This is a genomic window from Serratia sp. T13T92 (assembly GCF_047530105.1).
In the GTDB taxonomy this organism is placed as follows: domain Bacteria; phylum Pseudomonadota; class Gammaproteobacteria; order Enterobacterales; family Enterobacteriaceae; genus Chania; species Chania fonticola.
The window spans coordinates 113,250-227,053 of the sequence record NZ_JBLJAK010000003.1 but is presented as its reverse complement, the minus strand read 5'-3'; the positions used below and the strand labels follow the sequence as shown (position 1 = coordinate 227,053).

The 113,804-nt window shown below is 55.3% G+C and carries 109 protein-coding genes, 1 tRNA gene, 2 pseudogenes and 1 riboswitch (2 of these 113 cut by a window edge); of the genes and pseudogenes, 36 read left to right on the top strand and 76 right to left on the bottom strand.

Going from position 1 to position 113,804, the window contains the following annotated elements:
* The 3 genes from ACMV5I_RS06055 to ACMV5I_RS06045 all read right to left on the bottom strand — a co-directional run.
* Window positions 1–533 carry the 5' portion of an outer membrane usher protein gene (locus tag ACMV5I_RS06055; RefSeq protein ID WP_414823878.1) on the bottom strand. It extends 2,044 nt beyond the left edge of the window, so the window shows 533 of its 2,577 coding nt (coding positions 1–533); the start codon lies at window positions 531–533; its stop codon lies off the left edge, out of view.
* A gap of 122 nt (window positions 534–655) precedes the next feature.
* Window positions 656–1,189, bottom strand: a complete 534-nt coding sequence (locus ACMV5I_RS06050; protein ID WP_071682069.1) for a fimbrial protein — start codon at window positions 1,187–1,189, stop codon at window positions 656–658.
* A 69-nt stretch (window positions 1,190–1,258) separates the two neighbouring features.
* Window positions 1,259–1,795 carry a fimbrial protein gene (locus ACMV5I_RS06045; RefSeq protein WP_024482986.1) on the bottom strand — a complete coding sequence of 179 codons (537 nt, stop codon included), beginning with the start codon at window positions 1,793–1,795 and terminating at the stop codon, window positions 1,259–1,261.
* Window positions 1,796–2,556: 761 nt separating this feature from the next.
* Between ACMV5I_RS06045 and ACMV5I_RS06040 the strand changes: the two genes are divergently transcribed.
* Entirely contained in the window at window positions 2,557–2,877 is a 321-nt protein-coding gene (locus ACMV5I_RS06040; RefSeq protein WP_202672111.1) for a FaeA/PapI family transcriptional regulator, read from the top strand.
* Window positions 2,878–2,992: 115 nt separating this feature from the next.
* Window positions 2,993–3,772 carry a helix-turn-helix domain-containing protein gene (locus tag ACMV5I_RS06035; protein ID WP_414823877.1) on the top strand — a complete coding sequence of 260 codons (780 nt, stop codon included), beginning with the start codon at window positions 2,993–2,995 and terminating at the stop codon, window positions 3,770–3,772.
* Window positions 3,773–3,804: 32 nt separating this feature from the next.
* Here ACMV5I_RS06035 and ACMV5I_RS06030 read toward each other — a convergent pair whose 3' ends face one another.
* The 10 genes from ACMV5I_RS06030 to ACMV5I_RS05985 form a co-directional block, all read right to left on the bottom strand.
* Window positions 3,805–4,377 carry a DJ-1/PfpI family protein gene (locus ACMV5I_RS06030; protein ID WP_414823876.1) on the bottom strand — a complete coding sequence of 191 codons (573 nt, stop codon included), beginning with the start codon at window positions 4,375–4,377 and terminating at the stop codon, window positions 3,805–3,807.
* 131 nt (window positions 4,378–4,508) lie between these two features.
* On the bottom strand, window positions 4,509–4,934 hold the full coding sequence (locus tag ACMV5I_RS06025) for an RbsD/FucU domain-containing protein (RefSeq protein WP_141132986.1): 426 nt from the start codon (window positions 4,932–4,934) through the stop codon (window positions 4,509–4,511).
* Window positions 4,935–5,154: 220 nt separating this feature from the next.
* Window positions 5,155–5,919, bottom strand: coding sequence for an SDR family NAD(P)-dependent oxidoreductase (locus tag ACMV5I_RS06020; protein WP_174333639.1), 765 nt, complete (start codon window positions 5,917–5,919; stop codon window positions 5,155–5,157).
* A 35-nt stretch (window positions 5,920–5,954) separates the two neighbouring features.
* The gene (locus ACMV5I_RS06015) at window positions 5,955–7,262 is read right to left on the bottom strand and encodes an MFS transporter (RefSeq protein ID WP_414823875.1); all 1,308 of its coding nucleotides are present in this window, start codon (window positions 7,260–7,262) and stop codon (window positions 5,955–5,957) included.
* A gap of 123 nt (window positions 7,263–7,385) precedes the next feature.
* Entirely contained in the window at window positions 7,386–8,432 is a 1,047-nt protein-coding gene (locus ACMV5I_RS06010; protein WP_414823874.1) for a LacI family DNA-binding transcriptional regulator, read from the bottom strand.
* A 397-nt stretch (window positions 8,433–8,829) separates the two neighbouring features.
* Window positions 8,830–9,135, bottom strand: coding sequence for a type II toxin-antitoxin system RelE/ParE family toxin (locus ACMV5I_RS06005; protein ID WP_202673098.1), 306 nt, complete (start codon window positions 9,133–9,135; stop codon window positions 8,830–8,832).
* Window positions 9,135–9,389, bottom strand: a complete 255-nt coding sequence (locus ACMV5I_RS06000) for a type II toxin-antitoxin system Phd/YefM family antitoxin (RefSeq protein ID WP_021179555.1) — start codon at window positions 9,387–9,389, stop codon at window positions 9,135–9,137. The genes ACMV5I_RS06005 and ACMV5I_RS06000 overlap by 1 nt, the downstream gene beginning before the upstream one ends.
* A gap of 132 nt (window positions 9,390–9,521) precedes the next feature.
* Window positions 9,522–10,271, bottom strand: a complete 750-nt coding sequence (locus ACMV5I_RS05995) for a DUF3142 domain-containing protein (protein WP_414823873.1) — start codon at window positions 10,269–10,271, stop codon at window positions 9,522–9,524.
* Entirely contained in the window at window positions 10,241–12,418 is a 2,178-nt protein-coding gene (locus tag ACMV5I_RS05990) for a hypothetical protein (RefSeq protein WP_414823872.1), read from the bottom strand. The genes ACMV5I_RS05995 and ACMV5I_RS05990 overlap by 31 nt, the downstream gene beginning before the upstream one ends.
* A 208-nt stretch (window positions 12,419–12,626) precedes the next feature.
* Window positions 12,627–13,226, bottom strand: coding sequence for a helix-turn-helix transcriptional regulator (locus ACMV5I_RS05985; protein ID WP_121607856.1), 600 nt, complete (start codon window positions 13,224–13,226; stop codon window positions 12,627–12,629).
* A 778-nt stretch (window positions 13,227–14,004) separates the two neighbouring features.
* Between ACMV5I_RS05985 and ACMV5I_RS05980 the strand changes: the two genes are divergently transcribed.
* Window positions 14,005–14,820 carry a winged helix-turn-helix domain-containing protein gene (locus ACMV5I_RS05980; protein ID WP_121607857.1) on the top strand — a complete coding sequence of 272 codons (816 nt, stop codon included), beginning with the start codon at window positions 14,005–14,007 and terminating at the stop codon, window positions 14,818–14,820.
* Window positions 14,821–14,824: 4 nt separating this feature from the next.
* Complete coding sequence (locus tag ACMV5I_RS05975; protein ID WP_121607858.1) at window positions 14,825–15,301, top strand: hypothetical protein; 477 nt, start codon at window positions 14,825–14,827, stop codon at window positions 15,299–15,301.
* Between the two features lie 19 nt (window positions 15,302–15,320).
* Here the strand turns inward: ACMV5I_RS05975 and ACMV5I_RS05970 are convergent, their stop codons facing one another.
* On the bottom strand, window positions 15,321–16,217 hold the full coding sequence (locus ACMV5I_RS05970; protein ID WP_414823896.1) for a LysR family transcriptional regulator: 897 nt from the start codon (window positions 16,215–16,217) through the stop codon (window positions 15,321–15,323).
* A gap of 260 nt (window positions 16,218–16,477) precedes the next feature.
* Between ACMV5I_RS05970 and ACMV5I_RS05965 the strand changes: the two genes are divergently transcribed.
* From ACMV5I_RS05965 to ACMV5I_RS05950, 4 genes are all read left to right on the top strand, one after another.
* Window positions 16,478–17,794 (top strand): M20 family metallo-hydrolase, encoded by a 1,317-nt coding sequence (locus tag ACMV5I_RS05965; RefSeq protein WP_414823871.1) that lies wholly within the window; start codon window positions 16,478–16,480, stop codon window positions 17,792–17,794.
* Window positions 17,791–19,242 (top strand): M20 family metallopeptidase, encoded by a 1,452-nt coding sequence (locus ACMV5I_RS05960; protein ID WP_414823870.1) that lies wholly within the window; start codon window positions 17,791–17,793, stop codon window positions 19,240–19,242. The genes ACMV5I_RS05965 and ACMV5I_RS05960 overlap by 4 nt, the downstream gene beginning before the upstream one ends.
* Window positions 19,243–19,333: 91 nt before the next feature.
* Window positions 19,334–20,860: a p-aminobenzoyl-glutamate transporter gene (abgT, locus tag ACMV5I_RS05955; RefSeq protein ID WP_414823869.1), complete on the top strand. Its 1,527-nt coding sequence runs from the start codon at window positions 19,334–19,336 to the stop codon at window positions 20,858–20,860.
* Window positions 20,861–20,977: 117 nt separating this feature from the next.
* On the top strand, window positions 20,978–21,796 hold the full coding sequence (locus ACMV5I_RS05950; RefSeq protein WP_059201810.1) for a shikimate 5-dehydrogenase: 819 nt from the start codon (window positions 20,978–20,980) through the stop codon (window positions 21,794–21,796).
* A gap of 199 nt (window positions 21,797–21,995) precedes the next feature.
* Here the strand turns inward: ACMV5I_RS05950 and exbD are convergent, their stop codons facing one another.
* Both exbD and exbB read right to left on the bottom strand, forming a co-directional pair.
* Complete coding sequence (gene exbD / locus ACMV5I_RS05945) at window positions 21,996–22,418, bottom strand: TonB system transport protein ExbD (protein ID WP_024483005.1); 423 nt, start codon at window positions 22,416–22,418, stop codon at window positions 21,996–21,998.
* Window positions 22,419–22,421: 3 nt separating this feature from the next.
* Window positions 22,422–23,414 (bottom strand): tol-pal system-associated acyl-CoA thioesterase, encoded by a 993-nt coding sequence (gene exbB / locus ACMV5I_RS05940; protein WP_121607867.1) that lies wholly within the window; start codon window positions 23,412–23,414, stop codon window positions 22,422–22,424.
* 592 nt (window positions 23,415–24,006) lie between these two features.
* Here exbB and ACMV5I_RS05935 point away from each other — a divergent pair.
* Window positions 24,007–24,663, top strand: a complete 657-nt coding sequence (locus ACMV5I_RS05935) for a DedA family protein (protein ID WP_021806837.1) — start codon at window positions 24,007–24,009, stop codon at window positions 24,661–24,663.
* Between the two features lie 51 nt (window positions 24,664–24,714).
* Here the strand turns inward: ACMV5I_RS05935 and ACMV5I_RS05930 are convergent, their stop codons facing one another.
* On the bottom strand, window positions 24,715–25,608 hold the full coding sequence (locus ACMV5I_RS05930) for a LysR family transcriptional regulator (RefSeq protein WP_202810105.1): 894 nt from the start codon (window positions 25,606–25,608) through the stop codon (window positions 24,715–24,717).
* A 111-nt stretch (window positions 25,609–25,719) separates the two neighbouring features.
* Here ACMV5I_RS05930 and ACMV5I_RS05925 point away from each other — a divergent pair, with 111 nt between their 5' ends.
* Window positions 25,720–27,204 (top strand): MFS transporter, encoded by a 1,485-nt coding sequence (locus ACMV5I_RS05925; RefSeq protein WP_414823868.1) that lies wholly within the window; start codon window positions 25,720–25,722, stop codon window positions 27,202–27,204.
* Here ACMV5I_RS05925 and ACMV5I_RS05920 read toward each other — a convergent pair.
* Entirely contained in the window at window positions 27,199–28,104 is a 906-nt protein-coding gene (locus ACMV5I_RS05920; RefSeq protein WP_414823867.1) for a LysR substrate-binding domain-containing protein, read from the bottom strand. The genes ACMV5I_RS05925 and ACMV5I_RS05920 overlap by 6 nt on opposite strands.
* A gap of 105 nt (window positions 28,105–28,209) precedes the next feature.
* On the opposite strand from ACMV5I_RS05920, the gene ACMV5I_RS05915 reads away from it, so the two are divergent.
* Entirely contained in the window at window positions 28,210–29,232 is a 1,023-nt protein-coding gene (locus ACMV5I_RS05915) for a zinc-dependent alcohol dehydrogenase family protein (RefSeq protein ID WP_414823866.1), read from the top strand.
* On the opposite strand, the gene ACMV5I_RS05910 is transcribed toward ACMV5I_RS05915, so the two are convergent.
* Window positions 29,229–30,113: an AraC family transcriptional regulator gene (locus ACMV5I_RS05910; RefSeq protein WP_235166928.1), complete on the bottom strand. Its 885-nt coding sequence runs from the start codon at window positions 30,111–30,113 to the stop codon at window positions 29,229–29,231. The two genes, ACMV5I_RS05915 and ACMV5I_RS05910, sit on opposite strands and share 4 nt — an antisense overlap.
* 350 nt (window positions 30,114–30,463) lie before the next feature.
* Between ACMV5I_RS05910 and yqhD the strand changes: the two genes are divergently transcribed.
* The 4 genes from yqhD to ACMV5I_RS05890 all read left to right on the top strand — a co-directional run bounded on the left by yqhD (window position 30,464) and on the right by ACMV5I_RS05890 (window position 34,478).
* Window positions 30,464–31,627, top strand: coding sequence for an alcohol dehydrogenase (gene yqhD, locus ACMV5I_RS05905; protein ID WP_414823865.1), 1,164 nt, complete (start codon window positions 30,464–30,466; stop codon window positions 31,625–31,627).
* 156 nt (window positions 31,628–31,783) lie between these two features.
* A complete protein-coding gene (ahr, locus tag ACMV5I_RS05900; RefSeq protein WP_261446131.1) occupies window positions 31,784–32,830 on the top strand; it encodes an NADPH-dependent aldehyde reductase Ahr in 1,047 nt (348 codons plus the stop codon).
* 87 nt (window positions 32,831–32,917) lie between these two features.
* A complete protein-coding gene (gene dkgA, locus ACMV5I_RS05895; RefSeq protein ID WP_202673084.1) occupies window positions 32,918–33,733 on the top strand; it encodes a 2,5-didehydrogluconate reductase DkgA in 816 nt (271 codons plus the stop codon).
* A gap of 139 nt (window positions 33,734–33,872) precedes the next feature.
* Window positions 33,873–34,478 (top strand): transglycosylase SLT domain-containing protein, encoded by a 606-nt coding sequence (locus ACMV5I_RS05890; RefSeq protein WP_141133004.1) that lies wholly within the window; start codon window positions 33,873–33,875, stop codon window positions 34,476–34,478.
* Window positions 34,479–34,487: 9 nt separating this feature from the next.
* On the opposite strand, the gene ACMV5I_RS05885 is transcribed toward ACMV5I_RS05890, so the two are convergent.
* From ACMV5I_RS05885 to ACMV5I_RS05870, 4 genes are all read right to left on the bottom strand, one after another.
* Entirely contained in the window at window positions 34,488–35,801 is a 1,314-nt protein-coding gene (locus ACMV5I_RS05885) for a type II toxin-antitoxin system HipA family toxin (protein ID WP_121607873.1), read from the bottom strand.
* On the bottom strand, window positions 35,801–36,073 hold the full coding sequence (gene hipB, locus ACMV5I_RS05880) for a type II toxin-antitoxin system antitoxin HipB (RefSeq protein ID WP_024529137.1): 273 nt from the start codon (window positions 36,071–36,073) through the stop codon (window positions 35,801–35,803). Before hipB ends, ACMV5I_RS05885 begins: the two co-directional genes overlap by 1 nt.
* A 225-nt stretch (window positions 36,074–36,298) precedes the next feature.
* Window positions 36,299–38,464, bottom strand: coding sequence for a YgiQ family radical SAM protein (locus tag ACMV5I_RS05875; RefSeq protein ID WP_046808019.1), 2,166 nt, complete (start codon window positions 38,462–38,464; stop codon window positions 36,299–36,301).
* A gap of 87 nt (window positions 38,465–38,551) precedes the next feature.
* Window positions 38,552–39,286, bottom strand: a complete 735-nt coding sequence (locus ACMV5I_RS05870; RefSeq protein ID WP_202673083.1) for a GntR family transcriptional regulator — start codon at window positions 39,284–39,286, stop codon at window positions 38,552–38,554.
* Between the two features lie 215 nt (window positions 39,287–39,501).
* Between ACMV5I_RS05870 and ACMV5I_RS05865 the strand changes: the two genes are divergently transcribed.
* The 3 genes from ACMV5I_RS05865 to ACMV5I_RS05855 are packed head-to-tail and all read left to right on the top strand — an operon-like array spanning window position 39,502 to window position 42,850.
* Window positions 39,502–40,518, top strand: coding sequence for an ADP-ribosylglycohydrolase family protein (locus ACMV5I_RS05865; protein ID WP_414823864.1), 1,017 nt, complete (start codon window positions 39,502–39,504; stop codon window positions 40,516–40,518).
* Between the two features lie 8 nt (window positions 40,519–40,526).
* Window positions 40,527–41,924, top strand: coding sequence for a purine-cytosine permease family protein (locus tag ACMV5I_RS05860; protein WP_024483017.1), 1,398 nt, complete (start codon window positions 40,527–40,529; stop codon window positions 41,922–41,924).
* Window positions 41,921–42,850, top strand: coding sequence for a PfkB family carbohydrate kinase (locus tag ACMV5I_RS05855; protein WP_202673081.1), 930 nt, complete (start codon window positions 41,921–41,923; stop codon window positions 42,848–42,850). The genes ACMV5I_RS05860 and ACMV5I_RS05855 overlap by 4 nt, the downstream gene beginning before the upstream one ends.
* 36 nt (window positions 42,851–42,886) lie before the next feature.
* On the opposite strand, the gene ACMV5I_RS05850 is transcribed toward ACMV5I_RS05855, so the two are convergent.
* Both ACMV5I_RS05850 and xapA read right to left on the bottom strand, forming a co-directional pair.
* Window positions 42,887–44,146 (bottom strand): nucleoside permease, encoded by a 1,260-nt coding sequence (locus ACMV5I_RS05850; RefSeq protein ID WP_071682095.1) that lies wholly within the window; start codon window positions 44,144–44,146, stop codon window positions 42,887–42,889.
* A gap of 72 nt (window positions 44,147–44,218) precedes the next feature.
* Window positions 44,219–45,040: a xanthosine phosphorylase gene (gene xapA, locus ACMV5I_RS05845; RefSeq protein ID WP_414823863.1), complete on the bottom strand. Its 822-nt coding sequence runs from the start codon at window positions 45,038–45,040 to the stop codon at window positions 44,219–44,221.
* 130 nt (window positions 45,041–45,170) lie between these two features.
* On the opposite strand from xapA, the gene ACMV5I_RS05840 reads away from it, so the two are divergent.
* Window positions 45,171–46,085 (top strand): LysR family transcriptional regulator, encoded by a 915-nt coding sequence (locus ACMV5I_RS05840; protein WP_414823862.1) that lies wholly within the window; start codon window positions 45,171–45,173, stop codon window positions 46,083–46,085.
* On the opposite strand, the gene ftsP is transcribed toward ACMV5I_RS05840, so the two are convergent.
* From ftsP to parC, 3 genes are all read right to left on the bottom strand, one after another.
* Window positions 46,082–47,497, bottom strand: a complete 1,416-nt coding sequence (ftsP, locus tag ACMV5I_RS05835; protein WP_414823861.1) for a cell division protein FtsP — start codon at window positions 47,495–47,497, stop codon at window positions 46,082–46,084. The genes ACMV5I_RS05840 and ftsP overlap by 4 nt on opposite strands.
* Before the next feature lie 98 nt (window positions 47,498–47,595).
* On the bottom strand, window positions 47,596–48,327 hold the full coding sequence (locus ACMV5I_RS05830) for a 1-acylglycerol-3-phosphate O-acyltransferase (RefSeq protein WP_121607879.1): 732 nt from the start codon (window positions 48,325–48,327) through the stop codon (window positions 47,596–47,598).
* Between the two features lie 302 nt (window positions 48,328–48,629).
* Entirely contained in the window at window positions 48,630–50,903 is a 2,274-nt protein-coding gene (parC, locus tag ACMV5I_RS05825; RefSeq protein ID WP_024483024.1) for a DNA topoisomerase IV subunit A, read from the bottom strand.
* A gap of 278 nt (window positions 50,904–51,181) precedes the next feature.
* On the opposite strand from parC, the gene ACMV5I_RS05820 reads away from it, so the two are divergent.
* Both ACMV5I_RS05820 and ACMV5I_RS05815 read left to right on the top strand, forming a co-directional pair.
* Window positions 51,182–51,763, top strand: coding sequence for an NAD(P)H-dependent oxidoreductase (locus ACMV5I_RS05820; protein ID WP_024483025.1), 582 nt, complete (start codon window positions 51,182–51,184; stop codon window positions 51,761–51,763).
* A 45-nt stretch (window positions 51,764–51,808) separates the two neighbouring features.
* Window positions 51,809–52,120: a putative quinol monooxygenase gene (locus ACMV5I_RS05815; protein ID WP_024483026.1), complete on the top strand. Its 312-nt coding sequence runs from the start codon at window positions 51,809–51,811 to the stop codon at window positions 52,118–52,120.
* A 242-nt stretch (window positions 52,121–52,362) separates the two neighbouring features.
* On the opposite strand, the gene ACMV5I_RS05810 is transcribed toward ACMV5I_RS05815, so the two are convergent.
* The 6 genes from ACMV5I_RS05810 to nudF all read right to left on the bottom strand — a co-directional run bounded on the left by ACMV5I_RS05810 (window position 52,363) and on the right by nudF (window position 57,828).
* Window positions 52,363–53,262, bottom strand: coding sequence for a LysR substrate-binding domain-containing protein (locus ACMV5I_RS05810; RefSeq protein ID WP_414823860.1), 900 nt, complete (start codon window positions 53,260–53,262; stop codon window positions 52,363–52,365).
* A gap of 92 nt (window positions 53,263–53,354) precedes the next feature.
* A complete protein-coding gene (parE, locus tag ACMV5I_RS05805) occupies window positions 53,355–55,250 on the bottom strand; it encodes a DNA topoisomerase IV subunit B (protein ID WP_021179517.1) in 1,896 nt (631 codons plus the stop codon).
* An 89-nt stretch (window positions 55,251–55,339) separates the two neighbouring features.
* Entirely contained in the window at window positions 55,340–55,915 is a 576-nt protein-coding gene (gene yqiA / locus ACMV5I_RS05800; RefSeq protein WP_024483029.1) for an esterase YqiA, read from the bottom strand.
* Complete coding sequence (gene cpdA / locus ACMV5I_RS05795; RefSeq protein WP_414823859.1) at window positions 55,915–56,742, bottom strand: 3',5'-cyclic-AMP phosphodiesterase; 828 nt, start codon at window positions 56,740–56,742, stop codon at window positions 55,915–55,917. Before cpdA ends, yqiA begins: the two co-directional genes overlap by 1 nt.
* A 27-nt stretch (window positions 56,743–56,769) precedes the next feature.
* Entirely contained in the window at window positions 56,770–57,195 is a 426-nt protein-coding gene (locus ACMV5I_RS05790) for a DUF1249 family protein (protein ID WP_414823858.1), read from the bottom strand.
* Window positions 57,196–57,828: an ADP-ribose diphosphatase gene (gene nudF / locus ACMV5I_RS05785; RefSeq protein ID WP_021806860.1), complete on the bottom strand. Its 633-nt coding sequence runs from the start codon at window positions 57,826–57,828 to the stop codon at window positions 57,196–57,198.
* Between the two features lie 283 nt (window positions 57,829–58,111).
* Between nudF and tolC the strand changes: the two genes are divergently transcribed.
* Window positions 58,112–59,521, top strand: a complete 1,410-nt coding sequence (gene tolC, locus ACMV5I_RS05780) for an outer membrane channel protein TolC (protein ID WP_046808021.1) — start codon at window positions 58,112–58,114, stop codon at window positions 59,519–59,521.
* 158 nt (window positions 59,522–59,679) lie between these two features.
* Window positions 59,680–61,629 (top strand): dihydroxyacetone kinase operon transcriptional regulator DhaR, encoded by a 1,950-nt coding sequence (dhaR, locus tag ACMV5I_RS05775; protein ID WP_174333616.1) that lies wholly within the window; start codon window positions 59,680–59,682, stop codon window positions 61,627–61,629.
* Here dhaR and dhaM read toward each other — a convergent pair.
* Genes dhaM through ACMV5I_RS05755 form a run of 4 tightly spaced genes read right to left on the bottom strand, consistent with a single transcriptional unit; the run spans window position 61,626 to window position 65,919 of the window.
* The gene (gene dhaM, locus ACMV5I_RS05770) at window positions 61,626–63,056 is read right to left on the bottom strand and encodes a dihydroxyacetone kinase phosphoryl donor subunit DhaM (RefSeq protein ID WP_121607883.1); all 1,431 of its coding nucleotides are present in this window, start codon (window positions 63,054–63,056) and stop codon (window positions 61,626–61,628) included. The genes dhaR and dhaM overlap by 4 nt on opposite strands.
* Window positions 63,053–63,691, bottom strand: a complete 639-nt coding sequence (dhaL, locus tag ACMV5I_RS05765) for a dihydroxyacetone kinase subunit DhaL (RefSeq protein WP_098929767.1) — start codon at window positions 63,689–63,691, stop codon at window positions 63,053–63,055. The genes dhaM and dhaL overlap by 4 nt, the downstream gene beginning before the upstream one ends.
* Before the next feature lie 9 nt (window positions 63,692–63,700).
* Window positions 63,701–64,768, bottom strand: a complete 1,068-nt coding sequence (dhaK, locus tag ACMV5I_RS05760; protein ID WP_098929766.1) for a dihydroxyacetone kinase subunit DhaK — start codon at window positions 64,766–64,768, stop codon at window positions 63,701–63,703.
* Window positions 64,769–64,818: 50 nt separating this feature from the next.
* Window positions 64,819–65,919: a glycerol dehydrogenase gene (locus tag ACMV5I_RS05755; RefSeq protein ID WP_414823857.1), complete on the bottom strand. Its 1,101-nt coding sequence runs from the start codon at window positions 65,917–65,919 to the stop codon at window positions 64,819–64,821.
* 339 nt (window positions 65,920–66,258) lie between these two features.
* Between ACMV5I_RS05755 and ACMV5I_RS05750 the strand changes: the two genes are divergently transcribed.
* Complete coding sequence (locus ACMV5I_RS05750) at window positions 66,259–66,918, top strand: DUF1190 family protein (RefSeq protein ID WP_024483036.1); 660 nt, start codon at window positions 66,259–66,261, stop codon at window positions 66,916–66,918.
* Window positions 66,919–66,921: 3 nt separating this feature from the next.
* Window positions 66,922–68,082, top strand: a complete 1,161-nt coding sequence (locus ACMV5I_RS05745) for a glutathionylspermidine synthase family protein (RefSeq protein ID WP_024483037.1) — start codon at window positions 66,922–66,924, stop codon at window positions 68,080–68,082.
* A gap of 57 nt (window positions 68,083–68,139) precedes the next feature.
* Here the strand turns inward: ACMV5I_RS05745 and ygiD are convergent, their stop codons facing one another.
* Window positions 68,140–68,922, bottom strand: coding sequence for a 4,5-DOPA dioxygenase extradiol (ygiD, locus tag ACMV5I_RS05740; protein ID WP_414823856.1), 783 nt, complete (start codon window positions 68,920–68,922; stop codon window positions 68,140–68,142).
* 207 nt (window positions 68,923–69,129) lie between these two features.
* On the opposite strand from ygiD, the gene zupT reads away from it, so the two are divergent.
* Window positions 69,130–69,897 (top strand): zinc transporter ZupT, encoded by a 768-nt coding sequence (gene zupT, locus ACMV5I_RS05735; protein ID WP_414823855.1) that lies wholly within the window; start codon window positions 69,130–69,132, stop codon window positions 69,895–69,897.
* 112 nt (window positions 69,898–70,009) lie between these two features.
* On the opposite strand, the gene ribB is transcribed toward zupT, so the two are convergent.
* Window positions 70,010–70,663, bottom strand: coding sequence for a 3,4-dihydroxy-2-butanone-4-phosphate synthase (ribB, locus tag ACMV5I_RS05730; RefSeq protein WP_202810114.1), 654 nt, complete (start codon window positions 70,661–70,663; stop codon window positions 70,010–70,012).
* A gap of 111 nt (window positions 70,664–70,774) precedes the next feature.
* A riboswitch (FMN riboswitch) is annotated at window positions 70,775–70,936 on the bottom strand.
* 147 nt (window positions 70,937–71,083) lie between these two features.
* Between ribB and ubiK the strand changes: the two genes are divergently transcribed.
* Complete coding sequence (gene ubiK, locus ACMV5I_RS05725; protein WP_024528278.1) at window positions 71,084–71,359, top strand: ubiquinone biosynthesis accessory factor UbiK; 276 nt, start codon at window positions 71,084–71,086, stop codon at window positions 71,357–71,359.
* A 29-nt stretch (window positions 71,360–71,388) separates the two neighbouring features.
* On the opposite strand, the gene yjeH is transcribed toward ubiK, so the two are convergent.
* From yjeH to ACMV5I_RS05705, 4 genes are all read right to left on the bottom strand, one after another.
* Complete coding sequence (gene yjeH, locus ACMV5I_RS05720; RefSeq protein WP_414823854.1) at window positions 71,389–72,642, bottom strand: L-methionine/branched-chain amino acid transporter; 1,254 nt, start codon at window positions 72,640–72,642, stop codon at window positions 71,389–71,391.
* A 207-nt stretch (window positions 72,643–72,849) separates the two neighbouring features.
* Window positions 72,850–74,280 carry a bifunctional D-glycero-beta-D-manno-heptose-7-phosphate kinase/D-glycero-beta-D-manno-heptose 1-phosphate adenylyltransferase HldE gene (gene hldE, locus ACMV5I_RS05715; RefSeq protein ID WP_024483053.1) on the bottom strand — a complete coding sequence of 477 codons (1,431 nt, stop codon included), beginning with the start codon at window positions 74,278–74,280 and terminating at the stop codon, window positions 72,850–72,852.
* A 356-nt stretch (window positions 74,281–74,636) separates the two neighbouring features.
* The gene (glnE, locus tag ACMV5I_RS05710; protein WP_414823853.1) at window positions 74,637–77,474 is read right to left on the bottom strand and encodes a bifunctional [glutamate--ammonia ligase]-adenylyl-L-tyrosine phosphorylase/[glutamate--ammonia-ligase] adenylyltransferase; all 2,838 of its coding nucleotides are present in this window, start codon (window positions 77,472–77,474) and stop codon (window positions 74,637–74,639) included.
* Window positions 77,475–77,521: 47 nt separating this feature from the next.
* Window positions 77,522–78,829 (bottom strand): inorganic triphosphatase, encoded by a 1,308-nt coding sequence (locus tag ACMV5I_RS05705; RefSeq protein ID WP_414823852.1) that lies wholly within the window; start codon window positions 78,827–78,829, stop codon window positions 77,522–77,524.
* 278 nt (window positions 78,830–79,107) lie between these two features.
* Between ACMV5I_RS05705 and ACMV5I_RS05700 the strand changes: the two genes are divergently transcribed.
* Entirely contained in the window at window positions 79,108–79,725 is a 618-nt protein-coding gene (locus ACMV5I_RS05700; protein ID WP_202728805.1) for a TIGR04211 family SH3 domain-containing protein, read from the top strand.
* Between the two features lie 244 nt (window positions 79,726–79,969).
* Complete coding sequence (locus ACMV5I_RS05695) at window positions 79,970–81,205, top strand: multifunctional CCA addition/repair protein (protein ID WP_414823851.1); 1,236 nt, start codon at window positions 79,970–79,972, stop codon at window positions 81,203–81,205.
* Window positions 81,206–81,234: 29 nt separating this feature from the next.
* On the opposite strand, the gene lldD is transcribed toward ACMV5I_RS05695, so the two are convergent.
* The 5 genes and pseudogenes from lldD to folB all read right to left on the bottom strand — a co-directional run bounded on the left by lldD (window position 81,235) and on the right by folB (window position 86,400).
* Window positions 81,235–82,374 carry an FMN-dependent L-lactate dehydrogenase LldD gene (gene lldD / locus ACMV5I_RS05690; RefSeq protein WP_261144502.1) on the bottom strand — a complete coding sequence of 380 codons (1,140 nt, stop codon included), beginning with the start codon at window positions 82,372–82,374 and terminating at the stop codon, window positions 81,235–81,237.
* Window positions 82,375–82,391: 17 nt separating this feature from the next.
* Window positions 82,392–83,174 carry a transcriptional regulator LldR gene (gene lldR / locus ACMV5I_RS05685; RefSeq protein ID WP_414823850.1) on the bottom strand — a complete coding sequence of 261 codons (783 nt, stop codon included), beginning with the start codon at window positions 83,172–83,174 and terminating at the stop codon, window positions 82,392–82,394.
* Window positions 83,171–84,804, bottom strand: a pseudogene (gene lldP / locus ACMV5I_RS05680) (L-lactate permease). The gene lldR and the pseudogene lldP overlap by 4 nt, the downstream one beginning before the upstream one ends.
* 268 nt (window positions 84,805–85,072) lie before the next feature.
* A complete protein-coding gene (gene bacA / locus ACMV5I_RS05675; protein ID WP_414823849.1) occupies window positions 85,073–85,900 on the bottom strand; it encodes an undecaprenyl-diphosphate phosphatase in 828 nt (275 codons plus the stop codon).
* A gap of 140 nt (window positions 85,901–86,040) precedes the next feature.
* Entirely contained in the window at window positions 86,041–86,400 is a 360-nt protein-coding gene (folB, locus tag ACMV5I_RS05670; RefSeq protein WP_024483059.1) for a bifunctional dihydroneopterin aldolase/7,8-dihydroneopterin epimerase, read from the bottom strand.
* A gap of 107 nt (window positions 86,401–86,507) precedes the next feature.
* Here folB and plsY point away from each other — a divergent pair, with 107 nt between their 5' ends.
* Window positions 86,508–87,146: a glycerol-3-phosphate 1-O-acyltransferase PlsY gene (plsY, locus tag ACMV5I_RS05665; RefSeq protein WP_021179487.1), complete on the top strand. Its 639-nt coding sequence runs from the start codon at window positions 86,508–86,510 to the stop codon at window positions 87,144–87,146.
* A 31-nt stretch (window positions 87,147–87,177) separates the two neighbouring features.
* Here the strand turns inward: plsY and tsaD are convergent, their stop codons facing one another.
* Complete coding sequence (gene tsaD / locus ACMV5I_RS05660) at window positions 87,178–88,191, bottom strand: tRNA (adenosine(37)-N6)-threonylcarbamoyltransferase complex transferase subunit TsaD (RefSeq protein WP_024483061.1); 1,014 nt, start codon at window positions 88,189–88,191, stop codon at window positions 87,178–87,180.
* A gap of 324 nt (window positions 88,192–88,515) precedes the next feature.
* Between tsaD and rpsU the strand changes: the two genes are divergently transcribed.
* From rpsU to rpoD, 3 genes are all read left to right on the top strand, one after another.
* Entirely contained in the window at window positions 88,516–88,731 is a 216-nt protein-coding gene (gene rpsU / locus ACMV5I_RS05655) for a 30S ribosomal protein S21 (protein WP_001144069.1), read from the top strand.
* A 137-nt stretch (window positions 88,732–88,868) separates the two neighbouring features.
* Window positions 88,869–90,617 carry a DNA primase gene (gene dnaG / locus ACMV5I_RS05650; RefSeq protein ID WP_021179484.1) on the top strand — a complete coding sequence of 583 codons (1,749 nt, stop codon included), beginning with the start codon at window positions 88,869–88,871 and terminating at the stop codon, window positions 90,615–90,617.
* Window positions 90,618–90,774: 157 nt separating this feature from the next.
* A complete protein-coding gene (gene rpoD, locus ACMV5I_RS05645; protein ID WP_024528266.1) occupies window positions 90,775–92,613 on the top strand; it encodes an RNA polymerase sigma factor RpoD in 1,839 nt (612 codons plus the stop codon).
* 49 nt (window positions 92,614–92,662) lie between these two features.
* Here rpoD and mug read toward each other — a convergent pair whose 3' ends face one another.
* The gene (gene mug / locus ACMV5I_RS05640) at window positions 92,663–93,151 is read right to left on the bottom strand and encodes a G/U mismatch-specific DNA glycosylase (protein ID WP_074031204.1); all 489 of its coding nucleotides are present in this window, start codon (window positions 93,149–93,151) and stop codon (window positions 92,663–92,665) included.
* Window positions 93,152–93,299: 148 nt separating this feature from the next.
* On the opposite strand from mug, the gene ACMV5I_RS05635 reads away from it, so the two are divergent.
* Window positions 93,300–93,376: transfer RNA gene (locus tag ACMV5I_RS05635), tRNA-Ile, on the top strand.
* Window positions 93,377–93,548: 172 nt separating this feature from the next.
* Here the strand turns inward: ACMV5I_RS05635 and ACMV5I_RS05630 are convergent.
* The 25 genes and pseudogenes from ACMV5I_RS05630 to ACMV5I_RS05510 all read right to left on the bottom strand — a co-directional run bounded on the left by ACMV5I_RS05630 (window position 93,549) and on the right by ACMV5I_RS05510 (window position 110,897).
* Complete coding sequence (locus ACMV5I_RS05630; RefSeq protein WP_414823848.1) at window positions 93,549–93,767, bottom strand: DNA-binding transcriptional regulator; 219 nt, start codon at window positions 93,765–93,767, stop codon at window positions 93,549–93,551.
* A gap of 71 nt (window positions 93,768–93,838) precedes the next feature.
* On the bottom strand, window positions 93,839–95,014 hold the full coding sequence (locus tag ACMV5I_RS05625) for a phage late control D family protein (protein ID WP_414823847.1): 1,176 nt from the start codon (window positions 95,012–95,014) through the stop codon (window positions 93,839–93,841).
* The gene (locus ACMV5I_RS05620; protein ID WP_414823846.1) at window positions 95,011–95,496 is read right to left on the bottom strand and encodes a phage tail protein; all 486 of its coding nucleotides are present in this window, start codon (window positions 95,494–95,496) and stop codon (window positions 95,011–95,013) included. The genes ACMV5I_RS05625 and ACMV5I_RS05620 overlap by 4 nt, the downstream gene beginning before the upstream one ends.
* A gap of 14 nt (window positions 95,497–95,510) precedes the next feature.
* The gene (locus ACMV5I_RS05615; protein WP_414823845.1) at window positions 95,511–97,955 is read right to left on the bottom strand and encodes a phage tail tape measure protein; all 2,445 of its coding nucleotides are present in this window, start codon (window positions 97,953–97,955) and stop codon (window positions 95,511–95,513) included.
* Complete coding sequence (locus ACMV5I_RS05610; RefSeq protein ID WP_071680395.1) at window positions 97,948–98,085, bottom strand: GpE family phage tail protein; 138 nt, start codon at window positions 98,083–98,085, stop codon at window positions 97,948–97,950. The genes ACMV5I_RS05615 and ACMV5I_RS05610 overlap by 8 nt, the downstream gene beginning before the upstream one ends.
* A 14-nt stretch (window positions 98,086–98,099) precedes the next feature.
* Complete coding sequence (locus ACMV5I_RS05605) at window positions 98,100–98,396, bottom strand: phage tail assembly protein (RefSeq protein WP_414823844.1); 297 nt, start codon at window positions 98,394–98,396, stop codon at window positions 98,100–98,102.
* Window positions 98,397–98,458: 62 nt separating this feature from the next.
* A complete protein-coding gene (locus tag ACMV5I_RS05600; protein ID WP_065686068.1) occupies window positions 98,459–98,980 on the bottom strand; it encodes a phage major tail tube protein in 522 nt (173 codons plus the stop codon).
* 15 nt (window positions 98,981–98,995) lie between these two features.
* Window positions 98,996–100,165 (bottom strand): phage tail sheath protein, encoded by a 1,170-nt coding sequence (locus tag ACMV5I_RS05595; protein ID WP_414823843.1) that lies wholly within the window; start codon window positions 100,163–100,165, stop codon window positions 98,996–98,998.
* A gap of 153 nt (window positions 100,166–100,318) precedes the next feature.
* Window positions 100,319–100,831: a tail fiber assembly protein gene (locus ACMV5I_RS05590; RefSeq protein WP_414823842.1), complete on the bottom strand. Its 513-nt coding sequence runs from the start codon at window positions 100,829–100,831 to the stop codon at window positions 100,319–100,321.
* Window positions 100,832–100,833: 2 nt separating this feature from the next.
* Window positions 100,834–102,612, bottom strand: a complete 1,779-nt coding sequence (locus tag ACMV5I_RS05585; RefSeq protein ID WP_414823841.1) for a phage tail protein — start codon at window positions 102,610–102,612, stop codon at window positions 100,834–100,836.
* A gap of 13 nt (window positions 102,613–102,625) precedes the next feature.
* A complete protein-coding gene (locus tag ACMV5I_RS05580) occupies window positions 102,626–103,153 on the bottom strand; it encodes a phage tail protein I (RefSeq protein ID WP_414823840.1) in 528 nt (175 codons plus the stop codon).
* Window positions 103,146–104,054 carry a baseplate assembly protein gene (locus tag ACMV5I_RS05575; RefSeq protein WP_414823839.1) on the bottom strand — a complete coding sequence of 303 codons (909 nt, stop codon included), beginning with the start codon at window positions 104,052–104,054 and terminating at the stop codon, window positions 103,146–103,148. Before ACMV5I_RS05575 ends, ACMV5I_RS05580 begins: the two co-directional genes overlap by 8 nt.
* Window positions 104,055–104,059: 5 nt before the next feature.
* The gene (locus tag ACMV5I_RS05570; RefSeq protein ID WP_414823838.1) at window positions 104,060–104,407 is read right to left on the bottom strand and encodes a GPW/gp25 family protein; all 348 of its coding nucleotides are present in this window, start codon (window positions 104,405–104,407) and stop codon (window positions 104,060–104,062) included.
* Window positions 104,404–105,045: a phage baseplate assembly protein V gene (locus tag ACMV5I_RS05565; RefSeq protein ID WP_414823837.1), complete on the bottom strand. Its 642-nt coding sequence runs from the start codon at window positions 105,043–105,045 to the stop codon at window positions 104,404–104,406. Before ACMV5I_RS05565 ends, ACMV5I_RS05570 begins: the two co-directional genes overlap by 4 nt.
* Window positions 105,046–105,123: 78 nt before the next feature.
* Window positions 105,124–105,573, bottom strand: coding sequence for a phage virion morphogenesis protein (locus ACMV5I_RS05560; protein WP_414823836.1), 450 nt, complete (start codon window positions 105,571–105,573; stop codon window positions 105,124–105,126).
* On the bottom strand, window positions 105,566–106,033 hold the full coding sequence (locus ACMV5I_RS05555) for a phage tail protein (protein ID WP_414823835.1): 468 nt from the start codon (window positions 106,031–106,033) through the stop codon (window positions 105,566–105,568). The genes ACMV5I_RS05560 and ACMV5I_RS05555 overlap by 8 nt, the downstream gene beginning before the upstream one ends.
* The gene (lysC, locus tag ACMV5I_RS05550) at window positions 105,996–106,286 is read right to left on the bottom strand and encodes an Rz1-like lysis system protein LysC (protein WP_414823834.1); all 291 of its coding nucleotides are present in this window, start codon (window positions 106,284–106,286) and stop codon (window positions 105,996–105,998) included. Before lysC ends, ACMV5I_RS05555 begins: the two co-directional genes overlap by 38 nt.
* Window positions 106,207–106,554, bottom strand: a pseudogene (lysB, locus tag ACMV5I_RS05545) (Rz-like lysis system protein LysB); the annotation flags it as partial. The pseudogene lysB and the gene lysC, both read right to left, overlap by 80 nt.
* On the bottom strand, window positions 106,551–107,060 hold the full coding sequence (locus ACMV5I_RS05540) for a lysozyme (RefSeq protein ID WP_414823833.1): 510 nt from the start codon (window positions 107,058–107,060) through the stop codon (window positions 106,551–106,553). The pseudogene lysB and the gene ACMV5I_RS05540, both read right to left, overlap by 4 nt.
* On the bottom strand, window positions 107,044–107,253 hold the full coding sequence (locus ACMV5I_RS05535) for an HP1 family phage holin (RefSeq protein ID WP_074030984.1): 210 nt from the start codon (window positions 107,251–107,253) through the stop codon (window positions 107,044–107,046). The genes ACMV5I_RS05540 and ACMV5I_RS05535 overlap by 17 nt, the downstream gene beginning before the upstream one ends.
* A gap of 2 nt (window positions 107,254–107,255) precedes the next feature.
* Entirely contained in the window at window positions 107,256–107,459 is a 204-nt protein-coding gene (locus tag ACMV5I_RS05530) for a tail protein X (RefSeq protein ID WP_071682572.1), read from the bottom strand.
* Window positions 107,459–107,965, bottom strand: coding sequence for a head completion/stabilization protein (locus tag ACMV5I_RS05525; protein ID WP_414823832.1), 507 nt, complete (start codon window positions 107,963–107,965; stop codon window positions 107,459–107,461). The genes ACMV5I_RS05530 and ACMV5I_RS05525 overlap by 1 nt, the downstream gene beginning before the upstream one ends.
* Window positions 107,966–108,057: 92 nt before the next feature.
* Window positions 108,058–108,804 carry a phage terminase small subunit gene (gene gpM / locus ACMV5I_RS05520; RefSeq protein ID WP_414823831.1) on the bottom strand — a complete coding sequence of 249 codons (747 nt, stop codon included), beginning with the start codon at window positions 108,802–108,804 and terminating at the stop codon, window positions 108,058–108,060.
* A 3-nt stretch (window positions 108,805–108,807) separates the two neighbouring features.
* The gene (locus ACMV5I_RS05515; RefSeq protein ID WP_414823830.1) at window positions 108,808–109,989 is read right to left on the bottom strand and encodes a phage major capsid protein, P2 family; all 1,182 of its coding nucleotides are present in this window, start codon (window positions 109,987–109,989) and stop codon (window positions 108,808–108,810) included.
* 62 nt (window positions 109,990–110,051) lie between these two features.
* Entirely contained in the window at window positions 110,052–110,897 is an 846-nt protein-coding gene (locus ACMV5I_RS05510) for a GPO family capsid scaffolding protein (protein WP_414823829.1), read from the bottom strand.
* Window positions 110,898–111,061: 164 nt separating this feature from the next.
* On the opposite strand from ACMV5I_RS05510, the gene ACMV5I_RS05505 reads away from it, so the two are divergent.
* Together ACMV5I_RS05505 and ACMV5I_RS05500 are read left to right on the top strand one after the other, a co-directional pair.
* Complete coding sequence (locus ACMV5I_RS05505) at window positions 111,062–112,834, top strand: terminase ATPase subunit family protein (RefSeq protein WP_414823828.1); 1,773 nt, start codon at window positions 111,062–111,064, stop codon at window positions 112,832–112,834.
* Window positions 112,831–113,804, top strand: the 5' portion of a protein-coding gene (locus ACMV5I_RS05500; protein ID WP_414823827.1) for a phage portal protein. The gene runs 55 nt beyond the window's last position; only the first 974 of its 1,029 coding nucleotides appear in the window; the start codon lies at window positions 112,831–112,833; its stop codon lies off the right edge, out of view. The genes ACMV5I_RS05505 and ACMV5I_RS05500 overlap by 4 nt, the downstream gene beginning before the upstream one ends.

Sequence of the window (113,804 nt, the reverse complement as noted above, 5' to 3'; positions counted from 1 at the left end):
TAATCCAGCAGCAGCCCGGGAATACCGTTATCCCAGCGTGCAGGTGGATCCCAATCGGGAGAGCTGTATTCCAGGTAAGCCTGCGGAACGCTGAGATAGAGTGTGTTGCTGCCCAGCTCGGGGCGCGCCGTCATCCCCTCGAGGCTACCGATCACCAGACATTGCCCGTTGTGCCACCAGGCCAGATCGCGGGTAAATTCCTCTTTCAGCCCCATTTGTTCCACCAGAGCGGCAGACAAACAGGCTTCGGTCACGTTTGGATCGTTGTCCGTGGGATAAAATGGGATCGTCTGTTCAGGCAGTTCTTGCTGGTTGACGTTAATCAGCAGGCTGTATTCACCCGGCATCACGTAACCACTGCGGGAAAAACGTCCCAAATCGATATTGCCGCGCTCCTGTACATCGAGCACGTCGGTATTGAATTCGATGGGTTTTGCGGCAGAAACCTGGCCATTCACCAGTGCCAGCGCAATCAACAGCGGCAACAAGCGGGTGCGCGGAACCTGTACTCCTACAAGTGGGGTGCTCATCATCCATTGACCTTTATGCGTTAAAACTTTCCCGGGCGTTATGGTTGTTATTAAAGGGAATACCCTGCCGGGGAAGTCAATCTGTCTAGGCGTGCTGACTATCCGTTATCATGTCAGCCTGCAGCTCAGTGATATTCCAGTTGGTAGCGCACCTGTGCGCTATAGGTGCCCGTCTGCAACGGCTGGTTGTTGGCGACCATGCGTGCGCTGTAATTCAGCAGCATTTCTTTGCCCTGCAACACCGGCGTCTGCGGCGGCAACTCCTTACCTGGAACGGCCTCATTCCCCAACGCATCGTTCAGCACCAGCGCTACGCCACGTGCCTCCCCCTCAACACCGAAGTGCCCATCCTCATTGCGGCCGTCAAACGTGACGCGAAAGTGCTGCTTGCCCAGAATGTTATTGTTGCTGTGCTTAAGCGTGCAGTTCACCAGCCGGATACTGAATGGCCGCGACAATGCCTGACTGTCATTAACAATCCGATCAAAGGGCAGCGTGCCCATATCAACGGTCTGGTCTCGGCTGGTGGTGTCAATATCACAGGCGGTGGCGACTATCGCCCCGTTCATGCTGAGCTGGCTGCCCCCCCAAACCGGCAGTGCAGTCATCGCACCCACCAGTAAAAACAACGAGGTAGCCGTAAAACTATTCACCGACATCCCTGGCTCCCGTAATCCACAAGAACAGCAAAAACTGCATGCGGAAACCGCATGCAGTCACACCGACTATTAGTTGTAAGCCAGGGTAAAGTTAGTGGTCGAGGTGAAGTCACCTTCCTCGATATCCGCCAACGTGGTACCGGCATGCCCTTGCAGATAGGCAGAGAAGCTCAGAGTGTTGTTACCAGCGATCAGGTTCTGGACGGTAGTCGCAGTACCCAGGGTGATCGGTTGGTTAGAACCATCAAACATCGCGATGCTTGCACCTTTTGCCACGCCAGTGATGGCCAGCAAGGTGTTGGTGGTGCCAGTTGCGCCGCCATTTGGACCAGCGAAGGTGACCTGTACCTTGTTCTTGCTAGAGATATCGCAACCTTGCAGTTTGATATCAAAGTTCAGAACGCTGGATTTACCGCCGTTCACCAGAGCCACATTCGCCACCTGGCCAAAGCTCTTGGTCTGATCAAGGCTTTCTGGAGCGATAGAGCAAGGTGCATCAATGATTTTACCTTCGAAATTTACCTTGCCCGAACCCGCATCAGCATTTGCCAGAGAGACCATACCCAGAGACAGAACCGTAGCCAGCGCAATGTTAGTCAGTTTCATGTTTTCTTTATCCTTAAAACGTTAATTTAACGAGAAATCCAGACATACCTAGCCCGACACAATTAAAACGGTGCCTATCAGAACAACGCTGTTTTATTTGACGGTCATTGATATACCCGGCAGCATCCTTTCATTTGGTATAAAAGAAGGCATCCCTTTCCTTCCCCTTTATTTGCGAAGGGGCAGCTCACCAGAAAAGACGAGGCTCTCCCGGCGCTTCATCCGATGAATAAAGCGAATTATTAAAATACAACTTTATACGACAGCCCTGAATAGATAGAATTTCAACCACAAAGCAGCCACACACCAATTTTTTCATTGACCCGGGTATTTATGATAAGAAAATTCTCAGACCTTTCCATCGGACAACCTCATCTCCTGTCGCCAAAAAATTATTGCAAATACCTATAATTTTTGAAAGTGTTGTTTTCCAAACAGAGCAATTTCGCCATAAAAACCTTATTTATATGCAAGAATATTCTTATTGCGACGACTACGGTCGCAAAAACGAATTACTTAGTATTTTATGCTGCAAAATGCGATATTTGCGAACTCATTGATCGTAAATTTGGTTTTCACGAAACAATAGTCCATGATAGCTTAGAATGGTAAACTGACGCCTCATAAGGAAGAAATGGGGGTTATGATTCTGACAGTATTCCCCTGTGATCACCTAGAAAAGTTAGCAACAAAAGCCAGCAGCATAGGATTATTCCATTTCGAATAGCACTCATCAAGACGCATTAAAAGGAGGTAGTGACATGTCTTATCGCACCAATAAAGAAAGGGAAAAGCAGCTAAATAATGTTTTTATTGCCCTACAAACCCTTTGCAAGCGCGACATTCATCACACAGGCGTTCCCCCGCAGGTTCAATGGCCCAAGACACGGGAAATCGCAGAATACTCCGAGACAACAATATACCTTGCTCGTTACTATCTGCTGCGATTAGTTGAAAACAAAAAAGCTTATGTTACCTCTGGCGCTCTCAATAACAGTTTACGCTGGTATATTGCTGAACCATCGCCATCACCTAAACATCATGAAAAAAGGGAAGCGCAGTCCGTTGCGGTGGAAGGCTAAATACGCAGCCCCCTTCTGACTTGTGTTTGATTTTTTTCTACTGACATTTATCTATCCCGTGTCTGCCACGGTGTTCCACGTAAGGCAGACACGCCGGTTGAAAGGAACTCATGCCATGAAACAACCTCTGTCCATCATGATAATCGATGCTGACCGTTATTTTACCTATGGTCTGGGCTTGGGGCTGCAAGCCTATTTTCAGGCCCGTCAGCAGGACATCCGTCTGCTTGAGGAAACACAGGTTGGCAGCGATATCGACATCATTTTCCTGGGCGATCTGGTCACTAGCTACCCATGGCATTACCGCTTACATCAGCGGAAAAATCATCCGATGGTGTTCTTTATCACTGAGCAGGGGCGCAACAAAAACCAGCTCAAGCCAAGGGTGCATTGCGAACAATGTCATACCAGGGCGCTGTACCGCCACCAGCCGTTATCCTCATTATACGAGCGGTTGGATAGCGTGCTGTTTTCGCCCTTCGCATCGCCAGCATCATCAAGCCACGATTGCACATGTATGTCTCCGTTGACGTCGCGGGAAGAGGAGGTGTTGCGCTGTATACACATGGGAATGAATGGGCAGGATACCGGCAACTATTTGCAAATCAGCAATAAAACCGCCAATGCCCATAAGCAGAACGCCATGCGCAAACTCAATTTCAGATGCAATCAGGAGCTGTATCAATGGCTGCTGCAGGGGGGAGGACACTATCTGAACGAACGGTCGTCAATCAATCTGCCACGTTTGCCACTACGACCAAAGGTGCCCGCAGAAACCAGTCTCATTTCTCCTGCACAGTTAGTGGTACGGCAGAGAAAAGACCGCCCTTATGCTGCTTTGTCTGCGCACAAACAACCAGACACCCTCGGCCAGAGAGAGCCTGTCTCCACGTGAGATGGCTCTCGGAGACTATTTATAACAGTGGGCTAGCCTGGCTTGCGGTGCTCCGCAGCATGCATCGTAAGGTAGGTATTGAGGTTTTCATCCCCCAGACCTAAAGTGTTCAGGATTACGGCCATAAAGCTGACCGGCGCGGTACCCGGTGCCGTGATAACGCGCCGATCGGCGATGGCATAAGGCACATCCTGATAGTATTGCGCACCACCATAGTTCAGACTCAACAGGTTTTCTGCCGAATTAGAAGTATGGTGGACCGCATCAAGCACGCCCGCCTGCGCTAAAACGCGAGTGCCATCGCAAATCCCCGCGACGATAGCGTTACTTTGATAAGTCGCAGCAACCAAGGCGGTGATATCCGGCGCCTGTGCGGTTTGCCAGATGGTGCCCCCGCAGACAATCAGCAGATCGACTTCATCAGGCTGAATGGCTTCTATTGCCAGATGAGGGGAAACCAGCATGCCACCTGAAGAGGTGACCTGGGCTGCGCCAGGAGTAGCAAAACGGCAGTCAAAACCGAAGTACCCACGCCCCGTCGAGTTGATCAGAGCGGTTTCCCAATCGGAAAAGTTTTCAGTCAGGAGAGTAATAGCACGTATCATCGGAGTGTCCTTGTCAGTAATGGGGGCAATTTTCAGGATTTTCCTACCCGCAAAAACCAAGAGTAACCTGCACTGTTGACAGTTTCTGTCAGTAGCCAACAGAGGCTCCCTCCCGCAAAGATAATCCGCATTCAATCAGCCAGCGACACCGGTGCCACGGTCAGCAGCAGGTTGGCAAAGCGCCGCATCTCACCGCTGGCGATCACCAGTAATGTCTCCTGTGATTTTGCCGCATGATAGAAAGCCTCGCGGTTGAGGTAATCGATGGGGCAACCGTCAGGCAGCAGTTGCTGATATTCGGTAGCGATGGTGTTGGTGAAGTCCTGCGGCCAGGCCATCATTGAGGCGTGTTCCACGTTAATGTGCTTGAGCACTTTATCTAATATCACGCTGCTGGCGATCATTCCTGGGGCCAGGTTCAGATAGACAATGGTGGCCTCTTTCGACGAGTTGGTGACGAACGAATAGTTACCATCGGCGATGAGGATCTGGGTTTTATGCCCGCACAGCGCCAGGGCACCCAAGAGTTGCGGATGAATAATATCGGCTTTGATCATAGTTTTCCCGTAGTGAAGGCAGGTGGGCGCAGCATGCAGCGCCCCTACGTTTGAGCCCGGTTGTGGGTGTTACAGATTGCTTCCCATACCTGACCACAGCTTCGTACCAGCTCCCTCTCCTTTTGGGGGAGAGGGGAGCCGCGATCTCCGGCTAACCATTTATCATCTAAACGGGTACAGCATGATGAATCGGTTGCGGTTTATCAGCGGCTGAGTAGGATCACATACGGTAAATACCGCCGTTGATATCGATGGTGGCACCAGAGACGAAGCCGTCATATTCCGAGGCGAGGAATTTAATCACCCGAGCAACGTCTTCCGGGCTCCCCGCGCGGCCAAGGGGGATGCCGTGGATGGTTTCATCGGCAGATTCTTTGCTGGTATGCAGGTTATGGAAGCGAGTGCCAAGAATAAGTCCCGGCGCTACGGCGTTGACCCTGATGCCATGTTCACCCAGTTCCGCAGCCAGGGAACGGGTCCAGGTTAATACCGCCCCTTTGGCCATGGAGTAAACCAGTGAACCAGAATGCCCGCCAGCACGGCCAGCCAGTGAGGCCAGATTGACGACGCTAGCTCCGTCCTTGGCGCTTTTTAAGTAAGGTAGCGCGCTTTGCGTGACGTTCAGCATGGTCGTCATATTGACATCAATCACCGTCTGCCAGAATTGGCGGTCGATCTCACCGAGCCATTTACGGGCGATAATGCCGCCCACGTTATTGATCAGTATGTCTATCCCCCCCAAAAACTCGGCGGCGGCAGCGACGCATCGCTGAGTATCTGCGGTATCGGTTAAATCAGCATAACCATAGGCGGCGCGTTGACCGCGTGAATGGGCTAGCTCAGCCAGTTCCTTTGGCCCCTCTTCGCCGCTGAAATAGTGGATGTAGATGTCACACCCGGCGTTAATCAACTGCTCTGCGGTAGCTTTGCCAATCCCCTGCTCGGCTCCGGTGATAAACACTTTCTTACCCGTTAGATTTCCCATTTTATTGCCTCTCGATTATTTGCAGATAAAACCAGTTATGAGCGAATAACGCCTTCACGCTGTTTGGCGCAGTAAAAAATGCATATCAATCCGGTAACCAATAAACACAGCGACAGGAAAATCAGCCCCGAAGTATTACTGTTAGTGACGTCCTTTAATAACCCGACCACATAAGGCGCGACAAAACCCCCGATATTACCGATACAGCTCACCACCGCCAGTCCGGCCGCTGCCGCCGCCCCGGTAGAAATATTGGCGGGCATGGAAAGGAATGAAGGAACCGAGGTATAGATACCTATCGCAGCAACGCTCAGGAACATCAGCGCAACAAATACGTTGTAGTTAAAGAACACCACGGCACCTATCAGGCCAAAGGCGGCGACAATCATACTGATACCGGCAAACACGCCGATTTTTTTGCTTTTACTGGCCCACAGGCTCCACGGATAAACCAGCAGAGCGGCCAAGCCATAGGGAATAAAAGCAATCAGACTTACGTGGAAAATATCATCGCCAGAGATAGCTGTGATAATGGAAGGCAGCCACATCCCGAAACCGTAGATCCCGCACACCATGCCAAAATTCAACATGGCGTATAACAGATACTTTTTATTTTTTATGCCCTGCATGAAATCAGACAGCTTGACCTTGGAACCCGATTTGCTGCGCGTGGCGTTGTCCATCAGCCAGGCTTTCTCTTCCACATCGAGATAGCCCACATCTTTTGGTGAGTTCTTGATAATAAAAGGGATAAACAGGCCAATAATCACCGGTGGAATGCCTTCGAGGATAAACAGCCACTGCCAGGGCTCCAGGCCAAACCAGCCATGTTGGATGTTAAGGATCAGCCCGGAAATCGGTGAGCCGATAGCGTTCGACAACGGCTGTACGATGATAAACATGCCGAGGATTTTGGTGCGGTACTTCTCCGGGAAAAACACCGTGAAGTAATAGACAACCGAGGGGAAAAAGCCCGCCTCACAGACTCCCAGCATAAATCTACAGATATACAACTCCATCGGCGTGCGGACAAAACCCATCAACACGGCAAATATCCCCCAGGTGATAAGGATCCTGGCAAACCAGATACGCGGCCCAAACTTGATGGTTCCCGCATTACTGGGGATTTCAAACATAAAATAGCCGATAAAGAATATCCCAGAGGCAAAGCCAAAGGCCGAGGCGGTTAACCCCAGGCTATCTTCCAGAGCAATTGCCGCATAGACCATATTATTACGATCCAAAAAAGCCAGAAAGTATAATAAGATCATTAACGGGACAATATTCAGCGTCATTTTCCTAATGGCACTGCGTTCAATTTCCTGAGGCGTTCTTTTTTGCATAATAGAATACTTCCAATGTTGTTAATCGGAATAATAATCTGCTACAGGCATGCCTGATGGATACAGGTATATTTACCTGATAATAAACAATGCTATTTAATCGTTCTCGTTACACTATTTGCGTTATGGCGTAATAGTTATTACCGACTGGCGGCTGACTAACGTCGGCGGGAAAATAAACTCTTCAGGGATTAATGTAGGATCCCCCACGCGTTGCAATAAGCGCTCCACCATCAATTGGGCCATCTCGGCAAGCGGTGGCATGACGGAGGTCAGTGCGGGCCACACCAGCCCCGAGAGCGGAATATTGTCGATACCCACCACCGATATCTCACCAGGCACCGCCACTCCCGCTTCCCGCAGCCCCGCCAACAGGCCGATACCCAGAGCATCGTTGATAGCAACCACGCCATCCGGGCGTGGAGAAAGAGCCATTACCTGAGCGGCCAAGGTAAAGCCCAGTTCGGCCATCTCGGTATCGCCATACTCTCCACTGGCTTTGCCTTCTATCACCCGCTGCTGAGCGGGCAGGCGATGATTACGCACCACGGTGAGAAACCCTTCAATCTTATGGCTGCGGCTCATGGTCAGACTGGCCTCGGTGGCAAAGACGATATTGCGGCAACCGCGTTCGATCAGGTGTTGAGCCGCCAACCGCCCGGCCTCTACGTTGTCCATTGAGACGCTATCGAATAACCGGGCATCAGCGGTGAAGCTCCCCGCCATCCGGCTATCGTAGTTGACGATCATCATTCCCATTTCGGCAGCCTGTGCGAAATGGGTCTTACGGATATCACTCGCCGCAACGATAATGCCGCGCACCCCATGGGCGAACATATCTTCGATAAAGGTGCGCTCTTCATCTTCTTGCCGATAGGTGTTGCCCAACAGCACCCGGTAGCGGTGTTCTTTAGCCGCCAGGTCAACCTCGCGAGCCAGGGCAGAAAAGCTGGGGTTGACGATCGAGGGAACCAGCAGACCGATCATCCGGGCATGCCCGGTTTTCAACTGCTGCGCCACTCTGTTTGGCTGATAGTTCAATTCACGCATCACCTGTTCAATACGCAGCCGGGTTTCCGGGCGCATTTGATTACTGCGCCCATTTAACACGTTGGAAACGCTGCTCACGGAAACACCGGCGAGATGTGCGACATCACGAATATTGGCCATATTTTCGCTCCCCCCTCCGGTGCTGACGTTAATCGGTGACGTTATGGACGACAATCCGTTAAATCACCGCATAATCAATACGTTAAATAGAACCTCTGACATAATCTGTATCGTTTTAGTGAAACGATGCAGATCAATTTATAGCGGAGATATGACTCAATCAAGCGACTTTACCGGCCGCGCAGCGGTTGCGTGATGCTTTTGTGAAAGCAATCAAGCCCAGCGCCATGGCATTACTAAACACGGGTAAAATCCCCGGTTGTTTAGTCAGTGTTTAGTGGTGGGATTAAAGGCTGGAACGGGGTTTGGTCGGGCGCAGCATGCAGCGCCCCTACATAAATAGTCTGCAAAACAGGAGCGCAAAATAACAGGCAAAGAGAGTTCCTTCCTCCTATGTTCATATCCGACGATTTAATAACAACGTTGGTAGGCGACTCTGGTGAACAACGCCGATGATAGAAATTCCATCAGCGGCACGTTGATAATAGATCGTATGGCTCATATACGGAAAACTCCATATATCCAACCCTAAACTTTCAACTTCATTAGTGCCCATCCCCGGCATATTAGCCAAATGCTGCATAGTGGCACGCATACCAGCCAAGTATTCCCTTGTTGTCAACGTTCCAAACTGCCTCAGAGAAAATGCCTTTAATTCGCGCAAATCCTCTCGCGCATCGTCAGTCAGTTTGTAGTTAGCCATTAGAGATCCTTCATCAACTCGTCAAATACCTGATCACCCTCATGCAACTGGCCAGCCTCTGCCTGAGTAATGGAGCGCGCAAGCTTGGCGCGCAAGCTTTGCAGTTTCAACGCCTCAAACTCGTTGTAATCCTCAACAGACATAACCACTACGGAAGGTTTACCGTTTTTGGTGATGCTGATCGGCTCACGCTGAGCTTTAGTTATCATCTCGCCAAACTGGGTTTTGGCCTGGTTGGCCGTAAAGCTAATCATGGCAATCTCCTCAGTCGTTCAAATAGGTATAAATCGTTCGATTCATACCTATTCTAGACCAGTTAAGTTCTGCATACTAGCATAAGCAAATAATATGGTTATCCAATTGATATACTTGCATAAAATTAACAACTATAGGCTCGTATTCAACAAAAAAACCACCTCACCGCGATAATAAGGCGATGTGGCCAGCCGCCGTTGCCATTCGGAGTTCCAGTCGCCCTGCTGCACCAGACCGATTTTGAAGGGGATTTGTAGCTTAAGCAGCGCGGGGAGATAGCGTTCATATTCCGTGACCGTACGCCGCCCCTGATAGGTTTGGATCACCAACTCATCGATTGGCAACGCATTCAACTGGCTGACGTTACCGGTCTTTGCCCAATCGAGCAGGCCAGTCACGCCCAAAGCATATTCTTTAGGTAACCGACCGCGCAGCTTGTCGAGAAACTCCGCGTACTTATCCAGTTGATAGGTTGCCGCGTCAAAGTCGATCTGTAGCCCTACCACCCGATTGCCTGCCGCTGCCCAACGGGCAGGCAGACGCACCGCCGAGGCCAATACTTCGTCGGACATGTCCAGAGTAGCAACACGTACGGTGATCCAGACGGCGGGTGCCTGGAGCTTGCTCAGCGGCAGCCCTAACTTCAGAAAACGAGCGCCCTGGCGGCCGTTCACGATTTCACCCTGATGGAGATAGAGCAGATCGGCCTGCTGCAACGCAGGCTGCGGCCAAACCCCGGACCAAAGCCAGAATGCGCGGTAATTATGCGCATTGACATACCGGCCAGCTGCGTTATCCGCCGCTGCGGCGGTTGCAAAGACCGGCAACCACAGCAGCAGCAATAACCGCGTCACCAATAGTATTTGAGCTTTTGTTCCCATTGGTTACCTTTATACTGGCTCTTCAACAGGTTAAACCAACGTTGGCGAGTTTTTTGCGAGATCTCCTGCCGATCGCAGCTGTTGTAGCCGGAAGGTGAGAAACACATCACCGCCCGGTACAGCGCATAGGTTTTATCTTCCGGTTCGGCCTTGGGATCGGCGATCACTTGCTGATAATATTTTAATCTGCCGTGCGCTTTATCTTTACCCAGTTCGGCCCCAGCCAGGTCATCCAGCTGTTCATTACCCCCCATTTCCGCTTCGGTGCTGATATCGGCAAAGGTGGTACGCAAGAACTCTGCCACACAGTTCATGGCGTGCGCATCGGTCTTGTTCTTCGCCAATACGGCAACGTTAGCGTCTAAAGAAGCACAGAAATAGCCAGGCTCGGTCCGACTGCCATCCCAATCGAAAACGCTGAGTGCGACATCGCCAAATACCTGTGGGTCAGGCGTCTGCTTGATATTTTTTTTCAGTTGGCTGTCGTCAATAAACCCCTGGTAGTCGCCTACCATCAAATCCTTGAACAGCAGCGTATGCAGAGCGATGGTCTTTTCTTCGTCATTGGGTGCGCCCGCGGCTTGCTGTTGCAGCAACGCTTTGTTGGCCAGGCTTTTGAGCACCACGGAGCGATAACGCAGGCTATTGATTGGGCTGTCAGGGGCAAAAATAGCGGCAGTTTTATTTTCCTGCACCAAGGCGGTGGTCAACATCTGCTGCAGATACTGTTGCTGATAAGGGGCAAGCTTCATGCCAAGCAGATGACGCCAATGGGCTTCGGCACCCTGCCAATTTTCCTGCATCACCAGGGCATCGCCGTAGAGGATCTGTTGGCTGAACGCGATGAGATCGTTCGCTGCCAACTGTGCCGTTGGCTGGATCGCCCTGGTGACCGCGGCATAATCCTTTTGCTGATAGAACAGCCAGGCATTATGCATATATTCCCAGAGCGGCAACTGATTGGCGGCAACAAACATCGGTTTGTACCCCTGCAGCATCTCATCGCTCACTTTCGGCATCGACTGGTTATCGAGATTGTATTTACGCAGCCACTTCATGGTTTGAGTGAAGGTCAACAACGGGGCATCGGCACTGCTGACAAAGGGTTGCTCTGCGCTGTCATAAGGAATGTTGCGGCTCAGCAGGATTTGATCCCCTTCATCAATCATCGCGCCAAGCGTATTGATATCGGTGGCGGCGGCGATCTCGGTTTCATACAGCTGTGCCAATCGTGGCCAGTCGGACAGATACCAATTCACCCGGCGCTGTAATCCCTGCACGGAAGCCACATATTCACCTTTGGGGTAAGCGGCCAGATAGGCCTGCGCACGTTGCAATGCCAGAGCGCCCGCCTCTTTATTAGCCCGCTGCGGATCGAACATACCGTACTGATCCGTGGCATTTTCAGTGATCTGGTTCAAGGCCACGCGGAACAGCATATAAGCGGCGGTTTCGGCTACCCATGGTTGATCCGACTCTTTAAGCCGTTGGAACCCAGTATCCGCATCGGCAAACTGCCCCTGATAAAACTGTTCCGCACTGGTGAGGTAATCTCTGAACGCCGCCGCATGAGACCCTGCGGCATAGTTGGCCATCAGCGGTAAGAACTGCTCCGGCTGCGCTTCACCCCGGTAAATTTTGGCCCGGCGCAACGCCAGTAAATCGCGTTCGGCCTGATCTAACTGCTGGTCGTCCAACAAGGTCTGGAAAAATTGGCTGAGTGACAGCGGATTATTAGAGATCCAGCGGCCTTCATATTCGGCTGAAAAGCCGGTTAACCCCGAAGGTTTAATGCCCAGGCTTAATGCTAGCGCATCGAGTGGGTCTTCCTGCGGCACGGCTGTCTGGCCTGGTGTGGTGGTCTGATCGGTTGCAGGCGCTGCTTCACCAGGAAATACGCCAAACTGGTAGCCTCTACTGCGGCTGATATCCTGCGGCAATGACGACAACGCCACGGGTAAATTACGCATTCCCGCCGCCAGCATCAGTAGATTGACGCGGGTATCATTATCAGCGGCCAGGTAAGGCACACCGCCCATTGCGCAATAGTCGCTCCAGCGGCAGCCAGTTTCATCGGAAGAGGCCAGTGAGAACTGGCTGGTACCAGCGAGGGTTGAGACCACCGCGGCTACTATGAGTTTTTTCATCGATATCCTTACTTATCTCCAGTGCTCACTCTCATCCCGAGTGAATTTTGCCTGAGATAGTGTCGTAAGCATTGAGAAAAAACAATACGGCAAAAACCAACCGGCATAATTAGGAATTATGCGAGCCCAATCCTCCCCTAAACGGCCACAGGGCTCAACAAAAGGCTCTGATCTCCCACCGCTTGCGTCGCTGGCAGCTGTATTTGGTTTATCGCGTGCTATTTCCCAACCACAGGCCACCTTGCAGCAGCCAGTAATATAATTCGCCATTACGCTTGAAGCCCAGCTTGCGCATCGCCGTGAGTTTATGGGTGCTGACTGTCTTGACGTTAAGCGAAAGTTTGCTCGCGATCTCGTCAGGTGTTAATTCCTGTGAGATCCCTTGCAGAACGTCGCGCTCACGCGGGGTCAGATGCAAATGCCGACACACACTTACCGTATCGTCTGTCAAAGACGACTGACTTGCCTGCTCAAACAATTCCTCAACCAGACGCACCACGGCATCAGGCCGTTCCTTGCGACCTAATAGCGCAAGTTCATGCTGACGTATTTTATTCTCACCAGCCGTATCATTTATGATAATCGTCCCAAGCCGCCGGTTCTGCGGATTTTCCCGGCGAGAATTGAACCGCGAAGACCAGCCAAAGGGGTTGACACAAACCATCAGGTCGATCGTTATCCCAGGCGCAACCGGCACAAAACTCCATGTACAGCCTTTAGCTAAAAAATAGTCCTGCAAAATATGTTGAATGCCCAGAGCAAAATAACGGTTGCTATCCTGAATAGTGATAACAATATGTGGTGTCATTTTAGTTCCTTATAAATCGGCATGAAAACACGCGATAATATGGGTTTCGTTTATATGACAAATCATCCTTGACGCTAACACCCCCAAACAAGAGATGCGGATACCTCCGCATGCCAAAAATAGGTTATGCCTATAATGACGTAGCCGATGACTGGTCAGCTAAAGTGAGGCCGGCAACCGCCTTGAATTAGCCTTTGGTAACAGTGGCAGACGCACCATCCCCCTGCAGATAGGCACTGAAGTTCAGGGGATTATGCTTTTTGGCAGCTTTTGGATGGTGGTTGGCCCAGTCAGCTTAATAGGACCGCTAGCATCCTCAATGACGGGGCTAGCCCCCAATATCCAAGGGTCTGCGACGGCAGCGAGGTTACCATTGAAGGACACCGTCACTTTGTTGTTGGCATTTGGCTCGTTACCGATTTCACCGTTACGTACACTCTTTAAACGCTTTCGCCAGTGGTTTGGCGTTGCGATAAATCTTAATGACTAGATAGTGAACAAGCAAAATAACCTACTTAATAGATAAAAATTAGATTTAATGACTAAAAATTATCAATTTTAATATATTTAATTCCGTTTGGGGCAAAAAAAAACCGATAAGCGAGTAGGTAATACTGTCTTGAATTCAACTAGTTATTATTGCTGAAAAAATAGTTCAAATCAGGGTTGACTAGGGTAGCGGGTTACAACTAAATTCCTACGCACAGTCAAGCCATTAAGACTATTCTTATCACTGGACGCAGTTCAACACTAACACCAAGGATGCTCGGTTATCGCCATGAAATATATAATAAACCTTAATATTATCTTTGATCCTGACAATAGAATATTGACGGTTAAAAACGACATTCAGCAATCTGTTGAATTATCAAAGCCAGCAACCCGGTTACTCAGTGAGTTGATCAACAACAATAGAGTTAACCTTGCTCGCGATGACCTGCTAAAAAATGTCTGGGCGGACTATGGCTTTTCACCGTCTAATGCCAGCCTGAATAACCATATTAGTGAGCTACGCAAAGCCTTCACTAATCTCGGCGTGAGTAAGGATATAATTTCCACCGTTCCCCGCGTCGGTTTTAGAATGGATGCGGAAATCCATCCGATACAAAAATCGGAGCAGGGGATCACAGAAGAAGCACCGGTCTCCAGGGTTCCTGTCACTGAAGAATCTCACACCTCATCAGAAACCCTACCGCCGACAATGACTGAGCAAGGAGAACATCAATCTATCTATTTGTCGTTAAAAAAACACAAGATGATAATCTACATACTTGCTCTTTTACTGTTACTGACCACGGTAACTGGCACGACAATGCTGAGACACAACCAAAAAGAGAGCGTGAACTTCGTGGTGACTCATGAAAAATGCAGTATCTATAACTTAAATGACGACAAGCCAAATCAAGAGTTTACGGCTAAAATCGTCAAGGAGATAGCAGCGGAAGGCATAGACTGTTCGCGGGAGGATCTGGATGTTTTTTATGCAGAGGCACACCCTAATAACGACCGTTTCAGAGTTCGGCTGCTCGCTGCCTGTAGTAAAATTGATGCCACCAGTTATAAAAATTGTTTAAATTACAAAACAGTAGAGTAATAATATGAAAAAAATCGTCGTAGCCCTGCTGTTGATTATTAGTTTTTGTTCAACCCTTTTTTATATTTATCAGGTGCAGTCCCGCAAGCCGTTCCATTGTGATGCTCAGCTGTTCGCGCACCTCAGAATCAATGAAGCTGACGAAGTCGAGGTCAACACCCATGTCGACGTCATTTTTAGGTCGGCATATGATGGGATTTTGAAATTTTCCGGCTCAATCAAGAATAAGGGCCATGACTATATCCTGAGAAGGACAGTCTACTTTACCGTTGCCCCGTCAGAGCTGGAAAATGTGAACGAAATCGTCTTTACCCGTACAGAGAGCCACCCCACGGATAATACGCCAGCAGACCTTTGGCAGAACAGAGTGTTACCGCAAACCCCGGGCATCGGGTTTTACTCAAAGATCAGGGATTTAGATAGAAATGCCATTATTATCAAAGGATTTACTAATCCTCTGATCGTCTGTATTCGCCGCTAACGGCACCACGGATAGGCTGCTACCGGCAATGCTGCCTGAACAGGCGGGCCAGGTAGGCACCCATCGGCGTGAGCGTCATATCCTTTCGTTGGATCAGGTAGAAGGTAGCTTGTGGTAAGGCTTCATCCAATTCTAACGCGACCAGATGACGGCCCAGGATAGGATCGGAGATCACATCAACCGACAGAATGCTGACAAAGTCACTCTGCGCCACCAGGCTGGTACAGGCCATAAAGGTTTCGCAGGTGACACTGATCGCCGGTGCCATCCCCATATCACCAAACAGTTCATGTAGCAGGCGGTAGTAGCTGCCATTGGGGGTTGGCATAGTCCAATCGCAATGTTGCAGCTCCTTGAGCGTGCGGGCGTTCTCACAAGGGTGCCCTTTGCGCACCACCACCTTGTATTCTCTTTCCATCAGCCGCTCAAAGCTCAACTCATTGTCCATGCTGCTGGGGTAGTAGGTATTAATGGTAAAATCCAGTTCCCCCTGGCGTAACTCCGGGATCATCGAGACCAGTTGCCCCTCCACGATGCGCACCTTCACATTGGGATATTCGCGGTGAAACTGGGTGATCACTTTCGGCATTACCGTGCGGGCAACGCTGCCACCGACACCGATATTGACCGAGCCGCCCGCTAGCCCCAACCGCTGCTGAATATCCTCCTGCGCCACCCGCAGCTCTTCGAGGATCAGGCTGGCATGCTGAAAAAAGTTATCACCGCAGTCGGTTAAGACCACCCCTTTGCTGCGGCGGACAAACAGCTTGGCGCCGAGCACCTCCTCCAGTTCCTGAATTGACTTGGTCAACGCAGGCTGGGAAAGGTTACAGGTACGGCTGGCGGCGCGGATACTGCCCTGGCGGCTGACTTCCACAAAGGCGCGTAACTGGTGCAATTTTATCGAGGCTGGCATAGGCGATTGGCGATAACCGTTGTTTATCAGTAGCAAGATATTGGCATCTTATTTAACCCGATACCATTGTGTACATTCGAAAAAAACATAATAAATAACCCAATCATCATTTCGCTTATTTAAACGCAGTATCGCGCTCAATAAGCGCCATTCACGTCTTTTAGCAACTAATTACGTAAATATTCAATTTTAATTTAATTGTCTGACCTTCACTGCTGCCTGAGTTTTATTCAAGGCGTGATAACTAATGGAAAACTGCTATGAACACTCCGCTTTCAACGTTGGTGACCGAACTGTACCCGCAACTGCAAGCCTGGCGCCGTGACTTCCACCACTATGCCGAATCCGGCTGGCTTGAATTTCGTACCGCTTCACTGGTGGCGGAAGAGTTGGATCGGTTAGGTTATCAGTTGCAACTCGGCCGCGAGGTGATCAACGCCGAAGCCCGTATGGGGCTACCCTCTGCACAAATCCTGGCGGCGCAAGAACAACGCGCCATCGAACAAGGTGCCCAGGCGAAATGGCTGCCCTTCTTCTCCGGCGGTTTTACCGGCATTGTCGCCACGCTGGATACCGGCCGCCCAGGCCCCACCATCGCCTTTCGCGTCGATATGGACGCGCTCGATCTCAATGAACTGCTACATCCCGACCATCTGCCATTCCGTGAAGGCTTCGCCTCCTGCAATAGCGGCATGATGCACGCCTGCGGGCACGATGGGCATACCACAATCGGCCTAGGGTTGGCGCGCGTTTTCAAGAGCCTGGAGCCACAGCTGCATGGCCGCATCAAGCTGATCTTCCAACCGGCCGAGGAAGGCACCCGTGGAGCCAAATCGATGGTGGAAGCCGGCGTGGTCGATGACGTCGATTTCTTTACCGCCGTGCATATCGGCACCGGCGTACCGGCCGGGGATCTGGTGTGCGGCAGCGACAGCTTTATGGCTACCACCAAGCTGGACGTCACCTTCCGTGGCGTGGCCTCCCATGCTGGGGCCAAACCGGAGGATGGCCGCAATGCCCTGCTGGCGGCAGCTCATGCCAGCGTTGGGCTATATGCTATCCCCCGCCACAGTGAAGGCAGCTCCCGTATCAACGTTGGCGTGTTGCAGGCGGGCACCGGCCGTAACGTCATCGCAGACAGCGCCTTTATGAAGGTAGAGACACGCGGCGCCACCAATGAGATCAACGAGTTTGTCTATCAACAGGCGCTCAACGTCATCCAAGGGGCCGCGACCATGCAGGGGGTGGAATACGACATCACCCTGATGGGCGCGGCGCAAAGCAGCCAGCCGACGCAACCTTGGGTGGATTACATCCATCGCCAGGCACTCAGCATCAGCGAGCTTGGTTCAGTGGTGGATCGCCGCGAGCAGGCGGCAGGCTCTGAGGATGCCACCTACATGATGGAACGGGTGAAATCTCACGGTGGGCAAGCATCCTATGTGATTTTCGGTTGCGAACTCAGCGCCGGGCATCACAACGAGAAATTCGACTTTGACGAGCAGGTACTCACCGTGGCGGTAAAAACGCTGGCTACCCTGGCACTGAACCTACCGACTTTTGGGAGCGCAGTATGAAACAACCGGAACTGGTCTCTTTTATCCACCATTACATCGATAGTCATCAGGCCCATTTCAGTGCCTTAAGCGATGAGATCTGGGATCACCCGGAAACCCGCTTTACCGAAATCCACTCAGCCGAGCTACTGGCAAACGCCTTGGAACAAGAGGGTTTTGAGGTTGAACGCGGCGTTGGCGGCATTGAAACGGCGTTTATCGCCAGCTTCGGTAGCGGCCATCCGGTGATCGCCTTATTGGGTGAATACGATGCATTGGCCGGTCTGAGCCAGCATGCGGGCTGTGCCACCCCGTCTCCGCTGGTGGAAAACGGCAATGGTCACGGCTGTGGGCATAACCTGCTCGGCACCGCCGCACTGGCCGGGGCCTTTGCGGTTAAAGCCTGGATGGAACAGCAACAGTTAACCGGCACGATACGCTTTTACGGTTGCCCAGGGGAAGAAGGCGGCTCTGGTAAAACCTTTATGGTGCGTGAAGGACTGTTCGCCGATGTGGATGCCGCCCTCACCTGGCATCCGGAAGGCTTCAGCGGCATGTTCAATACCAGCAGCCTGGCCAATATTCAGGCTGCGTTCCGCTTCAAGGGCGTCGCCGCCCACGCGGCCAACTCGCCGCATCTCGGCCGCAGCGCGCTGGATGCCGTGACGCTGATGAACACCGGAGCCAACTTTCTGCGTGAACATATCGTGCAGGAAGCCCGGCTGCATTATGCGGTCACCAATACCGGCGGCAGTTCCCCCAACGTGGTGCAGGCCGATGCAGAAGTGTTGTACCTGGTGCGCGCTCCACAGCTCGATCAGGTGCAGGATATTTACCAGCGCCTGGTCAACGTGGCCAAAGGCGCTGCGCTGATGACTGATACTCAGATGACGGTGCACTTTGAAAAAGCCTGTTCCAACTACGTCCCCAATCGCCGCCTGGAACAGGCGATGTATCAGTACGTGTGCGATTTCGGCTTGCCGGATTACAGCGACGAAGAGCGGCGTTTTGCCACGGAGATCCGCCAAACGCTCAGTAAAGACGACCTGCGTAATGCCAAGCTGAACATTTCACGTACTGGTGGAGTGGCTGGGCAGGAATGGGTACGGCAGTTGGGCGATAAGGTGTTGATGGACGAGGTCGCTCCCTACTTGGAGTCACAAGAAATTCTGTACGGCTCTACCGACGTCGGCGACGTCAGTTGGGTCACGCCAACGGCCCAGTGCTTCAGCCCCTGCTTTGCTCTGGGGACGCCGTTGCATACCTGGCAGTTGGTCGCCCAGGGCCGCACCTCAATAGCCCATAAGGGCATGTGCCTGGCCGGTAAAGTGATGGCCGCTACCGCCGTCGCTTTACTGAGCGATAACGCCTTACTGAACGCCTGCCGCGAGGAATTCCGCCAGCAACGTGCCGAACACCCATATCAATGCCCCATCCCTGCGGGGGTGAAACCTTCCCCACTGAAGTAAATCCCGACCGTTCTGGCTCCCGTTCCGAGCCAGGACTCCATAGCGACCCATAAAACTATAAAAATCTGATGACGGACAAGAGGGTAATATCATGAGTGAGATAGCATCATCCGCCAATAAAAGCCCCGGGCGTATTTTTTACTGGGTAGAACGTATCGGTAATAAAATCCCCAATCCCTTCCTGTTATTCGTTTATTTGATCGTGGTGTTAATGCTCGCCACCGCGCTCATTTCCTGGTTGGGCCTGGTGGTGAAAAACCCAGCCACCGGGGAAATGATCCAGGTAAAAAATCTGCTGAGCGTGGAGGGAATACAATGGATCCTCCCCAATATCATTCACAACTTCAGCGGATTTGCACCATTGGGGGCGATCCTGGCGCTGGTGATCGGTGCCGGTCTGGCGGAAAAGGTCGGCCTGTTACAGGCGCTGATGTACAAAATGGCCTCACACGTCAGCGCCGGCTACGCCAGCTATATGGTGCTGTTTATCGCTTTCTTCAGCCATATCTCCTCCGATGCCGCGCTGGTAGTGATGCCGCCGCTGGGGGCGTTGATCTTCCTGGCCGTCGGGCGTAACCCCATTGCCGGGCTACTGGCGGCGATCGCCGGTGTCGGCTCGGGTTTTACCGCCAACCTGCTGATTGTCACCACCGATGTGCTGCTTTCCGGCATCAGTACCGAAGCGGCGAAAGCGGTTGACGGCGCAATCCACGTCAGCGTGATCGATAACTGGTACTTTATGGCCACCTCGGTGATCGTACTAACCATCACTGGCGCGTTGTTAACGGATAAATTTATCGAGCCACGGCTACCAAAATGGCAAGGCACCACCGAAGACAAGCTCGAGGAACTCACTCCATTACAAAACCGTGGCCTGATAATGAGCGGGATCTCCGCACTGGTGTTTATCGCCGTGATGGCCGCACTGGTAGTGCCAGAGGGTGCCCCACTGCGCGATCCGCAAACCGGCTCGGTAATCCCCTCGCCCTTTATTAAAGGCATAGTGCCGATCATCATCCTGTTCTTCTTCACCGTCGCCATCACTTACGGCGTCGTCACCAAGAGCATCCGCCGCCCGGACGATATTCCCAACCAGTTGGTCGAGCCGATGAAGAACATGGCGGGCTTTATCGTCATGGTGTTCCCGCTGTCGCAGTTTGTGGCGTTCTTCAACTGGAGCAACATGGGCAAGTTCATGGCCATCGGCCTGACGGATCTGCTGGAGGCGGCCGGAATGAGCGGCGCACCGGCGTTCCTCGGCCTGATGTTCCTGTCCGCCTTCCTGTGCATGTTTATTGCCAGCGGTTCCGCCATCTGGTCGATCCTCGCCCCGATCTTCGTGCCGATGTTTATGCTGTTGGGCTTTCACCCGGCCTTCGCCCAGATGATTTTCCGCATCGCGGACTCATCCGTGCTGCCGCTGGCACCGATGTCGCCATTCCTGCCGCTATTCCTTGGCTTTCTGCAACGCTACCTGAAAGACGCCAAACTCGGCACCTACTACGTGCTGATCATGCCGTATCCGCTGGTGTTCTTCGCCGTCTGGACCCTGCTGTTGGTGGTGTGGTACGTGCTGGGGCTGCCTATCGGACCTGGGGTCTACCCGAAAATGGGATGAAGGGGGGCAATATTTTGTACTTGATAACGCGACTTTTGGCGTAAGGTAAACTGATTATCCCCACCGGGTGCTTGTCCGCCAGTGGGGACATTTCTCCCAATGAGCTAAGGGCACGTCATGAGTCGTGAAATCAACAAAGATACGCAGCTGTGTATGTCGCTGGCCGGTCGGCCAGGCAATTTCGGCACCCGTTTCCACAACTATCTGTATCAGGAACTGGATCTGAACTTCATCTATAAGGCGTTCACCACCAAAGACATTCAGGCAGCGGTCGGCGGCGTGCGCGCTTTGGGTATTCGCGGCTGTGCGGTTTCCATGCCGTTCAAGGAGAGCTGTATTCCGTTCCTTGATGAGCTGGATGCGTCGGCCACGGCAATTGAGTCAGTCAATACCATCGTCAACGACGACGGCTTCCTGCGGGCCTATAACACCGACTATATCGCCATCGCCAAACTGCTGGCGAAATACCAGATCCCTCCGGCCACCTCGTTTGCTCTGCGTGGCAGCGGCGGTATGGCTAAGGCGGTCACCGCAGCCCTGCGCGATGCCGGGTTCAAGAACGGCCATATCATTGCTCGCAATCCACAGGCGGGCCAGGCTCTGGCGGCGCAATATGGTTATCAGTGGCAGCCAGAAGTGGGCGATTTGCAGGTTGAGATGGTGATTAACGTCACGCCGATCGGCATGGCGGGCGGTAGCGAAGCCGAGCAGTTGGCCTTTGAACCGGCCACTATCAAGGCTGCCAAGATCGCTTTCGACGTGGTTGCACTGCCAGCAGAAACCCCGCTGATCCGCTATGCCCGTGAACAAGGTTTGCAGGTGGTGACCGGTGCCGAAGTGATCGCTTTACAGGCTCTGGAGCAGTTTGTGTTGTACACCGGTGTGCGTCCTTCCGATGAGCAAATCACCCGCGCTGCGGCACATGCTCGTGGCTAAATAGCCCGAGAGAACATCAACCGGCTCACCACATAGGGGGGCTGCAGGCTGCGCCCGTTGAAATAATCAATGGATTAAATCGATTGAGATTGTCAGCAGTATCGTGGTAATTCGGGGGAGTTGTGCAGAAATAAGCAGGTAATAGGCCCTCTTCTTCGAGTCAGGCAACCCGAAGAAGAGGAAATGGCTGGGTCTCAGATTACTTGGCCACGCCTTCCATCCCCACCAACCCAACTTTCAGGTAGCCGGATTTGCGTAGCGTATCCATCACGCTCATCAGCGTTTCATAATCTACGGTCTTGTCCGCCTGGAAGAAGATGGTGGTTTCTTTATTCGACTGCGTGCGTTGATCCAGCACCGACGTCAGCTGTTCCGCCGTCACCGGTTCATCACCGACATACAGCTGCTTGTCTGCCTTCACCGACAGGAACACCGGTTTTTCCGGACGCGGCTGCGGTTTAGCGGAAGAAGCGGGCAGATCGACACGAATATCTACCGTTGCCAGCGGCGCAGCCACCATAAAGATGATCAACAGCACCAGCATGACGTCGATAAACGGCGTCACGTTGATTTCATGCAGTTCGCCGCTGTCGTCCAGATCTTCATTTAAGCGCATCGCCATAACTCACCCCACCCGCAGTTGGTGCGCATGCTGCGAACGTTTGGCATCGGCCGAGGCCGCCAGATCCAGATCGCGGCCCAACAGCAGCAGCACCTGTGCCGCCACATCGCCCACCTGAGCACGGTGGCCGCCAATGACACGAGCAAAGATGTTGTAGATCACTACCGCCGGGATGGCCGCAACCAAACCGAGCGCGGTGGCCAGCAAGGCTTCCGCAATCCCCGGTGCAACGACCGCCAGGTTAGTGGTTTGCGAATGGGCAATGCCGATAAAGCTGTTCATGATACCCCATACGGTGCCGAACAGGCCGACAAACGGTGAAATGGCGCCGATGGTAGCCAGGAAGCCATTGCCGCGCCCCAGTTGACGCCCATAGGCCGCTACGCGGCGTTCCAGACGGAAACCGGTACGCTCTTTAATACCGTTGTTGTCGTTAGAGGCCGCCGACAGCTCCAGTTCGTTCTGCGCGTCTTGCAGCAGCACCGCACTGATGCTCTCTTGCGAGAAGCTTTGCGCCAGTTCGGAGGCATCGTCCAGCGAACGCACGTCAGCCAGCGCCAACTGCTCACGGCGCAGACGGCGCTTGGAACGAAACAGCTCACTGCCTTTGGCAAACAGAATGGTCCAGGTGACGATAGACGCCAGCACCAGGCCAATCATCACGATTTTCACCACGATATCGGCGTGCTGATACATGCCCCAGACGGAAAGGTCCATACCACGCGTTTCTGGCGGTTGGATGGTCGGTTCAGGATTAACCGGAGTGATATTTTCCGGGGTACCCGCCACTGGGGTTACCGCTGTTGGTGTGGCTGGTGTCGTTGCCGCGGCAACGCTTTCAGCGACTGCTGGTGCAGTGGCCGGAGCCGCCTGAGCGTTGCCCGCCAACCCCACCACCAATACCAGTGAGGCGATCACACTACGCCCCAATGCGCCCCATTGCCCACGGCCTGCGCCCTGAGCACTTTGATTTGTCATTTTGCCAGCCGTTTTCACGCTGTGCCTCCACCCATTTCAACATTTAAGGAAGAATTCAGCGTGCGATCATATCAAACCAATCAGGGATTGATAGTAGTTATCATTATTATTTGAAGAATTACGCATCGACGAGCAAAAAATGATACAACCCCAGTCACTGTCAGTGTTTGCGCGTCGTTTGGCATAACATTGCCTACCCATAACGCTAACAAAATCATCACTCAAACTGCTGATTTATACCCCAACTGGCCACAAACGGAGTGAATAGCTCACGCCATCACTGCGGGAAAACGTCTGCGGGCGCAGCAAATGCAGCGCCCCTACGTAAGACCCATTTGATGACGAGTGGCTAGAATAAAATCACACAGTAAGGCGCGAGGTTTTACCGCGTTTTTACTTGGCCATACCCACGGTCACCTGTACTTTTTCCGAGTTTTACGGCCTTTGCCACATTTTCTATGCTCTGTTTAATGTCCGCTTAAGCTAATAGCGGTACACTATATAGTGCTCTAGGGCCTCACCGCCGTGTGTGGCCTATTTTTACCGGTGAGCACGGCTATAACAGCACGGTAGCCTATAGAAAGTCAGCCCAGGCACCCCAGGATAAAGAATGGATGTATTAAGAGAGATTGTTCACGCACTGTGGACGCAAGACTTTACTGCACTTGCCGATCCCAGCGTGATTTGGGTGGTTTATGCCGTCCTTTTTACCACCTTGTTTTTGGAAAACGGTTTGTTGCCCGCTTCCTTCCTGCCCGGAGATAGCTTACTGCTGTTGGCCGGTGCCTTGATCGCCAAAGGCGTGATGAACTTTATCCCCACGCTGATTATTCTGACGGTCGCCGCCAGCCTTGGCTGTTGGCTCAGCTATCTGCAAGGGCGATGGCTTGGCCATACCTCGGTGGTGAAAGGCTGGTTGCTACAGCTACCGGCGCAATACCACCAGCGCGCGCACATGCTGTTTAACCGCCACGGCCTGGTCGCTTTGCTGATTGGCCGTTTCCTGGCATTTGTACGCACCCTGTTGCCTACCATGGCCGGTATCTCGGGCCTCAATAGCGCCCGTTTTCAAATCTTTAACTGGCTCAGCGGCTTGCTGTGGGTAGGCTCGGTAGTCACGCTGGGCTATGCCTTTAGCCAAATCCCGCTTGTGAAACGCCACGAAGATCAGGTGATGGCTGGGCTGATGATCCTGCCGATGGTGCTGTTGGTCGTTGGACTGCTGGGCGTGATGCTGGTCGTTTGGCGTAAAAAACGCGCCTCCTGATTTGGGTGGCGGTTTTACCCACCGCCACTGTAACCCATATCGTGATGCCTCTTATCCCTGTTTAAAAAGTTGGTCGCAGATAAAATCCACAAATACTCGAATCTTTGGTGATAGATGCCGACTGGAGGGCCAGAGCGCCCAAAAGCCCCCCTGATCCTTGGTGTAAGTATCTAACAACGTTTCAAGATCGCCCACGGCCAACGCCTCCTTGACTAAAAAATCAGGCATGTAAGCAATGCCATGCCCGTCAACGGTCGCCATCAGCATTGCCTCCATGTTATTCAACGTCAGGGATGAGTTTAGGCGCAACTGGGTTATTTCCGGAGCTGCCGTTAATGTCCAGTCCATGATTTTACCTGTCGTGACAAAACGGTAACGAAGGCAATCATGCAACTCCAGATCGAGCAACTTCTCAGGTCGTCCTTTACGTTTCAGATAACCAGGGGCGGCACAAAGAACAAAACGGAAAGGCCCAAGCCTACGCGACATCAGCCGCGAATCCACAAGATCACCGCTCCGTATCACCACATCAAACCCATCATCGATGAGATCAACGAGTTGATCGTTGAAATCCAACTCTAACTCAACTTCTGGGTAGGCTTTGCGAAAGTCAGGCATCATTGGTAACAGAAAGCGGTACCCGATGGTGGGTAAACTGACCCGCAAACGACCTCGGGGCGCTTGAATCGAATGCGACAGCATGGCCTCAGCGTCCTGCAAGTCATCAAGGATTTTCCGGCATCGTTGGTAGAACATTTCCCCTTCAACAGTGAGACTAACCTTGCGGGTACTACGCTGAAACAAGCGAACGTTCAGAGACCCTTCAAGCCTCGCAACATTCTTTCCTACCGCCGTTGCGGAAATGCCTATGGCACGTGCGGCAGAGACAAAGCTCAACGATTCTGCGGTTTTCACGAACGAGAGGATGCTGGTGAGACTCTCCATAGGATTAAGACCTTTTTGTTCATTATAAGTGGAGTTTTAACCCATTTATTCAACATTGCGACCTCTATAGATTTAGTTTCCCAGATTGCTACAAAAATGAGGGATTACGCAATGGGTAACAATTCCGATCACTCCCTACAAAAAGGTCGTTACTACGTTCTCGGTGCTACTTGCCTAGCCGCCTTGGTATTACCGCTGAGTTTCACCGGGGGTGCCGTCGCCACCCCAACCATCAGCAAGGTTTTCAACGCCGGCCCACCTGCCCAAGCCTGGGTAACCAACGCGTTCATGTTGAGTTTCGGTAGCCTACTCATGGCCGCCGGAACGCTTTCGGACATTTACGGCCGTAAACGCTTATTCACCTTGGGCCTTATGCTATTCGTCATCGTCAGCTTACTTCTGGCCAGTGCCACCAGCATTGTCTGGCTGGATATATTGCGGGCAATTCAGGGGATAGCCGCCGCAGCAGCACTCGCTAGCGGTTCGGCCGCTCTGGCGCAAGAGTTCGAAGGGCATGACAGAACCCGAGCCTTTAGCCTGCTGGGAACGACCTTCGGCCTCGGCCTGGCATTTGGCCCAATGATTGCTGGTGCGCTGATTGAACAGTTCGGCTGGCGCTCGATCTTCATTACCACCGCAATACTCGCCGCAACAGCGCTGATCGCCGCCGTTTCACAGATGCACGAAAGCAAGAATCCGCAGTCTCAAAAGCTGGATCTTCCCGGTTTGGCGAGTTTTTCAGCGATGCTCGTGCTTTTCACTACCGGGATCATCCTCGCCCCACAAGCTGGGTGGGATTCATCGTTGATCGTGGGCATACTTATCAGCGCGCTGACTTGCCTGATAGCGTTCGTGGTTATTGAGCTACGCTCAAAGGAGCCGATGCTCGAACTCAGCCTGCTCAGGCATCCACGTTTCATCGGTGTCCAGATACTTCCTTTAGGAACCTGCTATTGCTACATCGTTCTGATAGTGCTGCTGCCATTCAGGCTGACCGGCGTTGAAGGTATTTCTCCCATACAAAGCGGCCTGGTCATGCTGGCACTTTCGGCACCGATGCTGGTGGTGCCGTTACTGGCCGCTTGGTTAACCCGTTGGATCACTGCTGGAACCCTCTCTGGCGTCGGTTTTCTGCTAGCAGCCACAGGGCTGTACATGCTCAGCCAAGTGCCCGTCGGCGATCACCGGCAGTTGATCTTGGCCATGCTAATCATCGGTATCGGAACAGGTTTTCCCTGGGGGCTGATGGATGGACTAGCGGTAAGCGTGGTACCTAAAGAACAAGCGGGCATGGCGGCTGGAATTTTTAACACCACTCGTGTCGCTGGAGAAGGTATCGCACTTGCAATCTCCATTGCCATGCTCACTACTCTGGTCAACAGCAACCTCCTTCGCCTGCAACCGCAGAGTGATAATGGCGAATTGGTCCAACGTTTGGTCATGGGGAATATGAGCCTCTCTCAAAACCTAGACCCTGCGCTGGTACTTGCCGTATACCAGAAGGGTTTTAGTACCCTAATGTTGATACTCACGCTCTTTACTATTATCTCAGCTGGCGCCGCGTTCTTCTTGCTGAGCCGAAAGGCGCGGCTATAGCGCCATCCTCACAGGCAGGTGGCTGACCAGCGCATCCACCGCCAGCCGCACTTTCAAGGGTAAATGCGGCGTCAGCGGCCAGACGGCATGCACTTCAAAGTCTTTCCCCGGGACTTCCCCCAACACCTGCTGCAATCGGCCTTCCAACAAGTCTTCACAGATTAGCCAGCATGGCAGCCAGGCAATGCCAAACCCGGCCACTGCCGCATCGGCAATCGCCTGCAAATCGTCCATCAACAAGCGGGATTTCGGCATCACTTCTCGCGTTGTGCCGTCTGCCAGCGGGATCAACCAGCTACGGATCATCGCGGCATGGCGATAAGCGATGGCATCGTGCTGGAACAGCTCCTCAACGCTGCTCGGCATACCACAGAGAGCCAGATATTCCGGCGAGGCGCACAGAGTCATACGGTTATCCCCTATCCTTCTTGCCACCAGCCCGGCGCTGTCCGGCAATGGACCGTTACGCACCGCCAGATCGAATCCTTCCTCAACCAAATCCACCACCCGATCGCTGAATGACAGATCGAGTTCCAATCCTGGATGCTCACGTGCCAACGCGGTAAGCACCGGCGCGATACACTGGCGGCCAATCAGCACCGGCACCGAGACACGCAACCGGCCACTGACCTGGCGTTTACCGCTTTCCAACAAGTTCTCTGCGACGCGGATCTCCTCCAACGCCCGTAAACAACGCTCATAGAACAGTGCGCCATCGTCAGTCAGGCTCAAACTGCGGGTAGTGCGGTGAAACAGGCGCACGCCCAACCGTTGTTCCAGCCGGGCGATAGTTTTGCCCACCGCCGAACGGGAAAGATGCAGCTTGTTGGCCGCCAGCGCAAAGCTGCCCGCCTCCACCACGCTGACCAATACCGAGATGCCGCTTAATCGGTCGCTCATTTTTTGTAGCCTTTTAGGAAACAATCTTGATAAATATTATCGCCACTGGTGACTTTAAATCAACGCTATTATCTCTGGATATCTTCAACCCATCAGGAGCACCACATGGCCGATACCATGCAACGTTGGACAATGAACGCCGTAGGGCGTGAGCATCTGCAATTAACCGAGAGCGCCATTCCACAGCCGGGCCCTCATCAGGTACGGGTGAAAGTGAACGCTGTGGCGCTGAACTACCGCGATAAGATGGTGATAGAAGGCACTATGCCGTTGGATCTGCCGCTGCCGTTTACCCCTGTCTCGGATATGGCTGGGGTGGTAGACGCGGTGGGAAGCGACAGCACGCGTTTTCGCCCTGGCGATCGGGTGATCTCTACCTTTAGCCCAGACTGGATCGACGGAAAACCTGACGGTGATGCCCGCACCCCGCCTTATCGTACGGCAGGCGGTACTTATCAGGGAATGCTGGCAGAATACGTAGTGGTCGATGAAACCTGGCTGAGCGAGTCACCTACCACTTTGGACGATGCCCAAGCCAGTACCCTGCCCTGCGCCGGACTGACGGCCTGGTTCGCCTTGGTAGAACGCGGCCATTTGCGTGCCGGGGAATCGGTATTAGTGCAAGGCACCGGTGGCGTTGCCTTGTTCGCGCTACAGATTGCCAAAGCCCACGGAGCAGAGGTCTTTATCACTTCCGGCAGCGAAGAGAAGCTACTACGAGCCAAGGCGTTAGGGGCCGATCACGGCATTCACCGCCTGCAAGGGGATTGGGTGGAGTCGATCTATCAACTGACGCAGGATCGCGGTATCGATCATATTGTCGAAACCGTGGGTGGCAGCAATCTGATCAACTCCCTGCGCGCAGTGGCGATCCACGGGCGTATTTCCGTGATCGGCATGTTGGAAAGCGCGGAAATCGCCATCCCCGCAGGCCTGTTGTTGCTGAAGTCGCCACAGATCCAGGGGATTGCCGTCGGCCATCGCCGCGCATTGGAAGATCTGGTACGCGCCGTCGACGCCAACGACATCAAACCTGTCATCGACCAGCGTTACCGTTTCGACCAGTTACCCGCAGCGCTCGATCACATCGATCGCGGCCCATTCGGCAAAATTGTACTGACGCGTTAACCCTGCATGATGGCGCTATTGTCCCGCAGCCGGGCGATTTCATCGCTCGGCGTAATGCCAAACAGTCGCTTAAACTCGCGGCTGAACTGCGAAGCGCTCTCGTAGCCCACGCGGATCGCCGCCGTGCTGGCCTTCAGGCCGTCATGCACCATCAGCAAACGCGCCTTGTGCAGGCGATACGACTTCACATACTGCAGCGGCGAGGTGTTGGTCACCGCCTTGAAGTTATGGTGAAACGCCGACACGCTCATGTTCACTTCGTACGCCAACTGTTCGACGTTGAGGTTCTCGGCATACTGATTCTCAATCCGCCGTAACGCCTTGGCGATCTGGCTGAAATGGGTATGCCGGTTAACCAGTTCCTGCAACGAAGCACCGCAACTGCCACGCAGCACGTAATAAAGCAGCTCACGCACGATCTGTGGCCCCAGCACCCGAGCATCCAGCGGTTTCTCCATCACGTCCAACAGGCGTTCGGTGGCGCACAACATTTCATCGCTAAGCACTGAGAGGTTAACGCCGCAACTTTCCCCCCTGGGTTGCATCAGATAATCGTCATCACCGATATCGATCAGCAAATCCTGTAGCATCTGGGTGTCGATATTGACCGCCAGCCCCACCAGCGGCTGTTCCGGGCTGGCAAAGGTTTCACACTCAAACGGCAGCGATACCGTCATCAGCAGGTAGTTGCGCGGATCGTACTGAAACACCTTGCTGCCACAGTAGCCCACCTTGTGGCCCTGAAAGATGATGACAATGCCTGGCTCATACATCACCGGCTGACGCGGGTAATATTCGTCGGAATACAGCACCTTCACCATCGGTACGGGCGTTGGGCTATAGCCTTTGGCAGCGGCAAAGCGCATCGCCTGGCGCGCCATACGGCTACGTAGTTCAACGTTGTCCATCAGCAAGCCCCTCTAGTCGCCTGAATAATTCGACACGGATAATAACCATAAAGATGCGTTTTCTACAGTGTAGTGTAGAAATAGGCAAGACACCGGCAGGAATGTGCATTGTGCGATCGGGCCAGGTTACCGACAATAGACTCCAGTTATTTTGCGCCGTTGGCGCTTCCTTTATAGCCATACCCTATGGATTTCAAGCTGCAGCTAGGCGACAAGCTATCTCAGCCCCAGGAGCTTACTTTTAGTAAGTGACTGGGGTGAGATAGTGCAGGTAACAACGCTGCAGCTTGAAAGACGACGGGTATACAAAAGAGAATACGAGAATGCAAAATTTCATCCTCCACACCCCAACCAAAATCCTGTTCGGTAAAGGCCAGATTGCCGAATTAGGCAAACAAATCCCGGCAGATGCCCACATCCTGATCACCTACGGCGGTGGCAGCGTGAAGAACAACGGCGTGCTGGATCAGGTCTATACCGCACTGGCTGGCCGCAACGTGCAGGAGTTCTCCGGTATCGAGCCTAACCCGACCTATGAAACGCTGATGAAAGCGGTGGAAGTCGTGCGGGCAGAAAAGATCGACTTCCTGCTGGCGGTCGGCGGCGGCTCAGTGGTTGATGGCACCAAATTTATCGCGGCAGCGGCCGACTACCAGGCCGATCGCGATCCTTGGCATATCCTGAAAACCGTGGGCAGCGAGATCGTCAGAGCGATACCGATGGGCTGTGTGCTGACCTTGCCAGCGACCGGCTCCGAGTCCAACAGCGGCGCGGTGATCACCCGTAAAAGCAGCGGCGACAAACAGCACTTCTTCTCTCCGCTGGTGCAGCCTCTGTTCGCCGTGCTCGATCCGGTGGTGACCTATTCACTGCCACCGCGCCAAATCGCCAACGGCGTAGTGGATGCCTTTGTCCACACCATTGAGCAATACCTGACTTACCCGGTCGATGCCAAGGTGCAGGATCGCTTTGCCGAAGGCCTGCTGTTAACGCTGCTGGAGGATGGCCCACGTGCGCTGGCCGAACCGGAAAACTATGCGGTACGTGCCAACGTGATGTGGAGTGCCACCATGGCGCTGAACGGCCTGATCGGTGCCGGTGTGCCGCAGGACTGGGCAACGCATATGCTCGGCCATGAGCTGACCGCCATGCACGGCCTGGATCATGCGCAAACCCTGGCCGTCGTCCTGCCTGCTTTGCTGGTAGAGAAAAAAGCCCAGAAACGCGAAAAACTGCTGCAGTACGCCGATCGCGTCTGGGGTCTGCGTGAGGGTTCCGAAGAAAGCCGTATCGACGGCGCGATTGCCGCCACCCGTGCCTTCTTTGAACAAATGGGCGTGCCAACCCGTCTGTCTGATTATCAACTCGACGGTAGCTCCATCCCTGCGCTGATCGACAAATTGCACCAGCACGGGATGACTGCATTGGGCGAACATCAGGATATTACGCTGGAAGTCAGCCAACGCATTTATCAAGCGGCACGTTAATTGCTAGCGCACGATTTCATCGCAACATCACAGTTTCCTGCTAGGCTTTAGTTTCTACTTACCGTGCCCGACCGATCAACGGGCACGGTTGTGCGCCTTATCCGCGCTTTCGATCGCATCGCATAACATCGTCTCGTTAACTCATGGGAGAATTTTATGGCGAATCAATCCAGCTCCACATCTGACAATAGCATTCGTGCCTGGGCCGCGCCCGGCAAGGGACAGCCGCTTGAACCTTTTACCTTCGACGCCGGTGCATTAGGCGACGATGAAATTGAAGTTGCTATCGATTACTGTGGCGTCTGCCACTCCGACCTCTCCATGCTCAATAATGAATGGGGCATGACCCACTACCCGTTCGTGCCCGGCCATGAGGTGGTGGGCAAAGTCACCAAGCTGGGGGCCCATGCGCAGAACAAAGGGCTGAAGATTGGCCAGGTGGTGGGCGTTGGTTGGAATCGCGGCAGCTGTATGCACTGCCACCCCTGTATGTCCGGGGATCAGCATCTGTGCAACGAGGTACAACCTACCATTATTGGTCGCCACGGCGGTTTTGCCGATCGCATCCGCAGCCACTGGGCCTGGGCGATCCCACTGCCGGAAGGCGTTGACGTGACCAGCGCCGGGCCGCTGTTCTGCGGCGGGATCACGGTGTTCAACCCACTTTTGCAATACGATGTCCGCCCAACACAGCGCGTTGGTGTGGTCGGTATCGGCGGCCTGGGCCACATGGCGATCCGCTTTATGCATGCCTGGGGCTGTGAAGTCACCGCCTTCACCTCGTCCAACAGCAAACGTGACGAAGCGCTTTCGCTGGGCGCACACCGCGTGGTAGCCAGCAATGACAGCGCAGCGTTGCAGGCCATCGCCAATCAGCTCGACTTTATTCTGGTCACCGCCAGCGCCTCTTTAGATTGGGACGCCTTTATCGGCACCTTGGCCCCGAAAGGCCGCCTGCACTTCGTTGGCGCGATCCCAGACCCGGTGCCGGTTCAGGTGTTCTCGTTTATCAGCAAACAGGCCGAGCTTTCCGCTTCACCTACCGGAGCCCCTTCACGCCTGGCCGATATGCTGGCGTTCTGCGCCCGGCACGGCATAGAGCCACAGGTGGAGCATTTCCCACTGAGCAAGGTCAACGATGCCATCGCGCATTTGGAAGCGGGCAAGGCCCGTTACCGTATCGTACTGGATATGCACGCTTGAGGTCGCAAACTCGGCAAGCGCTGAGGTGGCGAACTAAAATTCATGTAAGCAGGCCTTGGCCTGAAAGCAGTCATAAGGAGATAGCGCATGCAACCCATCATCAAACTCCACGATGGTAATCTGATGCCGCAGTTGGGTCTCGGCGTATGGCAAGCCAGCATTGAAGAAACCACGCAGGCCGTCACCAAAGCGCTGGAAGTCGGCTATCGCTCCATCGATACCGCCGCGATTTACAAAAACGAGGAAGGGGTGGGTGCCGCGCTGCAAGCCACCGCGATCCCACGTGAAGAGCTGTTTATCACCACCAAGCTGTGGAACGACGATCAGGGCGATCCGCAGGCGGCGCTGGAAACCAGCCTGAAAAAGCTGAAGCTGGATTACGTCGATCTCTACCTGATCCACTGGCCGAAACCGGCACAGGATCAGTATGTCGAAGCCTGGCGCGGCTTGATCAAACTGCGTGAGCAAGGGCTGGTGAAAAGCATCGGCGTCTGTAACTTCCACACGCCACATCTGCAGCGCCTGCTGGATGAAACCAGCGTCGCACCGGTGATCAACCAGATCGAACTGCACCCGCTGCTTCAACAGCGCCAACTGCGCGCCTGGAACGCGACTCATCACATCGCCACCGAATCCTGGAGCCCGTTGGCGCAAGGGGGTGAAGGCGTCTTCGATCAACCTCTGATCAAGAAGCTGGCGGAGAAGTACAACAAGACGCCAGCACAGATCGTCGTGCGCTGGCATCTGGACAGCGGCCTGATCGTGATCCCGAAATCGGTTACGCCAGCGCGCATTCGCGAAAACTTTGAGGTGTTTGATTTCAAACTGGACAAGGACGAACTGGGCGAAATCACCCAGCTGGATATCGGCAACCGCCTGGGGCCAGACCCGGATTCACTGTAAACTTGGCGGGGCCGCACTGTCGGCCCCGTTGCTTTATTGTTGGTAGCTTCTCGCGTTAATTGGCTTTTAACCCAAGATCTTATCGGTCGCTGGCGCTATGATATGGCGCAGCGATCCGATCACAGTAGCTTGGAGTTTCATGACCCTCTCTTTCTCATCTTTGCCACGCCTAACCATGGTGTTAATGCTGTTGGTGCTGGCGGGCTGTTCCAGTAAGCACCAGCGCACCAGCCACGATCCTCATGCCTATGACGATGAAATCGAAGACGCGGCCGACGAGTATGATGTCGATGAAAAACTGATCGCCGCCATTATTCAGGTAGAGTCTGGCTTTAACCCTAAAGCTGTCAGCCCTTCCAATGCGATCGGTCTGATGCAGCTCAAGGCGAATACCGCCGGTTGTGATGCCTACCGCTTTAAAGGCAAACGCGGCTGCCCGGATGATGACGATCTGTTGGATCCAGAAACCAATATCGATCTGGGGGCGGCCTATATCGGCGCGCTGCAACAGCAGCAACTGAAGTGGATTGACGATCCGGTGACCCGCCGCTATGCCACTGAAGTGGCCTATGCCAACGGCGCAGGAGCCTTGCTACGTACCTTCTCCAGCGATCGCAAAAAAGCCATCAGAATGATCAACAACCTCTCACCCGAGGCCTTTCACTGGCATGTGCGCCAGTACCATCCCTCACCGCAGGCACCGCGCTATATGCTGAAGGTCGAGGCGGCGTATAACAGTTTGTAGCCAGAATACTCAGGCTATCCCTGATAACCTACCGTGGAATTTCTGCAAATTTGACACGATGGAGCGGTAGACATGGGTTGAAAAATCGCCAGGTAAAGTTTTTGTTACCGCATCGATGGCTCTCGGAACGTTCTCCGCGAAATAATGCAGGATCTCCATCATTTGCTCTGCGGGGAAATTCACCTCCTTTGCTGTCGCCACAAAGTGACGGGGATAGATCTTGCCAATCTCGTTTTTCCTTCCCTTGCTGGCTTTCAGGCTCATTGCCAACTTAAGATCGCTCATATGTAAACCTTGCCCACCGAGCACGGGAAAGGCAGAAATAATGTCGTAGAAGGGAGTTAATCTAAAGCTACCGCCTGCCTGAATAAAAATGGAGAAATTTTTCGCATGCCCATCCGTTGCACCAAGCAGCCATTGAAAAACCTGAAATTTCATAAAGTCATATCGGTCTTTTAACGCGGTGCTGGAACCAAGCAAAAAATCCATGATCTTGGCAATTCCTGGCCCCCCGTCTGATTCATACTTCACTGATGAGGGCAGACCGAAAACTTGGCAGAGATCTTCTTGCGGCAAGCGAAGCAACTCGGTTCTGTTCTTCACCCAGCGACGATCAAACCGTTCAACTGCCAGAGCCCTGATGGTCTCAGTCCTGATGATCTCGGTATCAGGCACAGCAAATCCAAGTTCACGTGCTAATGCCAGACATAAATATTCATTATCAACACTCTCACGCAGATCCAGCGTGGCATTAGGCTGTTTTATTTCGCCTATCGGCAGCTTAATGATGTGGGTAGTTGGCGTCATTCCACTCGGGAGACACCAATCCTCATTAATCTTCAGCAGCGCCGTCTTTTCCTGGGCACCTGCAACCGATATTCTGAAATCGTCTTCTTCATTAATCATGCCAAGCGGAATATCTGATTGGTATGCGGTGAGTAACGTTTCCAGTCGGATTTTATCCAGTGGCTGCCATGTTAATGTCAGTTCGGTGACAGTTTTCCCTGGCGGAAGTAACGTCACAGCTCCCACACTATCTCTCCCTATCTCGGCAAGAAGATCAAAGGGTTGTGTCGATTTGGCGTGATACCTTTTAACAATTCGCTCCCGAACCTTTGGGTTGTCCGGCAACAGGTTATCAAAGTAGTTAATCACCGCATCAGATGTGATGTTGCCTACCTCTAAAGGCAGAGATAGAGAAAGAGGCCTAGCGCGCGGATTGCGCATCCAACTATCATCATATCTGAACGTATGCGCACCGGTTGTCTGCTTCGTCAACTCACCGACTAGTTCGTTGTTCATCCACGTAATAAGCGTTGCCATTACCAGTCAAGCTCCTGTTGATTTTCCTTATCACAGACGGCTGTCATATCATTTTTTTCGCATACAACCATAGACATTTCAAGTGATTGCAATATTTTAAACAGCGTAGTTAGCGTTGTTTTTTCGGGGTTGTTTTCGAAGTTGGAAATGGTTGCCTGCTTAATACCGATCCGACCGGCAAGATCGCTTTGCGTCCAATGGTTTCTCTGCCGCACTAGTTTTAGATAGTTTGCCAGTTGGGCCGGGCTATAAATTTTTGGTGGACTCATCACACTGACCTCCTAGGTATCCGCACTAAAGGATAATTATCAGTATATCCTCTGATGAGGATAAAGGAATAAATATCCTCACAAAGGGATAATGATAAGTATATCCCCACAAGGGGATAATCACGATTCTGGATCCAGCGGCTATTGAAAGTTTTTAAGTGATGTATAAAAAGCTATGCCCTCAGGGAGAGGGCTAGTACGAGGGAGCCACTTGGGCTCCCTGCTCTATCAGGCCTTACCGTTGCGGATAGGCTTGCGCGGTGGCTTGTTGGACGGTGTGCGCTGGCGGGTAATGTCCGTGTGCTTGGTCAACGCCGGGCGGGTATGCCGCTGTAGGCGCTTGGCCTCGCGCTGCTCGTCAATGCTCGGTGCTGGCACCAGGCATTCGCGACGGCCACCAATCAGGTGCTTCATCCCCATCTCCTCCAACGCCGTACGGATCAGCGGCCAGTTAAGCGGATCGTGATAGCGCAACAATGCCTTATGCAGGCGGCGCTGGCGATCGCCCTTCGGAATAAACACATCTTCGCTCTTATACCCCACCTTACCCAACGGGTTCTTGCCGCTGTAATACATGGTGGTGGAGTTCGCCATTGGCGACGGGTAGAAGTTCTGTACCTGATCGAGACGGAAACGGTTTTTCTTCAGCCACAGGGCCAGATTCACCATGTCTTCATCGCGGGTGCCCGGATGCGAGGAGATGAAATAAGGGATCAGGTACTGCTCTTTACCTGCCTGTTTGGAATACTGATCGAACAACTGCTTGAAGCGATCGTAGCTGCCCATCCCCGGCTTCATCATCTTGGACAATGGCCCGGTTTCGGTATGCTCTGGCGCGATCTTCAGATAGCCACCCACGTGATGGGTCGCCAGTTCCTTGATATAACGCGGATCTTCAACCGCCAGATCGTAACGCACCCCGGAGGCGATCAGGATCTTCTTGATCCCTTCCAGCTCACGGGCGCGGCGGTAAAGTTTGATGGTCGGCTCATGGTTGGTATCCATATAGGTACAGATTTCCGGATACACGCAGGAGGCACGGCGGCAGGTTTGCTCGGCACGCGGGTTGGTGCAGCGCAGCATATACATGTTGGCTGTTGGACCACCCAGATCGGAGATCACCCCAGTAAAACCTGGCACCTTATCGCGGATCTCTTCGATTTCACGCACGATCGAGTCTTCTGAACGGCTCTGGATGATGCGCCCTTCATGCTCAGTAATCGAACAGAATGAACAGCCGCCGTAGCAGCCGCGCATAATATTCACCGAGAAGCGGATCATATCGTAGGCTGGGATGCGATCTTCGCCATAGGATGGGTGCGGCACACGCTGGTAGGGCAGGGCAAACACGCTGTCCATTTCCGGCGTGGTGAGTGGGATCGCCGGTGGGTTGATCCACACGTAGCGGTCGCCATGTTTTTGCATCAAGGCGCGGGCGCAGCCAGGGTTGGTTTCATGGTGCAAGATGCGTGAAGTGTGGGCATACAGCACCTTGTCCGCCTTCACCTTCTCGAAGGAAGGCAGCAGCACGTAGGTTTTTTCCCACGGCTTGGGCTTGGCGGCACGCACGGTGACGGGCTTGGCCTCTGGCTCTGGCGTGCTGCCGTCGGCACAGGGCAAATCCTCACCGTAAGGATTAGGGATTGGCTCGATACGGCCTGGCTTGTCCAGGCGAGTGGAATCCACCCCGCTCCAGCCCGGCATGGCCCCTTTACGCATCACTGCGGTGTTACGGATATCGTGGATATCCTGAATTTTTTCACCTGCCGCCAGGCGATGCGCCAACTCCACCAGCGGGCGTTCGCCGTTGCCGTAGATCAGCATATCAGCCTTGGAATCCACCAGGACCGAGCGGCGTACGGTATCCGACCAGTAATCATAATGGGCAATGCGGCGCAGGCTGGCTTCGATACCGCCCAGGATGACGGGCACATCTTTATAGGCTTCTCTACAGCGTTGGCTATAGACCAGGGTGGCGCGATCCGGGCGTTTGCCACCCACGTTACCGGCGGTGTAGGCATCGTCATGACGCAGTTTACGATCGGCGGTGTAGCGGTTGATCATCGAATCCATATTGCCGGCGGTCACGCCGAAGAACAGGTTCGGTTTGCCCAAACGCATAAAGTCTTCTTTGTTGCTCCAGTCCGGCTGAGCAATGATCCCTACGCGGAAGCCCTGAGCCTCCAGCATGCGGCCCACAATCGCCATGCCAAAGCTTGGGTGATCGACGTAAGCGTCCCCGCTGATCACAATCACATCGCAGCTATCCCAGCCTAATTGGTCCATCTCCTCACGCGACATCGGTAAAAACGGCGCGGGGCCAAAACATTCGGCCCAATAAGGCTCGTAGGAGAACAATTCACGTTCGGGTTGGATCAGGCTGGTAGTGCTCATTCGGGTGCTCTTGTGCAGGTTAATTTATCACCGGGCGGCGATTATACGCACTCGCCGCCAAAAGAGCATGGTTATTTCTCAGATTACTCAGCTTTTGACCTCAAACTCGTACACATCGCTGCGGCACAGCGTTTCGCTGAACTCCAGCACTTCTCCCTGGGCATTGCGGCTGGTCTGGACAATGCGTAACAGCGGCGTGCCGCTTTGCACGTTGAGCAAACTGGCGTTTTCGTCACTGCTGGCAACCGCCTTCAATAAAAAATGCCTACCCTCTGGCACAATACCTCGCGACCTCCATAGGGCATACAGCGAGTGTTCCAGCTCTTCGGGATCGGGCAGAAAACGGGTCGGGATATAGGTGGTTTCCAACGATACCGGATTTCCATCCATCAACCGCAGGCGGCGTAGCTTGACCACGATACTGTCGCTTGCCAACTCCAGCGCCTTGGCTACCTCGCTGGGTGCCTTTATGCAGGAACGCAACAGCCATTGGTTACTGACGCTGCTGCCACTGCGCAAAACCTGCGCGGTAAAGCCGTTATCCTGATTGAGGGAATAACCGATGTGCATGGCCACTCGAGTACCAATGCCCTGTTGGCGTGAGACCAGCGCTTTTTCTTCCAGCAACCTCATCGCCTTACTGACGGTAACGCGTGACAAATCCAATGCTTCAGCCAGCATGCGTTCCGGCGGTAAAAAATCGCCAACGCCCAGGACACGCTGCTTGATGGCAATTTCCAGGGTATTCGCTAGCTGGATGTAACGTGGTGCCGCCGCTGCCTGTGTAAACTGCTGACGCAGCCAGGCAATAAAATCATTCATCGGACCCACCTCTGATTTGTTCGCATTCCTCAACCGCCTCGTTTTTACCATATTTGTCACATTCAGGGTAATTACACCATGTGCGCTTGCATTGGACTTAGATTGGAGTCACATTTTTCAACCATTGGACTTTAATTGGATCCATTTTACGACTAACATTAGCAACACTGATGTTTTACATCGGTTAGCACCAACACCAGGGAACACCCATATAAATGAAAAATATAAAAAATCCTCACCACGCCATACTCGGGGCGCTCTATGGGCAAGCCGTGGGCGATGCGATGGGGATGCCGTCAGAACTGTGGCCATTACAACAGGTTAGTGATTATTTTGGTTGGATCACCCACTTCCTGCCTGGCCCGGCAGAAAATATCGCAGCAAACGGCTTTATCGCCGGGGAATACACGGATGACAGCCAGCAGGCAGTGGCCTTGATGGATGCGCTGTTGGCCGCCGAGGGCCGGGTCGAGCCGGAACGTATTGCTCACCACATCATGCTGTGGGCAGAACGGATCGGAGCCTTTGAGAAAAATATCCTCGGCCCCAGCTCCAAAGCCGCGCTGTTGGCGTTTCGCGCCGGTACGCCGGTGGCAGAGATCGCCGCTAACGGCGTGACCAATGGAGCAGCCATGCGTGTAGCTCCGTTAGGCTGCCTGCTGCCAAGCGGCGATTTGCCAGCCTTTATCACAGCGGTAAGGTTGTCTTGCAGCCCGACCCACAAGTCGGATATCGCCGTGGCCGGCGCTTTTGCCATTGCCTGGGCCGTTAGCCGGGCTGTCGAAGGCGCGGATTGGGCCACCATCAAGCAAGAACTGCCCGCACGGGTGGAGCAGGTGCAACAGCAACATATCACCACCTTCAGCCCTTCGCTCAGTCGCCGTCTGGTTTGGGCGCTGGAGTTCACCGCTAACCTAGGCCATCTGCCGGATAGCGAAGCATTGGCGGAGCTTTACCATACCGTCGGTGCCGGGATGGACACTATCGAGTCGATCCCGATGGCATTGGCGCTGGTTGAACTGGCAGACACCGATCCGCAACGTTGTGCGATCCTGGCCGCCAATCTGGGTGGAGATACCGATACCATTGGCGCAATGGCAACGGCAATCTGCGGAGCCTTACGCGGCGTAGCCGCTTTCCCGACGGAGTGGATCGCCACGATCAATAGCGCCAATCAAATAGATTTTGAGCCCTACGCGGCCGCTCTCCTCAGGCTGCGCAAACAGGAATAAATCGCATCATGAGTGAAATCAACCGCAGTGAGACATGGAAAGTAGAAAGCACGGGGATCGATCGCGTACCGGATGCAGAGCAGACCGGTAAACCGCTCGAGCTGTTCTGGATATGGTCTGCCGCCAACATCGGCATTCTCGGCGTGGTGTACGGGGCAATTATTGTCGCGTTCGGCCTGTCCTTTATCCAGTCAATCCTGGCCGCATTGGTCGGGGTAGCCAGTTTTGCTTTGGTCGGTTACACCAGCTTCGCCGGGAAACGTGGCCGTACCTCTACTTTGACCTTATCGCGGGTGATTTTTGGCCTGAAGGGCAACATCGCCCCCACCACCTTCAGTTGGATCAACCTGATGGGCTGGGAAGCGGTGAACGTCATTACCGGCACGCTCACCCTGGCGGCGCTGTTCCAGGCCATAGGCCTGGGTGAAAGCCACTCCCTTACCGCTATCAGCCTGTTGCTGTTTGGTGGCTTGACCATCGTAGTCAGCCTGCTGGGCCAGAACACGGTAGTCTGGATGCAGAGCTGGTTCAGCCGGATATTCGGCACCATGACGCTGATTGTGGTGCTGTATATCGTCTTCACCACCGAATGGGGCAAAGTGCTGTCACTGCCTTCCGGCAGTTGGTTGACCGGGTTCCTGCCCGCCGTTTCGGTGATCGCCGCCGGTACCGGTATCAGTTGGGCTATCGCCGGGGCCGATTACAGCCGTTATCAAAGCCCAGAATCTTCAGATAAAAGCATCTTTGCCGCCGTGGTGGGCGGTGCCTGTCTGCCCCTGATCCTGCTGATGTTCACCGGCATTCTGCTTTCGGTACAGCTGCCGGATCTGGCCAGTGCCGCCAACCCGATTGCGTTAATCGGCTCGGTGCTGCCAAAGTGGATGGCCATCCCTTATCTGTTGGCCGCAACCGCCGGTATCGTCACTATTGCCGTGCTCAGCCTCTACTCCGCCAGCCTTAACCTGCTAACGCTAGGCGTGAAGGTGAAACAGTCGTTAGCCGTCTCCATTGACGCCGTAGTGATCCTTGGCATCGCCATTTATGTGCTGTTTATCTCTGGCGACTTTATGGGGCCATTCATCTCGTTCCTGGTGTTCTGTGGGGTATTCCTTGCCGCCTGGGAGGCCATTTTCATTCTCGATTATGCTAAAGTGCGCCGTCATCATGGTTACGACGGTAATGCCCTGTACGGCCTGAACGGACAGAACCGCGGAGTGCGTAAGGTGCCGTTATTCTGCTGGTTCCTCGGCGCCTTGTGCGGGCTGCTGGTGACCAAAACCGGCTTTATCGATGGCCCATTGGCTAAAGGCCTGTTCGCTGATTCCAGCCTGGGGCTGTTCGTTTCCTTCCTGGTCAGCCTGATTGCCTATGGCCTCTATCTGGCAAGTAACAAAGGACATCAATGAGTGAATTTGTCGCAGTAAAACCTATTCTGGTGGTAGGCGGTGCCGTAGGTGACGTAGTTCTCACACTACCAAAGCTGCCAGCCAGCGGTGAAGATATCGAAGCGCAGCCACAAGAGCGACAGATTGGCGGTTGCGCCTTCAACGTAGCACGGGCGCTACGCCGCCTGGATGTCCCCGTGATTAACGGTATGCCGGTTGGCAACGGAGACTGGGGAACGGCCATCGAAGCCGCCATGCAGGAGCTGGATCTGCCGGTGCTGTTACGGCATGGCCAGTTGGATAATGGTTGGTGCCTGGCGTTGGTGGAACCCAACGGTGAACGTACTTTTGTTACCGTAACCGGTTGTGAAGCGCATTGGAATAAGGCGCAACTGGCCACCCTGCCGCTAACGCCGGAAACGGTGGTGTATGCCAACGGCTATGAACTGGTGGGAGAACCCGGTGAAGCACTGCGAGACTGGCTTACCCGCCTGCCGTTCGATCAGTGGCGGCTGCTGGATCCCGGCCCGCGCGTCGATCAACTAGGTGAAGAGTTTTTCGCCATGCTTAGCGACAGCCACACCCTACTCACCCTCAACCGCGACGAAGTCGCGATCTTGTGTGGGGAAGGTGACGCAGTCAGCGCCGCACAACGTTATGCCACTGCGCATAACATTACCCTGATCTGCCGGTTGGATCGTGACGGTGCCTGGGTCTGTGATGGCCACAATGAGCCGCAGCATGTGCCCGTTTACCCGGTTGACGTCGTTGATACCATCGGCGCGGGGGATGCCCATTGTGCGGGTTTGCTAGCCGGACTTTCCGCTGGCCTGCCGCTGGTACAAGCCGTCGATCTTGCCAACCGCGTGGCCGCCTGCGTGGTAGCCAGCCGTGGTGCCGCCGGAGCACCAGACTGGCAACAGTTGCAACAGCGTTTTCCTATCTGATATCACAGGGGCTGAACCCAGCCCCTTTGTTTTACCTTAATGCGCCTTCTGCAGTTCGCCGTTCATCTCTTCCGGCCGATGTTGGTAGTTGAAAGACAGGGCAAAAATCACCCCCAGCACCAGCGTATAGGCGGCAAACACCAGCCAGATACTCTGCCAATCTTTCACCCCGTTATGGGTGAAGAAGTCCACAACCTCGCCGCTGGCGATGGCTCCAACGTAAGCCCCTGCCCCGTTAACCATGGTCATAAACAGCCCCTGAGCGCTGGCACGGATGCGGTGGTCGGTTTCCTTTTCCACAAAGATGGCGCCGGAAATATTGAAGAAATCAAACGCGCAGCCATAAACGATCATTGAAAGCAGAAGCAGCAGGAAGCCGAACCCGGCAGGCGTTCCGTAGGCCAGGAAAAGGAAACGCAACGTCCAGGCCGCCATGCTGATCAGCATCACCTGCTTGATGCCGTATCTACGCAGGAAGAACGGGATGGTGAGAATGAAAAACACCTCTGAGATTTGCGACAGTGAGAGCAGCACCGAAGGATAGCGTACGCTGAGGCTGTCCTGATACAGCGGGTTAAGAGAGAAATCGTGCAGGAACGGGTTGCCGAAGGTATTGGTGATTTGCAGCGCCGCCCCCAGCAACATGGCAAACAGGAAGAACACCGCCATGCGCTTTTGCTTGAACAGCACGAACGCATCCAACCCCAACATGCTGACCCAGCTTTGCGAGCGTTTCACCTTGTTGGTCGGGCAATTTGGCAACGTCAGGGAGTAGACTGCCAATAGCAGCGATACCGCAGAAGCCAGATACAGCTGCATATTGCTCAATTCAATGCGGCTGAAGCTGATCAACCACATCGCCAGAATAAAGCCTACGGTGCCATAAACCCGCACCGGCGGGAAATCCTTGACCGTATCAAAACCGTGCTTTTCCAGACAGAAGTAAGAAATGGCGTTGGAAAGCGCCATAGTGGGCATATAGACCATCGCGTTGAACAGCATGACCCAGAACATCACCATCGGCTGATCGACCTGTGCGGCGTAGTACAACGCCACCGCCCCCAGCAGATGACACAGGCCATACAGACGGTTGGCCTTGATCCAACGATCGGCAATGATCCCTGCCAGGCTTGGCATGATCAGCGCGGCGATCCCTTTCGAACTGTACACCATGCCTACCTGCGCCCCGCTGAAGTGCAGGGTGTTGATCATGTAGGATCCCAACGTCACCAACCAGGCGCCCCAGATAAAGAACTGGAGAAAGATCATCACCTTCAATCGTGTTTTTATTGCCATTACCATCACCTATTGTTGTGATTTACGCGGCAAGGTAGGGCTTGCCGCGGGGTAGTCGGATGGAAATAAGAATTACAGCGTTTTGAAGAACTCTCGGATCAGGCGCATAAAGTCGTCTGCCGCCAGCGCGGCGCAGCTCAGCGTCTGCTCATGGGAAAGCGGCGTATCGGATAACCCTTCGGCATAGTTGGTCATCGCCGAGACCACCAGCACTTTCAGGCCGCAGTGCCGGGCCGAAAGCACTTCGGGCACGATCGACATCCCCACCACGTCACAGCCCAGCGTCTGCATCATGCGGATCTCGGCCGGGGTTTCAAAGTTCGGGCCGGTGTAGGCGGCAAATACGCCTTCTGCCAGTGGGATACCGGCCTTGACCGCTACCGCCGCCAGTTGCGCACGCAGGTCACGATCGTAGGCGTTAGCCAGGCTGAAGAAGCGTGGACCAAAACGCTCGTCGTTAGCCCCCACCAGCGGGGATTCCGGCATAAAGTTGATGTGGTCGGTCAGTGCCACCAGGCTACCCGGAGCTACCGATTTACGCAGTGAACCAGCGGCATTGGTCGCCAACAGGAATTCACAGCCCAGCAGTTTGAAGGTGCGCACGGCGGTGGTCATCACCTGCATGCCACGGCCCTCATAGAAATGCCCGCGTCCTTTCATGCACAGCACCGGCACGTCCTCCAGCCAGCCCGCCACCAGTTGCCCTGCGTGGCCCACTACGCCGCTCACCGGGAAACCTGGTAATTCGGTATAGTCGATGGTTACGGCGTCGGTCATTACGTCTGCCAGCGCCCCCAGTCCCGATCCCAGAATCAATGCAGCACGGGGTTGAAAGCCTGGTAGTCTGGTCCGCAGCACGTCGGCACAAGAAAAAGCATCGTCTTGATTAAACATAGTATTCTCTTCTGTAGGGGGTTAATCCCCATAGTAGAGAGCGACAGCGGGTGGCGACCAATACATTGTTGCCCGCTGATTTATTCTGTTTACCTATAAATACCCTGCATCGGGAGGCCCGAAAAAAACCATGAAAAAGCCACTACCCGACCCTAGCCGGATCAACTTTCGCCTGCTGCACTATTTCCGCGTGGTGGCAGAGGAGATGAACTTTACCCAGGCCGCACAGCGGCTGAACATGTCCCAACCGCCGCTCAGCAAACATATCAAAGAGCTGGAAAGCCAGCTGGGAGTGGAGCTATTCAAACGCACCACCCGCTCCATGGCGCTGACGCAGGCTGGCCGCACGCTGTTCCATAACGTCGAAACGTTGCTGGATCAGGCAGGCAATGCGCTCAATCAGGTGCAGCAACTGGGCCGTGGCGAGGCCGGCCATATGGTAATTGGCATGGTAGGCACGTCGGTCTGGGGCGGTTTGATCCCGGCACTGAAACGCTTTACCGGGCAGGAAGAGAAAGTCACCTGGACGTTGAATGAACAAACTCCCAGCCAGCAGATCGTCTCATTGCAGAAGCGACATATCGATATCGGGGTCTGGCGTGAGGCAAAACAACAGGCGCTGCCGGGGCTGGCCTGTCAATTATTAGCGCGGGAGAAGATCTCGGTGGTGCTGCCGACGGGGCATCCACTGGCTACGGGGGAAGAAATCCAACTACAAGCCCTAGAGCATGACAAATTTATCGTGCTGCCGCCCAACGAGGCCAGCCTAGGACTGTATCTGCACAACCTGTGTCTGCAGCATGGCTTTGCGCCAGACATCGTCCATCAGGTCAATGAGCCGCAGACCTTGATGGCGTTGGTGGCGGAAGGTTTTGGCATCACGTTACTGCCGGACAGCTATGGGCGCATACCGTGGCCCGGCGTGCGTTTCTGCCCGTTGCAGGCGGCCCCTTCGGCGGATCTGTATGCGATCTACCACGCCGAAAGTGCCACACCGGTGGTGAAGGCGTTCTTGAAAATGCTGCGAACGCCCGGGGTTGTTTAAGCGGAAGCCTGAACCACAAACTGGCCGGTCGAACCGCGATCGGCCATTTCCAGCGTCTGGCTGTAGAACAGGAACGGGAAGTGCTCCGAGGAAACCTGGTTGAAGTACACCAGCAGCTCCACGTCGCCGTCGACCCAGACGGTATCCTTCCAGCCGCGATCTTCCGCCATCGGCTGTGCGCCATTGACGCGTTTCACCAGGAGCTGCACGCCCTGGATGTGGAACGCCTGCGGCGTATCGGCATGAATGGTCCAACGCTCCCAGGTACCCTGCATCGTTTGTACGTCGATGCGGTTCATGTCCCAGATAGCCCCGTTGATGCCAGCCATCTTATCTCCCAGACGGAATTCACGCGAGCGGCTGACGTTACCATCCAGCAGTTGATCCGCCAGCAGGCGCATCGGCAGATTGTCGGTGACCAGCGGCAACAGGCCCGTCGGTTTCAACGTCAGTACCTGGGTAGAAACCAGCATGCTGGAAGGTTCAAACAGACCGCGCAAACGATCCATGATCCCTGCCGCTTCACCGGCGGTTAGGGTCACTTCAGCCCCCTGCGACATGTCGATCAGCACTTCGCGGCGCTCACCTGGAGCCAGAGAAAGTTGCTGTACCGCGACCGGTGCAGGCAGGAACCCTTGATCGCTGGCGATCACGTTGATCGGCCGCCCATCACTCAGTTGCAACGAATAGCGCCGTGAGTTTGAAGCGTTCAACAGGCGCAGGCGAACCCAGCCACGTGAAACTTCGATAAACGGGTTCTGCACGCCGTTGACCAACAGCGTATCGCCAATAAAGCCCCCCTGCGCCGGAGGATCGTATTCCGGCGTACCGAAGTTATCCAGGCGCTTGTCCTGAATGATCAGCGGGAAATCATCGACGCCATAATGGTTCGGCAACGGCAGGTTTTTACTGATTTCATCCTCGACCAGCCATAGGCCAGCCAGGCCGTTGTAGACGTGCGGCGCCATACGGTTCGGCGTGTTGGCGTGATACCAGCAGGTGGCCGCAGCCTGACGAATAGGGATCACTGGCGACCAGTCAACGTTGGGCGACATCATGCGCGGCGCACCGCCCATCAGGGTACCTGGCACCTGCAACCCGCTGATGGTCATCGATACCGGCTCAGGCAGACGGTTGCTGTAGATCAGTTTGACGTCGTCACCGTTGTAGACCCGCACCGTCGGCCCCAGATACATGCCGTTAACCCCCCAGACGGACGCTTTACGGTTGTCCATAAAGGCCCAATGGGCTCGTTGCAGGGTTAAAAACAGCGGCTGGCCACGGCGGGATTCCAGCAGTGGCGGGATCGGTAACGGAGTTGGCATCCCGCTCGCTTCAGCCCTCAGCGGCACCGTTCCCGCGCATAGCGCCAAGCCCGATGCTTGAATAAACTGACGTCGACTGAGTGACATATCTTCTCCATGAAAACAAAGCTGAACCTTGTGCAAAGCCCCGCTAAAGCGGGGCATAAACGGCATGAGGCCGTATGAAAATAGCTTACTGCGTTCTATTATTTTTTGGCGGCGTCTAACTTGGCGACTTCCGCATCCAACTGGTCAATCTTCGCCTTCATCAGCTCGCGACAATGGGCCGCCAGCTCACGCACCTGTTCTTTACTGTAATGACTGGTATCGACAGGTTCCAGCATCTCCACAATCACATGGCCGTTGTTCCAACGGTTCAGCTTGATCTTGTCGGTAGAAGAAACACAGATCGGCACAATCGGCACACCGGCCGCGATCGCCGCGTGGAACGCACCGGTTTTAAACGGCAGTAAACCACGGCCACGGCTGCGGGTTCCTTCCGGGAACATCCAGATCGAGATGTCCTGTTTCTTGAAGGCATCCACCACCTGAGCAATGGTGCCATGGGCTTTAGCGCGGTTATCCCGGTCGATCAGCAGGTTACCGGTCAACCAGTAAAGCTGGCCGAAAAACGGGATCCACACCAGGCTTTTTTTGCCCACGGTCACGGTGCGTGGCTGTACCGCATTAGAAACCGTCACCATGTCGTAGTTGTTCTGATGGTTGGCAATGTAAATACATTTGCCGTTATTGTCCGCGCTAGCAGGCTTACGGAGTTCAACCTTGATGCCGAACACTGTCGACAGGCGACCGAACAAATGGCCAAAGGTCGCTACATGGCGGGGGTTACGCGGGCTGAACAAGCAGTAAAGCGAACCGAAAAAACTCACCAACAGGCAATAGACCGTGACAATGATCGCACGTAATATCAATAACATAACAACCTCATTAGCACACTGCCAACCCGGCCGCTGAGCGGCAGGGAAGATTTCTTTTTGTATGAGGAGCGCAGGCGGAAGAACGCGCGGCGCTTCTAAGTTCTCTATTTTCCTGCCAGCCAGCGATCGGCACAATAAATTTATAGCCGGAAAAATTAACTAACTTAAAAAAACATCAGGATAAAAAAGCCTGAACGTGCGAAGCATGCAGCTAAGCGGGCGCAGCGTGCAGCGCCCCTAGTAGGAATACCCGAGATCGTATGGGCGCAATTTATTGCACCCATGCAGGGTATATCACCGCTTTACTCTTCGCTGTCACCCAACGATTCGCGCTCTGGCATATCCACCTCAACCCGATCGATACGCTGCAGGCCACGTGGCAACAACGTACCTTTACGGCCACGCTCGGCGCGGAATTTCTGCAGATCTTCCGGGCGCAGTTTCAGCTTGCGCTTGCCCACGTGCAGGGTGATCGAGGTCTGCGGCGGCAATACGAACAGCCAGGCCAGTTTATCTTCCCCGCTGGCGGCCTGCGCCGACGGTATCGAGATAATCTTGTTGCCCTTGCCCTTCGACAGCTGTGGCAGATCGGCGACCGGGAACATCAACATACGGCCAGCGGTGCTGATAGACAGCAGCATATCGTCGCTACCGTGGATTTCCATCGGCGGCAGTGCCTTGGCGTTGTCCGGCAGGGTGATCATCACCTTACCGGCGCGGTTGCGTGCGACCAGATCGTTGAAGGTACACACGAAGCCGTAGCCAGCATCGGAGGCCATCAGCAGCTTCTGATCGTCCGCAGCCATCAGTACCTGCTCGATGGTGGCACCTGGCGGTGGCGTCAGCTTACCGGTTAACGGTTCACCCTGGCCACGTGCCGAAGGCAACGTCAGCGGATCAAGCGCGTAGCTGCGGCCAGTCGAGTCGATGAACACCACCGGCTGGTTAGTCTTGCCGCGTGCGGCGGCAAGGAAGCTATCCCCGGCCTTGTAACTCAGGCCGCTCGGATCGATATCGTGGCCCTTGGCGCTACGCACCCAGCCCATTTGCGACAGCACAATCGTCACCGGCTCTGAAGGCACAAAATCGTGCTCGCTCATGGCTTTGGCTTCTTCACGTTCGGTCAACGGTGAGCGACGATCGTCGCCATAAGCCTGCGCATCGGCCTGGATTTCTTTCTTGATCAGGTTGTTCAGCTTGCGCTCGGAAGCCAGCAGCGCCTGCAGATGATCGCGCTCTTTTGCCAGCTCATCCTGCTCGCCGCGGATCTTCACTTCTTCCAGCTTGGCCAAATGGCGTAGCTTCAGCTCGAGGATCGCTTCGGCCTGAGTATCTGAGATGCCAAACCGCTGCATCAACACCGGCTTTGGCTCATCTTCGCTGCGAATGATGTGGATCACTTCGTCGATATTGAGGAACGCAACCAGCAAACCTTCCAGGATGTGCAGCCGTTTGAGCACTTTTTCCAGGCGGTAATTCAGGCGGCGGCGCACCGTATCACGGCGGAAGACCAGCCATTCGGAAAGGATCTCCACCAGCCCTTTAACCTGCGGGCGGTTGTCCAGACCGATCATGTTCATGTTGATGCGGTAGCTGCGCTCCAGATCGGTGGTGGCAAACAGGTGGTTCATCACCTGATCCAGATCGATACGGTTCGAACGCGGCACAATCACCAGACGGGTCGGGTTTTCGTGGTCGGATTCATCGCGCAGGTCTTCCACCATCGGCAGCTTTTTGGCGCGCATCTGGCTGGCGATTTGCTCCAGCACTTTGGCACCGGAAACCTGGTGCGGTAAGGCGGTGATCACCGCGCTACCGTCTTCTTTCTTCCAGATGGCACGCATGCGTACCGAGCCACGGCCATTCTGGTAAATTTTGCGGATCTCTTCGCGCGGGGTAATAATTTCCGCTTCCGTCGGGAAGTCCGGCCCCTGCACAAACTCCAGCAAATCGTCGAGCGATGAGCCTGGCTTGTCGATCAGGGCTACCGCCGCGGCGGCAATTTCACGCACGTTATGCGGTGGAATATCCGTTGCCATCCCTACCGCGATACCGGTTGTCCCGTTGAGCAGGATGTTCGGCAGGCGTGCAGGCAGCATCTTCGGTTCTTGCATGGTGCCGTCGAAGTTGGGCACCCAGTCCGTGGTGCCCTGGCCCAACTCGCCCAGCAGCACTTCGGCATATTTCGACAGGCGCGATTCGGTATAACGCATCGCGGCGAAAGATTTAGGGTCATCCGGTGCCCCCCAGTTCCCTTGGCCATCTACCAGCGGGTAGCGGTAAGAGAAGGGTTGCGCCATCAGCACCATAGCTTCATAACAGGCGCTATCACCATGCGGATGATACTTACCCAACACGTCACCGACGGTACGGGCAGATTTTTTGAATTTGGCGTTGTTGCTAAGCCCCAGCTCCGACATTGCATAGATAATGCGGCGCTGTACCGGCTTTAAACCATCGCCGATATACGGCAGCGCCCGATCCATGATGACGTACATGGAATAGTTCAGATAGGCGTTTTCAGTGAATGTGTGCAGCGGTAGACGCTCAACACCGTCATGAGTCAGTTCGCTCATTACTCAGATATCCTCAGACGACAAAGGGTCGATTCTGCCCGCGATAGTAACTCATCTGCGGGGTGGCTGTCACAGATGCTGCGTGGATTGACCATTGATGCTGGCGATCGCCCCGCTTTATGCGAAATTTCGCCATCAGCGGCCGACTTTCTTGACTCACAGTCAACACTGTTGTGCGCTAGATCGCATTTTTCCCAGCTTCAGGAAGGATTACACTCCGTTTCAACGATATGCCTTACGACCATCACATTCTACATTCTGACAGGAACCCAGCATCCATGAGTAATATCCTGATTATTAACGCCAAGAAGCAATTCGGCCACTCCAACGGTGAGCTGAACCAGACCCTGAGCGACGTAGCCGAAAGTTTCCTGCGCGATGCCAAGCACGATGTACAGGTCACCGTAGTCGATGACGGCTATGATATCGAAGCCGAAGTGCAGAAGTACCTGTGGGCCGATACGGTGATTTACCAGATGCCAGGCTGGTGGATGGGCGAGCCCTGGATCCTGAAAAAATACCTCGACGAAGTGTTCACCGCTGGCCACGGCAGCCTGTATGCCAGCGATGGCCGCACCCGTTCCGATGCCAGCAAAAAATACGGTTCTGGCGGGCTGATCCAAGGCAAGACCTACATGCTGAGCCTGACCTGGAATGCCCCGTTGGAAGCCTTTACCGATCCCGACCAGTTCTTCCACGGTGTGGGCGTAGACGGCGTTTATCTGCACTTCCACAAGGCCAATCAGTTCCTGGGGATGGAAGCACTGCCGACCTTCATCTGCAATGACGTCATCAAACAGCCGGATATCGCCAACGATATCGCACGTTTGCGCGCACATCTGGGCGAAGTGTTTGCTTAACTGTGATGGGTTTTATAAATCATACCGTTAACCAGTGAGGCCGTAATGATCACCGTAATTGCAGAAATCAGAACCAGACCGGGTCATCGTGAAAGCGTCTTAAAAGCGATTGAAAAGCTGTTGCCAGCGGTGTTAGCGGAAGAAGGCTGTGGCGGCTATCAGCCGATGATCGATGCCGATACCCAGGCTCCTTGGCAGAAGCGTTCGCCGGATTCGATCTTTATGTTGGAGAAGTGGCAGAGCCAGGCGCATCTGGAACAGCACCTGCAGATGGATCACATGCTCAAGCACCGTGAAACCATCAAGGACAGCGTGCTGGACACGACCATTTATGTGCTGGATAACCCCTCACCCTAACCCTCTCCCACAGGGAGAGGGGACCGATCGAGTTGGACTGAAAGCATAGTGATTCTCCATGAACGCTGGCTGACTCACCTAGGTGAAGGGGCAATCGAGTTTTTTGATTGCGCTGCGTAATACTCTATATTTCTTGCTCTTACGCCCTACTTTCCGAAGTGGCACGGGCCTATCACGCGCTCCGTATCAGCCCCCTCTCCCTGTGGGAGAGGGCTGGGGTGAGGGCAACAGACATCTCCGCTCTACAGGCTCTGTGCATCGGTGATATGCGCGCTGACATAGTCCAGAAAACAGGTGATCCGTGCGGCCAACTGGGCATTGCGATAATACACCGCGTTAATCGGCTGGCGGACATCCAACGTTTCGGCCGCCAGCAGCTGAACCAGACGCCCTTCCCGCTGATCTTCCCGCGTCATAAAATCGGCCAATTGAGCGATCCCTTCCCCTCGTAGCGCCAGTTGCCGCAGCGTTTCGCCGCTGGAGGCCGATAGCGTTGGGGTAATGGCAAAGCGCTCCGCCTGCCGATAGCGCAGCGGCCACAGGTTGAGCGACTCGGGCTGTGTAAAGCCCAGCAGACTATGGTGATTTAGCTCTTCGACACTCTGCGGTGATCCAAAGCGGGCAATATAATCTGGGCTGGCAAGGATGCGTAACCGGCTCGCCCCCAGCAGGCGCGCATGAATAGTGGAGTCTCGCAATGCGCCAATACGAATGGCGATATCGGTGCGTTTCTCCAACAGATCGATAATCAGGTTATCGGTGTTCAGCTCGAGCTCAATCTGTGGGAAACGTTGGCGGAAACCGGCGACCAGCGGCACGATCACATGTTCCATAAAGGGCGCGGCAGCGTTGACCCGTAGCCTGCCTGCGGGGTTCAGACGACGTAGCGCCATCTGTTCCTCAGCATGTTCCACCGAGTTGATAATTTCCCGCGCATGGGCCAGAAAGCTCTGCCCCTCTTCGGTTAATTCCAGACGACGTGTGGTGCGGCGCAGTAAGGTGGTATCGAGTTTTTTTTCCAGACGGCTCAGCGCCCGGCTGATGCCAGAGGTGGTTTGGCCAAGCTGCTCGGCGGCGGCAGTGATTGAACCGCTGTCGACCACGGAGGTATAAGCCAAGAGTTCTTCGAGGGTGATTTTCATGCATTCCGCCCTGGGTTATCGGGCGCAGCACGCAGTGCGCCAGGGATGGCACAGTGTAAAAACTTGGGGCCGCGGTTGCGGCCCCACAGGCATCAGACTGAAAGCTCGGCGGTATCGCCCTTGTCTTGCAGCCAGTTGCGGCGGTCTTCCGAACGCTTCTTCGCCAACAGCATGTCCATAATGGCCATGGTCTGATCGGTATTCTCGTCATCGATGGTCAACTGCACCAGACGGCGAGTGTTGGGATCGAGCGTCGTTTCACGCAGTTGCAGCGGGTTCATCTCACCCAGCCCTTTAAAGCGCTGTACGTTTGGCTTGCCCTTCTTACGCTTCAACTGCTCCAGCACGCCGGCTTTCTCTTCCTCGTCGAGGGCATAATAGACTTCTTTACCCAGGTCGATACGGTATAGCGGTGGCATCGCAACGTGCACATGGCCACCCTTTACCAGCGAACGGAAGTGGCGGACAAACAGCGCACACAGCAGCGTGGCGATGTGCAGGCCGTCGGAGTCCGCATCCGCCAGGATACAGATTTTGCCGTAGCGCAGTTGGCTGAGATCTTCGCTGTCGGGATCGATGCCGATCGCCACGGAGATATCATGCACTTCCTGCGAGGCCAACACTTCGTCTGAGGACACTTCCCAGGTGTTGAGGATCTTGCCCTTCAGCGGCATGATCGCCTGATATTCGCGATCGCGCGCCTGCTTGGCCGAGCCGCCCGCCGAGTCCCCTTCCACCAGGAACAGTTCGGTCATGCTCAGATCCTGCGAGGTGCAGTCCGCCAGCTTGCCCGGTAACGCAGGCCCGCTGGTCAGCTTCTTACGCACCACTTTCTTCGCCGCACGCAGGCGACGTTGAGCGCTGGAGATCGCCAGTTCGGCCAGTTGCTCGGCCGCCTGGACGTTCTGATTCAGCCACAGGCTGAAGGCATCTTTCACCACGCCGGAAACAAACGCCGCGCACTGACGGGAAGAGAGCCGCTCTTTGGTCTGGCCCGCGAATTGCGGATCCTGCATTTTCACCGACAGCACGTAGGCACAGCGGTCCCAGATATCTTCCGCAGACAGCTTCACCCCGCGCGGCAGGATATTGCGGAATTCACAGAACTCGCGCATCGCATCCAGCAGCCCTTGGCGCAGGCCGTTGACGTGCGTCCCGCCCTGCATGGTGGGGATCAGGTTGACGTAGCTCTCCGTCAGCAGTTCCCCGCCCTCCGGCAGCCACAGCAACGCCCAGTCCACCGCTTCGGTATCACCGGCAAAATTGCCGACAAACGCCTTTTCCGGCAGGGTGATCAGGCCGTTCACCGCTTCCATCAGGTAGTCGGTCAGGCCGTCCTGGTAGCACCAGCGCTGCTCGGTATTGTTCAGCTTGTCGATAAAGTAGATTTCAACGCCGGGGCACAGCACCGCTTTGGCTTTCAGCAGGTGCGACAGGCGGGAAACCGAGAAACGCGGGCTGTCGAAGAACTGTTCGTCAGGCCAGAAGTGAATGCTGGTACCGGTGTTGCGCTTGCCGCAGCTACCGGTCACCGCCAAATCCTGCACCTTGTCGCCGTTCTCAAAAGCGATGCTATAGACGTTACCGTCGCGCTTGACGTTGACTTCCACCCGTTTGGACAGGGCGTTAACCACCGAAATCCCCACGCCGTGCAGGCCGCCGGAGAACTGGTAGTTCTTGTTGGAGAATTTACCGCCCGCGTGCAGACGACACATGATCAACTCAACCGCCGGTACGCCTTCTTCAGGGTGGATATCCACCGGCATGCCGCGGCCGTCGTCGATCACTTCCAGTGACTGATCGGCGTGCAGGATCACGTCGATACGCTTGGCATGGCCCGCCAACGCTTCATCGACGCTGTTATCTATCACCTCTTGACCGAGGTGGTTCGGACGCGTCGTGTCGGTATACATACCGGGACGACGGCGCACTGGTTCTAGACCGCTGAGTACTTCAATGGCATCAGCGTTATAGCTGGATTGAGTCATCGTTGATTATTTTTTCGTGGTTGAGGGAAGGTGCCGAAATCGCCCGCTGCCTGTTCAGTATATCTGTGATAGCTGAAGTTGCTGCGGCGTCATAGCCCTAAAAAATCCACAATCTGGGGGAAGTAGTGCTCGAAACCGACGAAAGCGTGGTTTCCGCCCGACTCCACCGTCTGCCGGCAGGCGGTGTAATAAGCCACTGCCTGACCGTAATCGAGAATTTCATCGCCCGTTTGCTGTAGCAACCAGATTAAATCCGGCGACTCCAAGGGATCGACCTGCATCACTTTCAGATCATAAACGTGGCGTGACTCTAACACATATTGCTGCCCGGTGTAGGGGTTCTCGTTGCGCCCAAGATAGTCGATCAGCAGCTCATACGGCTTCACCGCAGGGTTTACCACTACCGCTGGCAACGCAAAACACTGCGATAACCAGGTGGCATAATAGCCGCCCAACGAGGAGCCTACCACGCCCATCGTCTGGCCTGCCCGCGCCATCACCAGATCTTCCAGCATTTCTGCCGCCTCCGCCGGGTAAGGCGGCAACTGCGGTACCAGCATGTCGATATGGGGATGATGTTCCGCCAGCCAGGCTTTGAAAGCCGTGGCCTTGGCCGAAAGCGGCGAGCTGTTGAAACCGTGCAGGTAAAGTAAGGTTGAAGGCATCAGTAGCCGTCCGAATCCATGTCGGGGCGGAAGTCATCGTTTTCCAGCCGGAATACCTGGGTTTCCACCCGGCCATCCGGCAACAGGTCGAGATAGCGCCAACCTGGGGAAACGTCGTCGATCGTAAAATTGGTGCAGTGTGGCTTGAATTGCACGCAGGTGGACGGCGTGGCCAACAGCCGACGCCCGTGCCAGCCCAGATCCAATTCCTGGTGGATATGCCCGCACAGCAGGGTATTCACTTTCGGATAGCGCCACAGCATGGCCGCCAGCGTATGCGGGTTACGCAAACTGTGTTGATCAAGCCAGGTGCAGCCGGAAGGCAACGGATGGTGATGCAGTAATAGCAGCGTATAACGCTCTGGGTAAGCCTCCAGGCAACGCTCCATCCACTCCAGCTGGTATTCGCTCAGCTCGCCGTGCGGTACGCCAAACACCTGGCTATCCAGCAATAGCACCTGCCAGTTGTCCCCCAGCAGCACCTGCTTGGAAGGCGAGATACCGGCAGCGGCCAGTGCATCTACCATCGCAGGCTGAAAATCGTGGTTCCCCGGCAGCCAGACACAGGGCGCGGGCAAACGGGTGATGCCATCGGCAAAGTGCCGGTATGCCGCCTGGGAATGGTCCTGCGCCAGATCGCCGGTTGCCACGATCAGGTCGCACTCACGCTGCTGCGCGATCACCGCATCCAGCACCGCGTGATAGCTGGCATAGGTATTGATGCCGAGCAAGGTCTCACTCTTGCCAGCAAACAGGTGGGTATCTGTTATTTGTAAGATCCTGACCTTGGCCCCACTCGCCACGGGCAGTCTAAACAGGCTTTCCAAATGGTGTCCTTTGTTATCTCATTCTGCCTAACAAGCCGGAACCGCCATTGCTCCATGCGCTAAACAGTAGCGCAACCAATCAGCAAGAAACTGGTTAATTTGATGCTTTTCGTCGCGTTGATGCAACTTTTTGTTCGGATAATCATAACGCGCTTTAAACCGATAGATCTGCTGACTGGAACACACTTCCGCAACCATCGCGTCATGGTACAGCCGCACCGTCATCGCAGGCAGGCTCCAGTAGCTGACCGCAGGCGCAGTCTGCTCAATCTGCACCAGCGTGGTGTAACGGGTAGATTCAACAATAATCAGACGATAATGGGCGCCATTCACCTGATAAGTGACGGTTTCATCGACTTCGTCGTTACGCGGCATCAAACGCCGCAATTGCGCGAAGTTGGTTTCACACAATCTCATCATTTCGGGGAAGTCAGGGGTATAGCGCTTTTGCATTTAGTTGGCCCATTCTGCTTTAAGCGATTCATGGTGCAACGCCAGCCACTGCAATGCAATCACTGATGCGGCATTATCAATCGCGCCTTCTTCAACCCAGCGGTAAGCCTGTTCGCGGCTGACCACGTGGACACGGATATCTTCATGCTCTTCGGGCAATCCGTGGATCCCTTCGGCCGTCAGGGCGTCGACCTCGCCGACCATAATAGACAGGCGTTCGCTGGTGCCACCAGGGCTGGCCAGATAGCTCAGCACTGGCTTGCAGCGCCCCACCACCACGCCAGCCTCTTCCAATGCTTCGCGGCGGCATACGTCTTCAACGCTTTCTCCCGTTTCGATCATACCCGCAACCATTTCCAGCAGCCAAGGAGAAGCTGAACTATCAATGGCCGGGATCCGCAGTTGTTCAACCAACACCACTTCGTCCCTGATGGGATCATAGGGTAGCAACACCGCCGCATGGCCGCGCTCAAAAACTTCGCGGGTGACCTCACCGCTCATCTCACCGTTGAACAAACGATGGCGAAAGCGATATAAGTCGAGTGAAAAAAAACCACGGTATCGCGTCTCCCGTGCAATAATTTCTACATCATTTTTGTCGAAAGTAACGGGTGAAGGTTGCGAGCGGTTCATCTACGAATTCTCCTGTGTGATTATGCCGACAAAATAAAGGGATTTGATGACAGAAACGGCGGGATTATCTTCACCCGCTTTGTGTTAGATTGTGAACCATGATATCAGGTAGCGCCGATGCAAATAGCCCAGTGTCAGTAAACGTAGCGTACACCAAGGTAAAAGTTCTGTGAGATGGCACATTAAGCCACCCTCAGCGCTCGGCAGACTCTGCTAGAATTGGCAACTATTCGTCTATCGTCAGCGCTAACATAGCAATATTGCTGCACAACAAGGAATGCAAATGAAGAAACTGCTCCCCCTTCTTATTGGTCTGAGCCTCGCAGGCTTCAGCACCATGAGCCAGGCAGAGAACCTGTTGCAGGTTTACAAACAGGCCAGGGAAAGTAACCCAGATCTGCGTAAAACCGCTGCTGACCGTGATGCGGCGTTTGAAAAAATCAACGAAGCACGCAGCCCGTTGCTGCCACAGCTTGGCTTATCTGCCGGTTATACCTATAACAACGGCTTCCGCGATGCCAATGGGCTTGACAGCAACACCACCCAAGGCTCGCTGGCGCTGACCCAGACTATCTTTGATATGTCCAAATGGCGCGCGCTGACGCTGCAGGAAAAGGCCGCCGGTATTACCGATGTCACTTTCCAGACGTCATCCCAGAAATTGATCCTGGATACGGCTACCGCCTATTTCAACGTACTACAGGCGATCGATGCCCTGTCCTACACCCAGGCGAATAAACAAGCGGTTTACCGTACTTTGGATCAGACCACCCAACGTTTTAACGTAGGCTTGGTTGCCATTACCGACGTGCAGAACGCCCGTGCCAACTACGATACCGTGCTGGCCAACGAAGTGACCGCCCGTAACAACCTGGATAACGCGGTAGAATCGTTACGCCAAATCACTGGCACCTTCTACCCGGAACTGGCCTCGCTGGATACCAACAAGTTCAGCACCAAGCGCCCGGATGCCGTCAACAGCCTGTTGAAGGAAGCGGAAAGCCGCAACCTGAGCCTGCTGTCTGCCCGCCTGAGCCAGGATCTGGCCCGTGAGCAGATCAAATCGGCGCAAACCGGCTATATGCCAACGGTTGATTTAAATGCTTCTACCGGGATCACCAATTCCAAATACAGCGGTTCCAGAGCTAACACCGGGACTAGTGGCAACGACTCGATTAATGGCCAGAACCAGGTCGGCATCAGCGTTAGCGTGCCACTGTACAACGGCGGCGTAACCAACTCGCGTGTAGAACAGGCGCAGTACAACTTCGTCGGTGCCAGCGAGCAGTTGGAAAGCGCCCACCGCAGCGTGGTGCAAACCGTGCGTTCCTCCTTCAACAACGTTTCTGCGTCTATCAGCAGCATCAGCGCTTATAAACAAGCGGTGGTTTCTGCCCAGAGTTCTCTGGATGCGACCGAAGCCGGTTACGAAGTGGGTACCCGTACCATCGTTGACGTGTTAGATGCGACGACCACGCTGTATAACGCCAAGCAACAACTTTCCAATGCACGTTATTCTTACCTGATCAACCAGTTGAACATCAAATCGGCGCTCGGCACGCTGAACGAAAACGATCTGATGATGCTGAACGGAGCACTAGGCAAGCCAATCTCCACCGCGCCAGACGTGGTAGCACCACCAACAGCGGCGCAAGATGCTTATGTTGACGGTTCCAGCACCACCAGGCCGTAACCAGCCGCTTTGAGCTACCGAATAACGGGGCCCGGCATTTGCCGCGCCCCGTTTTTTTATCCAATAATCCCGCTTCTGCCCATCGCCTCACAGCCTCTGTAAATGGGTTAATGTTATGATTCGCTCCCTATTTGGGTTTACCTGCTGAACGGGATCTGATGGACAACGCTTCACTCTGGCAACGGTTGATCACCGAAGGCGCGTTACCGCCACAGCTGCGCCCCTCCCCGGCCATTTATGCCTCCTGGCTACGCTGCAGCCACCTGATGCAACCCGCCGTGTGGAAAGCCCCACATCGTGCCCTGGGCACCACCTTCGACTCGATCTGTCGGCGTAAGGATGATTTCATTACGCTCGGCCAGGCGGCGTTGGAAGATGCCTGGGAATATATGGAACAGCGCCACTGCGTGTTGCTGATCCTCGACGAAAGTGGCTGTACGCTGTGGCAATGCGGCGACAAGACGACCGGCGAACAGCTGCTCGAACTGGGTTTTGCGCCTGGTGCTTATTGGGCGGAAGGCGATATCGGCACCAATGCTCCTTCCCTGGCCGCATCCGAGGGCCATCCGGTACAGATCCATAGCGATGAACACGTGCGCCAGGCGCTGCATGGCTGGTCATTCTGTGCAGCACCGGTGCATGACAATAGCGGCCGCCAGCGCGGTATGTTGGCTTTGGGTTGCCAACTGGCCGATTGCAATGCGGGCGATCTCTCATTGATCCTGGCGATCGCCCGGGAGATCGGCAATGCCCTGAACGCCGACGGCCTGCTGGCCGAATCCAACCGCCATCTCAATCAGCTCAACGGACTACTGGACAGCGTAGACGACGGCGTCTTGGCCTGGGATCACCGGGGCTATCTGCAATATATCAACCCGCGCGCCGCCGCTATGCTGAAGCTGCACGAACAGCAGAGCCAGGGCAAGCCGCTGGCACAGTTGCTGACGTTACCGGCCTTGCTTAACCGCGCCATCAGCCAACGCCAGCCGTTACAGCATGTGGAAGTCACCTTTGAAAGTCAGGGCCAGTTTATCGCCGCGTTGCTCACCCTCAAACCGATCGTGGACGGTGAGCACTGTAGCTTTATCGCCTTGCTGCACCCTCTGGAAAGGCTGCATCAATACGTCAGCAGCCAGATCGGCCGGGTCAGCCATACTTTCGAACAGATGCCCTCAGGCACTCAGGAAATGCGCCGCCTGATCCGCTATGGTCAGCAGGCGGCGAAGGGCCATCACCCGATTTTGCTGTGTGGTGAAGAAGGTGTGGGGAAAGAACTGGTCAGCCAGGCCATCCACAATGCCAGCGAACGTGCCGCCGGGCCTTATATCGCCTTAAACTGCCAGCTGTTGCCCGAGGCGCAAGGATTGAAGGAGCTGTTGGGCAGTGATGCCAACGAAGAACAGGCCGGCCAGCTCAGCAAGTTCGAACTGGCCAATGGCGGCACGCTGTATCTTGAACAGGTCGAATACCTGCCACTGGCCATGCAGTCCGCCCTGTTGCAGGTGCTAAAAACCGGCGTGGTGATGCGTATGGATTCCAGCCGCGTGATCCCGGTGAACGTCCGGGTGATCGCTACCAGCGCCGCCAACCTGCCGCTGTTGGTGCAACAGAACCGCTTCCGCCGCCAGCTGTTTTATAGCCTGCAGGCCTTCGAGATCCAAATTCCGCCGTTACGCCAGCGCCTCAGTGACATCCCTTTGCTGGTCCAGCATCATCTGCGCGCCCTGGAGCAACACTTCCAGTGCCGCTTCCGGGTAGACGACGAGGTAATGACCCAGCTTGGTCTGTACCTGTGGCCGGGTAACGATCTGGAACTGAAAGGGGTGATAGAGCGCGCCGCGATGATTTGCCACGGCCACCATATTCAACTGGCCGACCTACCCGCTCACTTGCTCAGCCATCAGCCGCTTGTGGAAAGCGACTCTCAACCGGCCATGCCACTGATGACGCTGGCGGAAATGGAGCTGCAGGCGATTATCCGCGTGGCCAACGTCAGCCACGGGCAACTTAACGAGATGGCGCAGCTGCTGGGCATCAGCCGCACCACTCTGTGGCGTAAAGTCAAACAGCTGAATATCGATATCAGCCAGTTCAAGCTGCGGGGTTAATGGCTGAGCTGTAAGGTACCGCGCGCCGCGTCCAGCATCGCTTTCTGGCCGCTGCGGGTCTTGCTCATACATTCGCTCATGCCGACTACCATCGGGATCCCCATCGCTTTGGCCAGGATCGCGGTGTGTGACAAGGCGTTGCCGCCGCTCAGGCAAATACCGAGTACCATGCGCCGATCGAGCATCACGACGTCGGAGGGCATCAGTTCATCCATCACCAGGATCGCAGGTTCATTGAGCACGATCGCCGGGATAGGTTGCCGTGCCAGATGGCTCAGCGTACGGCGCAGCATGTCGCGCACGTCCAGTTCCCGCGCCTGCAAATACTCATCATCCAGCGCCCGATATTCGGCGGCAATCTGCTCCAGCTCCTGCCGCCACGCCAGTTCCGCGCTGCATTGCTGTTGGGCGATACGGGTAAAGGCGGCCTGTTGCAGGTCGGGATCGTCTAGCAGCATACTGTGCGCCCCAAAGATCGCCGCCTGCGGTTTGCCGATCAGATTGCCAGTGCGATCGGCCAGCTTGTTCAGATCGTCTAACGTCTGCTGCAATGCGATACGCAGGCGCTGCTGTTCATTGAGCACGTCATCGGCCCCTAGCTGGCGTTCTTCCGTTTGCGGCCAGAAGCTCGACACCTGGAATATCGGACCACTGCTGACGCTTTCCTCCACGGGGATACCGTGCAGCGAAGGCAGTTGCTGCTCAGATACGGTTTCACCAAAATGCTGCTCTGCCAACGCCTTGAAAGCCGCCAGCGCTTCATCGGCCTGGGCACCATCTGCAATCAGACGGATTGTGTCACCGTGGCGAACCTGCAACAAAGCCAGCTGATTCAGGCTGCGCGGGTTGGCACATTGGCCATGCTTTTCCAGCACCAGTTCCGCAGCAAAAGGAGCCAGAACCTCTGCCAGACGCGCCGCCGGGCGAGCGTGCAACCCGTGTGGATTCTGTACCGTCCAACTCAGGCTTTTTCCCTGACTCAGCGGTAAATTGAGTGGTTTGCTGGCGGGTATCTCCTCACCAAGCTGTGCCTGCTTGGCCTGCAGGGCTCCTTGCGCCTCTGCCAGCACCTGCTCCAGGCTACCGCCCGCGTTAGCCGCTACGACCGCCGCCAACGTGCCTTCCACCAGCGGTGCCGCACACAGCACCACCTTGGCCGCCACCTCTGGGTCGAGTAACTCAAGCGCGGTTTCTGCACTCAATAATGCGCTGCCGAGATCCATCAGCACCACGATCCCTTCTCCGTCCGCCACGGATTCGATCGCTTCCATCACTTTTACCGCATCCGTGCCGATCGGGTGGAGCTCATCATCGACCCCCGCCGCCAGCACCAGTTTGCACCCCTCGCCGCGCATCATCTGGCGGGCGAGTTGCTCAACACCCTGCGCCAATTGTGCACTGTGCGAAACCACGACGATGTTGATCATCCTGCCTCCTCGACCACCTGGGCCAGGGTTTTTATCATCAGCATCACGGAGGTTGCGCCCGGATCCTGATGGCCGATGCTGCGTTCGCCCAAATAGCTGGCGCGCCCTTTACGGGCCTGCATCACGATGGTGGCCTGTGCGGCCTGCTCCGCCCGAACGGCGGCCTGTTGTAGCGCCTGGGTCACGCTGAGCTGCTGCTGTAGCGACTCGCCCAGGCTTGCAACGACCGGCCCCCAGACATCACACATGGTTTTATCACCCGGCTCTGCCTTGCCACGCATCGCTACGCCTTCCGCGCCTTCCTGGATCACCTGTTTCAACTCCGCCAGATCCAGGCTCTGCTTGGCGTTGGCTGCCTGAGCCGCACGGATGAAGAAGGTGCCGAACAGCGGACCACTGGCACCACCAACGCTGGAGAGCAGCGTCATACCGGTGTTTTTGAGAATAAAGCCGATGTCCTTGTCCGCGACCGAAGGCAGCTTTTCTACCACCTTGCTAAAGCCACGGTTCATATTCAGGCCGTGGTCGCCATCGCCGATATCGCTATCCAACTGAGTCAAGAAATCACGCTCGCGGGTAAAGACCTCACCACAACGCATCAACCACTCAACGACCTGCTGTTTGCTTAATGTCATGTTACCTCCTCAGCCCCAGCGCAGCGCTGGTGTGTTCACCGGTGCATCCCACAGCGATAACAACTCGTCATCCACTTGTAGCAAGGTGATGGAAACCCCCTGCATATCCAATGCGGTGCAGTATGAGCCTACCAGGTTACGCTCGATCACGATCCCGGCTGCGGCGCAACGCTGCGCCAAACGGTGGTAAACCCCGTACAGTTCGGAAAGCGGCGTAGCCCCCAGGTTATTGACCAGCGCAATCACCCGATCGCCCTGCGTCAAAGCTCGTTTGCTCTGGCTCTCTTCACGCCACTCCCCCTGCTGACGATCCCAAACGCGGATCGAGCGCTGGTAATCACCGTGATCGATCAAGGTATGGAACATGTCATCCACCGTTTGATCGAGGGTGGTGAACGTCCGCCGTTCGATCCCCGGTTCGCCGTGGATGCCAACGCCAAACTCCATCTCGTTATCCGCCAAAGTAAACGACGGTTTACCTGCCGCAGGCACGGTGCAAGCGCCCAGAGCGATCCCCAGTGAGTGGCCTTGGTTGTTGATTTTGTGCCCCAGCGTGACCAGAGCGTCCAGATCGTCACCCCGTACCGCTGCCGCGCCGAGCAGTTTTTCCATCAACACCGTATTGGCAACCCCACGTCGGCCAGCGGTAAATAGGCTGTCTTTAACCGCCACGTCATCATCCACCAGCACCGTAGCCACAGGCACGCCGCTGTCATGCAGCAATTCAGTCGCCGTTTCAAAGTTGAGGATGTCACCGGTGTAGTTCTTGATGATCAGCAACACCCCGGCACCGCCGTCAATGGCCTGGCCGCAGTCGTACATTTTATCCGGCGTCGGCGAGGTGAAAATCTCCCCTGGGCAGGCACCATCCAGCATTCCCTCGCCCACGAAGCCGCAGTGCATCGGCTCATGGCCGCTACCGCCGCCAGACAGGATCGCCACTTTGCCTGGGATCGGCCCCGCCGTGCGGGTCACAAATACCGGATCCTGATGCACCTGCAGCTCCGGGTGAGCAGCAGCCATGCCGAGTAACTGTTCGTTAAGTACCGAATCGACCTGATTGATTAGCTTTTTCACGGTTAATTCCTCTGTAGGGAACAGCGGGCGCGTTAACCGCGCCCGCTGATTTATGCGCGTTGCAACCAGGCGCTGCCCAGTTTGTCTGCCGTCAGGATGGCCGCCAGTACACTTTCCGGCGTCACGCTAAACGGCATGTTGTGGATGGTTTCACCCTTGGCACAGCTGGCCTCTGCCACCTTGCCGACTTTTTCTGTCAGTTCACCGGTGACGCCCATTTGTGCCAGGGTGATCGGCAGCCCGACCTGCTGGCAGAAGTTCAATACCGTTTCAATCTGTGCCATTGGGCTGTTTTGCAGCACCAGTTGCGACAGGGTGCCGAACGCCACTTTTTCCCCGTGATACAGATGATGGCACTCTTCCAGCACGGTAAAACCATTGTGGATGGCATGCGCCGCCGCCAGGCCACTGCTTTCAAAACCAATACCGCTCAGATAGGTGTTGGCTTCGATAATGCGTTCCACCGCTTCGGTGACCACACCAGACTCCGCAGCCAGCTTGGCCTTAACTCCTTCAGCCAACAGCGTTTCATAGCATAGGCGCGCCAGATTGAGCGCCGCCAGCGTAGACTTGCCGCCCGCCATGCTGGTGGCCTGAGCATCGAAGCAGGCCTGAGCTTCAAAATAGGTGGAGAGCGCGTCGCCCATGCCCGCCACCAGCAGGCGTACCGGCGCTTTAGCGATAATCGCGCTGTCCATCACCACCATATTCGGGTTGGCGGGGTAGATCAGGTATTCTTCAAACTCGCCGCTTTCGCTGTAGATCACCGACAACGCGCTGGTAGGCGCATCCGTCGAAGCAATGGTTGGCATCAGAACCACCGGCACATGCTGGTAATAGGCAATCGCCTTGGCGGTATCTAACGTTTTACCGCCACCGATGCCGATCACCCCTTTGCAGCCGTGGCTTTTCAGCTCCTGGCCAAGGCGGTCGATTTCCTTGCGGCAGCATTCGCCATTAAACGTACCAGCGTGATATTTCACCCCATGCTGATGCAGGCTGCCCATCACAGTATCGCCCGCTAATTTCATAACTAAATCGTCGGCGATCACAAAGTAATGATCGGCAAGGGCTTTGGCATATTGGCCAACGGAGGCCAACGCATTGGCTCCCTGGATGTATTTGCTCGGGGATTGAATGATTCTCAACATAACTGACTCCTTGTAGGGACGTTAACCAAATAACGTTCAGATTTCAGATGGTGATATCGACGTATTGTTCTGTTGCTGACTATACGACCTGCCGGCCGCTTGGCGAGTAAGGAAAAAAACGTTACATAATGGAACGTAGCTTCGGGCAAAACGTTCCATTATGTAACGCTTTTGCTGCAGTTATGCGCCGTAAAGCGAACTGGCGCACACCGTAACGTATAAGTGCGTAAAGAGTGGATCCTGCGGGTGTTTCAGCTTTAATTTTGAGCATCTTTCCCCTATCCTATCGACCACTACTGGGCAAGGGCGAATACAGCCCGCATGATGGGATAAATATCGATGAAACGGACCAAAAACATCAACAAAGACACCTTCCGCAAATCCTGGCGCAGCTACCGTGTTGCTCCCGTGGCTTTGGCGATCAGCGCAGTGTTTATGCTGGCCGGCTGCGAACAGGCGGATGAGACGGTTTCCCTGTATAAAAATGCCGACGATTGTTCAACCTCCAACCCGTCGATGAGCGAGCAGTGCACCACCGCGTATAACAACGCGCTGAAGGAAGCGGAAAAAACCGCGCCTAAATACGCCACTCGTGAAGACTGCGTAGCCGAATTCGGCGAAGCGCAATGTACTCAGGCTCCAGCACAGGCTGGTATGGCCGCAGAATCACAAAGCAGTGGCAGCATGTGGATGCCGCTGATGGCGGGCTACATGATGGGCCGCATGATGGGTGGCGGGGGCTACGCTCAACAGCCGCTGTTTTCCTCTAAAAACGCCGCCAGCCCGGCAAACGGCAAGTTTGTTGACGCCAGCGGTAAAAGCTATGGCCCGGCAACCGCAGGCGGCCGCTCCATGACGGTACCTAAAACCGCAATGGCCCCTAAACCCGCGGTGACCAATACCGTTACCCGTGGTGGTTTCGGTGAGTCCGTGGCCAAACAGACCAGCATGCAACGCAGCAGCGCCACCTCCAGCAGCTCACGCAGCATGGGCGGTTAAGACATGAAACGCGTTGCGATTAGCGAGCGCCCAGACTGGCGCGAAAAAGCCACCGAATTTGGTTTCGCCTTTCACACCATGTACGGCGAACCCTACTGGTGTGAAGATGCCTATTACCAATTCACATTGGCGCAGATCGAAGAGATTGAAGATGCCACCGCCGAACTGCACCAAATGTGCCTGAAGGTGGTTGATAAGGTGGTCAACAGCGATCAACTGATGACCAAATTCTGCATCCCCAAGCACACCTGGGAATTCGTTCGCAGCTCCTGGCGCACTAATCAGCCCTCGCTGTATTCACGCCTCGATCTGGCCTATGACGGCATCAATCCGCCCAAGCTATTGGAAAATAACGCCGATACGCCAACCTCACTGTATGAGGCAGCATTCTTCCAATGGCTGTGGCTGGAAGATCAGATCAACGCCGGCAAGCTGGATCCCGCCGCCGACCAGTACAACAGCCTGCAAGAAAAACTGATCGAACGTTTCGCCGATCTGCAAGCCAACCACGGCTTTAGCCTGCTGCATCTGGCCTGCTGCCAAGACAGCGAGGAAGATCGCGGTACGGTGCAATATCTGCAAGATTGCGCGCTGGAAGCGGGCCTGCCGACCGAATTCCTGTTTATGGAAGAGATTGGCCTGGGCGAGAAAGGCCAGTTCACCGATCTGCAAAATCAGGTTATCAGTAACCTGTTCAAGCTCTATCCGTGGGAATTTATGCTGCGCGAGATGTTCTCCACCAAGCTGGAAGACGCTGGCGTACGCTGGCTGGAACCGGCCTGGAAGAGCATTATCTCCAACAAGGCTCTGCTGCCGCTGTTGTGGGAAATGTTCCCGGATCATCCAAACCTGCTGCCAGCCTACTTTGCCGAGGACGATCATCCGCAGATGGATCATTACGTCACCAAGCCGCTGTTCTCACGCGAGGGTGCCAACATCCAGATCGTCCAAAACGGTCAGGAAGTGGCGCGCGTAGATGGGCCATACGGCGAAGAAGGCATGATTGTGCAGCAGTTCCATCAGTTGCCACAGTTTGAAGGCAGCTATACGCTGATCGGCAGTTGGCTGGTCAACGATCAGCCTTGCGGTATTGGCCTGCGTGAAGATCGCGAGTTGATCACCCAGGATCTGTCACGCTTCTACCCGCATATTATTCTTGGTTAATCCGTAGGGTCGAACCTATTCGACCGTAGAGGCGCGAAATTTTCGCGCCTTTTTTATTCAACCAATCTGCACCGAAAGCATGCTCAGCGCGGCCATTTCGATCCCATCGATCGGTACCGAGATCGGCTCTTTACCATCCCAGCCGCCCAACACATACAGCAACGGCAGATAATGCTCTGGTGTCGGGTTCGACAACGCTGCGCCTTCATGCTGCATAAAATTCACCAGCGGGTGATGTTCGCCCTGATAATCCAGGTTATCACGTACGTACTGGTTGAATGACTCCGCCCAAGGATACGGGCTGGTGTCACTCTGCCATTTCACCATGCGCAGGTTATGCACCACGTTGCCGCTGGCCACGATCATTATCCCCCGATCGCGCAGCGCCGCCAGCTTACGACCGAGCTCAAAATGGTATTCCGCTGGCTGAGTTCCATCGATGCTCAGTTGCACCACAGGGATATCGGCTTGCGGGTACATCTTGATCAGCACGCCCCAACTGCCGTGATCCAAACCCCATTCACTGGTATCAGCAATCACCTGCGCCGGGGCCAACAGGCTTTGCAGCTCTGCCGCCAGCTCTGGTGAACCCGGTGCCGGATACTGCGTATCAAACAGCGCCTGCGGGAAGCCGCCAAAATCGTGAATGGTTTTTGGATGTTCCATCGCCGTCACTGCCGTCCCACGAGTGTACCAGTGGGCAGACACAGCAACGATCGCCTTTGGCCGTGGCAATTGCTCACCCAACGCACGCCAGGCCTGGGTATAGCGGTTATCTTCCAGCACGTTCATCGGGCTTCCGTGGCCAAGAAAGAGTGCAGGCATACGAGAGGTGGTCATAAAATATCCTTGGTTAGCATGACAAGTGTTCTGCTGACTACATTACGCTGTTTGCCTTACCAAGGCAGCCGGATAACCCTGATGGTGATATTCAAGAAATTTGAATGGCTGGAGTGATTGAAACCATCAGCCAAATCCACTCGATTTATGACTTGGCTCTGTTAGTATCAGAAACTGATAAATATTATTGGCATACAAGGAGAATGCATGTCTGTACCGCTGATCCTGACCTTGTTAGCCGGGGGCGCTACCTTTGTCGGTGCCCTGCTCGGCATTATTGGCCAGAAGCCCTCCAACCGCCTGCTGGCGTTTGCGCTCGGCTTTGCCGCAGGGATTATGCTGTTGATCTCGCTGATGGAAATGCTGCCCGCTGCGCTGCACACCGTCGGCATGTCACCCATGCTTGGCTACGGCATGTTTATGCTCGGGCTGTTAGGTTACTTTGCGCTGGATCGCATGCTGCCACACCAGCACCCGCAAGACCTGGTGCAAAAGCCTATCAAGCCCCATAACCTGAAACGCACCGCTATTCTGCTGACGCTCGGCATCAGCCTGCACAACTTCCCGGAAGGGATTGCCACCTTTGTCACCGCCAGCGCCGATCTGGAACTGGGGATGGGCATTGCGCTCGCGGTCGCCATCCACAATATTCCAGAAGGATTGGCAGTCGCCGGGCCGGTGTATGCAGCAACCGGATCCAAAACTAAAGCGCTACTGTGGTCCGGGATCTCCGGGATGGCAGAAATTCTGGGTGGCGTACTGGCCTTCCTGGTGCTCGGCCCGATGGTTTCACCGGTGGTGATGGCGTCGATTATGGCTGCGGTGGCCGGGATTATGGTGGCGCTGTCGGTAGATGAATTGATGCCCTTGGCCAAAGAGATCGACCCACACAATAACCCAAGCTATGGCGTGCTGTGCGGCATGGCGGTGATGGGGTTTAGCCTGACGCTGTTGCAAAGCGGTGGCATCGGTTAAAGAATTTTAAGCACAAAAAAAGCCGCGTGTTAAGCGGCTTCAGATTGATAACTGGCAAATAATGCTACAGATGGGCGCAGCATGCAGCGCCCCTACGTATTTCGTCAGCTAATCAGCTGGCTTTCTTTTCGCGTGACTGGCGATAGGCCACCAGATCTTCGATAGTCAGCACCACCATGTCATGCTGCTTGGCAAAGGTGATCACTTCCGGCGCATGCGCCATGCTGCCGTCATCGTTAGTCAGCTCGCACAGCACGCCAGCGGGTTTGAAACCGGCCATTGAGACCAGATCGATGGTCGCTTCAGTGTGGCCACGGCGGTTCAATACGCCACCAGGCTGAGCACGCAGCGGGAACACATGGCCTGGGCGGTTCAAATCGCTTGGCTTGGCACCGTCTGCAATGGCCGCACGGATGGTCGTCAGACGATCGCCAGCCGATACGCCAGTGGTCACGCCCTGCGCCGCTTCAATCGTCACGGTAAAGGCGGTCTGGAACTGGCTGGAGTTGTTGGTGACCATCATCGGCAGCTCAAGCTGCTGGCGGCGATCTTCGGTGATACACAGGCAAACAATGCCGCTACCGTGGCGAATGGTCAGCGCCATCTGCTCAACGGTCATGGTTTCTGCGGCAAAAATCATGTCACCTTCGTTTTCACGGTTTTCATCATCAAGCACCATCACACCGCGCCCGTTGCGCAGTGCATCTAGAGCGCGTTCAACGCGTTCTTCCGGCGTGCCGAAATCTGAAAGTAGAGTCTGATTCATGGTAAAAAACCTCATTAAAATTATGGATTACCAGAACCAGGGCGATCTTGAGGAGTGGCTATGCCAATAGCCAAAAAAATAACGCAAGCGGGGCATACGCCCGACAGGTGTCGTTACTCTCTCCCATCCGGACTATAACCGTCGGCCCCGGAATTACACCGGATCTGCTGACCTCTAACCCACTCCTGAGAGATAGGTTGAGCGCTCGCGGGCTTTCACCGTGAATGGTGATTTACCGCCGGTGGGGACTTGCACCCCGCCCTGAGAATAAGCATCTCGACTATAACCCCATCGCTTTAGTGTTTCAAGCCATCCGGTCGCGTAATGAGGGATCGCGCAGCAAACACGGTAATGGTTTATCCGGCGAGCAACTCGCATTACACTAAGCATCTGCCACCAAATATCAGAAAGGGAAACGCCATGATTGACCCGAAAAAAATTGAACAGATCGCACGCCAGGTCCAAGAGTCGATGCCTAAAGGCGTACGTGAATTCGGGGAAGACGTTGAGAAAAAAATCCGCCAGGTACTGCAAGCGCAGTTGACCCGTCTGGATCTGGTTAACCGCGAAGAATTTGACGTGCAGACTCAAGTCCTGCTGCGCACCCGTGAAAAGCTGGCATTGCTGGAACAGCGTCTGACCGAACTGGAAGGCAAGCTGAATACCGCGCCGGTAGCCAAGCCAGCAGACGAATAAGTTGTTGTAAGGGGCGCATCAATGCGCCCTTATTGCTTGGAGACCACCGCCGGCGTTTTACGCGGCAGCACCAGCCAGATCAGCACCAACATCGCCAGCGCATACAGGCTTTTCCAGCCGATAATCACTAGTAACAACAAGCACAAAGCGGATCCGACGATCGCCATCAGCCGCGAACGCCCCTGCAAGATCCGCCAACCCGCCAGCATACACAGCAGATAAATCAGCACGAAAATGCCATTGGCATACACCAGCAACGTATCCAGCGGCAGCTTCAGGGTATAGATCAGCAAAGTGAACAGCAGGCAGCAACCTACCACTGCGCTCAATGCATTGACCGGCACCTGACCCGCAGAGAGTTTGGCTAAACCGCTAGCAGGCTTTTCCTGGGCCTGAGACCAGACCAGGCGGGCAAAGCTCTGGGTGTAGATATTCACACTGGCAAAACAGGCCAGATAGCCGATGATGCAGGCAATCCACAGCGCATGTTCGCCAAACAGTTGCACCACGATCCCCGGCAATGAAGCGGCCGCCGCCTGATGTTCGCCGTAAGCATGGAAGTGCAGCACCGCTACGGTACAGCCCCAATAGACCGCTCCCGCCACCAACAACCCGAGCATTAACGCACGTGGAAAGTCCCGCTCTGGATGGCGAAACTCGGTCGCCAGATGAGCAAATGCCTCCAGCCCGACAAAGCACCAGAACATCACCGCCAACGCGTGGAACATATTAGGAGGAGAAATATCGCTGACCGCTGGCCATGGGATTTGGGATGGAATAATACCGCCTTGCCACCAGATAGCCCCCACCAGAGCGATCACCAGAAGGGCAATCAAGGTCTGAATATTGGCACTGGAACCGGCGCTGCGTGTGCCAAGCAGCCAAATCACCACTAGCGTGACAATTTGCACCAGCAACAGGCCGTTGGCATCCCAACCAAAGGTGGCCTGCCAGAATCCTGCGGCGATTTGTAATGCGGCGGGCAAGCCCACGGGGATCACAGAGAGGAACAGCCAAGCGGTTACCTTTGCCATACGTGGCCCAAAGGCCAGGCCGACAAAATGCGCGGCACCACCGGCGCTGGGAAAATGGCGGCCCAACGCCGCAAAAGCGATGGCGATCGGGAATACCAGCACAATCAGTATTGGCCAGGCCCACAGGCTATCGCCGCCCGCCACCTGTGCCGCCAAGGCCGGGACGGCAAAGACCCCGGTGCCCAGCAGTGAAGTGGACAATAGCCCAACGCCCTGCGCTAAACTCAGCTCCTGCTTTAGTCCACTCACTGCAAACCACCCTGTTTACCCGTCGTCTTTCAAGCTGCAGCGTTGTTACCTGCGCTTACCCACCCCAGTCACTTACAAAAGTAAGCTCCTGGGGATGGGTAAGCTTGTCGCCGCTGTGCTGTACAGGGATGTACAAATGCCGCGAGTGCAGGGATGCACTGAGAGCGGCCAGCTTGAAATCCATAGGGTATAGATATACAGATAAAGTTAACCACGACCATCCTTGATAGCCTTGATGATGTTGGTGGTGGATAACCCATCTTCAAAGTTCAGTACCCGCACATCGCCACCGTTGGCCCAGACTTCAGCACTGCCAGCAATTTCATGCGGCTGGTAGTCGCCGCCCTTCACCAGTAAATCTGGCAGAACTTCGGCGATCAGGCGTTGCGGCGTATCTTCTTCAAACGGCACTACCCAATCCACAGCACCCAGCGCGCCCAACACCACCATACGGTTTTCCAACAGGTTAACCGGGCGGGTTTCCCCTTTCAGGCGTTTGGTTGACGCATCGCTGTTCACCGCCACGATCAGGCGATCGCCCAATTTACGCGCATTCGCCAGGTACGAGACATGGCCTGCGTGCAGAATGTCGAAGATGCCGTTGGTCATCACCACTTTCTCGCCGCGTTGGCGCGCCTGCGCTACCGCTTTTTTCAGCTCGGCCTCGGTCATTACACCAAAGCCGGTTTCGGCGCGGCCACGAATGGCGTTTTCCAGTTCGACTGGCGAGACGGTCGAGGTGCCCAACTTACCCACTACCACACCAGCGGCGGCGTTGGCCAGGAAGCATGACTCTTCCAGCGTATTACCCGCAGCCAGGGCGGCAGCCAGTACACCGATCACCGTATCACCGGCCCCGGTCACGTCGAACACTTCCTGCGCCTGAGTTGGCAGATGCAACGGCTCACGGCCCGGTTGCAGCAACGTCATCCCCTGCTCGGAACGGGTGATCAGCAATGCAGACAGTTCAAAGTCCGCCACCAGTTTCATCCCTCGCGCCACCAGCTCTTCTTCGCTTTGACAATGACCGACCACGGCTTCAAATTCGGACAGGTTTGGTGTCAGCAGCGTGGCGCCACGGTAACGTTCAAAATCGGTGCCTTTCGGGTCGATCAGTACCGGAACCTTCGCAGCACGTGCCAGCGCGATCATGCCCTGCACCTTGCTCAACGCGCCCTTGGCGTAATCCGACAGCACCAGTGCGCCAATCTGCGGTAATGCCTGCTGGATACGCTCCATGATTGGCTGCGGATCGACGTTGGAGAAACCTTCCTCGAAGTCCAGGCGGATCAGCTGTTGGTTACGGGAAAGTACACGCAGCTTGGTGATGGTTGGGTGCGTAGGCACCGAGACAAAGTCACAGCGCACGTTAACTTCGTTGAGCTTGGCGCTCAGCGCACGCGCAGCGTCGTCGATCCCCGTCAGGCCCACCAGGCGTGAATTAGCACCCAACGAGGCGATGTTCATCGCGACGTTAGCCGCACCACCGGGACGCTCTTCGATGGTTTCAACCTTGACCACCGGCACCGGCGCTTCCGGTGAAATTCGGCTGGTCGGCCCATACCAATAGCGATCCAACATGACGTCACCAACCACCAACACACCGGCGCGGCGAAAATCAGGTAGTGTAACTTTCATCCGATAACTCCAAACAAGTCATAAAAATAAATTCGGCAGATATTAGCATAATAGCCTGCAATACCCGTAAAAACTGCCAACCAGCTCAATGCTTCAGCAAACGATACGTCTCCCTCACCCCAACCCTCTCCCCAAGGAGAGGGAGCTGGTACGGAGTTGCTGTCAGGTACCGGGGTCTATCTTTGACACGTTAAATCCGCCCTCCCTGATGGAGCTACAGACAAATGACAGAGCCAAGTTGTGGCATGGACGATCGCCTCCTAAGCCAGGGTGAGTCACTATAATTTCAAACCACACTCGATCGGTCCCCTCTCCCTGTGGGAGAGGGTTAGGGTGAGGGAACACATATGACTCCCTCAGCCCAGCCATTTGCTCCAACTGACACGCACCTGCTCACGCTCGGCAGCAAACAGTTCGCTGCTGACTTTGCTGGAGTGTTCCTGCAACGCCAGATGGTGGATCTCATCACGCATGGTGACATAGGCCTGGGTCAACGCCCGGGCCTCGTTTTCCGGCATGATGTCGTAATTGGCCATCAGCTCAAAGATACGCACGTTATCCGACCAACGCGTCAGGCGCGGTTCGCCCGCGGCATAACCTAAGACCAGGTATTGGGCAATAAATTCGATATCGGTGATCCCGCCTTCGTCCGCTTTGATATCAAACAGATCGCGCTGTTTGCTGCCCAGATGGTTGCGCATTTTCTCGCGCATTTCACGCACCTCCTGCTGCAGCTTGTTCACTTCACGTGGTTTGCATAAAATTTCGCGGCGGATCGCATCGAACTGCTGATGCAGCGCCGGATCGCCATACACAATGCGCGCCCGCACCAGGGCCTGATGCTCCCAGGTCCAGGCTTCGTTACGCTGATAGTCGGCAAAGGCTTCGACGGTGCTGACCAACATCCCGGCAGCACCGGAAGGACGCAGACGGGCATCCACCTCATAGAGAATGCCGGAAGAGGTGCGGGTGCTGAACAGATGCATCACCCGCTGTGCCAGACGCAGATAGAACTGGCGTCCATCGATGCAACGATCGCCATCCGTCATTACGTCTGGTGGACAATCCAGCAAGAACACCAGGTCGAGATCCGAGCTGTAACCTAGCTCCCAGCCCCCCAGCTTACCGTAGCCGATCACCGCAAACCCTAACCCCTCCCGCTCATGCAGATGGGTCGGTTGGCCGTAGCGCGCGACCATGTCTTTCCACGCCTGCTGCACCACCGCATCAATGATTGCCTCGGCCAGATAGGTTAAGTGATCGCTCACTTTCATTACCGGCAACGCTTCGGCGATATCCGCAGCGGCAATGCGCAAGTGCTGTGCCTGCTTGAACTGCCGCAACGCTTCCAACTGCTGTTCTTCATCGTCTTCCGGCACCCGCAGGCGGTATTGGCGCAGTTCGCTACGATAGGCATCCGGGGCCACCGGTTGGTACAGCGTGGCCGGATCCAACAGCTCGTCGAGCAACAGCGGATAACGTGCCAGTTGGCTGGCCACCATCGGAGATGCAGCACAAAGGCGGATCAGGTGGCTGAGAGCGGCATGGTATTCCACCAGCAGCTCGAGGTAAGTGGTGCGGGTCACGATGCTTAGCAAAAGCTGGGTCAGTCGCGTCAGAGCCGTGGCCGCGTCCACGCGCGAACACACTTCGGCCAGCAAGCGTGGCATCAGTTGATCCAGCACGTCACGGCCACGCGGGCCAATGGTGCGTTTGTCCACGTCGTGGCGGAAGTCGGCGATGGAACGCAGCATCTGCCGCCGCGCCTCTTCGTCCAGATGGGGCGTCAGTGGCGCTAGCTCGTTCTCGTCCAGCGCATCCTGCCACAGGCTGTGATAATGCTGGTAGTTGGGATCTTCGCCTACGTCTGGGCTATCGTCGCCGATCAGGTCATCAAATACCGCACGGACCTGGCGCATATGCTCTTCCAGCACCGTCATCAACGACGGCCAGTCTGGCTGATCCATTCCCCAGGCCAGGCGCGCCTGATCCAGCTCGTCCTGCGGTAAGGTTTGCGTCTGCTGGTCGGCAATCGCCTGCAACAGATTCTCCAGACGCCGCAGGAACAGATAACCGTCACTCAGCTCAGCGACCTGCTGAGCAGTCAACAACCCCAGTTCACCCACCGCCTGCAACGTCGGCAGCAGTGATCGCCCCTGCAAACTGGGCTCACGCCCACCACGGATCAGTTGGAAGACCTGGGTGATAAATTCGATTTCGCGGATGCCACCGGCCCCCAGCTTGATGTTGTCCTTCAGCCCCCGCCGCCGCACTTCGCGGGCAATCATGCCCTTCATATTACGCAGCGACTGGATCACGCTGAAATCGATATAGCGACGGAACACGAATGGCCGCAATGTCTTGCGCAGTTCCTGGCTGTAGACATCTTCATGCCCCCCCATCAGGCGCGCCTTGACCATCGCGTAGCGTTCCCAATCGCGCCCCTGCTCCTGGTAATAATCTTCCAGCGCGGCAAAGCTCATCACCAGCGGGCCGCTATCGCCAAAGGGCCGCAGACGCATATCGACGCGGTAGACAAAGCCGTCGATGGTTTGCTGATCCAACGCTTTGATCAGCCGTTGCCCCAGGCGGGTAAAGAATTGGGCGTTATCCAGCTCACGCCGTCCACCTTGGGTGTGGCCGTTTTCCGGATAGGCAAAGATCAGATCGATATCAGAGGAGAAATTCAGTTCGCCACCGCCGAGTTTGCCCATCCCCAGGATTAGCAAAGGCTGCGGCACGCCATCGGCATTACAAGGCGTGCCCCATTCGCGGCAACAGGTTTGATAGAGCCAGTCACGGGCGCTAACGATTAGCGTTTCTGCCAGGGCACTCAGCTGTTGTAGCGTTTCTTGCGTGGTACATAGCTGCTGAGCCTGCACCCAGGCAATGCGCACCAGGCTCTCACGGCGGAACAGACGGAGCACACGCATCAACTGCGCTTCGTCCTGCACCTCTTCAAGCTCATCCTGCAACCAGGCGGCATAGTGTTGCCACTCATCGGCCACCGGCGGCTGCTGGCGTAACGTTACCAACCATTCAGGATGGCCGAGCAACATGTCGCTGACAAAATCACTCGAGGCCAGAACGCTTTGTTCTGCGGCGCTGAGCATCAACTCCGCGCCCTGAGTTTCCTGAAATCGCTGCACGATGTTCTGTGCCTGAAGCTGTAACGCAGCAGAGAGTGGCAACATAGTGAATGACCCGTTCTGTGGCCTGCAGCCCGGCAGGCCCGCTGGAGTTAACGAACCGCGCCGTTTAACCAGAATGGCGCATGGGATAATGCCTGTTTGCGGCTGGCTTCATACCAACCCTGCCGACGTTCGGCAATGGCTGATTGCAGCTCGCGCCAGCTGTCGATATACGGCCCGGTTTCGCTATCCGGATAGGCACCAGAAAGCAGAATAAATGCCAACACCTGGCGCGTCAGACGGGGCAGTTGCTCTTGATATTCATCTTCATTCAGGGTGCGTGTAAAGGCTTCTTTCAGCTCTGCGGCGCTACGGCCCAGCATGATGTCGCTAAAACGCTTGAATGAACCATCCAGCTTAGCCTGTGATTTGGCATCGATAAACGGCCGCCATGCGCCGGTGATCAACCACGATGTGAGTGCCAACTTACATTGCAGATACTCCGTGCTGTAGCACAGCTCCTGCGGCTGGGTGGTTTTATCCACCAGCAAAGGCTCCAAAGCCGTCAGCCGAGCGCGCAGATCGGTGCTTGCCTTGCGCGGAACCAATCCGCCAAAGATCACCAGCGCCTGGCGGATCAGGCCGATCGCTTCCATTACCGCACGACGTGCCTGCTTGTCGCCACGCAGCCACAGCTCTTCGTGATACTGCCAGTGGCTCAACGCCAGCTCGAAAGCGGCCACCATGCCCTGTTCTACAGTGGATTTAGGAGCTGGTTTCAACACGCTTAATGGGCGTAATTCACGTTCGGCATTGCCCTGCGCCAGATGATAGCCCCGAGCCGCTTTGCTGAGGCTGCCCTGGCGTAAACCACCCTGTTCCGCCAATGCGGTGGCCAATGCCAGCAAATCAGCAGTCTCACCGCTTTTCAGCTCAAGCTCCAGCTCGCATAACGGTTCGGCCAGTTCACCCGCGCGCACTTCACCCTGGTCGAGGCCAATCTCAATCTCGCTTGCGCCGTAAGTGACCACCCACTTTTCACGTACAAAGTCGGTGCGGAACAGCGGCTGTAACGCCTTTTGCAGCGGAGCCAATTTACAGCCCTCCGGCCAGATATCCGCCGGGAATTTTTTCAGCGCCAGCGCGGGTTTGGCGATGGCGACGTTATATTCCGGCCGCTGGTGCAACCCACCCACCACCGAACCGGCGGTTTTGATGGTCATTTCATAGCTATCGTCAAAACCGCGGATACGCAGGCCCATATCATGGTTGCGCAGGAAGTTGTCGGCGGTTTCATAGTAGATATTGGTCAGCTTCTGTGGCGCAGAATGCTGATTAGGCCAGGCGGCAATCCGCTCCGGTAAGCTGGTAATCGCTGCGGGGGAAACAATAAACTTCAGTTCTATTTCAACGCTCATAGTTCTTTTACACCAATAGGTTAGGCATTCGCGTGAGTCTTCACGGCGGCGGAGTCTGCCGGCCGCACTCAGCCCGACGACGCACAGTGAGAGTATCTTACCGCGATTCCCCCTGACTTGACTCTGCCAACTGCAGAAAAAACCTGTTACGTTATAGAATGCTGCGCAACTGACGGGATTTAGCATAGTAAGATAGTTCCCATTCCGGTTTTGGCGTTGCGCCGTCAGACTGAACGCTCTACTATCGTTCCATAAATCCACGCAGAAACGATGACATAATGCAGAAATTACGCCTGATTTGCCTTGCCGTGCTAAGTTTTAGCATCACTTGGGGCGCACATGCCGAAGATAAACGCTATATCTCCGATGAATTAAATACTTATGTCCATAGCGGCCCAGGTAACCAATACCGTATCGTCGGCACCTTGAATGCCGGTGAAGAAGTCACGCTGTTGAGCGTCAACGACAGCACCAGCTACGGCCAGATCCGCGATTCCAAAGGACGCAGCGTCTGGATCCCACTGGATCAGCTGAGCCAGACGCCAAGCCTGCGCACCCAAGTGCCAGAGCTGGAACAGCAGGTGAAAACCCTGACCGACAAGCTGGCCAATATTGATAATAGCTGGAACCAGCGCACCGCCGAAATGCAGCAGAAAGTGGCCGCCAGCGACAGCACCATCAGCGGCCTGCAGCAGGAAAACCAGGATCTGAAAAATCAGCTGGTTGTGGCGCAGAAGAAGGTGAACGCGGTGAATCTGCAACTTGATGACAAACAGCGCACCATTATTCTGCAATGGTTCATGTACGGCGGCGGCGTTGCCGGCGTTGGTTTGCTGCTCGGTCTGGTGTTGCCGCACCTGATCCCACGTCGCAAGAATAATCGCTGGATGAACTGATTGCTGTTCCGCCAGTTTAAGCGCCTACGGGCGCTTTTTTATTGCCTGGCGCATCCGTTGCCCAATTGATGTAATCTGATCAAACGAACCACCTATATATACCCTATGGATTTCAAGCTGCAGCTAGGCGACAAGCTTGTTCATCCCCAGGAGCTTACTTTTGTAAGTGACTGGGGTGGACAAGCGCAGGTAACAACGCTGCAGCTTGAAAGACGACGGGTATACCGCATTTAGGAGTTAAACCGTGAATATTTACCTGGTCGGCGGTGCCGTCCGTGACACCCTGCTTAACTTACCGGTAGTGGATCACGACTGGGTGGTGGTCGGCGCAACGCCTGCCGATCTGTTGGCTCTTGGCTATCAGCAGGTGGGTAAAGACTTCCCGGTATTCCTCAACCCTCAAACTCATGAGGAGTATGCGCTGGCCCGCACCGAACGTAAATCCGGCCAGGGTTACACCGGATTTACCTGCTACGCCGCCCCGGACGTGACGCTGGAAGAGGATCTGCTGCGGCGCGATCTCACCATCAACGCCATGGCGCGGGGTGATGATGGAGTACTGGTTGACCCCTATAACGGCAAGGCCGATCTCGACGCCCGCCTGCTGCGCCATGTCTCCGACGCTTTTGGCGAAGATCCGCTGCGAGTGTTACGCGTGGCGCGTTTTGCCGCTCGCTTTGCCTCCCTGGGCTTTACCGTTGCCCCTGAAACCAGCGCGCTGATGCAGCAGATGGCCGAAAGCGGTGAACTGGCCTCCCTGACGGCGGAGCGCGTGTGGAAAGAGACCGAAAAGGCGTTACAGAGTCAGAGCCCGCAGGTGTATTTCCAGGTGCTACGCGACTGCGGAGCGTTGAAAGTGCTGTTCCCGGAAATCGACGCCCTGTTTGGCGTACCAGCCCCAGAGAAATGGCACCCGGAAATTGATACCGGCGTACACACGCTGATGACGCTGGCGATTGCCACCCAGCTCAGCCCCGAGGTAGATATCCGTTTCTCAGCGCTGTGCCACGATCTCGGTAAAGGCATCACGCCGCAAGAACTCTGGCCACACCACTATGGCCATGGCCCTGCGGGCGTCAGGCTGGTAGAGAAGCTTTGCCAACGGCTGCGTGTGCCTAATCCAGTACGTGAACTGGCGAAGCTGGTGGCGGAGTATCACGACCTGATCCACACGGTCAATAAACTGCGGCCAGAAACGCTGTTAAAACTGTTTGATGCCATCGACGTGTGGCGTAAACCGCAGCGGCTGGAGCAGATGATCCTCACCAGCGAAGCCGATGCCCGCGGGCGTACCGGTTTTGAAAACAACCCTTATCCGCAGGGCGATTACCTGCGCCAGGCCTATCAGATCGCCAACGCGGTTTCGGTCAAAGAGGTGGTGGAAAGTGGCCTGCAAGGGCTGGCGATCCGCGACGAGGTCAAACGCCGCCGTCAGCAGGCGCTGGCGGATTGGAAGAAACAGCAGGAACCTCAGTCTTAAGTAAAAACGGGCGCAGCATGCGCCCCTACCTATCCCTCCAGCACCAACGAATCACGGCTGATTTCAGCGATACTTTTCGCCCCCGTGAGCGTCATCGCTACGCACATCTCTTTTTTGATCAATGCGAGCAGGTTTTCCACCCCAGCCTGGCCTGCTGTCGCCAGCGCATAGAGATAAGCGCGCCCAAGCAGCACACTGTCCGCCCCGAGCGCGATCATGCGCACCACGTCTAACCCGCTGCGTATCCCGCTGTCTGCCAGGATAGTGATATCGCCCTTCACCGCGTCGGCAATCATCGGCAGCGCACGGGCAGAGGAGAGCACCCCATCCAACTGACGGCCACCGTGGTTGGAAACCACAATGCCGTCGGCGCCAAAGCGTACGGCATCACGTGCATCGTCAGGGTCGAGAATGCCCTTTATCACCATCGGCCCCTGCCAGAAATCACGGATCCATTCCAAATCACTCCATGAAATCGAAGGGTCAAAGTTGGCCCCCAGCCACCCGATATAATCTTCTAATCCGGTGGGCTTTCCGAGGTAAGCGGAAATATTCCCCAGATCGTGCGGACGCCCATTCAGGCCAACATCCCACGCCCAGGCAGGATGGGTAACGGCTTGCCAATACCGCCGTTGGGCAGCATAGGGACCACTCATTGCCGAATGCGCATCGCGGTAACGAGCACCTGGTGTCGGCATATCCACGGTGAAGACCAAGGTGGTACAGCCCGCGGCTTTCGCCCGCTCCAAGGCATTACGCATAAATCCACGATCCTTCAACACATACAGCTGGAACCACATGGGCCGCTTGATGGCCGGCGCCACCTCTTCGATTGGGCACACCGATACGGTGGAAAGCGTAAACGGAATGCCTTGTTGTTCTGCAGCCCTTGCAGCCTGCACCTCACCACGGCGGGCATACATGCCACATAACCCAACCGGGCCAAGGACAACAGGCATGGCCAAAGTTTCGTTAAACAGCTTGGTTTCCAGGCTGAGCGCCGACATGTTCTTAAGAACACGCTGCCTCAATGCGACCTGAGCCAGATCTTCCACGTTACGCCGTAAAGTGTGTTCGGCATAAGCGCCGCCATCAATGTAGTGAAACAGAAACGGCGGCAGTTTACGTTGTGCCGCAGCGCGATAGTCCGTGGCTGCTGAGATAATCATCAAACGATCTCCCTTTGTTACGGTGAATTGTCATCAGGAAGGCGGGTTATACGCGCCTGCCTGGCCTCATCTTCATGCAGATTCTTAATGGTGGAATGCACGAATCCCAGGTGAGATTTGGCCGCTTTACCCGCCCGTTCAGGATCGCCTGCCAGGATCGCCAGCAGCAGTTCCTCGTGCTGTTCAGTCAGCCGGGTGAAAATCGTCGGCTGGGTGTACATACGCTGGCGGCTATGCATGACGGAGGTGCGCATTAAATCGAAAAAGCCGCGCATGGTTTGCAGCAACACCACGTTGTGTGAAGCCTCGGCAATCGCCAAATGGAAGCGCACATCCGCCTGAGCGGCAAGTTCAGGATGATCGCTCTCCTGAAGCGCTAGCATGGCGTCAAAGCAAGCCTGTAGCTTTTCTTTGTCTGCGGCGGTGGCGCGCATTGCCGCGTGCCAGGCGGTGCTGGCCTCAATGGCGTGGCGAGCTTCCAGAATGTCATAACGATAGTCAGGATCGTCGGTAACCAAGGTTCTCAGCGGTTCCACGATGCATTGCTCCGACCAGGGGGAAAGCTCGTCGCAGACATAGGTTCCACCGCCACGTCGGCTAATGAGCGTTTTTTCACCAATCAGCTTTTGAATCGCCTCACGTAAAGAGGAACGCGAGACGCCCAACTCGTTGGCCAACTGGCGCTCGGCGGGCAAGCGCATCCCCATTTCCAGTTGGCGTTCGCGGATCATCACCTTGATACGCTCAACCAAACGATCGGCCGAGCGTAGTGGATCAGTGGGTTGAAGATTTGCAGTCATGGGATCATCCAGGTCAGCCAGTAAGCCTGAAGCGTAGTAATAACCCCCACCATACAGGTGAAGATCAGGCTGTGTTTTACCGTAAAGCGGAACAGGTCAGACTCTTTCCCCACCAACCCCACGGCAGCACAGGCAATCGCGATAGACTGTGGTGAGATCATTTTGCCTGTGACTCCGCCAGTGGTGTTAGCCGCAACCAACAGCACATCCGAAACGCCGATCTGCTGGGCGGTGGTGGCTTGCAGAGCGGCGAACAACGCGTTGGACGAAGTGTCTGAGCCGGTCAGGAACACGCCCAACCAGCCAAGGAACGGTGAGAAAAAAGTGAACGCGCTGCCGGTATGCGCCAATGCCAGTGCCAACGTTGCCGACAGGCCGGAATAGTTGGAAATAAAGGCAAAGGCTAACACCATGCCAATGGAATAAATGGGCAGCATCAACGCCTTTAGCGTTTCAGCCAGCGTGGTGAGCGCGTCTTTGGGCTTCATGCGCAGGTAAATCACAGAGGCGATAGCAGCAACCATAATGGCTGTGCCGGTGGCAGAGAACCAGTCAAGTTTGAAAACGGCGACATAAGGCGTGATGTTTGCCACCACCGGCGGCATTTTGGCCACCAGCTTATCCAGAAAAGGCACCGGAATAGAGAACACCCACTCGTACAGCGCACCACCTTGCGCGAACAACGCTTTAAACGGCGGGATGCTCCACAGGGTGACCGTAGCGGTCAGAAAAATAAACGGCATCCAGGCGCGAATAATCTGCCCTAACGCATAGTGCTGCTGCACCAGCTTTTGGTCGACTACCGCCCCCTCTGCATTATCGAAGCGGAACAGGCGTTTTGGCTGCCAAACCCGCAGAAACAGCGTCAGGCATACCAGTGAAACCAGCGAGGAGATGATGTCTGGCAACTCTGGCCCAAGAAAGTTGGAGCTGAGATACTGCGCCAAGGCAAAGCTTCCCCCCGCCACGACCACCGCAGGCCAGGTTTCTTTAATGCCGCGCCAACCGTCCATAATTGCCATGATCCAGAACAGCACGATAATCGTCAGGAACGGCAATTGGCGCCCGACCATCTGGCCGATTTCAAAGCTGTCCAACCCGGTCACCTGGCCCGCAACGATAATCGGGATGCCCATAGCGCCGAAAGCCACCGGGGCGGTGTTGACGATCAGACACAGCCCTGCGGCATACAAAGGATTGAACCCCAGCCCAACCAACAAGGCGGCGGTACGGCGGCTCCTTCCAGAAAGGCACCAAAACAGAAGCCAACGATCAGCATCTGTAAACGTTGGTCGGGAGTGATAGAGAGAATGGAGGAGCGGATGACGTCAAACTGCCCGGTCTTCACCGAAATCTGGTAGACAAATACTGCGGCAATAATGATCCAGGCTATCGGCCACAGCCCGTAGAAAAAACCATAAACCACCGCAGCAAGCGCTCGGTCAATGGGCATCCGGTAGAGGAATAACGCCACCAGCAAAGCTATCCCAACGGTTAACGTTGCTGCAATATGCCCCTTGAGCTTCAGTTTAATCAGCGCCAAGAAAAAAAACGCAATGGGCAGCGCCGCGATCGCACTTGATAGCCAAATATTGCCAATGGGATCATAAACTTGTTGCCAGACTTCCATGTAGATAACTCCCGCGATTATTCACATACTCCTCCGCTTAATGGGTCGTACCAACAGGGCGAAGTCATATAATTGATAACCGATAGTTAACTTACTGTTAAAAACATGCAATGTGTCTGTTTGGATTTTTGCCGTTTATGTGCCAGAGGTTCACATTTTTCCGGCATTGGTCGGACCAAAAGGGGGGAGGCGAAGGCAACTAAATATAAACATAGTGGGCAAAAAGCCCACTATTGGAGAGGAGAAACCGTTCGAGCTGGCGCCAGAATTAATTAATAAACACCATGTAGACAGCCGCCGCGACGATAAAGCGGTAGATGGCGAAAGGCACAAACGAGATACGCTTGATCAACTGCAGGAAGGTCTTGATGGCGATTAGCGCTACCACAAACGCAGTAGCAAAACCGACGGCAAACATCGGCAGGTCATTGAGCGTCAGGAAGTGCAGGCTCTTGTACAGATCCAGACCGCTAGCCCCGAGCATCATCGGCACCGCCAGAATGAAGGAGAATTCAGAGGCCGCATAGCGGCTCACGCCGACCAGCATACCGCCCGAAATGGTAGAGCCGGAACGAGAAAAACCAGGCCACAGCGCCAGACACTGGAAGCAACCGATCAAAAATGCCTGACGGTAGGTAATATCATCCAGCCCGACCGCGCGCGGCTTTTTCGGCTTCAGCCATTCGGCGGCCAGCAACAACAGCCCCCCAACGACCAAGGCATACATCACGTTTTTCGGTTCAAACAGGGATTTGATCACATCGTGGAAGATCAGCCCCAAGACAACCGCAGGGATCATCGCCAGCAGGATATGGCCCAGCTTCAGCCGCCCTGCCGTGTGCCCTTCATGGGGTACCGGTTTGCCACCAAAGTGAATGCCGATCAGGCCAAACAGACGGCGCCAGAACACCACTACCACCGCCAGGATCGAACCCAGTTGGATAATAACTTCGAAGGTTTTCGCCTTATCGCCGGTAAAACCCATTAACTCACCAACTATAATCATGTGCCCAGTTGAGGAAACCGGCAGGAACTCTGTCAGCCCTTCGACTACCCCAAGCACAAATGCCACAAACAATGAATGCATGTCCGCCATCAGACCACTACCCCATTTCAAAATTAACGCTATTAAAGGTACAAGCACAAAAAAGCGGCAATGTTCAATACCTTGCCGCTTAAACAATTCTAGTTACAGACCAGCATATCGGTCTTTAGTTGCATATTGGTGACAACTTGTCAGGCTGGGCGCTGACCGCGCTCGATGATCACCCCAACCCGGCTGGCGTGCGCGACTGCACCCGGCTTGCTGACCTTAATACGGACCCAGGGAGATTTAAAGCGCCGTAGCAAAATTTCGGATACCTCCTCTGCTACACGCTCCACCAACGCAAAACGATTGGGCTGCACATGCTGAATGACCGCATCGCTGATATCGGCATAGCTCAGGCAATCATTCACATCATCGCTGGCGGCCGCCTGGCGGTTGTCCCACGCCATTTCGATATCGAACACCAGCTTTTGCTGAATGGTTTGTTCCCAATCATAAACGCCAATGGTGGTGATCACGGTAAGCTCTTCAATAAATACGATATCCATCACGTCATTCTCAGTTTTTGGCCTTGCCGGATACCACTTCCGACGGAATATGCGTATTATCCATAGATGTTGCGAGTAAAACGACCATTATTAAACGGAACCGCGTTATGAGTGCTACCGCGCTTGGCATGATTATCTTCGCGTATCTGTGTGGCTCAATTTCCAGCGCGATCCTGGTTTGCCGGATCGCCAGGCTACCGGATCCGCGTGAACATGGATCGGGAAATCCAGGGGCGACCAACGTCCTGCGTATCGGTGGCCGCCTGGCGGCGGCTACGGTGTTGGTGTTCGATATTCTCAAAGGGATGCTGCCAGTCTGGTTGGCCTATGCGTTCAACGTCCCACCGCTGTATCTGGGCCTGACGGCAATCGCTGCCTGTCTTGGGCATATCTACCCGGTATTCTTCCACTTCCGTGGGGGCAAGGGCGTGGCGACGGCATTCGGTGCCATTGCGCCGATCGGCTGGGATCTCACCGGCCTGATGACCGGCACCTGGCTGCTGACCGTGCTGCTGAGCGGCTATTCTTCGCTCGGGGCGATCGTCAGCGCGCTGATTGCGCCGTTCTACGTCTGGTGGTTCAAACCGCAGTTTACCTTCCCGGTAGCGATGCTCTCCTGCCTGATCCTGATGCGCCATCACGACAATATCCAACGCCTGTGGCGCGGCCAGGAAGGGAAGATCTGGGGTAAGTTCCGCAAGAAGAAAGACGGTGTTTTAGAGCAGGAAGAGCACAAAGAAGAATGATTAAAGGGCCGGGGATTCCGGCCCTTGGCTTTTACACCGCAGGCAACTCTGCCAGCGGCCAGCGAGGGCGAACGGTAACGCCCAACTCCGGATTACCCCCGTTTTTCATTCGAACCATCCCGGCATAGGCGATCATCGCCCCATTGTCGGTGCAGAATTCCGGGCGGGCATAGAACACTTCACCACCGCGTTTTTTCATCAACTCTGCCAGCTTGCTGCGCAACGTGCGGTTGGCGCTGACGCCACCGGCCATCACCAGGCGTTTAAACCCTGTCTGCTCCAGCGCTCGTTTGCATTTGATCGCCAGCGTATCCACCACCGCATCTTCAAAAGCACGGGCAATGTCGGCACGGGTTTGATCGTCGTTGCCATTAGAGCGGATGGTATTGGCGGCAAAGGTCTTCAGGCCGGAGAAACTGAAATCCAGCCCTGGACGGTCGGTCATTGGGCGTGGGAAGGTAAAGCGCCCTTCAGTACCCTGCTGTGCCATTTTCGACAGCATCGGCCCGCCTGGGTAATCCAGCCCTAACAGCTTGGCCGTTTTGTCGAACGCTTCGCCAGCGGCGTCGTCGACCGACTCCCCCAGCAAGGTATATTCACCAATCCCGGTCACGCTGATCAGTTGGGTATGGCCACCAGACACCAGCAGCGCCACAAACGGAAATGCGGGCGGATTATCTTCCAGCATCGGTGCCAGCAAGTGGCCTTCCATATGATGCACCGGCACCGCAGGCACGCCCCAAGCAAACGCCAGTGCTCGGCCAATGGTTGCCCCGACCAACAAGGCCCCCACCAGACCCGGCCCGGCGGTATACGCCACGCCATCGATATCGGTAGGCTTCAGGTTCGCCTCTTTCAGTGCGGCCTGGATCAGCGGCACGGTCTTGCGCACGTGATCGCGAGAAGCCAGCTCCGGCACCACGCCGCCGTAATCGGCATGCAGTTTCACCTGGCTGTAGAGTTGGTTGGCTAACAAACCGGCTTGATCGTCATACACTGCAATACCGGTTTCATCGCAGGACGTTTCTATACCCAATACGCGCATTACATTTCCCATCATTCACGTGCGACCGCCAGTTTATCACAATCAACGCCATTTACCGCCAGCCTGCAGCACCCTGGCCGCGATGGTGCGCTATGTCGATGATTCACAAGGTTGCCCGCCGGGTGATTAAAAACGAGCAATTTTTTCTGATTAGTCTATAATCGGCGGCCGATGCATAATTGCGCGAGTTTGCCGGAACGCGGCGTGTTTCAATTTGCTATGGTGCTTTACAAAGCAGCATCCATTGAAGTAAAATTCCGCACCATTTTGAAAAGGCTGGCGCTTGGCCAGCAGCAAACCGAATTCTATTGAGGTGAGAGGCACATGCCGGTAATTAAAGTACGTGAAAACGAGCCATTTGACGTTGCACTGCGTCGTTTCAAGCGTTCCTGCGAAAAAGCAGGTGTTTTAGCTGAAGTTCGTCGTCGTGAGTTCTATGAAAAACCGACTACCGAACGTAAACGCGCTAAAGCTTCTGCAGTAAAACGCCACGCGAAGAAACTGGCTCGCGAAAACGCACGCCGCACTCGTCTGTATTAATCCTTCGGGGGTAACCCCACCGCGTGATTTTTTTCTTTTTCAAGAACACGCAGACCGAGTAGTTGCATACGAAGGCCGTGCTTTCCGAAAGGAATGCGCGGCTTGTTCTCGTTTATAGGCAATCGTAACAGGGGCTTATGGCTGGACGAATTCCGCGTGTATTTATCAATGACTTGCTGGCTCGCACCGACATCGTCGATCTGATCGACGCCCGGGTAAAGCTTAAAAAGCAGGGCAAGAACTATCACGCGTGCTGTCCGTTCCACCACGAAAAAACGCCTTCATTCACCGTTAATGGCGACAAACAGTTTTATCACTGTTTTGGTTGTGGAGCGCACGGTAACGCCGTCGACTTCCTGATGAATTACGACAGACTCGAGTTTGTCGAAACCATCGAGGAACTGGCCACCATGCACGGGCTGGAAGTGCCTTACGAGGCAGGCACCGGACCGACGCCAATCGAACGCCATCAGCGTCAAAGCCTATATCAACTGATGGAACAGCTCAGCGCGTTCTATCAACAGTCACTGCATCAATCTAACGGTACGCAGGCGCGCAACTACCTGCAACAGCGCGGATTGAGTGACGACGTTATCCGCCATTTTGCCATCGGCTTTGCACCTGCCGGTTGGGATAATGCGTTAAAACGTTTCGGGCGTGATACCGACAGCCGGGCAGCACTGAACGATGCCGGAATGTTGGTGACTAACGATCAAGGGCGCACTTACGATCGCTTCCGCGAACGTGTGATGTTCCCCATCCGCGACAAACGCGGGCGGGTAATCGCTTTTGGTGGACGCGTACTGGGCGACGGTATGCCCAAGTACCTGAACTCGCCGGAAACCGAAGTATTCCACAAGGGCCGTCAGTTGTACGGCCTGTATGAAGCGCAGCAGAGCCACGCCAATCCGCAACGTTTGCTGGTGGTCGAAGGCTATATGGACGTGGTGGCGTTAGCGCAATATGGCATTGATTATGCCGTTGCCTCACTCGGAACCTCGACAACGGCTGAACATATTCAGCTGCTGTTCCGCGCCACCGATAACGTTGTCTGCTGTTACGACGGCGACAGGGCTGGCCGTGAAGCCGCCTGGCGCGCGTTAGAAACCGCACTGCCCTATCTGAACGATGGGCGTCAGTTACGGTTTATGTTTTTGCCAGACGGCGAAGACCCGGACACCCTGGTCCGTAAAGAAGGCAAAGACGCCTTCGAACAACGAATGGAGCTGGCGCAGCCGCTTTCCACTTTCCTGTTCGAAACGTTGATGCCACAGGTCGACCTGAGCAGCCCGGATGGCCGTGCCAAACTGAGTACCTTGGCGCTACCGCTGATCACTCAGGTGCCGGGCGAGACATTACGTCTCTACCTGCGCCAACAGCTAGGCAGCAAACTGGGCCTGCTGGACGATAGCCAGCTCGACAAGCTGATGCCCAAACAGGCGGAAAATGCGAATACTTATCAGGCGCCCCAGCTAAAACGCACAACCATGCGTATACTGATAGGATTACTGGTGCAAAATCCGCGTTTGGCTACACTTATCCCTTCCCTGGAAGGGCTCGAGCAGACTAAACAGGCGGGTTTACCGCTATTTGTTGAACTGGTGCAGACCTGCTTAGCGCAGCCGGGCCTGACTACCGGCCAGTTGCTGGAACTGTACCGGGATAACAAATTGAGCCAGCAGCTTGAAACCTTGGCGACATGGAACCATATGATCGTTGAGGAACAAGTTGAGCAACACTTTTTAGATACACTGACGAATCTCTATGACTCGGTGCTGGAAAAACGTCAGGAAGATTTGATCGCACGTGACAGAACGCATGGCCTGAATGCAGACGAACGCAAAGAACTCTGGTCATTACAACTGGCATTGGCGAAGAAAGACTGAATACCAAACGGCTTAAGTGCCGATAAATGCGAGGGCAGAGCCCTGCAATATGCCGCCACAGTGGGCCGCGGCAACAACAAAAACGCCCCAAATGCTATTGTTGGCGGTTTCGCCGACCGACACCAACCCAAATACTCTGAAGTGTGGATACCGTCTTATGGAGCAAAACCCGCAGTCACAGCTTAAACTTCTTGTCCAACGTGGTAAGGAGCAAGGCTATCTGACCTATGCTGAGGTCAATGACCATCTGCCGGAAGATATCGTCGACTCCGATCAGATCGAAGACATCATCCAGATGATTAACGACATGGGCATCCAGGTGATGGAAGAAGCACCGGACGCCGATGACCTGCTGCTGGCCGAAAACACCAACAGCACAGACGAAGATGCGGAAGAAGCTGCCGCTCAGGTGCTGTCCAGCGTAGAATCTGAAATCGGGCGTACCACTGACCCAGTGCGCATGTACATGCGTGAAATGGGTACCGTTGAGTTGCTGACGCGTGAAGGCGAAATCGACATCGCCAAGCGTATCGAAGACGGCATCAACCAGGTGCAGTGCTCGGTTGCTGAGTACCCTGAAGCCATCACCTATCTGCTGGAGCAGTACGATCGTGTCGAGGCTGGCGAAGCACGCCTGTCCGATCTGATCACCGGCTTCGTCGATCCTAACGCGGAAGAGGACATCGCCCCTACCGCTACGCACATCGGTTCTGAATTAACCACCGAAGAGCAGGACGACGACGAAAAAGACGAAGACGAAGAAGACGAAGCTGAAGACGACAACAGCATCGATCCAGAACTGGCGCGCCAGAAGTTTACCGATCTGCGCGATCAGTACGAAGCCACTCGTCTGGTTATCAAAAAGAACGGCCGCAGCCACGCCAGCGCAGCAGAAGAGATCCTGAAGCTGTCTGAAGTGTTCAAGCAGTTCCGCCTGGTGCCAAAACAGTTCGACTTCCTGGTCAACAGCATGCGTACCATGATGGATCGCGTTCGTACGCAAGAACGTATCATCATGAAGCTGTGCGTTGAGCAGTGCAAAATGCCGAAGAAAAACTTCGTCACCCTGTTCGCCGGCAACGAAACCAGCGATACCTGGTTCGCAGCGGCACTGGCAATGGGTAAACCATGGTCAGAGAAGCTGAAAGACGTTAATGAAGATGTTCAGCGCAGCCTGCAAAAACTGCGTCAGATCGAAGAAGAAACCGGCCTGACCATCGAGCAGGTGAAAGATATCAACCGTCGTATGTCGATCGGTGAAGCGAAAGCCCGCCGCGCGAAGAAAGAGATGGTTGAAGCCAACTTGCGTCTGGTTATCTCGATCGCCAAAAAATACACCAACCGTGGCCTGCAGTTCCTGGATCTGATCCAGGAAGGCAACATCGGCTTGATGAAAGCGGTAGACAAGTTTGAATACCGTCGTGGCTACAAGTTCTCAACTTACGCCACCTGGTGGATCCGTCAGGCTATCACCCGCTCTATCGCCGACCAGGCACGTACCATCCGTATTCCGGTGCATATGATTGAGACTATCAACAAGCTCAACCGTATTTCGCGCCAGATGCTGCAAGAGATGGGCCGTGAGCCAACGCCGGAAGAGCTGGCCGAGCGTATGCTGATGCCAGAAGACAAAATCCGTAAGGTGCTGAAGATCGCCAAAGAACCGATCTCCATGGAAACGCCGATTGGTGATGATGAAGATTCACATCTGGGCGATTTCATCGAGGATACCACCCTCGAGCTGCCACTGGATTCTGCCACTTCTGAAAGCCTGCGTTCTGCCACGCACGACGTCCTGGCTGGCCTGACCGCACGCGAAGCGAAGGTGCTGCGTATGCGTTTCGGTATCGATATGAACACTGACCACACGCTGGAAGAAGTGGGCAAACAGTTCGACGTTACCCGTGAGCGTATTCGTCAGATCGAAGCCAAAGCGTTGCGTAAACTGCGCCACCCAAGCCGTTCAGAAGTGCTGCGTAGCTTCCTGGATGACTAAGGTTTAACGACCTCGTAAGAACCCCGGCTCGCCGGGGTTTTTTTATGCCTTATTTTAACGCCAGGAATAGCTCGCGGTAACTCTCGGTAAGCTGCTCCAGCGTGGCACGATTCAATCCGCTGGGATTAGGCAATACCCACACCTCGGTTTTACCCAGCATCATCTCCTGACGCCCCCAGGCGGCATTACGCACGCCAAACGCACTGCTGAACGCCTGCTTCCCCAGGATCGCCAAAGCACGAGGTTGGTAACGCAGAATTTTTTCTTTGAGCACCTCACCGCCACCGCGTAATTCATCACGTGAAAGTTCACTGGCCGCCACCGTTGGCCGCGCGACTAGAGCGGTGATCCCACAACCGTTATCTTGCAGCTGTAGCCACTGTTCCGGGGCCAACTGGCGATCGGTGAAGCCCGCCTGATGGATCACTTTCCAGAAGCGGTTACTGCCGTTGGCAAAGGGATAGCCCTGATGGGCAGAGGAAAGGCCAGGATTGATGCCGCAGAACACCACCTGTAGGTTTGGCGCCAAGAGTTCCATGAGTATCACCAGTCCGTTAAAAGGAATTAACAGCGGTTATCGCAAAATCTGCCTGCAATTACAACAGGCTAGAACTGTGCATAAAAACATCATATGGTTTTATGGGTGTAGACCTGCATCCCATGATTACCGTATAATCACGCCGCCTGGCCCCTTAGCTCAGTTGGTTAGAGCAGGCGACTCATAATCGCTTGGTCACTGGTTCAAGTCCAGTAGGGGCCACCAAATTTTAGCTTTAAAATCATATGATTAAGCCACCCTACAAGGTGGCTTTTTTATTGCCGTATAGGTCACTGTCCCCTTTTCGTCCCCCCATTCAAATTCTTGCCCCCTTGCTATCCCTCTTTTTTCGTGAACCCCAGGCATAAAAAAGCCCCGGATTTCCGGGGCGATTCACTTACATCATCATGCTTTGTTGGCCAAAATGATTTGGGTGCGGTGGCACGGGGTTCACCCTGCCGGGTGACATTATTGACCGGTCAACGGTCTCCATCGTGACGAACGTGTGCCCGCAATTGACGTTCTGGCATTGGTGGTAACGCTCTTTTGTGTTCTCGCTTAAGTAGCGACTAGAGCGAGCATGTGCAGATGAACGGCATAAGTTGCAATGAAACATGATTTACCACCTCTCACTATTCTCAAATCATGAACAGATGATAATCAATCATTCTCATTTTGTGAATAACTTTATTCACTTTCGTTCTCTGACTCATACTCAACATCAGAAAGCCTTACCTCAAGCTCTAGCGCCGTCGTGTAGCCACCATCACCCAGTGAGTGGGTTACCTTGGTGATTATCCATGCTTGTTCGTCTATGACGCGCTTAAAGCCTCTTACCGCAACCGGCGTTTCTGGGTATAAGTCGGCACGCCCCATGGCGAGATTGAGCGAGAACTCAGCCACACCGCGTTGTAACTTGTCCCACTTGGCCTTGGCCGCCCGCATGGCCTGGGTCTTGGTGGCGTAAATGGTGGTCAGCGCAAACACGTTGTCAGCTTCACCGACCATATACTCACCCTCGCGTTCTTCCTTTAGCTTTGCCGGTGCCTTCTTGCTCGCCGTGGGTTGGGTGGCTTTGGGGTGTTGCAGCGCGCGCAGGTTTTCCACCTTGGGCTTGCGCTTGAGTTTGATCTTTTTCTTTTGCGGTGCTTTCGGGTCTTTGGTGTGAAGCCATTTAGCTGTTACGCCGGTATAGGCGCCCCGATCGGCAATAGCAAACTGATGCTGGTCACCGTCACTGCGCTCGATGGTCACCTGCGGGATGGGTTTACCGCTGGCGGTAACACCGCTGCCACCGTTGAGAAACAGCAATTTACCCGCCTTGACCGACACCTCCGCCCCGTTGCGCGTGGCAAGGCGGGTCAGAAACTTGGCGTCAGACTCCTGTGACTGGTCAATGTGCGGGATGGCAATGCTGGCTAGTCCCTCGGCAACACTGGCGGTCAGCTTGTTGCGTGCCGCAATCTTCTCCAGCACCGCGCCGAGAGTGGTGTCGTGATAAGACTCCTCCCGGCGTGAATTGAGCGTGCCACGAAAATCCGCGCTACGGGCGCGAATAGTCAGCGTGTCGGGCGCGCCTCGGTGCTCCACCTCATCCACCGTAAAGGTGCCTTTGTTGACCAACGGCTGCCCCTGCCAGCCCAACAACAACGAAAGCACCGCACCGCGCACAGGCATCATGACCTGCCCGTCAGCATCATCCAGTTCGATATCAAGCTGGTCAGCCTCAAAGCCGCGGTTATCAACCAGCGAAAGTGACAGCAGGCGCGGGCTGATGTTCTGCGTGATGTCCTTGCCCCCCAGGGTGAGCATAAAGGCCGGGGCCACCTTTGCCCCTGCATCTAACGTCAGCCCCGCCATCATGAGAACAGCCCTCCCATAGCTGCCCCGGCCTTATCGGCCAGCGCGCCAGCCTGACCGAGCAAGCCCTCAGCCTGCGTCCGCAAATCTCCATAAAGCGCAGACAGGGACTCATCCACGCGGGTCAGCGTAAGCGAGAACTCAATGCACCGGGCACTACCGTCGGAAAAGAACTCGCTACGGGTCTCGCTGACGCTGTTGACCACAAACATCCCGTAAATGGTGCCAGTGCCCTCCAGCAGTGGCCATGCCCGACCCTCGGCGGCCATCGCGTCAAGGAGCTGCAACGAGACCTTACCGCCGGTGATCTCCGGCATCAGCACCCCGGATAACGTAATTTTCTCCTCACCGACGCCGAGAAACTGCAACGCCGGACGCAAGCCAATCCGGCTATTGGATGGCCAGCGATAATCGACATTGCGTAGCATGGTCTGATAGGGCAGCGTTTGAAGCCGAAACACAAACAACCCCAGGATTAACATCATGGTGACTCCCCTCTTTAGTCGCTAGCCAATGTGGAACGCTGCGCCGCGCGTGCCTTGCGCTCGCGCTCCTCAACCACTTGCAACAACATCCGCTTGGTTTGCGCTTCGGTCATGCCGCCCGGATGGCTGCTGGCCACGTGGTAGTTGTTGACACTGTTGTCCGTGTAGGATTTCCCACCCCCGGCGCTGACCGGCACATACGTCCCTGGCATTGCACCACCTACCGGGTAATAACCGCCACCGGCCCCGGCTGCATAGTCGTTGGCTTTCTGCGCCTTCTTGTCGATGTCACTGGACTCACTGTTGATAATGCCAAGCTTCTCCAGCACCCAATCAATCCCCTGGCGTAGCTTGTTAAACGCTTTGAGCGGCAACATCAGCGCGTCGGCCACTGAGCGGCCAAACTCAACACCGGCATTCTTGCAATTGTTGAGGGTCTCTTGACTGGCTTTCACTGGCCTCAACAGGTCAGTGAACCACTGCCACACTTCCTTTAGCTTGCCGCCAAGGTAGTCAAACATCGGTTTAAGCGGAGTAAACAGCTCGCCAACCGGGGCGAACGCCGCAGCAATACCGGCAATTACCCCACCAAAGAATGCACTGATAGGCTCCCAGTACTTGCGGATAAGCAGCGCCCCCGCAACGAACGCAGCGCCTACAGCAACAATCGGCCACGTCAACGCCCCCAACACATTCATTATTGATAAACCGGCAACACTGAAAATCGTACTCATCAACCCCGCAGCCGCAACGATGCCGTTAATCCCCGCAATCACCGGCCACGCGACCAGACCAATCCCACCCAGCACACCAATGACGCCCAGGATAGCCGTGGTGACCATAAAGATTTTTTTGGTCAGTTCGGGGTTTTCCTTTGTCCACTTGCCCACCGTTGCCAGCCAGCCCGTCGCGGTGCGCGTCAGTTGCCTCAGTGCCGAGTTCTGTTTTTCAAACACCTCTATGCGCACATCTTCCCAGGCTGACGTAAGGTTTTTTAAGTCCCCATCAAGGTTGTCGGTCTGGATTTTTGCAATCCTGTCCGTCGTCCCTTTCGCCCCGCCAATCGCCGCACGCTTCTCGGCCAACTTTCCGTTACCGGCGGCGGCCACGAGCTTGATCGCGCCCTTCATGGCCTCTTCACCAAAAATGACTTTCAGGTATTCCGCCTGCTGCGCCGTACCGAGGTCATTTTTCTTGAATGAGGCGTGGATAGATTTAAGGATTTTTTCAACGGGCAGCATATTGCCTTTGCCGTCGCGCGTTTTAACACCCAGTTCATCCAGGGCCTCAGGTGATTGCCCTTGCGGAGCCTGCAAGCGGCTAAAGATGGCGCTGGTGCCCGTCCCTGCCATAGACGCCTTGATGCCGTTGTCCGCCAAAATACCCAGCATGGCGGTGGTATCTTCAATACTCGCGCCAGCAGCTTCCGCAATTGGTGCGACGTACTTCATTGCCTCGCCCAACTCGACAAGATTGGTATTTGACGAGGTAAACCCTTTGGTCATCACGTCAGCAATACGCTCGATGTCCGCATTGGCAAGGTTAAAGGCTGACTGCATGTTGGTGATGATATCCGCCGCCTGCGCGATATCCACATCGGCGGCCAAGCTGAGATTCACCGTTGAGCCGGTAGCAGCCAGCACCGCATCGGCGTCATACCCTGACCTGGCCAACGTCGTCTGCGTACGCGCCACATCACCCGGAGAGAATGCCGTTGTAGAGCCAATATCGCGCGCCTGCTGACGGATTTTGACGAGCTTCTCGTCGCTCTTATCAAGACCCAAAATAGCCTGAGTCCCTGACATCTGCTTGTCAAAACCCACGCCGGGCGAAATAAATCGACCCGCCGCATACAAGCCCGTCGTCGCAATCCCCATCCCGGCTGCGCCCATCCCGGCCACATTACTCGCCAACTGCTTGCCCGCCTGATAGCGTCGCTGGACGTTACTTAACCGCTCCTGTTGCTGACTGACACGCACCAGCGCCTCACGCTGGCGATTGAGCTGGTTGGTGGTATCACTAATAGAGGCCCTAAGCCTGCGCTCGTCGTTGGCCAGCGTGCGGGTATTAATCCCCGCTTGCGTCAACTCCTGCCGCTGGCGATGCACCGACTCTCGCAGCCCGTTATGCTTGATCTGCAACTCGGAGGCCGCGCGCTTGGCTATCTCCAGCGCCTTTATTTGTGCGTTGGTGGGGTTGACCGTACTTCTCATCGCAACTGCCAGAGCAGCAGCGTCCTGCTTGGCTTTTTGCAGTGCTCGACCGGTAACCGCAAGCTGCGCACTCGACTCGCGAAAACCCTCAATACGTCTGGCTTGAGCATTCAGCTTTTTGAGGTCTTGCTGCGTTGTGCGGATGTTCGCAGACAGCGACTTGCTCGCTGTCTGGATGTGCTTGAATGGGCGGCTGGCTTGGTCAACGGCTTTGAGTAGCACCTGCAATCTAACGTTGTTACTCATTCGCGTGTCCGCTTCGTTGGAGCGCTTTATCGCGCCAGTTGATAACCTCCATCAGGCTCATCGGGTAAAGCTCTGACGGCGGCCAGTGGAAAATCACCGCGATATCCGCCATCAGGTCATCAACCGACATCCCGGTGGGAAACGTTAGCGTTCCGCATTCGGCGACAAAAAACCAACGACCTGACCCGCCAGCGCCACAAGGTCAGGCAGCTCCAGCAAAGCAACCTCACTTTCGGTCAGTGACGGGTAAGTCATGCGCGGCAAGACCTTGATAAGCGCGTCAACATCCGAACCGGCCACCGAGGCCAGACTCACACCACGCAGGGTGCCCGCGTTTGGCTTAATCAATGTCACAGACGTAATCTCGGTATCGCCGCGCTTTACCGGTGTATCCAGGGTGACCACGTTCGGGTTTTCTGCTGCTTTGTTTGCTTTGCTCATGGGGTTCTCTCACTTATTTAACAGGGGACAAGGGGCGGCCAGCATTGCTGACCGCCGGTACATTACGACAGGCCGATATTGCGGCGATGGCGCTCCAACATATCGACACCGTTCACGCGCTCAATCATGTTGATGGTGTCGATTTCGATGCGCTCTTTACCGTCAATCGTCAGCTTGTAATAGGTGCATTGGGTGGTGATTTTGGTTTCGGTATCCTCACCCTGTTTCTGCTCGCCAAAATCCATTTCTTTGTGGCGACCACGCAGCACAATCTCGACGGCCACCACATCGCCGGTGTCATCACGCTGGTAAGAGCCGCAGAAGCGCAGCGGCACGGTTGCCGCACTGGCGGCAGCGTATTGCCCCCACAATGCATCATCAGGCAAGCCGCCGATGGCCCATTCCACGTTCAGCGCTTCATCGTCCAGGCCAAAATCCACCGGGGCGCTGCCGTTCATGCCACCGCCGCGATAGTTCTCCAGCTTGCGGGTCAGTTTCGGCAAGGTCACCGAGCTGACAATACCCATGTAGCTCAAGCCATCGTTAAACAGGTTGAGGTATTTCAGTTTGCGCGGGAGTGCCATGTGTTACATGTCCTCTTAGCTGTTGATGGATGCAGCAAGCGGCACCAAATATTTATCGGTAATACGCTGGCGCAGGGTCAAGTCTTCCAGTGGAGGGACAGGGGTATAGTCGTAATCGATATACAGCTTCCCGCCTTTCAAGGACTCCTTATCGTTTGAACTTTCGTCATACCAACAATCCGCATCAACGATATAGCCGCTGGTTTTCAGCTCGCGGAATTTAGCCTTGATGCCGTCAATGATGTCGCGGACCAGCGTTGGGGTGACGGGCTTATCCACTGCCCACATGTGCGCCTCGGCCATGGTATCGGCCAACACTTGCGCGGTGCGGGTGTAGTTTTCAAACAGGAAAAGCGGATCATCAGAACAGGTGCGGTTACCCCAGAAACGGAAACCATCCTTACGGATGAGGGTGGTGACTCCCGCCTTGTTGAGCAGGTCGGCATCAGTGCCGGGTGTCTGCAAATCCCAGAACACTGAGGCGCTGATACCAGTCACACCGTTAACGCCGACGTTGGACAGGGTTTTATGCCACCCCTGCTCCTGGTCGATTTTGGCCCGCAGGCCGAGGGCACGCGCGGTGGCATAAGCTGTGTTGCTAGCATTGGTCGCGGTATCCCAGGCAAGGAAATCCGGCCAAATCAGCATCAATTCACGCTGGCCAAAGTTGTCGCGGTATTTGAGGGCGTCAGGGAGGGTTTTGCAGCCCCAGGCACTGATGTAGCCAAAGGCACGCAAGGACTGGCAGACCGTGGCCATTGCCACGGCCACCTCTTTCGTATCCAACCCTGGCACGCCAAGGATGCGCGGCTTAACACCGGTGACTGACTGCGCCGTCAGTAACGCCTTGAGGCCGGTATTCTGGCCCGTAGCATTTGTGCCGCCGATAATATTGGAGGTAGTCTCGGCAGCATCTTTGCCCTCGGCCACTCGCACCACCACCGTGACCGGCTTGCACTGGTCAGCAATGGCCTGCAACGCAGTGGCAAGCGTGCCTTTTTTACCCGCCTTGCCTACCGCAGCCTGCACATCGGTAATCAATACCGGGATATTGAGCGGGAACATGGCCGCATCAGCATCGCTGGCGGTACACACCATGCCGATAATGGCGGTGGAAACCGTTGAAATCACGCGGGTGCCGTCGTTGACTTCAATGACTCGCACGCCGTGATGGTAGTCACTCATTGCGTTTACTCCGTGGTTGTTTGGTGTGGACAGCTTGCCGCCGCGCGCGCCTATAAGCACGTCATCAACGTTGGAAGGTTTGCCAGACAACGACGCGGCGGACAGAGCGCAATCACAAAGAATAGCCCGCGAACTTTTGCGGGCTGTTTTGCATCATGCATCAGGGGCAACCGGCCAGCTACTGGGGGCATTTTCTGGATTAATTCGACTTAACGCTACCCGATGGATCATCCAATCTTTTAGTTTCATCAATTCATCTTCAGTGGCAATCCCCAAATCCTTTGCGTCCTGTAGTGGCCCCATTGCTTTGGTGGCTATTTCTAGAAGCCTTTCTTTGTTTCTCTGTGCTTTCGCGACAATCTCCTCATGCGTTTCAATACGAGGGATAACTTTTTCCCCATCAAACAACCATCCACCTAAAATATCGCACCCATCAGGCAAACTATCGACATCGACCACTGTTAGGCCCACAGGATATAAACGGGAAGCATCTTCACTGATACTACGAATTACCCCTGTATCGTTTTCAATCGCGAGACTGTATTTTTTGGTGAAAAATGGCATCGATTTAAACCAGTCCAGCCCAGTGTCATCGATAAAATATTGTATTCCACCACCGTTAAACAACACATCAGGCACATAACGTTGTAAATTAACCAGTTTCATTTTTAACCCTCGATAGTTACCCAACTACCGCCACGCCAAATCTGCAACGGACGATACAAAGCCACACCAACCTGATTACCTTCATTGCCATTCCCTCCGGTCAGTACGCACCCCGCTGGGGCTTCAACCAATCTACCATCCATCGTCATTGAGCCTTGTGAACCACGCATTACTCGGCTGACGGTGTTATTACTCAGCCAATTACTGAGATAACCGCCCCATTGCGAACCTGACAGATTACCGTCCTGGTATAACTTTGCTCCATTCGGGCCGCCTGCGCCTACTGTGGCACCGGCACTGAATGACCCGTCCCCCCTGAATTCATACCAGCCATCCGCGCCGCCACCGGACAGGTGAATACCAAAATGATGATACTGACCTATGCGCTCATGATGGTATATATCAACTAACAAATTCCCGGCTCCCTGTATGCGCATACCATTGGTTTGTCGCGCATTATTAACGGGGTCTTGGAGGCCACGCTTATAAATAAACTCCTGACCATTAACAAAAAGTGTACGACCAACAGCAGTATCAAGCCCAATATTCAGTGTGTTATTGACATTCAGCCAATTAATTGTGTCACCCGTCTTATAAATAAAACGACCATCAGACTCTGTTTTATTCCAGGCATTAAGATCACCTGCAGTTAAATTCACATTTGATGATAATGGCTTCCCATTAATCGTGATCGACTTATAGGCATAGCGGCTATCCGATTCTGACTTTGCATAGGCGTTAACATCTGCGGCAGTAGGTTTATTCTCAGAATCATAGAACATCACCCAGCCTTGCCATACGCCATTGCGCAACGAGTTTCGCCAGTGTTTATCGTTAACCTGCCCCTTATCGCTCAATGCTCTAGCTATCAAAACCCCATACCGGTTACCACTGGCTGACGTTAATGACCAGTCCAGTTGATAGGAAACGGCTGTTGATGGCATATCCGGTGAAGGGGCATTAACCGCATAGTTACCACTTCCCATTCCCTTAATCACAGACAACGTATTGTCTCTTGCTACTTCCGGGGTTGCCCCTCCAATACCAAAACTGCCATTAAGGGCAATCTCACTACTTCCTATCCCCGTATTTCTGACTGCGGCGCTGCCCAGCTCCAGATTCTTACGCGAAAGGGCTTTATCAGTAAGGTCTGCCAGATTCTGCGCCCGCTTAACCGCGGCATCATTAACGCTCTTTATGGCTTTGGGGGTCGCAGCCAGATTCTCAACCTCGCTATCAACGGCACTACTCAGTTGCACAAACCCCTTGGCCGCCGTGGTAGCGTCGGGATGGTTGCGGGATTTGGCATGGTCATCAATGGCCGCCGCCACAAAGTCACGTGTGGCCGTCACCATATCGCCGCTAATAATCAGCGTGATGGCCTCGGTGTGGCTGACAATCAGCACCATGCGCAAGGTCTGCGTGCGCCCGCTGCCCTCCTCCAGTTTCGGCTTGTAGGACTCAGCCATATTGCTGACTGCAATCAGCACACCATCTGCGTCATACAGGCCCATTTCACGCAGCCAGAAACCGCCCACGCTGGCCGGAATAATTAACTCAGCAATCAGCCGGTCTGGCGCAGCCTTATCAACGGTCAATGAGTTAAGTGCCGCGCGGTAACGCTCGTTAATCAGTTTGGTTTGTGCCGGGCTAGGCGTGGGTAGCGTGCCGTTACCGTCCCCTACGGCCAGACGGTCAATCTTTAACGGCTTGCCGCCTGCGCTGGCGGCTGCAATCTTTGCCGCCCCGGCGGTGGTCAGAATGGCTTTGTATTTACTCATGATTTCTCGCTTATTATCCGGGGTAAACGGTGATCGTGTCGCCATCGTAAATGCCGACGCCGGTGTAAACAGGGCCGTTAACGTCCTGCACGATATTGAGGCCGATAAGGTGGCGGCTGACCGGCTTGGCATCGGCAATCATCCGCTCCATCTCCTGATACATTTCCTCGGTGATGCCGGTTTCCAGTACGCCGATATCCAGCCGAAAGGTGCCGGGCGGGTCATTGCTTTGCCACCACTCATGCACTTTGATGAGATAACCGAGCGGCTCAACGACCCGGCGAACAGCGCCAATAGTGCCTTTGTGGCGGTGCAGGTAAAACGCTGAGGTCACCACGTTGCGCTTGACGACCTCCGGCCAGTACTCGTCCCACTGGTCAACCGAGAACGCCCAGGCCAGATAGGGCAGCAGATTGAGTGGGCAGGTTGCCGGGTTCCACAGGTCACGCAACGGCACCGGCACGCGCGCCAGTTCCGCGCAGGCTCTTTCGGCGGCCACCTCCAGCGGCGAGGAGCCGACCGGTAGCAGACGGTTATTCATCGGATCCCCCGACAGTGATGCGATACTGCTCGCAAAATGACGCCTGGGTATTGTTCAGCACGATATCGGCCAACGGCTTTTTCAGCTCCACACGTTGCACCCCCTCCGCGTGCAGCGCGGCATAGATGGCTGAAAGGCGAATGTCACGCCCCAATCGGTGTTGCGCAGTGATATAGCGCTTGAGTTTGGCCTCGGCGGCGGCCTGTATGGTGACCCCTTCCGGGCCTGGGTAGAGATAGAGCACCGCCTCAATGGTGTATTTGACAATGTTCGCGGATTGCACGGTCACGCGGTCACCCACCGGGCGCACGTTCTCGTCATTCAAGGCGCGAGTGACCACGGCCAACAGGTCGGCACTGGCCATGCCGTTACCCTCCCGCGACAACACCGAAACGGTCACGCAGGCCGGACTCGGGCTGATTGCTTTCACGTCAGCCACCCGACCATCGGCCGCGCGACCATGGTACTCATAGGCACCGGATGGCCCCGCAACGCTAATACCTTCAAATGCCTGCGGGATACGCACCCGATACTCGCTATCGGACTCCATGACCGCCGGTGTGGGTGGCAACGTAGTGTCATCAGCGGGGGTGATCACCAGTCGAGGAGTATCAACATTCGCGCCAAGCTGGTCGAGGTCGCTGCCGTTGGCAAAAGCCACCATCACGGCGCGCGCCGCCTCATTCACCCGCTGGCGCAGCATCAGCTCGCGATAGGCGTTTTCCTGCAACAGCTTGACGATAGGGTCTGACTCCAGCGCCAGGGTGCGCGCGATAGCCTCCTGCTGGTCTACCGGATACAGGGAAATCAGCGTTGCTTTGCGCTCGGCCAGCAGGTTTTCATACTCCAACGCCTCCACCACATCCGGGGCGGGGAGCTGGCTTAAGTCGATGGTTGGCATAGTTATCAGCTCAAAGGGATGGTTAAGGAAAATGTGCCGCTGGCGTCGCGACGCTCGCCGGTGATATCAACAACCATCTGGCCATTGAAATAGCTCTCGAACGTGATGGCCGTCAGGCTGATGCGCGGCTCCCATTTCAGGATTGCAACGTAGCAGGCGGCCATCACTTGCAGCTTGACCGCTGCGTTTTGCGGCTGGTCAATCAGGGCTGATAGCAAAGAACCGTACTCACGGCGCATCACGCGCGATCCAATCGGTGTGATAAGAATGTCACGCACGCTTTGGCGAATATGGTCAAGGTCGGTTAACTCGGTGCCGGTGTCGCGGCTCATGCCGCTGTAGCGCGCTGTCATTTTGTGCCCTCCGTCCAGCCACCGCCGCGCTGCACGCCACCGTGACCGTGTTTATCTATCTGCACGTTATTGGATGTGAAGGTGCCGCCGGAATGGCTGATACTCCCTTTCATCTCGCCGCCTTTCTGCACTTCCAGCGTGCCGGTGGTCAGCTTATTGGTGCAGACCACCTCCGGTGTGTTAAGGGTGATTTTTTCGCTGGCATTGACCGTCACCACCGGCACCGTGACGGTGACCGACTCGGAGGCGGTCACGTCCGCCGTTTTGATGCCGGTAACGGTCAGCGCGCCGGTTTCCGGCTCGTACTCAATGACCGAGCCATCAGGAAAACTGACGTGGAACGCATCGGCAGAGACCGACGGCGGCGGGAAGTCATCGGAATAAATACCTGGCAGCACAAAGGCGGTATCCAGCTCGCCACCCAGGGCCAGTACAAGCACCTGCTCACCAATGGAGGGTGCCCACCAGGTGCGCGAGCGCCCAGCGCGGCAGGTAAGCCAGTTCAACCAGTCGGTAGTATTGCCGCCGGTTTGGATGCGGCAGCGCCCCTCATCGATATCGACGTCAACAACAACGCCAATGCGGATAAGGTTGCGCACTGCGCGCGCGAGTTCGGAGAGGGTTTCGAGTGTTTTCATGGGGAAAGGATGCCGCCGGAGAGATCCAGCGGCAATCGGCGGACGTAGGATGGCCCGCCAAACAACGGTTAACAGCTATCAGCTATCTGCAAAGTGAGAAATCACCACATCCTCCACTATCTGTCGATCAGCCTCGCTAAAGCCCAGCAACTCACGAATCTCATAGCGCACCTCTTTGCTGTAGCGCGCTGGCCGGTCTCGCAAGCCCTCCTGATGCACGCGCGCCATGCGCTGGACGCGCCCAACAAACTCGACCACCGCGTCGTCATTACTGCCCTTGGCTTTCATGTAACGATGGGTGCGCAGCTTTTCGAACATCTCTCGCTTAACCCGCCCTTTTTTACCCCGCACCGGCTGGCGGCGACGGGCATACGGCGTGCCATTGGGTGCCTGTTGGCGCTTGATGCGCTGCTGCTGGCTGGCGCGCAACTGCTTGGCAATCTCGGCGGCCATCTTGCGGCGACTGGCCGGTGACAGGCTGGCAATCAATGCCGCCAGACGGTCATCAAAGGGTTTAAGTTCATCCATTCCATTCGCTCACTAGCTCATCGCCAACATAGAGCCGGGTCGGGCTTTCGACTGGCACCGGCGGTGGTGGCTCCGGGGCGTGCGAAACATGCAGCGCCCGATCAACCTCTTTGACAATGGTGCGTTCTGTCAGGCGCAGGCTGATACTCACGTCAACACTGTCGTTATTGTTGATGTCGGCGATGTAGGTAAACCCCTGCTTTTTGCCCTCGTCAGTGGTCATGATATCGGGCTGATTTTCCCGTAGCCACGCCCCCATAGGCACCAACAGCAAATCAAGGTCGCCGGTGAAATCCGTTACCACCACGTTGAGCGTGTAGCGGTTTTCGAATGACAGCGACGCCGCCAACGTGGCCCCAATCGCCCCGCTGTCGATAAAGATGCGCAGCATTTCGGGGTTGGCTTTCAGTACCGGCACCGCATCATTGAGCGCCTTGCGCAGGCTTTTCGGCTTTAGCATCTAATTCCTCCTGACAGTGTTTCACGGTCTCGACCTGCTGCGCGCAGCTCACCAGGGCGCGCTCAAGCTGGCGGACATCCTCACTTAACGCCCCGTTGGTGGTCGGTTGGCTTTCCGGTATCGGGCAACTGCTGACCCTCGGACATCCAGCGTAGATAATCGTCGGGGGTGGCAAATCCGGGGCGGCGGTGCAGCCTGACAACATCATCAGGCAAAGGAGAAACATACCAGCGGCGCAGAGCTTCATTTTCATTGAGGAGCCTCGTGATGGTTTGATTGCGACGGGTGGCCAATGCCTCGGCAGTGTCACGCTGCTCACGTAACTGTGCGTGCGCCCGCTCGTCGCTGCGGGCGCGGGCTTTCAGTTCTGTGAGCGCTTTCTGCGAGGCTTGCAGCGCTTTTTTCTGCTTACCGACAGTCTCGGTTGCGTCGGACAGTGAGCGCGTCAGCTCGCGGTTTTCCCGCCCTATCCAACACACCGCCACGACGGCCAGCACCAGCAAGGTAATCAACGTTTTCATTGCGCCCCCGTCATGCACAGCGTGCGCTCACTGGCGCGCCGGTTGGCCAGCCCGGCAGACTTCACGCCATTGACGTACACCCAACGCGGGAGCTGATTGCACGCCTGCGACCATTGTCGCTGATTGATAAAATGCGCCAGCGTGGACTTACACGCCGCCCCAGTGCCGACGTTAAAGGCAAAGCTGACCACAGCGTCGTAAACCGGCTGCGGCATGGCCACCGGCATACATTGCGCGAGCCTGCGCTCAATCTGCATAACATCTGCCACCAGATTGACGGCGGCATCACGCTCGCTGATAGCCTGCCCCGGCTTAACCCCGGCGGTATGGCCAATGCCGCTCGTCCATACGCCAGCGCTACACTGGTACGGACTCAGGCGGCACCCTTCCTGGTTGGCAATCAACTCCAGCCCGGCGAGTGAGGTGCGCAACTGTGAAAAATCAGGCAGCAGCATGGCCAACAGCAACACCGCCGCCACGCTGCAACGCTTAACGATTGAGGGCATCGATAACCTCCTTTTGAACACCGGCACGCTTGAGCAACAGATAGCTCTTGCGGCGGTAATACCAGTTGATGGCAAAGGTGCCGACACCTACCGTCGCACCGACAATCAGCGCGATATCCTGCGCGGAATACTTGCCCACCCAGGCCAGCATCACGGCCACGGCATAGGCAAAGAACGAGGTGATTTTCTCCATGCTTAATCCCATAGCTGAACGGTTTCGGTTGCCGGAGCGGTCTCCATCACCGGCAGCGTGACGGCGGTGCCATGGGGCAGAATGACACCCACCTCGGCCAGCCCCGGATTGACCAGCAGCACCGCCTCGACCACGCCCTCGGTGCGGCCATAATGCCGGTGGCAAAGCGCATCAAGGGTGTCACCCTGCTGTGCAATGACCTCCATCAGAGCTGCCCGACGATACAGCGCGGCTTGCCCTGCAACCGAGCCACAGCCCAGCGCATATCCCGCCAATGCTCATCAATCGACGCCTCAACGTCATCGGCCTTTTTATCGCCCTTGGCACTGGCATCGACGGTACGGTAACGCTCGTACAGGACAGCGGTGGCCATGGCGCAGACCGCGCTCAAGTAGTGAAAACACTTCTCGCTCTCCCCGTCGATATGCTCGGCGGGCACGTCCGTCAGGCATTTAAACCCGGCGGCCATCTGCTGCTCGCGGTACAGATACAACTCGGCATTGGTCTCCGCGATACCGCTTTGAATGGCGCGGCGCAGGCGCTGCGGGGTGACGGTATGCTCCAGGCGCATCAACTCACGCACGCGCTTCGGGTCTACATCGGGGAAAAAGAAGGTGTTTTTAATCACCGCCTCCGCCACATCCGTGGGCGGAATAATGGCCGTCAGCTCGTCGGGCGGCGCAACGGGGTTATGCATAATCACTGTTGTCATGACGACCTCAAAATAGGGGGCGGTGGACGATGGAATTGATAAGCCCTAAGGCAGTCGCGGCCATCGTGCCGCCCAGCGCGGGGCGCATTCAGTTAACCGGCGACTTTTTTCGCCTTCGGTGGGCGCCCACGTTTTGCCGGGGTGGCGGCAGTCTTTCGCGGGCGCGCAGTTGTTCTTTTGGCGGCGGGGGCGGGTTTGGGCTTGAGCGCACTCTCGCACCGTTGGATCTCTTTTTTCACCCCGGCAGCCTTGTCCTTTCGCATGGCGATGTTGAGGTGCTCCAGCGCCTGCGCGAAGTCACCCGCCTCACTCAACATCAGGCCGATAACCTTATGCAGCTTGGCGCGCACCTCTTCGGGCATATCGGCATCGCCGACCAGCTCCAGCGTGGCCAGCAAGTCGCTGATGGCCACCGGCGTCCCCGCCTTGCGGCAGCGCTCGGCGGACAGCGCAACATCTTCAACCAGCAAATAGGGTGCCGGGCGCTTGTTGTTCGGGGTAGCAAGCCGGTGTTGCAGCGCGTAGGGCGCAATCACCAGCGCACCAGGGATATCGTCGGCATCGAGCCGCCACTGCATGACGGTCATCAGGATGTCATCCTGTGCGCCACGCCCTTCGGCCAGCACGCCCGCCACCCAGGGCGCATAGGCAGGCAACATGGCCCGCTTGTGCTCGGCTTTCCTCTCGACGGAGTAGATTTGTTTTAACTTTGCGCGGTCTGCGGCCAGCTTGACGAGCATTTGCTCGTAGGCGTTGGCATGGCGCAGCGGGTCATCTACCCGCTGCGCAGCCTCCATGGCCGAGACCCGCATCATGTGACGCTGTGCGGGACTCGTCATGATTTACGCCTTATCGTCTGCGGGTTGTTCGCCGGTTGCTGCGGGCTGCGCAGCGCCTTTTACTGCTAACACAATGGCATCAGCCAGCGCGCCAATATCAGCATTTGGTGACGCCTCCATCACGCTAAATGCGGCAGCTTTTGGCGCGACAGGGGCCAGCAGCTCGATATTTTCAATCAGGCAACCGAAGGCGTAATCCTCAACCACATAGTCGATTTTCATCGACTCGTAGTTCTCCACGCGGTCACGCTTGGCATTCTCTTCAATGTGACGGCGGTGGCTCTCATCCATAAAGTAGATAGAGAGGTTTTCCAGGCTGGTGACAAAGACGGCATTGGCCGGGAAGAACGGCACGCGCACGGCTGGCAAGTTACCGATGCGCTTCTGGCTGACAATCACGTCGGCGGCCATCGCCTCGGTGTTCGCCTGCTCCTGGTTAACAATCGGGAAATACTTGTCCGCCAGTAGTTGGCGCCCACAGATGACCACCAAGTCGGGTGACTCTTGATGCCATGGCGCAATCAGGCTATTGGTGGCGTCCATTACCAGCGCATCCAGGTTGGCGTAATCCCCGTCTTTACCAATGCGGATGACATTGGAAATTATCGCGCCCTCATCGTCTGTGACTTTATTCATTACGCGCGTTGGCGCTTCGTCGCGGTACTTTTGCAGCCAGCCGACCGCCAAGTCTTGCAGCAGCGGATACTTAATGCGGTTAGAGGTGGGCGCGCGCATAACGCCGTTAAACCCGGCCATGATGAAATCCAACGCCTGACGCTTCACGATGGCGTTGCGGATACGCAACTGGAAATCCTGATAACGCGCCCAAAGGTCGAGCGTGTTATAGCGGATGTGGAAATCGAAGTTGATTTGATGGCACTCGTAGCCTTTTGATTCCAGCGCAGTGAAATCAGCGGTCTGACGCTCTTTTCCGCCATCGGTATCCGTGGTGCTGGCAACGGAACCGCCCACGCCCACACCGACCTTTTCCCCTTTCGACTCATCGACTGGCACAAAGTTGATGCGGGTCAGGAAATCAGAAGTTTCCTGCGTGGTGTTCATCAGAGTTTGCGTGATGGATGGCTCCACGCTGAACTTGTTGGAAATGTCACCGACGTCGATGCCGTTGAGCTTCGCAACCTGCGTCAGATAAGCGTTAAATTTAAAGCGGGTCTCTTTTTTCATTAGGATTTCCTAGTCAATAAACGGGGTGATAACAGGGGGCGCACTGCGCCCCGGTCAGACGGTTAGCAGTTGGTCAGCAGGCTATCCCCACCCTCGCCGCCAGTAGCCGCCGGACGACGTGACTGGCTAAAATTCTCGGTGTTGTCGAGCGTGGTTTTTAACGTGGCAAATTCCTGCTTGCCCGCCTCGATGGTTGTTTTCAGCCCGGCGATTTCCTGCTCCAGCTCGGTAAAACGCTGTGCGGTGCTTTCGCCGCTGGCCTGAACCTGCTCCACCACCGCCGTGACGGCCTCATGCACATCGCCGAAACGCGCGTCATCGCTCTCCTGCTTGCGGCTGAACATGGCTTTTACCTTTTCGCTCAGGCTGGATAGCAAGGTATCGGGCACCTCTTCGAACTCCAGTTCGACCAGCGTGGCCACTGAGAACAGGTCGCCCGGCTCGGCCTTACGGCCCGCGAGTGGGTTGGCTTTGGCGGTTGAGCAGAATTCAAGGTATTCCGTACCCAGGCTGGCCGGGTCATCAGTCACCGCGAGGCCAACGAGATAGCACTTGCCGGTATTGGCAAAGTTCGGGCGGATTTCCATGGAGGTGTAAACCTTCTGGCCCGCCTTCACCATGGCGACCAAGTCGTCGGTGGGGGTCAACTTGGCGAACAACGCCCATTTGCCGTTAAGGATGGAATCATCAGCGATTTTCTCGGCTTTCAGCTCGACCACATCACCCAGGCGCTTGAAATCGCCGTTGGGGAATAGCCCTTTGATGTGTTCCAAATTGATACGGCAGCCATAGACACGCGGGTCAAAGCTCTCGCCCATTTGCTGGATATCATTACCGTCAATCACACGGCCATCGCAGGTGTCACCTTCAACGCCAACGCGAAGCCACTTTGATACTTTTTTTGCCATGGTCATTTGTCCTGATTGGGAGTGTTATGTCGGGGCTAGTTTCCCGGTCAAACACGCACGCGGCCAGCGATGGCCGACGGACTGCCCCTGACACAACAGCACCTTAGCGCGCCGCCGGTGCCGGTTGCGTAGCCTTGCCCTCAACATCACCACGAGGGCACAACATGCACATTCAGACCGACACCACACTCCTAAGCGACCCGCGCCGACAGGCCGCCTTGCTCTACTGGCAAGGGTTTTCCGTCAAGCAGATTGCCGAAATGCTCAACCAAAAGGCACCCACCGTGCAGAGCTGGAAGCAGCGCGAAAAATGGGACGATATCGCCCCGATTTCCCGCGTGGAAGCCAGCCTGGAAGCGCGGATTATTCAGCTCATTTTGAAGGGCAAAAAGGAAGGCAGTGACTACAAAGAGATTGACCTGTTAGGCCGTCAGATTGAGCGGTTAGCACGGGTTAATCGCTACATGGCCACCGGCAACGAGGTCGATATCAATCCCAACGTGGCCAACCGCAACAAGGGCGAGCGCAAGAAGCCGAAAAAGAACTATTTCAGCGAGGAGGCCATCGATAAACTGGAGGCCATTTTTTATGACGAATCGTTTGAGTATCAGCTCGGCTGGCACAAAGCCGGACTGGCGCACCGTATCCGCAACATCCTGAAATCGCGCCAGATTGGCGCAACGTTTTATTTCTCGCGCGAGTCGCTGCTGCGTGCCCTAAAGACCGGCCACAATCAGATTTTCCTCTCAGCCAGCAAGACCCAGGCGTATGTGTTCCGTGAATACATTATTCAGTTTGCCCGGATGGTTGACGTTGAGCTGACCGGCGACCCGATTGTCCTGGGTAACAATGGCGCGAAGCTGATTTTCCTTGGCACCAACTCCAACACTGCGCAGAGCCATAACGGCGACCTGTTGGTCGACGAAATCTTTTGGATCCCGAACTTCCAAAAGCTGCGCAAAGTGGCCTCCGGCATGGCCTCACAGAAGCACCTGCGGTCAACCTACTTTTCCACCCCGTCCACTCTCGCGCATGGGGCGTTCCCGTTCTGGTCTGGCGAACTGTTCAATAAGGGGCGCAAAAGCACCAAAGAGCATGTGGAGATCGATATCAGCCACAACGCGCTAGCTGCGGGCAAACTCTGTGATGATGGCCAATGGCGGCAAATTGTCACCATTGAGGATGCGCTCGCCGGGGGCTGCGACCTGTTCGACCTGGACACGCTTAAGCGCGAAAACAGCGCCGATGATTTCCGCAATCTGTTTATGTGCGAATTCGTGGACGATAAAGCCTCGGTGTTCCCGTTTGAGGAATTACAGGGCTGCATGGTGGACAGCCTGGAGGAATGGACGGACGTTAACCCCTATGCGGCCCGGCCCTTCGGTGACCGCCCAGTATGGGTCGGCTATGACCCTGCGCACACCGGCGACAGTGCCGGGTGTGTGGTACTGGCTCCGCCGATGGTCGCGGGCGGTAAATTCCGCATCCTGGAGCACCACCAGTGGAAAGGCATGGACTTTGCCGCCCAGGCCGAGGCCATCAAAGCGCTAACAGAAAAATACCGCGTGGAATACATCGGTATCGACGCCACCGGCATCGGGCAAGGGGTTTTCCAGCTTGTGCGCGCTTTCTACCCGGCAGCACGGGAAATCCGCTATAGCCCGGAGGTTAAGACCGCCATGGTGCTGAAAGCCAAAGACACCATTGGCAGTGGCCGCCTGGAGTATGACATCGCGCACACGGACATCACCAAGTCGTTTATGGCCATCCGCAAAACCATGACCGCCAGTGGACGCAGCGCCACCTATGACGCCAGTCGCAGTGAAGAAGCCAGCCACGCCGACGTGGCTTGGGCAACCATGCACGCCCTGTTAAACGAACCGCTCACCGCCGCCAATGGCCAGCCATCTAAATCTATTCTGGAGTTCAACCGATGAGTAAGCGCAACCGCCACAACAAAAAGGCCACCACCACCACGCAGCCCGCCCAGGCTACGCAGGCTTTCACCTTTGGCGAGCCGTCAGCGGTATTAGATCGCCGTGACATTTTGGATTACACCGAGTGCGTCGGTAACGGCAAATGGATCGAGCCGCCAATCAGCTTTTCCGGGCTGGCGAAAACCTTTCGCGCCGCCGTACATCACAGCTCACCGATTTACGTGAAGCGCAACATCTTGGCCAGCACCTACATCCCGCACCCGCTGCTATCTCAGCAGGATTTTAGCCGCTTTGCGCTTGACCATCTGGTATTTGGGAACGCTTTTTTAGAGCAGCGTTTTAGCGTCAGCGGCAAGTTGATGAAGCTTGCCACCTCCCCGGCCAAATACACCCGGCGCGGCGTGGAGCGTGGTGTTTATTGGTTTGTGCAATCCTTTACCGAGCCGCATAGCTTCGCCCCGGACAGTGTTTTTCACCTGCTGGAGCCGGATATTAACCAGGAGCTTTATGGGATGCCGGAATACCTGAGCGCGCTTAACTCGGCATGGCTGAACGAGTCCGCTACGCTGTTCCGCCGCAAGTATTACCAGAACGGCGCGCACGCCGGTTACATAATGTATGTGACCGACGCGGCCCAAAGCACCACCGACGTCGATGCGCTGCGCGAGGCGATGAGTAACTCAAAGGGATTGGGTAATTTCAAAAACCTGTTTTTCTATGCACCGAACGGAAAGCCCGACGGCATTAAAATCGTGCCGCTCAGTGAAGTGGCAACCAAGGACGATTTTTTTAACATCAAGAAAGTCAGCGCGGCTGACCTGATGGACGCCCACCGCATCCCCTATCAGCTCATGGGTGGCAAGCCGGAAAACGTGGGGTCAACTGGCGACGTAGAAAAAGCGGCCAAGGTCTTTGTGCGCAACGAGCTGACGCCGCTACAGGAGCGCATCAAGGAGGTTAATGACTGGCT

Excerpts from the sequence above, each read along its gene's own strand:
- ACMV5I_RS05750 (WP_024483036.1), top strand. The coding sequence starts at position 66,259 with ATGAAACGGACCAAAAACATCAACAAAGACACCTTCCGCAAATCCTGG.
- gpM (WP_414823831.1), bottom strand. The coding sequence starts at position 108,804 with ATGACGAGTCCCGCACAGCGTCACATGATGCGGGTCTCGGCCATGGAG.
- ACMV5I_RS06040 (WP_202672111.1), top strand. The coding sequence starts at position 2,557 with ATGTCTTATCGCACCAATAAAGAAAGGGAAAAGCAGCTAAATAATGTT.
- lysC (WP_414823834.1), bottom strand. The coding sequence starts at position 106,286 with ATGAAAATGAAGCTCTGCGCCGCTGGTATGTTTCTCCTTTGCCTGATG.
- ACMV5I_RS06005 (WP_202673098.1), bottom strand. The coding sequence starts at position 9,135 with ATGGCTAACTACAAACTGACTGACGATGCGCGAGAGGATTTGCGCGAA.
- ACMV5I_RS05530 (WP_071682572.1), bottom strand. The coding sequence starts at position 107,459 with ATGGAGGTCATTGCACAGCAGGGTGACACCCTTGATGCGCTTTGCCAC.
- dhaM (WP_121607883.1), bottom strand. The coding sequence starts at position 63,056 with ATGATCAACATCGTCGTGGTTTCGCACAGTGCACAATTGGCGCAGGGT.
- parC (WP_024483024.1), bottom strand. The coding sequence starts at position 50,903 with ATGAGCGAACTGACTCATGACGGTGTTGAGCGTCTACCGCTGCACACA.
- ACMV5I_RS05790 (WP_414823858.1), bottom strand. The coding sequence starts at position 57,195 with ATGCAAAAGCGCTATACCCCTGACTTCCCCGAAATGATGAGATTGTGT.
- ACMV5I_RS05975 (WP_121607858.1), top strand. The coding sequence starts at position 14,825 with ATGAAAAAAATCGTCGTAGCCCTGCTGTTGATTATTAGTTTTTGTTCA.
- ACMV5I_RS05950 (WP_059201810.1), top strand. The coding sequence starts at position 20,978 with ATGAGTCGTGAAATCAACAAAGATACGCAGCTGTGTATGTCGCTGGCC.
- ACMV5I_RS05840 (WP_414823862.1), top strand. The coding sequence starts at position 45,171 with ATGAAAAAGCCACTACCCGACCCTAGCCGGATCAACTTTCGCCTGCTG.
- ACMV5I_RS06035 (WP_414823877.1), top strand. The coding sequence starts at position 2,993 with ATGAAACAACCTCTGTCCATCATGATAATCGATGCTGACCGTTATTTT.
- ACMV5I_RS05525 (WP_414823832.1), bottom strand. The coding sequence starts at position 107,965 with ATGACAACAGTGATTATGCATAACCCCGTTGCGCCGCCCGACGAGCTG.
- ACMV5I_RS05970 (WP_414823896.1), bottom strand. The coding sequence starts at position 16,217 with ATGCCAGCCTCGATAAAATTGCACCAGTTACGCGCCTTTGTGGAAGTC.
- ygiD (WP_414823856.1), bottom strand. The coding sequence starts at position 68,922 with ATGACCACCTCTCGTATGCCTGCACTCTTTCTTGGCCACGGAAGCCCG.
- ACMV5I_RS05960 (WP_414823870.1), top strand. The coding sequence starts at position 17,791 with ATGAAACAACCGGAACTGGTCTCTTTTATCCACCATTACATCGATAGT.
- ACMV5I_RS05930 (WP_202810105.1), bottom strand. The coding sequence starts at position 25,608 with ATGGAGAGTCTCACCAGCATCCTCTCGTTCGTGAAAACCGCAGAATCG.
- ribB (WP_202810114.1), bottom strand. The coding sequence starts at position 70,663 with ATGAATCAGACTCTACTTTCAGATTTCGGCACGCCGGAAGAACGCGTT.
- ACMV5I_RS05810 (WP_414823860.1), bottom strand. The coding sequence starts at position 53,262 with ATGAAAATCACCCTCGAAGAACTCTTGGCTTATACCTCCGTGGTCGAC.
- ACMV5I_RS06030 (WP_414823876.1), bottom strand. The coding sequence starts at position 4,377 with ATGATACGTGCTATTACTCTCCTGACTGAAAACTTTTCCGATTGGGAA.
- ACMV5I_RS05745 (WP_024483037.1), top strand. The coding sequence starts at position 66,922 with ATGAAACGCGTTGCGATTAGCGAGCGCCCAGACTGGCGCGAAAAAGCC.
- rpoD (WP_024528266.1), top strand. The coding sequence starts at position 90,775 with ATGGAGCAAAACCCGCAGTCACAGCTTAAACTTCTTGTCCAACGTGGT.
- ACMV5I_RS05990 (WP_414823872.1), bottom strand. The coding sequence starts at position 12,418 with ATGAAAAAACTCATAGTAGCCGCGGTGGTCTCAACCCTCGCTGGTACC.
- ACMV5I_RS05610 (WP_071680395.1), bottom strand. The coding sequence starts at position 98,085 with ATGTCGGTTGATGACCTGATGGCGGATATCGCGGTGATTTTCCACTGG.
- ACMV5I_RS05920 (WP_414823867.1), bottom strand. The coding sequence starts at position 28,104 with ATGAGCGACCGATTAAGCGGCATCTCGGTATTGGTCAGCGTGGTGGAG.
- tolC (WP_046808021.1), top strand. The coding sequence starts at position 58,112 with ATGAAGAAACTGCTCCCCCTTCTTATTGGTCTGAGCCTCGCAGGCTTC.
- zupT (WP_414823855.1), top strand. The coding sequence starts at position 69,130 with ATGTCTGTACCGCTGATCCTGACCTTGTTAGCCGGGGGCGCTACCTTT.
- ACMV5I_RS05535 (WP_074030984.1), bottom strand. The coding sequence starts at position 107,253 with ATGGAGAAAATCACCTCGTTCTTTGCCTATGCCGTGGCCGTGATGCTG.
- dhaL (WP_098929767.1), bottom strand. The coding sequence starts at position 63,691 with ATGACATTAAGCAAACAGCAGGTCGTTGAGTGGTTGATGCGTTGTGGT.
- ACMV5I_RS05925 (WP_414823868.1), top strand. The coding sequence starts at position 25,720 with ATGGGTAACAATTCCGATCACTCCCTACAAAAAGGTCGTTACTACGTT.
- ACMV5I_RS05850 (WP_071682095.1), bottom strand. The coding sequence starts at position 44,146 with ATGGCAATAAAAACACGATTGAAGGTGATGATCTTTCTCCAGTTCTTT.
- ACMV5I_RS05540 (WP_414823833.1), bottom strand. The coding sequence starts at position 107,060 with ATGCCCTCAATCGTTAAGCGTTGCAGCGTGGCGGCGGTGTTGCTGTTG.
- glnE (WP_414823853.1), bottom strand. The coding sequence starts at position 77,474 with ATGTTGCCACTCTCTGCTGCGTTACAGCTTCAGGCACAGAACATCGTG.
- ACMV5I_RS05560 (WP_414823836.1), bottom strand. The coding sequence starts at position 105,573 with ATGGATGAACTTAAACCCTTTGATGACCGTCTGGCGGCATTGATTGCC.
- ACMV5I_RS05995 (WP_414823873.1), bottom strand. The coding sequence starts at position 10,271 with ATGGGAACAAAAGCTCAAATACTATTGGTGACGCGGTTATTGCTGCTG.
- ACMV5I_RS05600 (WP_065686068.1), bottom strand. The coding sequence starts at position 98,980 with ATGGCACTCCCGCGCAAACTGAAATACCTCAACCTGTTTAACGATGGC.
- ACMV5I_RS05565 (WP_414823837.1), bottom strand. The coding sequence starts at position 105,045 with ATGAAAACACTCGAAACCCTCTCCGAACTCGCGCGCGCAGTGCGCAAC.
- ACMV5I_RS05555 (WP_414823835.1), bottom strand. The coding sequence starts at position 106,033 with ATGCTAAAGCCGAAAAGCCTGCGCAAGGCGCTCAATGATGCGGTGCCG.
- lldD (WP_261144502.1), bottom strand. The coding sequence starts at position 82,374 with ATGATTATCTCAGCAGCCACGGACTATCGCGCTGCGGCACAACGTAAA.
- ACMV5I_RS05860 (WP_024483017.1), top strand. The coding sequence starts at position 40,527 with ATGAGTGAAATCAACCGCAGTGAGACATGGAAAGTAGAAAGCACGGGG.
- ACMV5I_RS05910 (WP_235166928.1), bottom strand. The coding sequence starts at position 30,113 with ATGGCGCGCCAGGCGATGCGCTTTGCCGCTGCCAAAGGCTATAGCCCA.
- ACMV5I_RS05865 (WP_414823864.1), top strand. The coding sequence starts at position 39,502 with ATGAAAAATATAAAAAATCCTCACCACGCCATACTCGGGGCGCTCTAT.
- ACMV5I_RS05595 (WP_414823843.1), bottom strand. The coding sequence starts at position 100,165 with ATGAGTGACTACCATCACGGCGTGCGAGTCATTGAAGTCAACGACGGC.
- ACMV5I_RS05830 (WP_121607879.1), bottom strand. The coding sequence starts at position 48,327 with ATGTTATTGATATTACGTGCGATCATTGTCACGGTCTATTGCCTGTTG.
- bacA (WP_414823849.1), bottom strand. The coding sequence starts at position 85,900 with ATGGCGGACATGCATTCATTGTTTGTGGCATTTGTGCTTGGGGTAGTC.
- ACMV5I_RS05885 (WP_121607873.1), bottom strand. The coding sequence starts at position 35,801 with ATGGCAACGCTTATTACGTGGATGAACAACGAACTAGTCGGTGAGTTG.
- ACMV5I_RS05570 (WP_414823838.1), bottom strand. The coding sequence starts at position 104,407 with ATGACAGCGCGCTACAGCGGCATGAGCCGCGACACCGGCACCGAGTTA.
- ACMV5I_RS06015 (WP_414823875.1), bottom strand. The coding sequence starts at position 7,262 with ATGCAAAAAAGAACGCCTCAGGAAATTGAACGCAGTGCCATTAGGAAA.
- rpsU (WP_001144069.1), top strand. The coding sequence starts at position 88,516 with ATGCCGGTAATTAAAGTACGTGAAAACGAGCCATTTGACGTTGCACTG.
- ACMV5I_RS05855 (WP_202673081.1), top strand. The coding sequence starts at position 41,921 with ATGAGTGAATTTGTCGCAGTAAAACCTATTCTGGTGGTAGGCGGTGCC.
- ACMV5I_RS05615 (WP_414823845.1), bottom strand. The coding sequence starts at position 97,955 with ATGAGTAACAACGTTAGATTGCAGGTGCTACTCAAAGCCGTTGACCAA.
- ACMV5I_RS05815 (WP_024483026.1), top strand. The coding sequence starts at position 51,809 with ATGATCACCGTAATTGCAGAAATCAGAACCAGACCGGGTCATCGTGAA.
- ACMV5I_RS05935 (WP_021806837.1), top strand. The coding sequence starts at position 24,007 with ATGGATGTATTAAGAGAGATTGTTCACGCACTGTGGACGCAAGACTTT.
- nudF (WP_021806860.1), bottom strand. The coding sequence starts at position 57,828 with ATGAACCGCTCGCAACCTTCACCCGTTACTTTCGACAAAAATGATGTA.
- ACMV5I_RS05515 (WP_414823830.1), bottom strand. The coding sequence starts at position 109,989 with ATGAAAAAAGAGACCCGCTTTAAATTTAACGCTTATCTGACGCAGGTT.
- ACMV5I_RS05875 (WP_046808019.1), bottom strand. The coding sequence starts at position 38,464 with ATGAGCACTACCAGCCTGATCCAACCCGAACGTGAATTGTTCTCCTAC.
- ACMV5I_RS05625 (WP_414823847.1), bottom strand. The coding sequence starts at position 95,014 with ATGATGGCGGGGCTGACGTTAGATGCAGGGGCAAAGGTGGCCCCGGCC.
- hldE (WP_024483053.1), bottom strand. The coding sequence starts at position 74,280 with ATGAAAGTTACACTACCTGATTTTCGCCGCGCCGGTGTGTTGGTGGTT.
- ACMV5I_RS05965 (WP_414823871.1), top strand. The coding sequence starts at position 16,478 with ATGAACACTCCGCTTTCAACGTTGGTGACCGAACTGTACCCGCAACTG.
- ACMV5I_RS05980 (WP_121607857.1), top strand. The coding sequence starts at position 14,005 with ATGAAATATATAATAAACCTTAATATTATCTTTGATCCTGACAATAGA.
- ACMV5I_RS06025 (WP_141132986.1), bottom strand. The coding sequence starts at position 4,934 with ATGATCAAAGCCGATATTATTCATCCGCAACTCTTGGGTGCCCTGGCG.
- ahr (WP_261446131.1), top strand. The coding sequence starts at position 31,784 with ATGGCGAATCAATCCAGCTCCACATCTGACAATAGCATTCGTGCCTGG.
- ACMV5I_RS06045 (WP_024482986.1), bottom strand. The coding sequence starts at position 1,795 with ATGAAACTGACTAACATTGCGCTGGCTACGGTTCTGTCTCTGGGTATG.
- ACMV5I_RS05870 (WP_202673083.1), bottom strand. The coding sequence starts at position 39,286 with ATGAATGATTTTATTGCCTGGCTGCGTCAGCAGTTTACACAGGCAGCG.
- ACMV5I_RS05705 (WP_414823852.1), bottom strand. The coding sequence starts at position 78,829 with ATGAGCGTTGAAATAGAACTGAAGTTTATTGTTTCCCCCGCAGCGATT.
- ACMV5I_RS05580 (WP_414823840.1), bottom strand. The coding sequence starts at position 103,153 with ATGAATAACCGTCTGCTACCGGTCGGCTCCTCGCCGCTGGAGGTGGCC.
- ACMV5I_RS06000 (WP_021179555.1), bottom strand. The coding sequence starts at position 9,389 with ATGATTAGCTTTACGGCCAACCAGGCCAAAACCCAGTTTGGCGAGATG.
- ACMV5I_RS05630 (WP_414823848.1), bottom strand. The coding sequence starts at position 93,767 with ATGTTTCATTGCAACTTATGCCGTTCATCTGCACATGCTCGCTCTAGT.
- plsY (WP_021179487.1), top strand. The coding sequence starts at position 86,508 with ATGAGTGCTACCGCGCTTGGCATGATTATCTTCGCGTATCTGTGTGGC.
- exbD (WP_024483005.1), bottom strand. The coding sequence starts at position 22,418 with ATGGCGATGCGCTTAAATGAAGATCTGGACGACAGCGGCGAACTGCAT.
- abgT (WP_414823869.1), top strand. The coding sequence starts at position 19,334 with ATGAGTGAGATAGCATCATCCGCCAATAAAAGCCCCGGGCGTATTTTT.
- ACMV5I_RS05915 (WP_414823866.1), top strand. The coding sequence starts at position 28,210 with ATGGCCGATACCATGCAACGTTGGACAATGAACGCCGTAGGGCGTGAG.
- ubiK (WP_024528278.1), top strand. The coding sequence starts at position 71,084 with ATGATTGACCCGAAAAAAATTGAACAGATCGCACGCCAGGTCCAAGAG.
- mug (WP_074031204.1), bottom strand. The coding sequence starts at position 93,151 with ATGGAACTCTTGGCGCCAAACCTACAGGTGGTGTTCTGCGGCATCAAT.
- ACMV5I_RS05510 (WP_414823829.1), bottom strand. The coding sequence starts at position 110,897 with ATGGCAAAAAAAGTATCAAAGTGGCTTCGCGTTGGCGTTGAAGGTGAC.
- ACMV5I_RS06020 (WP_174333639.1), bottom strand. The coding sequence starts at position 5,919 with ATGGGAAATCTAACGGGTAAGAAAGTGTTTATCACCGGAGCCGAGCAG.
- ACMV5I_RS05605 (WP_414823844.1), bottom strand. The coding sequence starts at position 98,396 with ATGAGCAAAGCAAACAAAGCAGCAGAAAACCCGAACGTGGTCACCCTG.
- ftsP (WP_414823861.1), bottom strand. The coding sequence starts at position 47,497 with ATGTCACTCAGTCGACGTCAGTTTATTCAAGCATCGGGCTTGGCGCTA.
- lldR (WP_414823850.1), bottom strand. The coding sequence starts at position 83,174 with ATGACTGCAAATCTTCAACCCACTGATCCACTACGCTCGGCCGATCGT.
- ACMV5I_RS05575 (WP_414823839.1), bottom strand. The coding sequence starts at position 104,054 with ATGCCAACCATCGACTTAAGCCAGCTCCCCGCCCCGGATGTGGTGGAG.
- ACMV5I_RS05590 (WP_414823842.1), bottom strand. The coding sequence starts at position 100,831 with ATGAAACTGGTTAATTTACAACGTTATGTGCCTGATGTGTTGTTTAAC.
- ACMV5I_RS05700 (WP_202728805.1), top strand. The coding sequence starts at position 79,108 with ATGCAGAAATTACGCCTGATTTGCCTTGCCGTGCTAAGTTTTAGCATC.
- ACMV5I_RS06050 (WP_071682069.1), bottom strand. The coding sequence starts at position 1,189 with ATGTCGGTGAATAGTTTTACGGCTACCTCGTTGTTTTTACTGGTGGGT.
- parE (WP_021179517.1), bottom strand. The coding sequence starts at position 55,250 with ATGACTCAATCCAGCTATAACGCTGATGCCATTGAAGTACTCAGCGGT.
- ACMV5I_RS06010 (WP_414823874.1), bottom strand. The coding sequence starts at position 8,432 with ATGGCCAATATTCGTGATGTCGCACATCTCGCCGGTGTTTCCGTGAGC.
- ACMV5I_RS05820 (WP_024483025.1), top strand. The coding sequence starts at position 51,182 with ATGAGTAATATCCTGATTATTAACGCCAAGAAGCAATTCGGCCACTCC.
- folB (WP_024483059.1), bottom strand. The coding sequence starts at position 86,400 with ATGGATATCGTATTTATTGAAGAGCTTACCGTGATCACCACCATTGGC.
- dkgA (WP_202673084.1), top strand. The coding sequence starts at position 32,918 with ATGCAACCCATCATCAAACTCCACGATGGTAATCTGATGCCGCAGTTG.
- yqhD (WP_414823865.1), top strand. The coding sequence starts at position 30,464 with ATGCAAAATTTCATCCTCCACACCCCAACCAAAATCCTGTTCGGTAAA.
- tsaD (WP_024483061.1), bottom strand. The coding sequence starts at position 88,191 with ATGCGCGTATTGGGTATAGAAACGTCCTGCGATGAAACCGGTATTGCA.
- ACMV5I_RS05505 (WP_414823828.1), top strand. The coding sequence starts at position 111,062 with ATGCACATTCAGACCGACACCACACTCCTAAGCGACCCGCGCCGACAG.
- ACMV5I_RS05890 (WP_141133004.1), top strand. The coding sequence starts at position 33,873 with ATGACCCTCTCTTTCTCATCTTTGCCACGCCTAACCATGGTGTTAATG.
- ACMV5I_RS05585 (WP_414823841.1), bottom strand. The coding sequence starts at position 102,612 with ATGAGTAAATACAAAGCCATTCTGACCACCGCCGGGGCGGCAAAGATT.
- yqiA (WP_024483029.1), bottom strand. The coding sequence starts at position 55,915 with ATGCCTTCAACCTTACTTTACCTGCACGGTTTCAACAGCTCGCCGCTT.
- ACMV5I_RS05755 (WP_414823857.1), bottom strand. The coding sequence starts at position 65,919 with ATGTTGAGAATCATTCAATCCCCGAGCAAATACATCCAGGGAGCCAAT.
- ACMV5I_RS05985 (WP_121607856.1), bottom strand. The coding sequence starts at position 13,226 with ATGACACCACATATTGTTATCACTATTCAGGATAGCAACCGTTATTTT.
- xapA (WP_414823863.1), bottom strand. The coding sequence starts at position 45,040 with ATGTTTAATCAAGACGATGCTTTTTCTTGTGCCGACGTGCTGCGGACC.
- dhaR (WP_174333616.1), top strand. The coding sequence starts at position 59,680 with ATGGACAACGCTTCACTCTGGCAACGGTTGATCACCGAAGGCGCGTTA.
- dnaG (WP_021179484.1), top strand. The coding sequence starts at position 88,869 with ATGGCTGGACGAATTCCGCGTGTATTTATCAATGACTTGCTGGCTCGC.
- ACMV5I_RS05620 (WP_414823846.1), bottom strand. The coding sequence starts at position 95,496 with ATGATGTTAATCCTGGGGTTGTTTGTGTTTCGGCTTCAAACGCTGCCC.